This is a genomic window from Phycisphaerae bacterium, from assembly GCA_019636475.1.
Taxonomy (GTDB): Bacteria; Planctomycetota; Phycisphaerae; order UBA1845; family UTPLA1; genus JADJRI01.
In genome coordinates this window covers 1-115,343 of the sequence record JAHBXN010000008.1, presented here as the reverse complement: position 1 = coordinate 115,343, position 115,343 = coordinate 1, and the positions used below count along the sequence as shown (strand labels likewise).

Annotated in this window: 93 protein-coding genes and 2 tRNA genes (1 of these 95 running past the window's edge); 45 read left to right on the top strand and 50 right to left on the bottom strand. The window is 59.8% G+C overall.

Annotated elements, in window-relative coordinates:
* The 7 genes from KF841_13640 to KF841_13610 form a co-directional block, all read right to left on the bottom strand.
* On the bottom strand, nt 1–991 hold the 5' portion of the coding sequence (locus tag KF841_13640; GenBank protein ID MBX3396400.1) for an MBOAT family protein. It extends 464 nt beyond the left edge of the window; only the first 991 of its 1,455 coding nucleotides appear in the window; it begins with the start codon at nt 989–991; its stop codon lies beyond the left edge, outside the window.
* Nucleotides 988–2,103: a hypothetical protein gene (locus KF841_13635; protein ID MBX3396399.1), complete on the bottom strand. Its 1,116-nt coding sequence runs from the start codon at nt 2,101–2,103 to the stop codon at nt 988–990. Before KF841_13635 ends, KF841_13640 begins: the two co-directional genes overlap by 4 nt.
* A gap of 282 nt (nt 2,104–2,385) precedes the next feature.
* Nucleotides 2,386–2,865: a hypothetical protein gene (locus KF841_13630; GenBank protein ID MBX3396398.1), complete on the bottom strand. Its 480-nt coding sequence runs from the start codon at nt 2,863–2,865 to the stop codon at nt 2,386–2,388.
* 56 nt (nt 2,866–2,921) lie between these two features.
* A complete protein-coding gene (locus KF841_13625) occupies nt 2,922–3,788 on the bottom strand; it encodes a hypothetical protein (GenBank protein MBX3396397.1) in 867 nt (288 codons plus the stop codon).
* 39 nt (nt 3,789–3,827) lie between these two features.
* Complete coding sequence (gene pyrE / locus KF841_13620; protein ID MBX3396396.1) at nt 3,828–4,361, bottom strand: orotate phosphoribosyltransferase; 534 nt, start codon at nt 4,359–4,361, stop codon at nt 3,828–3,830.
* Entirely contained in the window at nt 4,358–5,827 is a 1,470-nt protein-coding gene (locus tag KF841_13615) for an adenylosuccinate lyase (protein MBX3396395.1), read from the bottom strand. The genes pyrE and KF841_13615 overlap by 4 nt, the downstream gene beginning before the upstream one ends.
* A gap of 56 nt (nt 5,828–5,883) precedes the next feature.
* Entirely contained in the window at nt 5,884–6,765 is an 882-nt protein-coding gene (locus tag KF841_13610) for a DUF1570 domain-containing protein (protein ID MBX3396394.1), read from the bottom strand.
* Nucleotides 6,766–7,131: 366 nt separating this feature from the next.
* On the opposite strand from KF841_13610, the gene trxB reads away from it, so the two are divergent.
* Nucleotides 7,132–8,157 (top strand): thioredoxin-disulfide reductase, encoded by a 1,026-nt coding sequence (gene trxB, locus KF841_13605; GenBank protein MBX3396393.1) that lies wholly within the window; start codon nt 7,132–7,134, stop codon nt 8,155–8,157.
* 42 nt (nt 8,158–8,199) lie between these two features.
* Here trxB and KF841_13600 read toward each other — a convergent pair whose 3' ends face one another.
* Nucleotides 8,200–8,619, bottom strand: a complete 420-nt coding sequence (locus KF841_13600; GenBank protein ID MBX3396392.1) for a secondary thiamine-phosphate synthase enzyme YjbQ — start codon at nt 8,617–8,619, stop codon at nt 8,200–8,202.
* 314 nt (nt 8,620–8,933) lie between these two features.
* On the opposite strand from KF841_13600, the gene purM reads away from it, so the two are divergent.
* Both purM and KF841_13590 read left to right on the top strand, forming a co-directional pair.
* Nucleotides 8,934–10,013 carry a phosphoribosylformylglycinamidine cyclo-ligase gene (purM, locus tag KF841_13595; GenBank protein ID MBX3396391.1) on the top strand — a complete coding sequence of 360 codons (1,080 nt, stop codon included), beginning with the start codon at nt 8,934–8,936 and terminating at the stop codon, nt 10,011–10,013.
* A 141-nt stretch (nt 10,014–10,154) separates the two neighbouring features.
* The gene (locus KF841_13590; protein MBX3396390.1) at nt 10,155–11,396 is read left to right on the top strand and encodes an aspartate kinase; all 1,242 of its coding nucleotides are present in this window, start codon (nt 10,155–10,157) and stop codon (nt 11,394–11,396) included.
* 126 nt (nt 11,397–11,522) lie between these two features.
* Here the strand turns inward: KF841_13590 and KF841_13585 are convergent, their stop codons facing one another.
* On the bottom strand, nt 11,523–12,395 hold the full coding sequence (locus tag KF841_13585) for an OmpA family protein (GenBank protein ID MBX3396389.1): 873 nt from the start codon (nt 12,393–12,395) through the stop codon (nt 11,523–11,525).
* Between the two features lie 360 nt (nt 12,396–12,755).
* Here KF841_13585 and KF841_13580 point away from each other — a divergent pair, with 360 nt between their 5' ends.
* A complete protein-coding gene (locus tag KF841_13580; GenBank protein MBX3396388.1) occupies nt 12,756–13,325 on the top strand; it encodes a dihydrofolate reductase in 570 nt (189 codons plus the stop codon).
* 111 nt (nt 13,326–13,436) lie between these two features.
* On the opposite strand, the gene KF841_13575 is transcribed toward KF841_13580, so the two are convergent.
* On the bottom strand, nt 13,437–13,940 hold the full coding sequence (locus KF841_13575) for a DinB family protein (GenBank protein ID MBX3396387.1): 504 nt from the start codon (nt 13,938–13,940) through the stop codon (nt 13,437–13,439).
* Entirely contained in the window at nt 13,937–14,593 is a 657-nt protein-coding gene (locus KF841_13570) for a TetR/AcrR family transcriptional regulator (protein MBX3396386.1), read from the bottom strand. The genes KF841_13575 and KF841_13570 overlap by 4 nt, the downstream gene beginning before the upstream one ends.
* A 382-nt stretch (nt 14,594–14,975) precedes the next feature.
* Between KF841_13570 and KF841_13565 the strand changes: the two genes are divergently transcribed.
* The 10 genes from KF841_13565 to dnaB all read left to right on the top strand — a co-directional run bounded on the left by KF841_13565 (nt 14,976) and on the right by dnaB (nt 22,252).
* Nucleotides 14,976–15,046, top strand: a tRNA-Gln gene (locus KF841_13565).
* Nucleotides 15,047–15,132: 86 nt separating this feature from the next.
* Nucleotides 15,133–16,251, top strand: a complete 1,119-nt coding sequence (locus KF841_13560) for a bifunctional N-acetylglucosamine-1-phosphate uridyltransferase/glucosamine-1-phosphate acetyltransferase (protein MBX3396385.1) — start codon at nt 15,133–15,135, stop codon at nt 16,249–16,251.
* A gap of 12 nt (nt 16,252–16,263) precedes the next feature.
* Nucleotides 16,264–17,223, top strand: coding sequence for a ribose-phosphate pyrophosphokinase (locus tag KF841_13555; GenBank protein MBX3396384.1), 960 nt, complete (start codon nt 16,264–16,266; stop codon nt 17,221–17,223).
* A gap of 18 nt (nt 17,224–17,241) precedes the next feature.
* Nucleotides 17,242–17,889, top strand: a complete 648-nt coding sequence (locus KF841_13550) for a 50S ribosomal protein L25 (GenBank protein MBX3396383.1) — start codon at nt 17,242–17,244, stop codon at nt 17,887–17,889.
* Between the two features lie 96 nt (nt 17,890–17,985).
* Nucleotides 17,986–18,561 (top strand): aminoacyl-tRNA hydrolase, encoded by a 576-nt coding sequence (gene pth, locus KF841_13545; GenBank protein MBX3396382.1) that lies wholly within the window; start codon nt 17,986–17,988, stop codon nt 18,559–18,561.
* Nucleotides 18,562–18,679: 118 nt separating this feature from the next.
* Nucleotides 18,680–19,135 carry a 30S ribosomal protein S6 gene (gene rpsF / locus KF841_13540; GenBank protein MBX3396381.1) on the top strand — a complete coding sequence of 152 codons (456 nt, stop codon included), beginning with the start codon at nt 18,680–18,682 and terminating at the stop codon, nt 19,133–19,135.
* Nucleotides 19,136–19,249: 114 nt separating this feature from the next.
* Entirely contained in the window at nt 19,250–19,735 is a 486-nt protein-coding gene (gene ssb, locus KF841_13535) for a single-stranded DNA-binding protein (GenBank protein MBX3396380.1), read from the top strand.
* 105 nt (nt 19,736–19,840) lie between these two features.
* On the top strand, nt 19,841–20,101 hold the full coding sequence (rpsR, locus tag KF841_13530) for a 30S ribosomal protein S18 (protein MBX3396379.1): 261 nt from the start codon (nt 19,841–19,843) through the stop codon (nt 20,099–20,101).
* Between the two features lie 17 nt (nt 20,102–20,118).
* A complete protein-coding gene (gene rplI, locus KF841_13525) occupies nt 20,119–20,688 on the top strand; it encodes a 50S ribosomal protein L9 (protein ID MBX3396378.1) in 570 nt (189 codons plus the stop codon).
* Nucleotides 20,618–22,252 carry a replicative DNA helicase gene (gene dnaB, locus KF841_13520; protein ID MBX3396377.1) on the top strand — a complete coding sequence of 545 codons (1,635 nt, stop codon included), beginning with the start codon at nt 20,618–20,620 and terminating at the stop codon, nt 22,250–22,252. Before rplI ends, dnaB begins: the two co-directional genes overlap by 71 nt.
* 30 nt (nt 22,253–22,282) lie before the next feature.
* Here the strand turns inward: dnaB and KF841_13515 are convergent, their stop codons facing one another.
* The 3 genes from KF841_13515 to KF841_13505 all read right to left on the bottom strand — a co-directional run bounded on the left by KF841_13515 (nt 22,283) and on the right by KF841_13505 (nt 25,597).
* A complete protein-coding gene (locus KF841_13515; GenBank protein MBX3396376.1) occupies nt 22,283–22,753 on the bottom strand; it encodes a GNAT family N-acetyltransferase in 471 nt (156 codons plus the stop codon).
* 212 nt (nt 22,754–22,965) lie between these two features.
* Entirely contained in the window at nt 22,966–24,876 is a 1,911-nt protein-coding gene (gene ftsH, locus KF841_13510; GenBank protein ID MBX3396375.1) for an ATP-dependent zinc metalloprotease FtsH, read from the bottom strand.
* A gap of 217 nt (nt 24,877–25,093) precedes the next feature.
* A complete protein-coding gene (locus KF841_13505) occupies nt 25,094–25,597 on the bottom strand; it encodes a hypothetical protein (protein MBX3396374.1) in 504 nt (167 codons plus the stop codon).
* A gap of 276 nt (nt 25,598–25,873) precedes the next feature.
* Here KF841_13505 and ychF point away from each other — a divergent pair, with 276 nt between their 5' ends.
* The 5 genes from ychF (at nt 25,874) to KF841_13480 (ending at nt 32,626) form a co-directional block, all read left to right on the top strand.
* Nucleotides 25,874–26,938, top strand: coding sequence for a redox-regulated ATPase YchF (ychF, locus tag KF841_13500; GenBank protein ID MBX3396373.1), 1,065 nt, complete (start codon nt 25,874–25,876; stop codon nt 26,936–26,938).
* Between the two features lie 142 nt (nt 26,939–27,080).
* Nucleotides 27,081–28,457: an ATPase gene (locus KF841_13495; GenBank protein MBX3396372.1), complete on the top strand. Its 1,377-nt coding sequence runs from the start codon at nt 27,081–27,083 to the stop codon at nt 28,455–28,457.
* A 73-nt stretch (nt 28,458–28,530) separates the two neighbouring features.
* The gene (locus KF841_13490; GenBank protein ID MBX3396371.1) at nt 28,531–29,871 is read left to right on the top strand and encodes a potassium transporter KtrB; all 1,341 of its coding nucleotides are present in this window, start codon (nt 28,531–28,533) and stop codon (nt 29,869–29,871) included.
* A gap of 106 nt (nt 29,872–29,977) precedes the next feature.
* A complete protein-coding gene (locus KF841_13485) occupies nt 29,978–30,631 on the top strand; it encodes a TrkA family potassium uptake protein (protein MBX3396370.1) in 654 nt (217 codons plus the stop codon).
* A gap of 129 nt (nt 30,632–30,760) precedes the next feature.
* The gene (locus KF841_13480) at nt 30,761–32,626 is read left to right on the top strand and encodes a radical SAM protein (GenBank protein MBX3396369.1); all 1,866 of its coding nucleotides are present in this window, start codon (nt 30,761–30,763) and stop codon (nt 32,624–32,626) included.
* Between the two features lie 24 nt (nt 32,627–32,650).
* On the opposite strand, the gene KF841_13475 is transcribed toward KF841_13480, so the two are convergent.
* The 15 genes from KF841_13475 to KF841_13405 all read right to left on the bottom strand — a co-directional run bounded on the left by KF841_13475 (nt 32,651) and on the right by KF841_13405 (nt 51,119).
* Nucleotides 32,651–33,745: a polysaccharide deacetylase family protein gene (locus KF841_13475; GenBank protein MBX3396368.1), complete on the bottom strand. Its 1,095-nt coding sequence runs from the start codon at nt 33,743–33,745 to the stop codon at nt 32,651–32,653.
* A 4-nt stretch (nt 33,746–33,749) separates the two neighbouring features.
* Entirely contained in the window at nt 33,750–34,895 is a 1,146-nt protein-coding gene (locus tag KF841_13470) for a GNAT family N-acetyltransferase (GenBank protein MBX3396367.1), read from the bottom strand.
* Between the two features lie 132 nt (nt 34,896–35,027).
* Complete coding sequence (xerC, locus tag KF841_13465; GenBank protein ID MBX3396366.1) at nt 35,028–36,050, bottom strand: tyrosine recombinase XerC; 1,023 nt, start codon at nt 36,048–36,050, stop codon at nt 35,028–35,030.
* A 201-nt stretch (nt 36,051–36,251) separates the two neighbouring features.
* On the bottom strand, nt 36,252–36,461 hold the full coding sequence (locus KF841_13460) for a hypothetical protein (GenBank protein ID MBX3396365.1): 210 nt from the start codon (nt 36,459–36,461) through the stop codon (nt 36,252–36,254).
* The gene (locus KF841_13455) at nt 36,458–37,288 is read right to left on the bottom strand and encodes a hypothetical protein (protein ID MBX3396364.1); all 831 of its coding nucleotides are present in this window, start codon (nt 37,286–37,288) and stop codon (nt 36,458–36,460) included. The genes KF841_13460 and KF841_13455 overlap by 4 nt, the downstream gene beginning before the upstream one ends.
* On the bottom strand, nt 37,260–38,444 hold the full coding sequence (locus KF841_13450) for a PD40 domain-containing protein (GenBank protein ID MBX3396363.1): 1,185 nt from the start codon (nt 38,442–38,444) through the stop codon (nt 37,260–37,262). Before KF841_13450 ends, KF841_13455 begins: the two co-directional genes overlap by 29 nt.
* Before the next feature lie 442 nt (nt 38,445–38,886).
* Nucleotides 38,887–39,936, bottom strand: coding sequence for a tetratricopeptide repeat protein (locus KF841_13445; GenBank protein ID MBX3396362.1), 1,050 nt, complete (start codon nt 39,934–39,936; stop codon nt 38,887–38,889).
* Between the two features lie 253 nt (nt 39,937–40,189).
* Nucleotides 40,190–40,651 (bottom strand): flagellar export chaperone FliS, encoded by a 462-nt coding sequence (gene fliS, locus KF841_13440; protein MBX3396361.1) that lies wholly within the window; start codon nt 40,649–40,651, stop codon nt 40,190–40,192.
* A 169-nt stretch (nt 40,652–40,820) separates the two neighbouring features.
* The gene (fliD, locus tag KF841_13435; GenBank protein MBX3396360.1) at nt 40,821–43,904 is read right to left on the bottom strand and encodes a flagellar filament capping protein FliD; all 3,084 of its coding nucleotides are present in this window, start codon (nt 43,902–43,904) and stop codon (nt 40,821–40,823) included.
* A 108-nt stretch (nt 43,905–44,012) separates the two neighbouring features.
* Nucleotides 44,013–44,213, bottom strand: a complete 201-nt coding sequence (locus KF841_13430) for a hypothetical protein (protein ID MBX3396359.1) — start codon at nt 44,211–44,213, stop codon at nt 44,013–44,015.
* Between the two features lie 215 nt (nt 44,214–44,428).
* Nucleotides 44,429–45,880, bottom strand: coding sequence for a flagellin (locus tag KF841_13425; GenBank protein ID MBX3396358.1), 1,452 nt, complete (start codon nt 45,878–45,880; stop codon nt 44,429–44,431).
* 455 nt (nt 45,881–46,335) lie between these two features.
* A complete protein-coding gene (locus tag KF841_13420) occupies nt 46,336–47,232 on the bottom strand; it encodes a hypothetical protein (protein MBX3396357.1) in 897 nt (298 codons plus the stop codon).
* Between the two features lie 163 nt (nt 47,233–47,395).
* Nucleotides 47,396–48,628 carry a glycosyltransferase gene (locus KF841_13415; protein MBX3396356.1) on the bottom strand — a complete coding sequence of 411 codons (1,233 nt, stop codon included), beginning with the start codon at nt 48,626–48,628 and terminating at the stop codon, nt 47,396–47,398.
* Nucleotides 48,597–50,333, bottom strand: coding sequence for an adenylyltransferase/cytidyltransferase family protein (locus tag KF841_13410; GenBank protein ID MBX3396355.1), 1,737 nt, complete (start codon nt 50,331–50,333; stop codon nt 48,597–48,599). The genes KF841_13415 and KF841_13410 overlap by 32 nt, the downstream gene beginning before the upstream one ends.
* 24 nt (nt 50,334–50,357) lie before the next feature.
* Nucleotides 50,358–51,119, bottom strand: coding sequence for a hypothetical protein (locus KF841_13405; protein MBX3396354.1), 762 nt, complete (start codon nt 51,117–51,119; stop codon nt 50,358–50,360).
* Nucleotides 51,120–51,519: 400 nt separating this feature from the next.
* Between KF841_13405 and KF841_13400 the strand changes: the two genes are divergently transcribed.
* The 3 genes from KF841_13400 to KF841_13390 all read left to right on the top strand — a co-directional run bounded on the left by KF841_13400 (nt 51,520) and on the right by KF841_13390 (nt 53,890).
* Nucleotides 51,520–52,476 (top strand): FHA domain-containing protein, encoded by a 957-nt coding sequence (locus KF841_13400; GenBank protein ID MBX3396353.1) that lies wholly within the window; start codon nt 51,520–51,522, stop codon nt 52,474–52,476.
* Between the two features lie 332 nt (nt 52,477–52,808).
* Nucleotides 52,809–53,384 carry a hypothetical protein gene (locus tag KF841_13395; GenBank protein ID MBX3396352.1) on the top strand — a complete coding sequence of 192 codons (576 nt, stop codon included), beginning with the start codon at nt 52,809–52,811 and terminating at the stop codon, nt 53,382–53,384.
* A gap of 158 nt (nt 53,385–53,542) precedes the next feature.
* Entirely contained in the window at nt 53,543–53,890 is a 348-nt protein-coding gene (locus KF841_13390; GenBank protein ID MBX3396351.1) for a hypothetical protein, read from the top strand.
* 43 nt (nt 53,891–53,933) lie between these two features.
* Here KF841_13390 and KF841_13385 read toward each other — a convergent pair whose 3' ends face one another.
* Together KF841_13385 and dxr are read right to left on the bottom strand one after the other, a co-directional pair.
* The gene (locus KF841_13385) at nt 53,934–56,594 is read right to left on the bottom strand and encodes a site-2 protease family protein (protein MBX3396350.1); all 2,661 of its coding nucleotides are present in this window, start codon (nt 56,592–56,594) and stop codon (nt 53,934–53,936) included.
* Nucleotides 56,579–57,739: a 1-deoxy-D-xylulose-5-phosphate reductoisomerase gene (gene dxr / locus KF841_13380; protein ID MBX3396349.1), complete on the bottom strand. Its 1,161-nt coding sequence runs from the start codon at nt 57,737–57,739 to the stop codon at nt 56,579–56,581. Before dxr ends, KF841_13385 begins: the two co-directional genes overlap by 16 nt.
* Before the next feature lie 265 nt (nt 57,740–58,004).
* Here dxr and hydA point away from each other — a divergent pair, with 265 nt between their 5' ends.
* The 3 genes from hydA (at nt 58,005) to KF841_13365 (ending at nt 61,208) form a co-directional block, all read left to right on the top strand.
* On the top strand, nt 58,005–59,405 hold the full coding sequence (hydA, locus tag KF841_13375) for a dihydropyrimidinase (GenBank protein ID MBX3396348.1): 1,401 nt from the start codon (nt 58,005–58,007) through the stop codon (nt 59,403–59,405).
* Nucleotides 59,406–59,421: 16 nt separating this feature from the next.
* Nucleotides 59,422–60,654, top strand: a complete 1,233-nt coding sequence (locus KF841_13370) for an amidohydrolase family protein (protein MBX3396347.1) — start codon at nt 59,422–59,424, stop codon at nt 60,652–60,654.
* Between the two features lie 170 nt (nt 60,655–60,824).
* Nucleotides 60,825–61,208 carry a DUF1844 domain-containing protein gene (locus KF841_13365; protein ID MBX3396346.1) on the top strand — a complete coding sequence of 128 codons (384 nt, stop codon included), beginning with the start codon at nt 60,825–60,827 and terminating at the stop codon, nt 61,206–61,208.
* Nucleotides 61,209–61,224: 16 nt separating this feature from the next.
* On the opposite strand, the gene KF841_13360 is transcribed toward KF841_13365, so the two are convergent.
* Nucleotides 61,225–61,881 carry a DUF480 domain-containing protein gene (locus tag KF841_13360; protein ID MBX3396345.1) on the bottom strand — a complete coding sequence of 219 codons (657 nt, stop codon included), beginning with the start codon at nt 61,879–61,881 and terminating at the stop codon, nt 61,225–61,227.
* Nucleotides 61,882–62,117: 236 nt separating this feature from the next.
* On the opposite strand from KF841_13360, the gene KF841_13355 reads away from it, so the two are divergent.
* Nucleotides 62,118–63,026 (top strand): chemotaxis protein CheV, encoded by a 909-nt coding sequence (locus tag KF841_13355; protein MBX3396344.1) that lies wholly within the window; start codon nt 62,118–62,120, stop codon nt 63,024–63,026.
* Nucleotides 63,027–63,483: 457 nt separating this feature from the next.
* Nucleotides 63,484–64,218 carry a cobalamin-dependent protein gene (locus KF841_13350; GenBank protein ID MBX3396343.1) on the top strand — a complete coding sequence of 245 codons (735 nt, stop codon included), beginning with the start codon at nt 63,484–63,486 and terminating at the stop codon, nt 64,216–64,218.
* A gap of 137 nt (nt 64,219–64,355) precedes the next feature.
* On the opposite strand, the gene KF841_13345 is transcribed toward KF841_13350, so the two are convergent.
* Together KF841_13345 and KF841_13340 are read right to left on the bottom strand one after the other, a co-directional pair.
* Nucleotides 64,356–65,213, bottom strand: a complete 858-nt coding sequence (locus KF841_13345) for a hypothetical protein (GenBank protein MBX3396342.1) — start codon at nt 65,211–65,213, stop codon at nt 64,356–64,358.
* A 128-nt stretch (nt 65,214–65,341) separates the two neighbouring features.
* Nucleotides 65,342–65,998 (bottom strand): hypothetical protein, encoded by a 657-nt coding sequence (locus KF841_13340; protein MBX3396341.1) that lies wholly within the window; start codon nt 65,996–65,998, stop codon nt 65,342–65,344.
* Nucleotides 65,999–66,167: 169 nt separating this feature from the next.
* On the opposite strand from KF841_13340, the gene hslV reads away from it, so the two are divergent.
* The 3 genes from hslV (at nt 66,168) to KF841_13325 (ending at nt 69,689) form a co-directional block, all read left to right on the top strand.
* The gene (hslV, locus tag KF841_13335; GenBank protein ID MBX3396340.1) at nt 66,168–66,710 is read left to right on the top strand and encodes an ATP-dependent protease subunit HslV; all 543 of its coding nucleotides are present in this window, start codon (nt 66,168–66,170) and stop codon (nt 66,708–66,710) included.
* Nucleotides 66,694–68,658 carry an alkaline phosphatase D family protein gene (locus KF841_13330; GenBank protein MBX3396339.1) on the top strand — a complete coding sequence of 655 codons (1,965 nt, stop codon included), beginning with the start codon at nt 66,694–66,696 and terminating at the stop codon, nt 68,656–68,658. Before hslV ends, KF841_13330 begins: the two co-directional genes overlap by 17 nt.
* A 71-nt stretch (nt 68,659–68,729) precedes the next feature.
* On the top strand, nt 68,730–69,689 hold the full coding sequence (locus KF841_13325; GenBank protein ID MBX3396338.1) for an SDR family oxidoreductase: 960 nt from the start codon (nt 68,730–68,732) through the stop codon (nt 69,687–69,689).
* Nucleotides 69,690–69,749: 60 nt separating this feature from the next.
* Here KF841_13325 and KF841_13320 read toward each other — a convergent pair whose 3' ends face one another.
* Together KF841_13320 and KF841_13315 are read right to left on the bottom strand one after the other, a co-directional pair.
* Nucleotides 69,750–70,067, bottom strand: a complete 318-nt coding sequence (locus KF841_13320; protein ID MBX3396337.1) for a hypothetical protein — start codon at nt 70,065–70,067, stop codon at nt 69,750–69,752.
* Nucleotides 70,068–70,405: 338 nt separating this feature from the next.
* Entirely contained in the window at nt 70,406–70,825 is a 420-nt protein-coding gene (locus KF841_13315; protein ID MBX3396336.1) for a cytochrome c, read from the bottom strand.
* 232 nt (nt 70,826–71,057) lie between these two features.
* Here KF841_13315 and KF841_13310 point away from each other — a divergent pair, with 232 nt between their 5' ends.
* A complete protein-coding gene (locus tag KF841_13310) occupies nt 71,058–71,852 on the top strand; it encodes a sugar phosphate isomerase/epimerase (protein ID MBX3396335.1) in 795 nt (264 codons plus the stop codon).
* 448 nt (nt 71,853–72,300) lie between these two features.
* Here KF841_13310 and KF841_13305 read toward each other — a convergent pair whose 3' ends face one another.
* A complete protein-coding gene (locus KF841_13305; GenBank protein ID MBX3396334.1) occupies nt 72,301–75,393 on the bottom strand; it encodes a matrixin family metalloprotease in 3,093 nt (1,030 codons plus the stop codon).
* 315 nt (nt 75,394–75,708) lie between these two features.
* Here KF841_13305 and mfd point away from each other — a divergent pair, with 315 nt between their 5' ends.
* From mfd to KF841_13280, 5 genes are all read left to right on the top strand, one after another.
* A complete protein-coding gene (mfd, locus tag KF841_13300) occupies nt 75,709–79,212 on the top strand; it encodes a transcription-repair coupling factor (protein MBX3396333.1) in 3,504 nt (1,167 codons plus the stop codon).
* A gap of 453 nt (nt 79,213–79,665) precedes the next feature.
* Nucleotides 79,666–84,933 (top strand): hypothetical protein, encoded by a 5,268-nt coding sequence (locus tag KF841_13295; GenBank protein ID MBX3396332.1) that lies wholly within the window; start codon nt 79,666–79,668, stop codon nt 84,931–84,933.
* Between the two features lie 338 nt (nt 84,934–85,271).
* Complete coding sequence (locus KF841_13290; GenBank protein MBX3396331.1) at nt 85,272–88,448, top strand: DEAD/DEAH box helicase; 3,177 nt, start codon at nt 85,272–85,274, stop codon at nt 88,446–88,448.
* Between the two features lie 8 nt (nt 88,449–88,456).
* The gene (locus KF841_13285) at nt 88,457–88,714 is read left to right on the top strand and encodes a hypothetical protein (GenBank protein ID MBX3396330.1); all 258 of its coding nucleotides are present in this window, start codon (nt 88,457–88,459) and stop codon (nt 88,712–88,714) included.
* A gap of 218 nt (nt 88,715–88,932) precedes the next feature.
* Nucleotides 88,933–90,825 (top strand): glycosyltransferase family 39 protein, encoded by a 1,893-nt coding sequence (locus tag KF841_13280; protein ID MBX3396329.1) that lies wholly within the window; start codon nt 88,933–88,935, stop codon nt 90,823–90,825.
* A gap of 83 nt (nt 90,826–90,908) precedes the next feature.
* Here the strand turns inward: KF841_13280 and rpe are convergent, their stop codons facing one another.
* Nucleotides 90,909–91,583, bottom strand: coding sequence for a ribulose-phosphate 3-epimerase (gene rpe / locus KF841_13275; protein MBX3396328.1), 675 nt, complete (start codon nt 91,581–91,583; stop codon nt 90,909–90,911).
* A 132-nt stretch (nt 91,584–91,715) separates the two neighbouring features.
* On the opposite strand from rpe, the gene KF841_13270 reads away from it, so the two are divergent.
* The 4 genes from KF841_13270 to KF841_13255 all read left to right on the top strand — a co-directional run bounded on the left by KF841_13270 (nt 91,716) and on the right by KF841_13255 (nt 95,765).
* Nucleotides 91,716–92,066, top strand: a complete 351-nt coding sequence (locus tag KF841_13270; protein ID MBX3396327.1) for a hypothetical protein — start codon at nt 91,716–91,718, stop codon at nt 92,064–92,066.
* 368 nt (nt 92,067–92,434) lie between these two features.
* A complete protein-coding gene (locus KF841_13265; protein MBX3396326.1) occupies nt 92,435–92,620 on the top strand; it encodes a Flp family type IVb pilin in 186 nt (61 codons plus the stop codon).
* 355 nt (nt 92,621–92,975) lie between these two features.
* The gene (locus tag KF841_13260) at nt 92,976–94,415 is read left to right on the top strand and encodes an aldehyde dehydrogenase family protein (GenBank protein MBX3396325.1); all 1,440 of its coding nucleotides are present in this window, start codon (nt 92,976–92,978) and stop codon (nt 94,413–94,415) included.
* A 180-nt stretch (nt 94,416–94,595) separates the two neighbouring features.
* Nucleotides 94,596–95,765, top strand: a complete 1,170-nt coding sequence (locus tag KF841_13255; GenBank protein ID MBX3396324.1) for an FIST C-terminal domain-containing protein — start codon at nt 94,596–94,598, stop codon at nt 95,763–95,765.
* On the opposite strand, the gene KF841_13250 is transcribed toward KF841_13255, so the two are convergent.
* The 4 genes from KF841_13250 to KF841_13235 all read right to left on the bottom strand — a co-directional run bounded on the left by KF841_13250 (nt 95,731) and on the right by KF841_13235 (nt 100,135).
* A complete protein-coding gene (locus KF841_13250) occupies nt 95,731–96,750 on the bottom strand; it encodes a polysaccharide deacetylase family protein (protein ID MBX3396323.1) in 1,020 nt (339 codons plus the stop codon). The genes KF841_13255 and KF841_13250 overlap by 35 nt on opposite strands.
* Nucleotides 96,751–96,996: 246 nt before the next feature.
* The gene (locus KF841_13245) at nt 96,997–98,334 is read right to left on the bottom strand and encodes a hypothetical protein (protein ID MBX3396322.1); all 1,338 of its coding nucleotides are present in this window, start codon (nt 98,332–98,334) and stop codon (nt 96,997–96,999) included.
* Nucleotides 98,321–98,542 (bottom strand): hypothetical protein, encoded by a 222-nt coding sequence (locus KF841_13240; protein ID MBX3396321.1) that lies wholly within the window; start codon nt 98,540–98,542, stop codon nt 98,321–98,323. Before KF841_13240 ends, KF841_13245 begins: the two co-directional genes overlap by 14 nt.
* Nucleotides 98,543–98,701: 159 nt before the next feature.
* Entirely contained in the window at nt 98,702–100,135 is a 1,434-nt protein-coding gene (locus KF841_13235; GenBank protein MBX3396320.1) for a hypothetical protein, read from the bottom strand.
* Between the two features lie 430 nt (nt 100,136–100,565).
* Here KF841_13235 and KF841_13230 point away from each other — a divergent pair, with 430 nt between their 5' ends.
* Complete coding sequence (locus KF841_13230) at nt 100,566–103,511, top strand: M4 family metallopeptidase (protein ID MBX3396319.1); 2,946 nt, start codon at nt 100,566–100,568, stop codon at nt 103,509–103,511.
* A gap of 30 nt (nt 103,512–103,541) precedes the next feature.
* Here KF841_13230 and KF841_13225 read toward each other — a convergent pair whose 3' ends face one another.
* A complete protein-coding gene (locus KF841_13225; protein MBX3396318.1) occupies nt 103,542–104,507 on the bottom strand; it encodes an rRNA pseudouridine synthase in 966 nt (321 codons plus the stop codon).
* A 159-nt stretch (nt 104,508–104,666) separates the two neighbouring features.
* On the opposite strand from KF841_13225, the gene KF841_13220 reads away from it, so the two are divergent.
* Together KF841_13220 and acpS are read left to right on the top strand one after the other, a co-directional pair.
* Nucleotides 104,667–105,206, top strand: coding sequence for a dTDP-4-dehydrorhamnose 3,5-epimerase family protein (locus tag KF841_13220; GenBank protein MBX3396317.1), 540 nt, complete (start codon nt 104,667–104,669; stop codon nt 105,204–105,206).
* Between the two features lie 27 nt (nt 105,207–105,233).
* A complete protein-coding gene (acpS, locus tag KF841_13215) occupies nt 105,234–105,617 on the top strand; it encodes a holo-ACP synthase (GenBank protein ID MBX3396316.1) in 384 nt (127 codons plus the stop codon).
* A 178-nt stretch (nt 105,618–105,795) separates the two neighbouring features.
* Here acpS and aroA read toward each other — a convergent pair whose 3' ends face one another.
* The 4 genes from aroA to arfB all read right to left on the bottom strand — a co-directional run bounded on the left by aroA (nt 105,796) and on the right by arfB (nt 109,877).
* Entirely contained in the window at nt 105,796–107,091 is a 1,296-nt protein-coding gene (aroA, locus tag KF841_13210; GenBank protein ID MBX3396315.1) for a 3-phosphoshikimate 1-carboxyvinyltransferase, read from the bottom strand.
* 100 nt (nt 107,092–107,191) lie between these two features.
* Nucleotides 107,192–107,548 carry a methionine--tRNA ligase subunit beta gene (metG, locus tag KF841_13205; GenBank protein ID MBX3396314.1) on the bottom strand — a complete coding sequence of 119 codons (357 nt, stop codon included), beginning with the start codon at nt 107,546–107,548 and terminating at the stop codon, nt 107,192–107,194.
* Between the two features lie 39 nt (nt 107,549–107,587).
* Nucleotides 107,588–109,099, bottom strand: a complete 1,512-nt coding sequence (locus tag KF841_13200; protein MBX3396313.1) for a hypothetical protein — start codon at nt 109,097–109,099, stop codon at nt 107,588–107,590.
* A 355-nt stretch (nt 109,100–109,454) separates the two neighbouring features.
* Nucleotides 109,455–109,877, bottom strand: coding sequence for an aminoacyl-tRNA hydrolase (gene arfB / locus KF841_13195; GenBank protein ID MBX3396312.1), 423 nt, complete (start codon nt 109,875–109,877; stop codon nt 109,455–109,457).
* A gap of 109 nt (nt 109,878–109,986) precedes the next feature.
* On the opposite strand from arfB, the gene KF841_13190 reads away from it, so the two are divergent.
* Complete coding sequence (locus KF841_13190; GenBank protein ID MBX3396311.1) at nt 109,987–111,087, top strand: class I mannose-6-phosphate isomerase; 1,101 nt, start codon at nt 109,987–109,989, stop codon at nt 111,085–111,087.
* 80 nt (nt 111,088–111,167) lie between these two features.
* Here the strand turns inward: KF841_13190 and KF841_13185 are convergent, their stop codons facing one another.
* A complete protein-coding gene (locus KF841_13185) occupies nt 111,168–112,367 on the bottom strand; it encodes a glycosyltransferase (protein ID MBX3396310.1) in 1,200 nt (399 codons plus the stop codon).
* 101 nt (nt 112,368–112,468) lie between these two features.
* Nucleotides 112,469–113,416: a methyltransferase domain-containing protein gene (locus tag KF841_13180; protein MBX3396309.1), complete on the bottom strand. Its 948-nt coding sequence runs from the start codon at nt 113,414–113,416 to the stop codon at nt 112,469–112,471.
* Nucleotides 113,417–113,710: 294 nt separating this feature from the next.
* On the opposite strand from KF841_13180, the gene KF841_13175 reads away from it, so the two are divergent.
* Nucleotides 113,711–113,786: transfer RNA gene (locus KF841_13175), tRNA-Pro, on the top strand.
* Here the strand turns inward: KF841_13175 and KF841_13170 are convergent.
* Nucleotides 113,774–115,267, bottom strand: coding sequence for a recombinase family protein (locus KF841_13170; GenBank protein MBX3396308.1), 1,494 nt, complete (start codon nt 115,265–115,267; stop codon nt 113,774–113,776). The two genes, KF841_13175 and KF841_13170, sit on opposite strands and share 13 nt — an antisense overlap.
* Between the last annotated feature and the right edge of the window lie 76 nt (nt 115,268–115,343).

Here is a 115,343-nt window from a genome sequence, read left to right as displayed (position 1 = left end):
CGAACGTCCAACTCGCGCCATGCCACAAACCGCCGAGCAGCATCGTGATGAGCAGATTGCGCGCCGTGATCCAGCGGCCGAGGCGAGAACCACCAAGCGGAATGTAAAGATAATCCCGCAGCCACGACGAGAGCGAAATGTGCCATCGTCTCCAGAATTCGGATAGGTTCACGGAGAGGTAAGGACTGGCAAAGTTCGGAGCGAAGTCATAACCCATCATGCGGGCGATTGCGATCGCCATGTCGGTGTAGCCGGAGAAATCGCAGTATATCTGGCCGCCGTAACAGAACATGGCCAGCCAGAGATCGCCGGTGCGGAATCGCATGGGATCGGAGAACACAGGATCGACGAACGTCGCGAGATGATCCGCAATCAGCAGTTTTTTGGTGAGACCAAACAGGAACAACACGATTCCCGATTCGATTCGCGGCCATTCGAATCGTTTCATCGACTGCAACTGCGGAAGGAACTCCCTCGCCTTGACGATCGGCCCCGCCACGAGTTGCGGAAAGAACGCGACAAACAAGGCAAATTCGACGAAGGAGCGCGTCGCACGAATCTCGCGTCGGTAAATATCGATCGTGTAGCTCAGCGTCTGAAATGTGTAGAAACTGATTCCCACCGGCAGAATGATTGACAAGGTCGATCGATTTGCCGGCAGGCCCATCGACGCCAACAAACTCTCCAAGGAGGACACGAAGAAATCGGCATACTTGAAAACCGCAAGCATCCCCAGATTCGAAACGAGTGAAAGCACCAGAAGCAGCTTTCGGCGCCCCCGGTCAGTCGCTGCATCCATGCCGATACCCGCGGCATAGTCAATCACCGTTGACGCGATGAGCAGCGACACAAGCCACGGATTCCACGCCATGTAAAACACGTAGCTCGCCACCAGCAGGAGCAGATGGCGCGCTCGGAGGGTCGGCAGGGCCCAATACAGCCCGAAGACGGGCCAAAAGAAAAAAGCGAATTGCCAACTCGAAAAAATCACGGCGTGCCGGCCTCGCTCTTCTCGCCGTGATCGGCCAGCGGCCCGATTCCGACGTCGGACGCGGGCCTCTCGTCCGCGAAGGCGAGCCGTTCGTCCGGTCGAATCAGGCCGAGCCGGATCGCGCGCTCCGCGATGCGACGACTGGCCCGGCGCGCGAGCGGGAGACCCATGTGCGATTCGTCCAAATAGTCCGCGTTTGTACGCGGTAAATCATGCGTCGATGCGCCGACGTAGGCCACGCCCGCCTGCAAGCAGCAGTCGAGAATCAGTTGCTCCAGAACGGGTTCCGCTTCGTGCCAACGCTCTTCGGTCCACGGGCTGTTCGGCAAGTACGCAACCACCACCGGAATGTCGTGATCAACAAACCACTGAAGCAACGCACGAAACCGCGACACCACTGGCGCGTGAACGTCGCAGACAGGTACGGTGGCGGCCGCGATCGACCGCAAATCGGCTGAAAGCTTCATCTCCAGGTCCGCCAGCCGCCGGCCGCTCAGCCACGGATGTTCGTATCCGTCCTCCGGACAGTCCCGCGATGCATGATGCCTCAATTCGACTGCCAGTTGGGCATGCTTGGGAAACAATGCGCCCGAGCGCTCCTGAAGCCACGATGCAATTTCGAAACGGCGATGAAACAGTGCCCAAGGCGAGGCCAGCCGCCGCTCAACGAAGTTGGCCAGAACCGTCGACGACCAGCCATCGTGAAACAGGTAGTCCGTAAGGTCGCGAAATTCAAACAAGTCGCGCGCGGCTGAGATCGGCTCCGCATCCGCCCGAATCTCGCTCGCATTGACGCCGAGTACGACGAGGCTGGGCCGGATCGAGGCAATCGTTCGCTCTGCCAGAATTTGCCATTCAGGAATTTTTGACCCGGGAATGCCAAAGTTGAACGCCTTGAGCCCGGTTGCCCGTTCGAACTCAGACGGCGCTAATCCGTACGCAGCACGCGACGATCCGAGCAATATCACTCTCGGCGCCGGATTCCGCGCGTGAACCGCCCGCGACTTGCGCGCGTAATGGTCAACGTAGTAACTATCCAGAGTGTCCCGCCCGAAACGCACAAGAACGTCTGCCAGAAGCAGGGTCGTGATCGCGATCGCGACCACGGTCATACGCCGTCTCGCATCGATTGGCACCGAGTTCCAATGCAAGGGACGCCTCAATCGGAAAGCGAATCGCGCGTTGCAGGCGCAGCCGTCTCGCGACGCCTTTCCGCTCCTCCTGATATCGGCGGAGACGGGTCTCCGATCCTGCTTCGCGAGATGCCAACGGCCGCTCACATCCTGCCGGGGGGACAACTCAAACGACAGAGCCGTGAGGACCGGCAGTATTTGCCGACCCGGATGGGATTGCATTGAAAAAGGTTGCGATCGGGACGAAATGTATGCGGCCGATCAGACATTGGGCAGATCGTCGGGTTGACGATCGTAATGACCGGCTTCGAGGTGCTTGTTGATTTCCGCGCGTATCATCGGCGCCTTGATACCCATCTCCGCCAAGGCGGCGCTGGCGACACTGCCATCCTCCCGGGCCAACGCGATCAACAGGTGCTCGCCGTTGACAACTTTGCTTTCCAGTTGACGCGCTTCTTCGATTGCTGAGGACATCACGTTTCGGAAATGCGGCGTTCCCGGCAGGCGGCCGAAGACCCAGGTGTCCTCGAGCGTCCCCTTGATCAGCCGATCGACCACACCTCGCGCCTTTGCGAGATCGACGCCGTGCTCGCGGAGAATGATTGCCGCCAGCGTGGTGCCCTCCTGCACGAGCGCAAGCAGCAGGTGTTCAGTCCCGACATAGTCCTGCTCATAATCGCGGGCGATCTCCTGCGAGAGCTTGATGATCCGCTCCAGACTTGGCGTGAGCTTTTCGAACATTGCCGCCACCCATTCGTCGCTTTTTTTCGGTGCGACGCGAACCGCCGTGGTGCGAGTTAGTCCGGCGTGTCCGCCTTAACTTCACGCGTCGCGGCGCCCTTTTCGCCCGATTGATCCACTCGGCTCTTAGCAAAGTTATAAGCCAGACTCAAAATCGCCACAAGCACCGTGAAACCCAACGTGATTCGCAGGATCTTCAATCGATTTGCGACCTCGCGATCTCGCCACTCCGCCAACCGCTGATCGATTTCATTCAATTTCAGGTCGATTCGCGCCTCGATTTCATCCAGTTTTACCTTGATGTAATCATCGGCCGCGCCACGCAGACGCTGGGCAATTCCGCCGACCACGCCGAGATCCTCAATCTGCCGCTTCAGTGACTGTCTGGACGCGGTTTCAATCGGAGGGACGGTTGGGCTGACGCCGGCCCCCGCATCCGAATCGGTGTGTTCGCCGTCGATTATTCGCGCGAGCCAGGATCCGACCACGCGCCGGCGTTTGCGATGAAATCTCGCCCAGAAACCGTCGCTCTGCTGCAAACGCTGAATCACCGACTCCGCCGAGTCCGACTCGCGCACCTCAACGTTTCGCAGGCGTGCCAGCGTCTCCAGCCCGCGTCGCGAGAGGGCGTCGTAATTGGTTTTGTCGATGGACCGGATTTCGAGAATGATCCGTTCCTTCGTTGCGTCGTCCGCCACGCTTCGACGTGCCCATCGAAGGACTTCCATGAGTCCATCGCGGTCGAGTGCGGCAATCAATTGTCTGCGCGCCGCCACGCGCCTGACGACCTCAACCGACGACAGGTCGTCCGAAAGCTCCAACCCGAGATCGCGCCCGTGACGAAGCAACTCGTCATGGGGCAGTTTCTCCAGCGCGGCGATTTCGTCATGGCCTGCATGGGATGGATCGTTCTGCGGAGTCATCGTACGTTCTCATTTCCGCTGCGGCATCGGATCGCCAGGCTAATACGCCGCACCCGGCAGCCGAAGGTCTTTGCCGGTCAGCAGCGCCGCAAATTCGTACCCCGCCCCGCGGATATTCTCCGCGGCTCCTTCGGCCCGGTCGACCACCGCCACGATTTTCTCCACGGTTGCACCAAATTCCGAGAGCATCCTGGCGGCTTCAAGCACCTGGCCACCTGTCGTCGCAATGTCCTCAACCAGCAGCACGCGGTCGCCGTTCTCGACGTGACCTTCGAACAATTTACCCATGCCGTAGTCTTTCCTGGAATTTCGCACGATCAGGAAAGGTAGACCCGAAGCCATCGACGCGGCGGCGGCCAGCGCTACCCCACCCAGTTCGGCGCCGGCAATTCGAGTTGTCCCCGCGCCCGCATGGGCAGCCAGCAAACGGCCGACCTCCGCCAGGATGTCCGGCTGCGTTTCAAAAAGGTACTTGTCGACATAAAAGGTGGAGCGACGGCCGGATCGCAGCACAAAATCCCCCTCGCGATAACTCGCCGCACGAATTCGCTCAGCCAATTCCACCTTCGTCATACGCTGATCTCCGGATCGCGCCGCCGCACGCCGTGGTGCCTCTTCAGCAGCGGAGTGATCGTTCTAGAGAGAAACTCGTCCACCTGCTTCGCCGCCAGTCCGACGAATGCATCCGGTCGCATCAGTTCACTAATCTTTACACCCGCGAACGCTTCGTCGCGCCGGAGGCGCGCCAACAGGTCGTTCGCCCGCCCTTTCAGTTTCACCTCCGCTGCCGCCGCCTGCGAATGAACGCGGATGCGCTCATGCAGCGCCTGTCTATCGCCGCCGGCCGCCGCCGCCGCCATGAGGATGTCCTCGGTCGCCATGAATGGAAGCTCTGCTTCGACATGCGCGGCTATGACCTGCGGATAAACAACAAAGCCGCGTGCCACTTGCACGACAATCTGCAAAATCCCGTCCGTGGCCAGGAACGCCTCCGGGATCAACAGTCGCTTGTTGCTCGAATCGTCCAGCGTTCGTTCGAGCCACTGTTCAGCCGCATTCTGAAAACCGGACTGCGCCAGGGAAATGACAAATCGCGCCAGGCCGGTTGCCCGCTCACAGAGCATGGGATTGCGCTTGTAGGCCATTGCCGAACTGCCGATCTGTGACTTGCCGAACGGCTCCTCCATTTCCTTCAGGTTTGCAAGCAATCGAAGATCATTGGCGAATTTGTGCGCGCCGGCGGCGATGTTAGCCAATGCCGATACCACGTGTGCATCGATCTTGCGCGAATAAGTCTGCCCGACAACCGGCTCGCATTCATCGAAGCCGAGCTTCGCTGCGACCAGCCTTTCAAGCTTCCGCACCTTGGCTGCATTGCCTTTCATCAGCGCGAGGAAACTCGCCTGCGTTCCCGTCGCGCCGCGAATGCCGCGAAATCGAAGCGTGCGAATACGGCCGTCGATTTCCTCCAGATCACGTGCAAAATCCACGCACCAGAGACTGACGCGCTTTCCAACGGTTGTCAGTTGCGCCGGCTGATAATGGGTGAATCCGAGACACGGCAGATCGCGGAATTCCTTCGCGCGGCGGGCAAGTGCCTCGACCGCGCTGACCAGCCACTCGCGGATGACGCCCATCGCCTCGCGCATCAGAATGAGGTCGGCATTATCGACGATGTCCATGCTCGTCGCGCCCAGATGCAATATGCCGCGTGCATCCGGAGCGACATCACCGTAGGCATGCAGATGCGCCATCACATCATGCCGCAACCTCACTTCATGTTCACGCGCGGATGCCAGATTGATGTCATCCAGCGCTCCGCGCAGGGACCGCAGCTGGCTGGAAGTGATCGGCAGGCCCAGTTCGTGCTGTGATTCGGCCAATGCGAGCCAGATTCGACGCCAAGTCAGCGCTCGCCGACGCATCGAAAAAAGCTCCGCCATTTCTCGCGACGCATTGCGACCCACTAGCGGACTTTGATAGACATCCGCTGATGCCGCGTCGAATGATACTGTTTTTCGAGTACGGGTCGTTTTCATTTGGTTCGGCGCCGTGCAGCCCGATCGTGCCATCCCGACATGACGCACGCCGGCTTTCAGAACTCGCGCAGGTCCAGCAGTTTTCGCAGAAAGGCTCGATAGTCCGTCTCAAAACCCTCGAGATCCTCCGTGATGTAGGCTCGGAAGATCGCTTCACCCCGGCTCATCTCGCCTTCGGAATCTGCCGCCATGAATGCGTTGGCCTTGCGGTTCATCGCCTCCGTGCCCAACTCCGTCAACAGAAGACGGAAACCGGGGGAGTATCTGTTGGTCCGGGGCGAATCCAGAAGATACATGACGAGCGACCACTCCTGCGCATAATAGCTGCGGACGTGACTTGCGTGCTGCTGGACTGCAATCCCCGCATGGGTGCCGAGAATTTCCTTCAGCGGAATGAGTGAATCGTTGACAAGCGCCTCGCGCATCGCCGGGCTGCGCAGCGTGTTGTTCCGCGGATTGAAGCTCGGCCGGTTGTATTGATCGAGTTCAAATGCCTCGAAGTAGCAGGCGAGTCCTTCGTTGATCCACGCCGGAATCTGGCTGCGGCCCGTCACTTCGAGGTACTGATGCAGGCCTTCATGTGCCAGAATCGACAATGTGGCGGCCTGAGTCGTGAAAAACGAGACCGTCACTCCCCGTTCCGAATAGCCGCCACGTCGAATCTGCTTGTAGGTTGCGGCGCGAGGACCGGTAAACTCAACCGTGAACCGCTCCCATTCAGGGCGTCGCAGAAACAAGTAGGACTTCATCGGCTCCGACAGTTCAACCTCGGTCGGCAGTAGCTCGCGATATGCGCTGAAGCACGCCTCCATGAACACCGGCAATGCTTCGAGGAACGGCTTTCGCTTGATGCAGGTGGTGTAGAGCTCGTAGTGAGCGGACGTGAGCTTCTGTCCGGAAACGCCTTTGTACGTCCAATCCTCGGTTGAATATGTCACCGGTTCCGGAGCCGGCTGTAACGATTGACACCCGGCGAACGTCCAAATGACGAAACACAGGATGATCGCGGGCGAGGGAAGCGAATTGCCCGGCCCCGATAATGACCGATTGTGAGTTTGTTTGAACATGATTCGGAATGCTAATTGGAAACCGGCCAGCGCAAAAGGGAGTTGCCGCGACAAGCGCCGTGCGACTCGCTCCGGCCTGACTCGGTCCAGGCGAGAGCCACGGCTCGTTCGACTCATAGCGCCCATTTCCCTATCATGCGAGCCTGCCCGGTTCGCGTGCGAATATCGCGGAAGCGTTTTCGACGCAACGCACGGGCGACTCAAACGCTGAAATGACCTGAATTACGAGGATTCACAATGCCCGACATTGAGAACGTCATCATCATCGGCTCCGGACCGGCCGGCTGGACCGCCGCCATTTACGCGGCACGAGCCAACCTGAATCCCCTCGTCTTCGCAGGCCGCGCGAAGCAGACCCCCACCACCGAATTGCCCGGCGGACAGCTCATGCTGACCACCGAAGTCGAGAACTATCCCGGATTCCCCCACGGCGTCACTGGTCCGGTCCTCATGTCTCACTTTGCGTCTCAGGCTGTCCGATTCGGCACGCGAATCGTGTCGGACCGTGGCATCATCAGCGAGGCGCCACCGGAAGACACGCCCGCTTTCGACTGGCATGACTGCAAATCCGTCGATCTCTCCAAACGACCTTTCACCGTCGTGGACGAGGACGACAAGGTTTATCGCGCCAGGTCGATCATTATTTCCACAGGCGCAACCGCCAACTGGATCGGGCTCGAAAACGAAATGCGATTGGCCCGCAGCGGCGGCGGTGTCAGCGCCTGCGCAGTCTGTGACGGCGCATTGCCTATCTTCCGTAACAAGGAACTTGCCGTCGTCGGCGGAGGAGACTCCGCCATTGAAGAGGCGACCTATCTCACGAAGTATGCGGGAAAGGTTTATCTGATCCACCGTCGAGACCAGCTCCGCGCCAGCAAAATCATGGCTGAGAGAGCGCTGAGCAATCCGAAGATCAAACCGCTCTGGAACAAGGTCGTCGTCGATGTCCTCGGTGAAAGCAGCATCCGTGCGGTCAAACTCAAAGACACCATCAGTGGCGATGAATCCGAGCTACCAGTCGGCGGCCTCTTCGTTGCGATCGGCCACACACCGTCGACTCGCTTTCTCAATGGTCAACTTGAATTGGATGCCAAAGGCTATATCAAGCTGAAGGACTCGTACCGAACGACGACGAGTATTGAGGGGGTCTTCGCAGCGGGCGATGTCGTCGATAGCGTGTATCGACAGGCGATCACCGCAGCCGGCATGGGCTGCAAAGCCGCGATCGATGCCGAACGATGGCTCGCCGAGCACGGCGAATAGACGCCGGTTTGCGGCCTGACGGTTGCCTCGTGGCGCTTCGAGTCACTCGCCGATGATTTTCACAAGCACGCGTTTTTTGCGCCGCCCGTCAAACTCGCCGTAAAAGATCTGCTCCCACGGTCCGAAATCCAGCTTTCCGGACGTGATCGCGATGACCACTTCGCGGCCCATGATCGTTCGTTTCAGGTGCGCGTCGGCGTTGTCCTCACCGGTGTCATTGTGCCGATACTGCCGAATCGGCTCGTGCGGCGCCAGTTGTTCCAGCCAGCGATCGAAGTCGGAGTGCAGGCCTTGCTCGTCATCGTTGATGAAAACACTTGCGCTGATGTGCATCGCATTCACGAGGCACATACCCTCGCGAACGCCGCTTTCCGTGAGCGCCGCCTCAACCTGTGGCGTGATATTGAGGTAGGCCCTGCGGGTGGGAATCTCGAACCAAAGCTCCTTACGAAACGCCTTCATCTCGACCTCCACGCCCCCGGCGCGATTCTAACCCGGACTGCGTAAAAACAGTGAAGGGTTGGCCCGACCAAATCCGTTGATCGAGCCAACCCTGCCGCATCAGAGAAGAAGGAGTAGGTATCGTTCATACGACCGGAATCCGGGCTGGGTTCGCCGCACCCCCCTTTCCGCGCCATTTACATAACACTATTGCGATTAAGCAGTTAGAGCCAATCGCCCGTAAATAGACCGGGAGGCCGCAACTCTGGTTGCGACGCTTCGGTCCGCATGCTAAAAGGAGCGCTTTCGAGCGATTCTCCCGGGCACATCCCAACATGGCCAAACACCGACCGCCAAGCTCCCCTCCACTGACTTATAAGTCATCCGGCGTCGACATCGACGCCAACGACGTCATGGTTGAGAGGATCAAACACGCCATGAAGCGCACCTATGACCCCAGGGTCATTTCGCGACATGGCGGCTTTGCCGGCCTCATGCGACTCGATTTTCGTGAAAGACTGCTCCGGCGTGGCTACAAGGATCCGGTCCTGGCCGCCGGCGCGGACGGCGTCGGATCCAAGTTGCTTCTCGGCATCGAATGGAACCGCATCGCCGATCTCGGGATCGACCTGGTTGCGATGAATGTGAACGATGTCCTTACCTGCGGCGCCGAGCCGCTCTTCTTTCTCGACTATGTCGCCTGTCACAAGCTGGATCCCGATGAAGTGGCCCTCCTCGTCGACGGTATCTCGCGAGGGTGCGCTCTCGCGGGCTGCGCGCTGCTCGGTGGCGAGACGGCCGAAATGCCGGCACTTTATGCGCCCACGCATTTCGATCTGGCCGGATTTTGCGTCGGTGTGGTCGAACACAATCGCATCATCGACGGCCGCCGCACCCAGCCGGGTGACGTGGTCATCGGCATTGCCTCCAGCGGCATACATTCGAATGGCTACTCGCTCGTGCGTGCGGCACTGCAACGTCTGGACAAGCGCAAGAGCTCGCCGCCAATCGACCTGGGTGAATCCCTGGAAGACGCCGTCATGCGTCCGACACGAATCTACGTGAAATCGGTGCTGTCGCTCCTGCAGAAATACAAGCGCAAACGCGTGGTGCTGGCGATGTCACATATCACAGGCAGCGGCCTTGAGGGCAATGTGCCGCGCGTGGTACCCGAGAACTGCAATGTCGTACTGAATCGAGGATCGTGGCCGATACCGCCGGTGTTCAGATTGATCGAATCACTTGGTGTGGACGAGGAGGAGATGTACCGCGTCTTTAACATGGGTATTGGCTTCGTTCTCGTGGTGAGTCCTCCGTTTGTAAACAGCGTGCTTGGCCACCTTCGGAAATCCGGCGAAACGGCATCCGTCATCGGCGTGATCCGGCGAGGAAAAGGCGAACTGATCTGGAAGTAGTCGATTTGCCAAAGGACCCGGCGAATCATGCTTCGCGGCAACACCCCTTGCAATCGCGTCTCGACGAATCAACACTATGCCTCGATCACTGTTCACGGTGTGATCGTGTTCAATGCAACCCTTGTCGGTGATTGAATCTCCATGGGTCTCGTCGTTCAGAAATTCGGCGGCACGAGCGTCAAAGACGCCGAAATGATCCACCGTGCCGCCCGCCGAGCGATTCGTGCCAAAATAGAAGGTCATCAGGTCGTTGTCGTCGTCTCGGCGATGGGCGACTACACGGACAAGCTGATCGATCTGGCTTATCAGGTGACGGACCGCCCCAGCCGCCGAGAGATGGACCAGCTCCTATCCACCGGCGAGCAAGTCTCCATCGCCCTGATGGCAATGGCGATCCACCACGCGGGTCATGATGCAATCAGTCTGACCGGCGGGCAGGTCGGTCTGAGGACCTATGGCGCCTTCGGCCGGGCGCGAATCCGCGAAATCACCCAGAAGAACCGAATTATCCAGCTGTTGAAGGAAGGCAGCATCGTCATTGTCGCGGGCTTCCAGGGGGTGGACGAATCGGCCAACGTGACGACGCTCGGGCGCGGCGGATCCGATACGACCGCTGTCGCGCTGGCCGCGGCACTGGGCGCGGACGTGTGCGAGATTTATACCGACGTGGACGGAATCTACACGGCCGATCCGCGTGTGGTGCCGGAAGCAAGAAAACTGCCGTACATTTTCTATGACGAGATGCTGGAGCTGGCTTCGCTCGGCGCGCAGGTCATGCACTCCCGCAGCATCGAGTTGGGCAAGAACTACGGCGTCACCATTCACGTCCGCAGCAGCTATACCGACGCAAGAGGAACTGACATCGTGAAGGAATCATCCGATTTGCAGCAGGTGATTGTGCGCGGCGCCGCACTGAAGAAAGACCTCGCCCGGGTTGAGATCACGGGCGTGCCCAATCGCCCGGGTCTGGCCGCCGAATTGTTCACCCGGGTCGCCGAACAGGGCGTGATCGTTGACGATATTATTCAGGTCATCCACGAGGGAGGCCGGACCGCCGACATCAGCTTCACCATCGAAGCGGCCGAAAAGAAAGACGCCGAGAGCATCTGCGGCAGCTTTGCCAACGAGATTCCCGGTGTGGTCATCAAGATTCGCGAAGGACTGGCGAAGGTCTCGGTCGTCGGCGTCGGAATGCGCACGCATACCGGCGTTGCATCGAGAATGTTCGACGCACTGCACAAAACGAACGTCAATATCGAGAACATCAGCACGAGCGAAATCGTCATCAGCGTGATCGTCAAGGCTGACGACGGCCCTACAGCGCTCCGTGCCATACATTCGGCATTCGAACTGAGCCAGGAGCCTGCCGAACCCAGGGCCTAGCGGACGGCCGCCCTGGAAGCAGGCGAGCCGCAACCGGGAGACAATCGGCCTGGCGCAAAAAAACCGGCGGATGCGAATCCGCCGGTTCTCGGAATTTCTACTCAAATCAGAAGATCGAGGCGCGCGTCAATTGCCGGACGCGACGTGCACCGGTTCGTACGGTGCAACCGCTCCCGTCGTGTCGGTCGGTATGGCCTCGTTCGTGCTTACAAGGAAAATTTCGACCCGGCGATTGGCCTCGCTGCCGCCCGTGGCAGGATTCGGGACTCGCGGCCGGAACTCGCCGTAACCCATCACGCCGAGCCGTGTCGAAGCCACGCCATTCGAGCCGAGCACACCCATCACCGAGATGGCTCGATGTACGGAGAGATGCCAATTCGTCGGATGGTCGCGGAGCGTAGCAGGGTTCACGATTCGCAGATTGTCGGTATGCCCCACCACGACCACCTCGAAACTGCTGGCAGCCGGCGAGTTCACAATCTGGGCGAACGATCTCAGCGAATCGATCACATTCTGCCGAACATGATCACTGCCCTTGTCAAAGGTCAGATCGCTCTTCCATCGAACCGCGCCTCGGCGTGGATCGTATTCAACCGCGTCCGGATACTTTGAAGCAAATTCCTGCAACGCCCGATCCAGTTCAGGCGGAAGTTTCACTTCGACGACCTTGATTTCGCCCAGTCCCTGTCCACCGAGGCGATCCAGATCCGCCTGCAGCCTCGCAACATACTCTTCCAGTCGATCGCGCTCGGCCTTGTAGTTATCCGCCAGTTCGTTCTTGGCGTTCAACTGGTTTCGAAGGCTCTCTCGCTCCGTCTCCAGTGCCATCACGCGGTTGCGCTCGTCCTGCAGGTCGCGCTCGAGCGTTTCGCATCGTTCGACGGCCTTTCGTCGTGCGAACTTCTCGCGAAGGTATTCATCCTGAGAGACGCAGCCCGTCGACATCAGCCACGTCGCCCCCAGCCCCGCAATCAGTGTCATCATCCTGACTCTGCTCATCCTAAGCCTCCAGCATCCATAAAAGAAAATGACTTTATTCCGTGTCCGTTCCACCACGCGCCCCGCGCGATAACAAGCAAGCATTATGCTGAACCATCCACATCGTATCAACGGTTGATCCGTTCAAACTTGCAAATCAACAGGCAACGCGACGCCGCCTGAACACACGACTTCGCACTGCCCATGAATCAGGACGATCAAGACCCGCTGTGAGTTCTTCCCCGCGACAATGAATTCACAGTCGCCCCGGCTTTCCGGCCCGATTCAATTCGAGAGGCAAAGTCCCCACGCCCGGCGTTCCGATCAACAACACGAATTCGGCCCGTTTGCTCCCGCCGCCCCCCGCGTTACAAATACGGCATGAAGATCATCATTATCGTCGCCATGACTGCCGACCGAGTGATCGGCAAGGACGGCCGACTGCCCTGGCATGTTCCGGAGGATCTGAAGTTCTTCAAACGCACCACCCAAGGCCACGCAGTGATCATGGGACGCAAGACTTACGAATCAATGGGGCGCCCTCTGCCCCGCCGCCGAAACATCATCATCACACGACACGCTGGCTATCGGCCAAAGGTCGCGAAGTCACTCACACAGAGCGGCGATCCGGCCATCGCCGTGCTGTTCAGCCCCGACGATGAGGCCGCGCGGAGGTCTCCCGATCAAACGTGCCTCGATGTGGTCCGAACTGTCGACGACGCTGTCGAACTGTGCCGCCGACGAAGCGAGGAGACTGCCTTCATCATCGGTGGCGGCCAACTCTACGCCTCAACGATCGATCGGGCCGACGAACTGTTCATCACCACCATCGAAGGGGATTTCCCCGGTGACACCTTCTTTCCGGAGTGGAACCCGTCGGACTGGGTCCGAACTGGTCCGGTGGAGGCGGATTTTCCCGCGGCTGTCCGCTATATCCGGCCCCGCTCATGATCCACCGGAGCATCGGGAATCGCAAAAGAACTGCCGACGGCTTGCGGGGGCAAGACTGGTCTGACGGTTGAAATCAACTGACCGCCCAAGGGAAATCCGCGACTCGGTTTGTCAACCGCCCGGCGTCTCGTCCGCGCTCGGGCCGTAGCTCGACGGTACCTGCGCGCCGAGCAATCGAAGATAGACTCCGAACTGACCTCGATGATGGTAGATGTGATTGAGCAGAATGCTGCGAACAAACGCCGCGCGGGGCATTTCAAACAGCACCTTGTCGCCGCGAAGCGCCCTCCATGTTTCCTGCATGGCCGCATCGGAAATCGTCGGGAGGCTCGTCTTCACCGCCGAAACGCTCATCGCGAAAGCCGCCATGATCTCCGCCTTGCTTGCAGGCTGAGGCGCGGGCCGGCTGAAATCAGGTGCGGCCACGTCATTCTGAATGGCCATCTCGATGATGGCGCCCGGCGCAGCCGCGATGTGCAGCGCCAACTGACCGACGGTCATGGACTTTTCATGCGGCCGCCAATTCAGCTTGTCTTCAGGGGTGCGCTCCAGGAATCTGTGAGTCGTACGGCTCTCCTGCTCAAACTCCTGCAAAAACAGACTGGCCACGGTCATTTTGAATCCTCGCTATCTGGGGATGAAGAGACTTCGCCGACATGCTTACTCGCATCCGACGCTGACAATTGACAAATGATGTAATCGCGAACCTGCGACAGCGTGCTCCGAATCACCATAGAATCGTTCGAGGCCTTGTAAAGCAGAAGCGCCCCCTGCATCGTCGCGAGCCACAGCGCCGCCATCGATGACGAATCGACCGGCTTTCCACAGGCCGCAGCAGCCCCGTCGATCAACGCGGCAAAACGGATCCTGCCGGCTGTAAAGCACGCATTGGACGCTTCGCGCAGTCGTGGGTGAGTCTCGGAGACTTCTTGAACGGTCGTTCCGGCGAGGCACGACTTGATGACGTCGGGCGACTCAAAGACCCCGATATGGAATTCCATCGCGCCTTTCAGCTTTTCCAGCGGATCCGGGTGTCTGCAGAAGGGCGCTTCCTGCTCCATTTCCTGGAGCATCGAACACCAACGCGACAGGCAGGCTTCCGCCAACTCCTCCTTGCTGCCGAAGTGGTGAAAAAACGCTCCCTTGCTCACCCCGGCAGCCGCGCAGACCTGATCCACCGTCGTCGCGAGAAATCCGGTCCGACGAAACAGCTCGATCGCCTGGCGGATGATCCTTTCCTTCGCAGTTTCCTTGGGAATCTGGTCCATAGCCTTACTATACCGACCAGTCGGTCTGTTTTCAAGCACAGATCAACGGACCGAAGCTTAGACCAGCGTATCCATTGCATGGGAGGAAAGTTACGGACGTCACACTGCACGGAGCCTTCCGTTGCATATCGACCCATTGACACCAGCAGCGCACAGGGTATATTGCCCTGCTCGCTCGACCTGAGGGCAGACCGAAGTAGCCGAAGTGTGATGGCGGTCAAAGGGCGTCCAGCAACGCGGCCGGACGTACTAGCCTTGGAGAGCACCTTCGCAGCCGCGTCTCATCAATGGTAGCGAACCTTGGGCCCCGGGCCAGTTGTCCCGAGCCTCGAAATCGCGGCCATGTCGTCGCTGCATGCAGGGAAAACCGAATAACGCCCATTACCCGGTAGTGTAATGGTAGCACAGCAGGTTTTGGTCCTGCTTGTCGAGGTTCGAGTCCTCGCCGGGTAGTCGTTGTCCGGCGCCGGGAAGGCCGGCGCAATTGGACACCTGAGGTCGCTCCGGATTTTCGTCGAAGCGAAACCCCGGCGACATTCATGTGTCCGAATGTACTGATTCACATGAACAACCCGCAGAAAAGCAAGATTCCCCAGCGTCAGGCCGCTGTCATCATTCTCGCAGCCGGCAAGAGCACGCGGATGAAGACCGAGTTGCCGAAGGTCATGCACGAGCTATGCGGCAGACCGATGCTGTCGTATGTCTTCGGCGCCTGTCGGTCGGCCGGTCTCGACCGCTTTCACGTCGTGGTCGGCTTTGCGAAAGACGCGATCATCCGGCATTTCTCGAACGAGCCGGGCGTGACATTCGTCGAACAGGTTGAACAGAAAGGCACGGCGCACGCTGTCTCGATGTGTGCGGACAAGCTGAAGGGCTTCGTTGGGGATGTCATCGTTATTGCCGGCGACATGCCGATGATCCGAGCTGAAACACTCAGCGCCTTGCTTCAGTGTCATCGAGCCGCGGCCGCAAAGGCGTCGATCGCGACAACATTCCTCGACGATCCCACCGGCTACGGCCGAATCGTCCGCGGCAGTTCGGGCGAGTTCGAGAAAATCGTTGAGCATCGAGATTGCACGCCGCAGCAGCTCGAAATCAAGGAAGTGAATCCAAGCTACTACTGCTTTGACGCGGCCACCCTGCTTTCGGCTCTGCCGAAAGTGCAGCCGAACAACGCCAAGGGCGAGTATTACATCACTGATCTGCTCGAAATCATCCGAGCCGACGGCGGCACGGTCCTCGCTTCGACCCAGGTGCCGGCCGTCGATGCGGTCGGGATCAACTCCCGCGTCGATCTGGCTGAGGTCGCGAAACTGATGCAGCGGCGGATTCAAAACGGCTGGATGGAACAGGGCGTAACCATTGTCGATCCGGATTCCACATGGATCGACAGCCGAGCGCAAGTCGGTCACGACTGCGAGATCAAACCGTTCAGTTATATCGAGGGGAACGCCCGGATCGGCGCACGCTGCATCGTCGGACCTTACGCATATGTCGGCGATGGAGCCATCGTTGAAGACGATTCGATCGTGGGTCCCGGGATTCTCAGTGCGATCGACACGGCGGCGACCGGCCGCAAGTCGACCAGCACCATCAGCCGCAGGCCGACGTCGGTACTCCGTCAGCCGCCAATTGCGAGTGAACGAGCCGGCACGTGACCGGATTGCAGTATGGTCAACCCGACAGAACAACTCAGAATCTTCAGCGGTCGCTCCAATCCTGCGCTGACTGACGAGATCTGCAATTACCTTGAGACGCATCCGGGCCGCGCGCACCTCGAGACGTTTCCTGATGGCGAACTTTTCGTCAAGCTCCATGAGGACGTGCGCGGCCGCGATGTGTTCATCGTGCAATCCACCTGCCGGCCGGTGAATGACAATCTCATGGAACTGCTCGTGTTCATGGATTGTCTGCGTCGCTCCTCGGCCAAGCGCATCACCGCCGTACTGCCCTATTTCGGATACGCCCGCCAGGATCGAAAGGACGAAGGCCGTGTACCGATCACCGCGAAGCTCGTCAGCAATCTGCTGACGCAGGCCGGCGCGGATCGCGTGCTCACAATGGATCTTCATGCGGCGCAGATTCAGGGATTTTTCGATATCCCGGTGGACCACCTCGAAGCCGCGCCGGTGCTGACAAAGCACTTCAAGGCGCTCGATCCGAAATCAACGGTCCTCGTCAGCCCTGACGTGGGCAATGTCAAGCGAGCCCGCGGCTATGCCGAGCGCATGGGCTGTGAACTTGCCATTATCGACAAACGCCGCACGAGCGGCAGCACCGCGATGGTGAACAACATCATTGGGCACGTCGAAGGCAAGGACGTGCTGATGATCGACGACATGATCGCAACCGCCGGCACGCTCTGCGAGGCTGCTCGGATTGTCCGCGAACATGGCGCTCGCAGCGTCCGTGGAGCCGCAACGCATGCGGTCTTCGCCGGTCCGGCGTTTGACCGGCTTGAAAAAGCCCCGTTCAACAGCATCAGCGTGGCAAACACCATCCCGGTCACAAACGAAGCGCGACAGCGCCTGCCGAACCTGACGGTGCTCAGCGTTGCCGAGATTCTCGGCGAAGCCATCGCACGCATTCACAAACATCAATCGGTCAGCAGTCTGTTCATGAAGTCATGATGAGAGGTACAGTGCCTTATGGAAATTCCGACAATCACGGTTGAAACGCGAAAGGCTTCCGGCTCCCGCGCCGCCGCCCGCCTGCGAAAACAAGGGAAGCTGCCCGCGATCGTATACGGCCACGGTGAAGCCCCCATGCCGATCACCCTCGATTATCACGACGTCGAGCAGCACTTGAAGCACGGCCTGCACGTCGTCAACCTGAACATGGGTTCGAAGACGCAGCCCTGCCAGTTCAAGGACGCTCAGTACGATCACCTTGGAATCGACCTGGTCCATGTCGATCTCGTGCGCGTGGATCTGTCGGAGCGCGTCCGCGTCACGGTGCCGATCGATTTCCGAGGCACGCCGACCGGCGTCGGCGAGGGTGGAATCTTCCGGCACGATCTTTCCGAAATTGAAGTCGAGTGCCTTGTCACTGCGATCCCGGAGACCATCCGCGTCGATGTGAGCGGACTGGGACTCAATCAGGTGCTTCATGTGAAGGAAATCGCCCTGCCGGATGGTGTAAGCCATGTGCTGGATGCTGAAAAGGTCGTCGCCGCAGTCCGACTGCCTTCGACCGCGGTCGAGACGGTTGCCGCGCCCGCCGAGGGCGGCCCCGCCGAGCCGGAAGTCATCGCTAAGGGCAAGAAGGAAGAGGAAGGCGCCGGCGAAGAGAAATAACCGGCCGGGCTTGTGGCGCAGCCGGTCTGGCCGTTGTCGCCTGGCATCCGTTGAACCGGTGTCTGATCGACTGCTGCCGGCTACAGAAGCGAAGGCATGAAGCTAATTGTCGGCCTTGGCAACCCGGGTCCCGAATACGCCGAGACGCGGCATAACGTCGGATTTCGCACAATCCGACTGCTGGCGGAGCGCTGGGGCCTGGGAGCATGGCGAACGAAATTTGCCGGGCTGATGGACACCGGCGAGGCATGTGGTCATCGGGTGATGCTGCTCATGCCCATGACTTTTATGAACCTGAGCGGCAAGAGCGTCGCTGAGGCTGTTCGGTTTCACCATGTGGCCCTTGAAGACCTGCTGGTGATCTCCGATGACGTTGACCTGCCACTGGGCCGGCTTCGGATGCGATCAGCCGGGTCAGCGGGAGGCCAGAAGGGGCTTGCCGATGTGATTCGGCTGCTCGGTTCGCAGGACATCACCCGTGTCCGCATCGGCATTGGAAGGCCGGCACGGGGCACAGTTGCGGATTTTGTGCTCAGTCCGTTCCATGCGGATGAGCGCGACACGAGCGAGAAGAGCATCGTCAAGGCGGCACAAGCTGTCGAGTTGTGGCTGCGAAGCGGCATTAACGCCGCAATGAACGAGACCAACCGCCATGAGGCGGACGAGGAATGAAGATAGCCAGCGACGCTGGACACGCGGTGCATGTACAGCAAGCATCTGCACCTCGTGAAGCGCGCTGGAAACCGTCGCACGGTCGAATAGGTAGGACCGGCATTGAAGGAGTAGATTTGTGAAGACCTACGAAGGCATGTTTTTGATGGACCCGGCGCTCGCGTCGGACTGGGCCTCTGCCGAGGCGGAAATTAATCGCTTTCTGAGTCGCGCCGAGGCAAAGGTCCACGGCATCAGGAATTGGGACGAGCGACGGTTGGCCTATCCGATCATGAAGCAGAAGCGCGGCCTTTATGCGCTGACGTTTTTCGATGCCTCACCGGAAAAGATCACTGCCCTCGAACGAGACGTCCAGCTCAGCGAGAAATGCCTCCGCGCCATGTTTCTCAATCGGGAGAACATGACAGCGGAGGACATTGCCAAGGCGCTCGCCGCTGAAGCGCCGAAGCTGGTCAGCCGCTACGACGAGCGGCCTGGCGGTCGGCCGGATCGCGGTCCGCGCGGCGATGATCGGGGCGAACCGTCCGTGGAAGAAATGGATGTGCCGTCCATCGACGCAATCGAGGACGCTTGAGTAACGTCCGTCCTGGCGACGGAGCGCCGCGCTCGTCACCGCATCCGACCGGCCTGAAGGTCGATCGTTCGCGGGCACGCCAATTGGATGCAGAATACTCGGAAGGAGTTTGCGATGGCGAATTTCAACAAGGTCATCCTCGCTGGAAACCTCACGCGAGACCCGCAGATTTCCATGATGCCGAACAACAAGCCGGTCTGCGAATTCGGCATGGCGATCAACCGGAAATGGCGAACTGACAACAACGAAACGCGCGAAGAAGTCTGCTTTGTCGATCTGATTGCCTACGGCCGCTCCGCCGAGATCATCGGCCAGTACATGTCGAAAGGCAAGCCGCTGCTCGTCGAAGGCCGGCTCAAGTACGACCAGTGGGAGTCCAAGGAGGGCGGCAAGCGCAGCCGATTGCGCGTCGTCGTCGATAACTTTCAGTTCCTCGGCTCCGGTGGCGGGCAAGGCGGCGGCGAAGGCGGGAATCGATCGTACAACAGCCGCCCCGCGCAGCGAGCGGCGGCCCCCGCTTCGGCTTCGATGGAGGATTACGGTGATGCCCCGTCGATGGACGATGGCGGCGCGCCCGATGGAGATAACATTCCGTTCTGACGCCCGCCAGGTCGATGACGGAATCGAGAATATAGAGTCAGGCAAATTGGTCGCGTGGAAACGATTGGCGTTTCACGAAGTTTGGGAATCTCAAAAATGCGCACAATGACAAATCCGAAGTCTCGTGGCGGAGCGGACAAGAAGAACAAGCGAACCAAGGTTCGCGAGGCTCTGAAGTGTCGCTTCTGCCGCGAAAAGGTTGACGACATCGATTACAAGGACCTTCATCTGCTGCAAAAGATGGTCTCCTCGCAGGGCAAGCATTTCGCCCGCAAGCGGACCGGAAACTGTGCCAAGCATCAACGCATCAGCCGACGGGCCCTGAAGCAGGCACGATTCATCGGCCTTATGCCCTTCTGCGGCTAACAGGAGACCACGACACCATGAAGTTGCTACTGCGAAAAGACATTGACAATCTCGGCCTCTGCGGCGACGTCGTCGAGGTCTCCTCCGGCTATGCCCGGAACTACCTCATTCCCCACCATCTCGCCCTCGAACCGACCAAGGCCAATCTCAAGGCCATCGAGGAAGATAAGAAGATCGCTGCGATGGAGCGGGAAAAGCGGCGACAAATTCTTCTCGAAACCCAGACACGTTTGACGGGTGTCGAGGTTACAATCAGCGCGGCCTGTACACCCGACGGTCACCTTTATGGTTCGGTCGGACCTCGCGAGATCGCTCGCGCCCTGATGGACGAAGGGCACTCGGTGCATGCCGACCAGATCAAGCTGACCCACAACTTCAAGGAAGTCGGCACCTACCAGGCGCCCATTGTCCTGGCAGAAGGCATCGACGCCGAAGTGAAGGTCTGGATCGTCGCCGAAAAGTCCTTGCTGCGGGACGACGAAGAGGAAGCAGCATCGCGTGGAACGGAGGTCACCGATGTCGAGCGCGCCGGTTCAACCGCAGGGTCCGATTCAGAACCGCAAGCCGGAGCCGACGCGCAAGCTTGATCCCGTTGCGGCAGGTCGTACCCTCCCGCAGGATCTCGACGCCGAGATGAGCTTGCTCGGCTGCATGCTCATCGACAGAGACCACGAATACACCGCGCTGGTGCTCCAGATCATCCCGCGCGATGAATCCCATCGATTCTACAGGGTCGATCACCGTCTCGTTTTTGAGGCGGTGGTCGATCTCTACGATGCCCGCAAGCCGATGGACATCGTCGTCATGGAAGACGAACTGAGTCGCCGGCGCCAGCTTGAAGATGTCGGCGGACGCGACTACCTGATCGAACTTGTTCGAAGTGTGCCCTCGCTCGCACACATCGAGCACTACGCCCGCATTGTTCGTGACAAGGCGCTGCTTCGCGATCTCATCCAATGCAGCCACGAAATCATGAACGAGGCCTACGAAGAGGCCGGGCCCGCCGCCGAAATTCTCGACGTCGCCGAAAAGAAGCTCTTCGATATCACTGAGCAGCGTGTCAGCAATCAACCCGAGTCGATTCATTTATGCACCGCCAAAATGCTCGAAGAGATCGAGAAGGTCCGCCGTGGCGAAGCGACCGGCGTGCCCACCGGGTTTCTCGTTCTTGACGAAATGCTCGGCGGCGGATTTCAAAAGGGCGATCTCATTGTGGTCGCCGCGCGACCCAGCATGGGAAAGACCGCCCTTGCCTTATCCATGCTCGAATACGTGGGCGTGATTGAAAAGGTGCCAGCCGCCTTCTTCTCGATGGAAATGAGCCGATTGCAGGTGGCCCAACGCATGATCTGCTCCCTTTGCTACGTCGACATGCAGAAGCTCCGCCGCGGAACGCTCGACGACCGTGACATGCGCAAACTCGATATGGGGCGACAGAACATCGAGCACGCACCGGTTTATGTCGACGACACCGCCGGAATGAGCATCATGGAACTGCGAGCCAAGGCCCGCCGACTCAAGCACGTCCACGACATCCAGATTGTGTTCGTCGACTATCTCCAGTTGATGCACGATCCGTCCAATCGAGAAAACCGCCAACAGGAGATCGCCGCCATCAGCCGCGGCCTCAAGGCGCTTGGCCGTGAACTGGAAATACCCATCGTCGCCCTTGCCCAGTTGAATCGACAGGTTGAAGGCCGCAGCCAGAATCGTCCGCGCATGAGCGATCTTCGCGAAAGCGGCGCGATTGAACAGGATGCGGATGCGGTCATCCTCCTCCACCGCGAGGAATACTACCTTTCAAAAATGAAGGAACAGCCGAACGACGATGACGATTCAGCCAACCGTTCCAGCCTCAACGATCGGCTCAGCGCGAGCATGGGAAAGGCGGAACTTATTATTGATAAGCAACGCAACGGGCCGACAGGCATTGTGGAGCTGCATTTCACGCCCCAGTACGCACGCTTCGACAACGCCGCACCTAAATTCATGGGCGATGACCCGGCCATGATGGGCGGGCATGTCGAATTCGATCCGGGCGAGCCGCCCGAAATTCCGCCCCGGCGCGAAAGACCGCCGTCCAACTCGGGCCCGCACCTGGCTGCCGATGATCGTCTCGACGACGATCATGCCGGCGAAACGCCGTTCTGACTCCGGTCTTGGACGGATCGCCCCCGCGGATCAGTCCGCCTCGCCTTCAGCATTCTCGACAAGCAGTTTCTCGAAAATGATCAGATTGTCATGGCGATCCGGATCCCAGCGCACGCCGACAATGTTGAAGTTCATCTCAATCGCCATGTGCAGAATCGCCCGATGCGCGTTGTGACACTCCATTCGCAAATGCCGGTATCCGTGCTCCGTGGCCCATGCGCACTGAGCCTCGTGAATCTGCGCTGCAATCCCACTTCGACGCACTTCCGCCCGGACTCCCAGCAGCCAGCCAAAGTAAACGGTCGGCTTCAGCTCAAATCCCGTTGAGAATCCGACGGGGCGGCCGTCCAGGTTCGCGATGAGCAGCAGCGGGTTATAACGACCCAGCAACCGACGCCGAAAAAACTCCACGTTTCGCGGCGGCCGGAATATCTCGTTGTATAGATCAACGATCAGCGGCAGCTCGGCCGGTCCGACGATGACAACTTCGGCGCTGGACATCTTGCAGGCTCCTCGTACCGCTCGCCAGTTTGCCGCATGTCTTGACGCGGAGCAAGCCTGTCGGCCGATCGATCCACGTACTCGCGCCATAGCGCTGCAATTTGTCATTCAAGCGGTTGTTCGCAGGCGAGAGATGGCGCGGTCGGGGGATCGTCCGAATCGTGACTCGTGCCGGATATGGGGGGAAAGACTGAATTCTCGCCGAAGTTGAATCAACCGGGATGCGGCAGCGTACCACCTGTCAGCCCGCTGGACGGCAGCTCCGGTGCGGACGGCTGGACAATCGGCTTGGGCGATCGCGGCGGCGCTTCGTCCGCCAGGAGTCCCGAAAGCGTCGGCTTCTGCAGCGATTCACCTCTACAAAGCTTCGCGACTTCCTCGGCGTCGAGGGTTTCGTGCTTCAGGAGTGCCTGGGCGACGGCATCCACCTTCTCCCAGTTTGAATTGAGCCGGTTCAGCGCATCGGCGAACGCTTCCTCGCAGAGATGCCGGATCTCTTCGTCGATCATCTTGGCAGTTTCATCCGAATAGGGCTTCTCGCCGAAGCCGAACTCGTTGGCCTCGAGCGGAGCGTACCGCACAAAGCCAAGCCGTTCGCTCATGCCCCATTCGAGCACCATGGCTCGGGCAATTCGCGTTACCTGTTCGATGTCCATTGAAGCGCCACTGCTCACATCGTTGGAATACCGCTGTTCGGCAATTCGACCGCCGCAAAGCACGCGGAGCGTCGCTCGCAGCCATCGCTGTCCGTAGCCGTACCGGTCCTTTTCCGGCAGCGACATGGTCGCGCCCAACGCTTTGCCGCGCGGAATGATCGTCACTTTGTGCAGTGGATCCGCATCGGGCAGCATCACCTGGAGAACGGCATGGCCGGCCTCGTGATAGGCCGTCGCGGTTCGCTCGCGTTCTTCAACCGTTCGGCTCTTGTTCGAACGGCCGTACCGGACTTTATCGCGGGCTTCTTCAAGATCATCCATGTCCACCATGTCTTTTTCAGCCATGGTCGCGATGATCGCCGCCTCGTTGATTGTGGCGGCCAACTCGGCGCCGCTGAACATGGGCGTCCCGCGTGCGAGCTTCATGAGATCGACATCGGGCGAAATTTTTATCTTCTTCGCATGCACCTTGAGAATCTCAAGGCGACCTTTCAGATCAGGCAGTGGAACAAAGACCTGCCGATCGAATCGGCCCGGACGCGTCAGCGCCGGATCGAGAATATCTGAACGATTCGTCGCGGCGATCACGATCACCTGGTCGGACGTATCGAAGCCGTCCATTTCAACGAGAATCGCATTAAGCGTCTGCTCGCGCTCGTCATGGCCGCCGCCGCCATATGCCGTGCCACGACGCCGCCCCACCGCGTCGATTTCGTCAAGGAAGATGATGCAAGGGGAGTTTTCCTTCGCGCTCTTGAACAGGTCGCGCACACGCGATGCACCGACACCCACAAACATCTCGACGAAATCCGCGCCGCTGATGGAGAAAAACGGCACATCCGCCTCGCCGGCCATGGCCTTCGCGAGCAGCGTCTTGCCGCAGCCCGGCTCGCCCACCAGCAGCACGCCGCGCGGAATTCGCCCGCCGAGCCGCTGGAACTTCTTCGGATTCTTGAGGAACTCGATGATTTCAGCGACTTCCTCTTTCGCCTCTTCAACGCCTGCAACATCCTTGAATGTGATGTTGGTGAGTTCCTTGTTGCTGACCCGATGTCGCGATCTGCCGAAATTGCCAAGCATGCCGGCGCCACCGGCGGATGATCGAAGCTGACGAAAGACGAAGAACCAGATAAAGCCGAGAATCAGAAGCCACGGCACAATACCCAGCAGCATCGTGATATACGGCTCATTGCTCCGCTGATACTTGATGGTCGTGCCCGGACTGACCGTCATCAGTTTGTCGACAAGCTCCTGGACGCTCGTCATCGTGTTGTATTCGACTCGGAACTCGCGAGGAGCGGCTCGACGGCCACGCTGACCCTGCACATCATCACGAAACTTGCCCATGATGGCGTCATCGCGAACCGTAATCTCAGCGAACTCGCCGGCTGCCGCGTTCTTCCAAAACTGATCGATGCTCATCTCGGTCCGCTGGGGATATCCCTGCGTCACGACCATGACGATCATCAGCGCGATCAGCACAAAGCCGATCCAACTCATTGCCCCGCCCGTCAACTTACGGCGCGGAGAAGGTCGGCCCGGTGTGTTGCCGCCGGAGTTCGGATCGGATGGGGGCCCGGATTCAGCCATCTACCAATGTCCCATAAACGCGCAACGCGCGGATTCCCAAACAGCCTTCACACGGCCGTTCATACACTATCGGATTATAGCGCAGGCAGCGACATTACCAATTGTCGGATTCCATCTCTTCGACGATTCGCTCAGCCATCCGATCGCAAGCCCGCTGCATGGCGTGATAAAAGTCCTCCCCCAAAGGACGAATGTAATCCACGGTCTGCACAAATCTTGGATGATCCACCAGCACTTCGCCCGTGCGAAGGTCTTTCCATTGAAATCCCACGACCAACGTCGCGGCCGTCTCGCGCGGGCGCACTTCTCGAAAGTCCCGCCCCAGCGTGCCCTGTCTGACTTCCTTCACCTCGCCAGTGAGGATGGTGTCAGCAAACTCCTTCTTCGCCAGCTTGAAAGGCGATTCGGCCTCGATTCGCTTTGCGAGGGCCTCCGTCAGTTGCAGCTCCAGATCGCGACGAAACTCTCGCGAATCCAGGATGTCCAGGGCAACTGTGCGAATGCGGTCATTGTTCGCATTCCGCGTTCGGAATTGTGCCTCCCGATCGGCGGTGTAACCACATCCGCCGCCGGGCGCCGCGACGAGAAGTCCGACCATCGCGACGAGTCCTGCAGCGCAGACTGATCGCCGCGGTTTGGGCGTGGACCGATGATCGCCCCCCCGGAAATCTCCAAGACAAAGCTTAGCCCGCAATCGAGAACCTCAATTTACGAAGACGAACCCTGATCCAGGGCCCAACCGACAGGCAACCCAACGGCCGCAGACTGGGCCGGATTATATCGGCGGTGGCCTTGCGGGCAATGCGCGGCCGGTGAGTCGTCGACGACGTGCCCCGATTCGATACAATCACGCCTCGAAAGGAATGCCAAACCCATGAGATTCGCCATCATCGGCCCGCCGCAGTCCGGCAAATCCACGCTGTTTTCATCGCTGACGGGCAAACCGCTGGACCCCAGCCACTCGATGTCGGAACAGCTGACCACGGTCCACGTCCCCGACGTCCGCCTCGATTACCTCGCGGGGCTGTACAGTCCGAAGAAGTACACGACGGCAAATATCGAGTTTATCGACATTCCCGGGGCGTCCCTGGCCGACGCCTCCGGTCAAGCCGAATTTCGCAGGCGCATGCAGGAGGCCCGCAAGTGCGATGGAATCGTGATGGTGGTCCGCGCATTCAGTAACGACTCGGTGGTGATGTACCGCAACCGTATCGACGCGAAGGCCGATCTCGATGAACTGCTGACTGAATTGATCTTCGCCGACCTCGAGCAGGTTGTGAATCGCATTGAGAAGCTGGAAAAATCGACGCAGAAGCCCTCAAAGACCCGCGAACAGGAGCTGCGTGAGCTGGCGATGATGCAGCGTGTGAGACAGGCCCTGGAAAGCGAGGCCCCGGTGCTCAGCGCGATTCAGAACGAGGATGAGCACCGCATCGCCGCCAGTTTCGGATTCCTTACGTTGAAACCGATCATCGTTGTCATCAACGTCGGAGAAGACCGGATCGCCGCTCCGCCGCCGTTTGAGCACAGCCACGCGAAGTCGACCATCGCGCTCTGTGCGGAAATCGAATCGGAAATCGCGCAGCTTAACCCGGATGACCGCAAGGCGTTTCTGGAGGATCTGGGGCTCACGGTGCCGGCCGGCGCGCGTTTGCTGCGCACCTGCTACGACGCGGTTGGGCTGATTTCGTTTCTCACCTGCGGCCCGGATGAAGTGCGCGCGTGGACGATCACCAATGGCACTGACGCCGTCAACGCCGCCGGCAAGATTCACAGCGATATTCAGCGCGGTTTCATTCGCGCCGAAGTTGTGGCGTTCGACGATTTGAAGGCCCACACCGACATGAAAGGCGCGAAATCCGCCAACAAAGTGCGGCTGGAGCCCAAACACTATATTGTGCAGGATGGCGATATCATCAACTTCCGATTCAACGTGTGAGGGTGCGGTTTCGTTGAGTCTGGGCGTTTGGATTCAGCCACTGCTCTGAACGCGGCATTAAGTGAACCGACACGATATGGCGGCTGATCCTCACTTTCTCGCGCAGTCGGCAACCGACCTGAAGAGAGTCACTCGCTTCTCCATGCGGTTCTACGACCTCCTGTTTCAACGCTCGGAGCGCATGCTGGCCTTTACATTCGCGGTGCTCATCCTGGGCGGCACGCTGCTTCTCTGGATGCCGATCTCGCATGGCAAACCGGTCTCTCAGAGCCGTCCGGGGCTGTCGCTGATCGACGCACTATTCACGGCGACATCCGCGGTTTGCGTGACGGGGCTGACCGTCGTCAATACTGATTCAGACTTCAGCCGCTTTGGACAGGTTGTCATTCTTTCGCTGATTCAGCTCGGTGGGCTCGGAATCATGACATTCGCCGCATTGGGCGCGCAGTTGCTCGGCGGCAAGATGTCATTCCGATCCCAATCAATGGTGGCGGATTCCTTCTTCCAGCGCAACGCCGCGACAACACTCCGCCGCGATCTGAAACGAATCGTCGTGGCTACGCTGATCATCGAGGCGATTGGCGCAGCCGTGATCTATCTAGACCTGCTGTCCGAACCCGGTGAAGCGGCTCCCGCATTTTCCGCGATCTTTCATTCGATCTCGGCCTACTGCAACGCGGGATTCTCTATCTACCCCGACAGCCTTGTGCAGCAAAGAGTCGCTTCGCCGGCCTTCATCTACATGATCATGCTCTTGATCGTGCTGGGAGGTTTGGGCCATGCCGTCGTACTCGAAACCACCAAGCGGGTCTGGAATCAAATCAGACGTCAACCGATGAAGCCCATCATGTGGACACTGAACACCCGCATCGTCCTCTACATGTCCGCGGGACTCATACTCGTCGGCACCGTGCTGCTACTGCCTCTGGGCATTTACGAACAGAGCGTCTCCTGGTTCGATGCCATCACAAACGCGGCGTTCCAATCAATCACCTGCCGAACAGCCGGCTTCAACACCGTTGACATTGGTGCCCTGCCTCGAACCGCGCTGATGGTCATGATGGTTTTCATGTTTATCGGTGGCTCGCCGGCATCCTGTGCCGGCGGCGTCAAGACGACCTCCGTTGCAACCTGGTACTCACAGCTCCGCGCTTGGCTACGGGGCAACACCGATGTCACATTGCTTGGACGGCGACTGCCCCCCAGCGTCGTTGCGCGAGCGGCCATGATTATCGGGCTTGGCGTAATCTGGTGCGCGACGGGAACAATGATTCTCACGCTAACCGAGTCATTCGAGCAAGAGAAGGATTCACTCGATCTGATGTTCGAACAAGTGTCCGCCTTCGGAACCGTCGGGCTTTCGACCGGCGTGACGCCACATTTATCTTCGGCGGGCAAGTTGTGGATTACGATTTCGATGTTCGTCGGACGACTGGGGCCGCTCACCGCCGCCATGGTCATTTCACAACGTGCCGTTACATCTGCACGCTATCCCGAGGAGCAAATTCTGGTCGGCTAGACACTGCATTGGCCCCGCGAATAGATTGAAACGCTTTTCGCAGAGGCTGATCAGCGCTCGGAATTCGAGGCACATGATGTTCATGAAATCCGGAATCTCGACGCTTCTCAAGCCCCGCGACCCTGTCCGGATGGTCGTTTGGGGCTACGCAACGTATATGATCATCGGCTGGTTGTTCCTGTGTATGCCGTTTTCCGTCACCGGCGCGCCCGCTGGCGCCATCGACCATCTATTCACGGCGGTCTCGGCAGTTTCGACGACCGGCCTGATCACTGTCAGCACGCCGGATACGTATTCAAGGTGTGGCCAGATTGCAATCGCCGTGCTTATTCAGTTTGGCGGTCTGGGCTACATGACGATCGGTTCATTTCTACTGCTGTCCTTCGGCCGAAGGCTCGCAATGGTGCGGAATCGTGTTTCCCAGGTTGCCTTGTCGGCTCCGGAAGGCGTACCAATTCAGAACTTCGTGCGCTCGATCGTCGTATTCACGCTCCTGATTGAGGCTGTTGGCGCTGTGGCATTGTATTCGATCCTGTCGGCGCGAGGAATGCAGGATGCGTGGTGGTCGGCGACGTTTCACAGCATCTCCGCGTTCTGCACCGCGGGCTTTGCCCTCTATAACGACAGCTTCATGGCATTTCGCGGCAATGTCTGGCTGAATGTGACCATTGCATCGCTGAGCTACCTGGGGGCCATGGGCTTCATTTTGCTGAATGATGTCGTACAACGGGCGATGCGCCACAAGATTCGGCTCAGCCTGTCCTCACGGGTCATCCTGTGGTGCACCCTCTTGACAGGAGTCATGGCCACAGCGCTGTTGGTGGCCGACGAGCCTTCGCTGCGCGACCTGCCGATCGGCGAGCGCATACTCGCCGCTTTTTTTCAGTCCATGTCGGCTGGAACGACGGTCGGCTTCAATACCGTTGATATTGCCGGACTGTCGGCAGGATCGGTGTTTCTGATTACAATCGTCATGATAATCGGCGCATCGCCGGCGGGCACTGGCGGCGGCATCAAGACGACGACCCTGGCGGCGCTCTGGGCGAACATGATTTCGGTGTTCAAGGGCCGGGATCGGACTAATTTCGGAGATCGCGAATTGCCGCTTGAGCGCGTTCGGTTGGCGATGGCGTCAGCCATGTTCTATCTCGTTGTGCTGACTGCGGGAATCTACGCCTTATCGCTGGTGGAGTCGTCGCCGCTGCCGGATCAGATGTTCGAATGTGCGTCAGCGATCGGGACAGTGGGACTGAGCCGGGGCATCACGCCGAATCTGACTTTTGTCGGTAAATGCATCATCATACTGTTGATGTTCGCGGGTCGCGTGGGGCCACTTGCCCTTGCGTTGACGTTACTTCGCCCGAGCCAGCGTTTGCCGGAATTTTATTATCCGCGAGAAGACATCGCGATTTGAACCGGGAAGCGGGCCGCGCCGTGGCGCGCGCCGCATCCACATCATCAGCTAGATAGTCTCGTTCGTGCCGCAATCGCTATTCGGCTCGGACGAAACGAGGTGCAACATGAAGCAGGTTGTCGTGATCGGATTGGGACAGTTCGGCTCGCATCTCGCGCGCGGCCTATCGCATCTGAATTGCGAAGTGCTGGCGATCGACTCGAGCGAAGAAGCCGTTTCCGCAATCCAGAACGACGTGCAGCAGGCCGTTATCTGCGACGCCCGCAATTTCGATGCGATGAATGCGCTGGTCACATCCAGTATTGATGAAGCCGTCGTGAGTTTGGGCGAGAGCATGGAGCCGAGCATCATCTGCACGCTACACCTCAGTCAGATCGGCGTGAAGAATATCCGGTGCAAGGCGGTCAACGAGGACCACGCCACCATCCTCAAGGCGGTTGGGGCCAACGAAGTCATCTTTCCCGAGCGGGAAACAGCCGAGCGGACGGCGCGCAGGGTCGCTTTTCCGACACTGCTTGACTATTTCCCCTTTGCGGAAGACCACCGCATCATGGAAATTGAGACACCCAGGCCCCTCATTGGAAAGTCCCTCGCCTCGTCCAAGCTCCGCGAGGAATTCAATCTGCTCGTCCTGGCGATCAAAAACTCTTCCGGAGAGTTCAGATTCATGCCGGGCCCCCACGATGTTTTCCGAGACGGGGACACCCTGATTGTTTTGGGCCGCGAAGTGAATCTCGTGCGGCTGAGGGTGCTTGAGTAACGATCGCGGCAGGCAAACCGAAACTCTGCAACTTCCTGCTGGACCCTGACTTGATTTGGGCTAGAATTCCCGAAAATCCGGCGCCGGAGCATGTCCGACGACCGGTTTCCCTGTCCTGAGGTCCGCCCTATGGAATTACCTCGGCGTTCGCGCGGTGACGAGCTACTGAAGCCCGGTGAATTTTCACGAATGCGTGATCGGCTCCGAGCGATGGCTCGGCAACATGATATCGCCACGGTGATCTCCTGCGCCTTCGACCATCGAACACGGATGCTGCCCTTCATCTTCGCCGACATGAAGATGGCTCCAGCAGGCGTCCGGGCCATCGGCTCCGCCCTCGCCGACGCCGGCTTTCCCAAGACCCGAATCGTCCTTCAGCAATGGAACCGAAACTTCCGGCCCTCCCAGATGCGCCTCGATGGCCGCATTCCGGATCTGTACATGGTTTCGTCCATGCAGATTCACTCGGCGGCCTGCAAGGACCTGATCCGGGACGCCTGCCGAATCGACGAGAAACACCGACCGCTGATTATTGCCGGCGGCGCCAAGACTGTTTACGAACCTTGGGACGTTTTCAGCGGTGATCCACACGATCCCGCCGGCGCGGACGTCGCCGTCACGGGCGAGGAATTTGTCCTGTTCAGCCTGCTGGAAGTCCTGCTGTCATTGCGCACAAACGGCGGCTCCCTGCGGGACGCGTTTATTCGTGCTCGCAACAGCGGCTTGCTCGATCAGATTCCCGGTCTCGTTTATCCGCGGGTCGGACCCAGTGGCGCTGCCGAAGAGTTGGTTGACACCGGCATTCAACGCCTCCTTGGCGATCTGGATGAGTTGCCCCATCCCGTCCTTGGCTACCGACTGCTGGAACCCCCCAGCCGATCGGCCTCGCTTTCGCAACATGCGCTGCCGCACGACAAGGTGAAAAAATACACGCCCGTCTCGTCGCTGGTTTTGACGTTCGGTTGCAAGTTCGCCTGCCCATATTGCCCGATCCCGGCCTACAACCAGCGACAGCACCGCGTAAAGAGCGGCCAGCGAATTCTGGATGAATTTGTCCGCCTGAACAAGGAATACGGTCTGCGATATTACTTTGGCGCGGACGATAATTTCTTCAATACGAAAGAGCGGACGCTCGAAATTGTCGAAACCCTGGCACGAGCCGACATCAACGGCAAGGAATTCCGCCATTGCGTCCGTTGGGGAACCGAAGTCACGGTTCACGACACGCTCCTGCTGCGCGATTACCTTCCGATTGTTCGCCGCGCCGGCGTCCGCGCACTCTGGCTCGGTGTCGAGGACATGACAGCCACCTTCGTCAAGAAAGGCCAGAGCGTTGACAAAACCACGGAAGCATTCCACCTGCTTCGAGATCGCGGCATTAACCCGATGCCGATGATGATGCACCATGATTCACAGCCGCTCTTCAGCACAAACGGCCACTATGGCCTGCTGAATCAGGCACGCCTGCTTCGCAAGGCCGGCGCGATCAGCCTGCAAGTCCTGATGATGACGCCCGCGACCGGTTCGAAGCTGTATGAGAGCGCCTTCACCAGCGGAATGGTCTATGACTCCGTCGGAGGCAAGAAGGTTGAGACCTACATGCTCGACGCGAACTATGTCGTCGCCTCCGAACACAAGAATCCCTGGCGAAAGCAGATCAACATTCTGCTGGCCTACCTGTTCTTCTACAATCCGCTTCGTTTCGCCTACGCTCTCGTCAGCCCCAAGAGCAAGCTCTATCTGGCGGATGCGCTGATGCAGCTCGTGGGAATGCGCGGCGTCATTCAGAACATCCGCCGCACGTTTGGATGGGCTCTTCGTTTGCGATTCGGAAAGATCATCCGGAAAACCGGGATTCCATCCAGTCCGATCCCCATGAGAAATGTCGAAGGCAACGCCGCGGACCACGCATTGCCCGGTACTCAAATCGCAGGCGCCCGACCAGGCCAACTCGTCCAGCTGGGAATGCAGATAGCCGGCCGGGACGGCGATTGAGCGGCCTGACTGCGAAACCCGCGGTTAGTTCGCCTTTCGATCGACCGTCGGAGGTCGACGCTCCAATTCGCGCCGTGCGCCCAATGTGTCCTTCACCCAGAGTGCGAAATCGAGCATGCCCGACACCACCATGGTGAACGTCTCCAGTTTCACGGGCGAGACGTTGTGACGAGGTAAAGCGAATCGGTTCGTCGTGCCTTCCATCCACTGAGGCACCAGCGTAAACCCGGCCTCGTAGCCGGTTTCAGCTACGATTCGCTCTTCACGGGGGCCGCAGTAGTCACGAGATCCGAAGGGAAACGCGAAGGCACGGGGATCGACGCCGATCCGATCGGCGATCACTCGTCGATTCTCCTCGATCTCCCGCCGCGCCGACTCTTCATCCATATGCTTGAGTGCGGGATGTGTCACGGTGTGGCCGCCGATGTCCGCGTCGTCCGACGCACGTTGGATCGTATCCCAATCGGCATGTGCGAAGAAAAGCCGGTGGGTCTCGGATGACAGGGGAGAAGTCGGATTCAACCGCTCCAACTCCGACGTGAACTCAAGACGCGCGGCCGCGGGCCAGCGCGATACGATCTCATGAAGTCGGCGATAAGCGGACGCTCGGTCTGCGGGAGTTCTGAGCGAGAAGCGTTCACTCACGCCCGTGGGTACCGAAAGTTCGGGACCGCTTGCCCGTCCGGTGACCAACCCAATTCGCAAATACCAGAGCGGACGGTCCGGCCGTGAGACCGGCTCGCTTGGCACGAAGAAGACCGGCCGAATGCCGAATTCCTTCATTACGGGTAGCGCATATTCAAAGTTATTCAGGAACCCATCGTCGAAAGTGATGAGCACGGAGCGGCGGGGCAACCGCAGCCGGCGATTCATCGACCCGATCACCTGATCCAGATCGACAAACTGCATGTGCTCCGCAAGCCAGTCCAGCTGGCTTCGAAACAGTTCGACCGAAACGTGCCCGGTCAGATCGCATTCACCGTCTGTGACATACCGAGGCGTGACACCATGGTAGCACAGTGTAAGCAGTCGCCCGCCAAAGAGCCTCGCTGCAAATGCAGTGGCACCGATACGACTGGCCAGGCGGGCCGCCGTGTCGTACCGCGTTTCAATCCCCATGAATCTAGCCTCGCCACATCCGATACGCGCGCGAGAGGATCGGGCGGCAAGTCAGCCGGTGTTTGTGGAAGAACTCCACGTACTGCCCGCCCAGTCGCGTCTTAAACTGCCACACGCCGAAGTTCGGATGGTCGGACGATACTTCGCGTGCGGGTGTTCCACCCAGATCATAGGTGCCAAAGCCCAGACTTCGAAGCCAACGCATCACTTCCCAGTGAAGAATCTGGCCGGTCGGAGGCGGCCGTTCGTCGCCGCGGGCTTCCTCACCTGTGGCACCATACACATATCGCGGTGTGCCGATGCGCGTGATCAGCACCATATTGCGGATCAGGCCGTTCCATTCAGCACAGAATAACGCGGCGGCCTCCGCTTTCAGCAAGCCGCTGATAAACTCGACAAAATGTGTGCGAGAACCCACACCAAAAAAGGCGGTGTCGAGTCGTTTCAACCCCGCCATTTTCATGTTCATGTCATAGAACGTATCGGCCATTTCAGGACCGACCTGCCGACAAGTCACGCCATCCCGATCGGCCTTGCGGATGTTCCGCCGAAACATGTGGTGCATCCGGCCGAGGATTTCGTCTTCCGAGCCGGACAGGTCCACCCAAAAGGTCGCATCCAGCATCGGGGTGGGTTCGAGCCCCCGCCGCGCCAACCACGTCGTGACATGACGATGCTCCTCCAACTCACGATCGCCGACGATTCGAGGAAGCCTTAGTCCCCATTCTATGAAAATCGGTTTGTCCGGCCTCGTATGATCGCGAACCGCATCAAGCAGTTCATCTAGATCGTCCGTGCTCGGCGTCCGTTCGTAAAGCCCCCCCCCCAACATTCGAAGCGCGCATCCCGGAACAAATCGCATTCGTCGAAACCAGAGGTGTGCGCCGGCGACGATTCGATCGCCATCCCAGCGGGCGATTGCCTCCGTCCGATGCTGCGCAATATCCCCACGGACGCAGTCGACCAGATGCTCCTCGGACGCCAGGGGACATCGTTTGAGGAAATGACGCCACGCCGCGAAGTCAGTGGCGCTCAGCGGTCCGTACCTTCCGCGCCGAGCATCCTCCCTCATTCGATCGACCCAATCTGATGGCTCAAGGCCGTTCGGCGTTTCGCCCGAATCCCCGCCGCTTCTGAACTGACGTGTCATCGTACCAATCGCTGATCCGAAATGTCAATGCAATGCGCCAGTCCGACAAGCCCATCTAAAAAACGGCGTGCGCCACATGATTGCAACGCACGCCGTCTGAGTATCGCTTGTAACAAGGCCTGTCGTGGGTCGTCAGGCCCGGGGATGACTGTTGTCGTAGTCCTTCTTCAACTGGGCAGTCGTCACATGTGTGTAGATCTGAGTCGTGCTGATGGACTGATGTCCGAGCAGTTCCTGCACACTCCGGAGGTCCGCTCCGTTGTTGAGCATATGGGTCGCGAACGTGTGTCGCAGTGTGTGCGGGCTGATTGCCGGATCGAGGCCGGCCATCGTGAGATATTTGTCGAGCTTGCGGCGAACGCTTCGGGTGCTCAGCCGCTGGCCGTGCTTGTTGACGAACATCGCCTCCTGATTGAACGTCGGATTCCGCGGATCGCTATTGCGCATTGCGAGGTAGCGACCGATCGCGGCGATGGCCGTGGGGCCGATCGGCGTGATTCGTTCCTTGCGACCTTTTCCGCGGACTCGGAGATGGCCGCTGTCGCGATCGAGATCGTTCGCATTCAACGCGACCAACTCGCTCACACGCACGCCGGTTGAGTACATCGTCTCCAGCATGGCGCGGTCCCGGGCGCCGAGGAGGGTCGTGTCATCCGGTGTGCAGAGCAGCTTCTTGATCGCTTCAATATCCAGGAACTTCGGAAGCCGCTTTTCCTGCTTGGGAGTCCGAATCGTTGCGACCGGATTGGTCTGAATGAAACCGCGCCGGAGGCAGAACTTGTAGAAGCTGCGAAGCGTCGCAAGCTTCCTGGCGGCCGTCGCCTTGGAGTATTCCCGTTCCGTCAGGAACGAAAGAAAGGCCCGCACCTGGTTGGCATCGGCCGAGAGAAGTCGCTGTCGAATCGTCTCGACATCTGTCGAGGTCATCGTGGCGACGACTGTCCCGCCCGATCCGCCCATCGCCTGGGATCGCATCATCGAGGCGTTCCGAGGCGTCGGTGACGCGGCACTGACCGCAGCTTCAGGCCCGCCAATCAGAAACTGGCTGAACTGATGGAGGTCTGCGGCATAGCACTTGCCCGTGTGCGGGGAAAAGTGCCGCTCATAACGAAGGTAATTCAGAAATTCGGTGACCAGCGGATGTTCATGACTCATAGTCGCGACACTCTTCTCGGCGATTGACTAACCCAGTTTGTTGCCGCCTGGCTGTGGCCCGCTCTCCGCGGCCTCCCACCCGTTCAACTCAGGCACGATCGATACGCGGTCTAGACGTATCGCTCGGCGTCGGACACTCCGTCCGAAGGCTGACTTCACTATCGGGCTATTCGGTTCATGCCTTCACGATTATCTTGACACTTATACGCGCAATTCCTCGATTTCCGTCTCGAGCCGGCGACCCATCTGATAACTCAGTACGGCCGCATCAAACCAGTCAAAATCCGTGGAACCATCGCTGGCCAGAGCGGCAAACGCGCCGATGACATCCGCCTCGTTGCCCGGCTGATACCGGAAAAGATAGCGGTGTCCTCCCTTAACCAATGATAGCTGACGTACGTCCGTTTTCATGTCGGATCCTCCGTGCCCGATCCCGTCGCGATCAGCATTTGCCTGGACCGCTCCTGTTTCATCAGGCGGTCGATCGCTTCGTTCCAGCAGAATCGGAGAAACAGAGACTGGACTTTCAGATACTGTCGCCATCCGAGATGTGTTTTCATCTCATCGCGCGGATCGGCGTATTTCTTCACTGCTTTCTGGACCTGATCGTGCGAGGCATTCAATACCAGTTGAACCTGACTCGTCGGCAACAAGGGATCAACCATCCGAGTCAGTTCGAACGGCTCGGCCATTCGGGCCGCCACCAGCGGCTCAAACGACTCCGCTGATTCTTGGCGCGGAGCGTAAATCTGAAGCACCATGCCGACGGTCGGCGTGTAAGCGTCATACTCCGTGATGCCGGCGACCAGAATCGCATCGGCGCCAACCGCTCCGCACACCGCCAGCGCGTGCGCCGGCGACTCCACCTGCATCCGCCCCTGCCCCGCCAGAACCGCGATCACCCGGTTGACTGGAAGCACCGTCACGCCCCGGACATAAGTCAATTCCGAAGCCAGCAGATCGGCGGCAGCGATCGGATCCAGGCTGAATTCGCCCGAGAAATTCAGCACCGGCGCGACCGCCAGCACCGCGGGACGCGCGAATGCCCGCGGAATGGCCGTCTCATCCGTCGGTCGGCTCTGCGAGCACCCGGTCGACAAAAGCAATGCTAATGCCAGTATTCTGACACTAATTCGACGCATATAATCAACGCGTGTCGCGTCGTCCTCGTAATCCGGCGCCGCAACGAGCCGGCCGGTTGAAACCCATTTACTCGCCTTCAGCCGTTTCGTTCGCATATGCCGCCTGTCGGTCACTCGTCTTGACCGCCGACGGCGTGTCTTCCGAATAGGTCATGGGACGAAACGGCTTCGTGCTCCAGATGGATTCCGTGCCGCCCTCGCGCGAACTGAAGTAGATGCGACCATCGGTCGCCCACACCGGCGCGAAGAACTGCCCCGGCCCATCCGTTAGTTTCTGAAGCCCTCGACCGTCGACGTCCACAATGGCAATGTCGCACCGCCCCGGCATGCCCCGCATCGGACTCATTCCGGCCCCGCCGGAATCTCCGTTCGGGTCGATCATCGCGAACGTCAGTTGCCGGCCGTCTGGCGACCAGGCCGGTGCGATCATCGCTCCGCTCGCATTGGCCGCCACCTCGGTCGGGTAAAGCACTTCGTCGCCGTGAATGTCCAGCGTCCAGATGCTGAAATACCGGCTGCTACGCGCCCGAGCGCGCTGATAGGCGATCTTTGATCCATCGGGCGACCAGGCGGGAAAAAGACCTTCGCCTATCAGCCGCTTGACTCCGGGATTGTCGAGTTCCACAACCCAGAGCAGATTTCGATTCTCTTTCGGGTCAATTCGGCAGAACACAAGGCGCTTGCCGTCCGGTGACCAGCTTGGATGCATTTCGGGAGCCGGCGAATTCGTGATCTGAATCGGATTTCGCCCACTGGCATCAATCACCCAGATATCCCACTGTCCGGCCCGATCGCTCGCGAACGCGATCCGCTGGCCGCTGGGATCAAATGTCGGTTGGGCGTCATTCGCGGAGCCGTCCGTGATCTGTGTGATCGTCGCACCATCCACGCTCTTGATGTACAGATGGCTGTTGTGCGAATTCCGCGTCGAAGCAAAAACGAGCAGCCGGCCCGTGCGATCCACATCGGGATCAAAATCCGCGCCTTCGCTCTGGCTCGTGTGCTGCAAGAGGCCAGTCGCGGCCTTGCCCTCGAACGCAACGTCTGACAATCCCGGATTGCGTCCGAACAGATGCAGTCCCGCGTCTGCATCAGAACCGATCGCGTACCCTGCGTCGCGAGCCTGCGGCATCGGCTGCGCCGATTCGACGGAAGTCCGCCCCGAATCAGGTTTCGAACACGACGCGACAATCGCTGCACAGCATATCTGGGCCGCAAGTCGCAAATAACGGCGAGTATTGGATGATTTCATGCGTTTTGACGCTCCGAACGCGGCGAGACGGCATCGGCGGCAGGTACGATGAAATGCACGTGCCCGAACCTGATGCCTTCTTACGCCTGCTTATCGGCTCTCGATTCAGGCAACATGACATGACCACGTCGCCGCTCGTTCATTTCGTCTGTCCGATAAGCCGTCGTGAGTCTATCGACGCACGATGCGGCGTGCCTTGAGATTTGCGGACGTACCGATTCACGCGCAGTCCATCACGTTTTTAGGCATGGCGCGCAAGACTTCGCGCGAAGTTTGCCGCAGGATTCGCGGCGATCTGGGCAGGAATTGCCGACGGCATTTCCTGCCGTGAAATTCAGAAACACGCAATGAATCCGCGCGCGCATCCGTCGCGATGTCGTCCGTACGTCTTTCTGATATGGAAGCACTTCACGCGACCGCAGTGGAACGAGTGCGGCGATGATTACGGAAGAGTTGGCCGCGGCGGCGACTTCGAAAATTTTTCCTTGAGCTCCAGCGCACGGGCGTTCTTCGGATCGCCGGTCAGCACCTCATCGAGCGCCACCTCGGAGTCCTTGATGCCTCCGATGTCGTACTCCAGGTCCGCCAGCATCAGCCGATACTCCGCGTTTTTTGGCGCGCGTTCAATCGCCTGTTGGAGAAACCGGTGCGCATCAAGCATCGAGATGCGACGCTCAATTTCAGACGCGGCCAGCATGGCGCGCGTGGCGCGTACGTACGGCTCAGGATTCTCCGGATCGGCATTTCGCTGAGAGTCGTTGATACTCGACGCAATGCGGTAACACTGAATCAACTGCTCATGCGCGGAACGATTGAATGGATCATCTCGAATGTCGCTCTTGAACAGCAGAATTGCCTGCTCGACGGCTGCAAGCGATACATCCTGATCGCCCGCATTCGCCGCAATTTCGGCGACACGGAGCACGATTTGGCCGTCGTCCGGAGCGAACGACTGCGCCTCCTTCGCGATCTTCACGGCCGTCTTGTTGTTTTGAAGTCCCAGTTGTGTCGTGGCGAGATTGATCAGAATCTCTGATTTGACCGATTTGCCGTTGTCCTTCGTCGGTGCGAGGTCTTTCGCGCGTTCAAGGGGAACCAGGGCCGACGAATACATTCGCGATCGGATGTAAAGGTCGCCGACCGCCGCGTAGCCGCGGTAATCGCCGCTCGCCTTCATGTTGTAATTCTCAAGTTCCGCCACCGCTTCGACGAAGCGCTTGGTCGCCACGAAGTAGAGGCCGCGTGCAAGCTTCAGTTTTTCCGTATTGGGCTTCTCGACAGCGACCTCATTGATCAGCCGCTCCACCTCGCGGAAGTCCTGAGAATCAATCTTGCGGATCGCCAGTTCGAGCTTTTGCTCCACCGTCAATCCGCTCGTTTGCGCCGGGGCGTCCGATGTCTGCGCCAGCGCGTTGCCCGAAAGGAGAAAAACGGTGATCAAAAGCGCGACCGACGCGCCCGGCAAATTGCGGATCGAACGATTAAACAACATGCAACTCTCCGAGGTCCTGCCAGCGCCCGGCCGGCCAATACGGATCGAGCGTCCTCTTTCGTACGGCATATTCTGCGTGGAGTTCATTCGGCCGACGAGTCGTCATTCCAAAATTTGATATCGGCGATCGCTAACAATTGCGATAGGCGGAACTTGTGCGGGATGTCGAATCAGGCATATTCGGGAGAATACCTGGGTCCCGCGGAAACGCGGCTTGACCAGATGCCCAAGGCGGAGCGTCGCCAATCGACCGTCAGCCCTCAATGCTGAGCGACAATCCGACGCCCGGAGCCGATGCGGCTGCGACCGGCGGCGTTCGCCGGACGGTCTTTGATCGTTCAGACTTCACTTTTTCAATCAGCAACTGCCACGTTTCACGCTGATGATGCAGAACTTTCAGCGCTTCATCAATCGCTCCGGCGCTTCGCTTCAGATTCGCTTCAACGAGACGGTTGTAGATGAAAGTGTAGAGCGACGCGAGTTGCGAGCAAAGCGTCGCGTTCACTTCGTGCCGCAGCCCGTTTCGCATTTCAAGGACAATGTTCTGTGCGCGAATGAGTTTCTCGCAGCTCTCCTCATAATCAGCACGAGCCAGCGCGTCCCGCGCCTGCGAAGCAAACCGAATCGCGCCATCATACAGCATGAGTTGCAGCTGTTCGGGTGTAGCGGTCATCACCGCGTTCTTCAGGTATTCGCCGCCGGCGTCAGTCGTCATCCGTAGCCTGCTCCGTGACGGATTTGGCCCAGCAGCGATCATCTCTCGCGCTGGCCATCGTCAAACTCAACGACTCCATCGGTCGGCGGAGATTGTGACATGAGTTATCGAACGGCGGCCTGGGCCAGTCGGTGCGCGAAATCCGCCGAAATCGAGGATGAATCCCCGATTACGAAGACGGAATCAAGGACGACAGTGCTGCAATCGAATTCTGCTGGCTCTGAAGATTGGCGATGACCGTTTCCATATTCTGGAACTGGGCCATCAATCGTTCGCGCCGAGACGCCAGAAGTTTCGTCAACGAACTGATTCGATTCTGCAACTGGGATTCGGAAGTCTGGAGCGACTCCTCCTGCAATGTAATCAGCCCGTTATCAACATCCGTCAGTCGATTGATCTCGCGCTGAATGACGCCTGCAAGCCCGATCACGGTCTTCACGCCGTCGGCCGAGGACTCTTCGGCGGCGAATAGATTTTTTACCCCCTCCGGATCGGACTCCAGTGCCGCCCGCAGCCTGGCCTCGTCAAGCTCGAGCTTCGAGTTGCTCCCCAGCTTGATGCCCACACTGCTGAGGCGATTCAATCCGCCGGACGCGCCATTCACGGGCGTGTTGGCAAGCGCCGTGAGCGTCTGGCGAACGCGTCGCGCCGTCGAATCGCCCTGCAGCACGCCGCGTGCAAACGTCTCCGGATCGAATCGAGTCAGATTATCGAGCGTGCCGATTACGGTGTTGAACGCATTCACGAGCGTTTTGGCCTGTGAGACAATTGCATCAAGATCGCGACGGACCGTCACTTGGACCGGCGTCTCAGACGCCGCCACAAGGTCGATCTTCACGCCGGCAATCACGCCTTCCAGCGTGTTCGATCCCGAAGAAAGTACCAGCGGCCGATCCGCTCCGGCCTCTCCCAGTATGACGACGGCATCCCGCGCTCGCGAAAGTTCGTCGAACAGCAGCCCCGTCGTGCCCGTGTCGATCGCCAGCGCGCCGTTGAATCCGGTCCGCGTGCCCACGAGGTTCAATCGATACGCGGCGCCGCCGGAGCCATCGTTGATAATGGACGCATTGACGGCCGCCCCGCTTGATTGAATCTTCGCGAGCACATTGTTGAGCGAATCGCTGCCCGAAACGACGATGCGCCGTTCGAGCGAGCCATCGATGAAGGCCTCTCCTTCGGCCGCCTGGCCAAGAATTCCAAGTGATTTGGCCACCGTGCCGCCGTCTTCCGCGACGCGAAGCCGGCCCGCCCCGCCGGCCGTATCGGTCAGCAGCAGACCGTCCCCCGAATCGTTGATTCGCGCAAGGACCCCGATGCCGCGTGAGTTAATTTCGGAGATGATTTCGCCGATGGTCCGTTCGTCGCCGGTCAGATCGACCACCGCGCTGGCGCCATTGCTGTCGGTAATCCTGAATCGCCCGCTCGGAATCCCTGCGCCGAGATTGAAGTCCGATCGCCGAGTCGCCTCGGAAACGTACTGGCGCTGGAGGTTTGCGCCCTTGCGAGCTGAAACCGCGGCATCGGTGGCAATACCGAGGGAATCGGCAGTTGCACCCTGAATGCGCAGATTGGAAGATCCGCCGGAGGTGTCCGTCAGCTCAATTCCCAACCCGGATGCCGCGACGGCGGCACGCACGCCTGTTCCGGCCGCGTTGATCGCATCGATCACATCCGAAAGCGTCGTCGCCCCACTGAGATTGACCGAGACCAGCGGACCGCCTGAACGATCACCGATCCGCAGATCGGTCAGGTTGACACCCGCTCCGCCATTCAGGGAGCGCAGCAGCACCGTATTCAGACCGGCAACCAGGGCGCCCGAAGAAAGCGACGAAACCGGCGGGCCGTTCATTCCGGAAGGTGTCGAGCCGAGTCCGAGATCGCGAGCCACATTCGACTCGCCGACGACGAAAGATCCCGAACCGTTCGTCAGGTCATTGATGACGATGCCTCGTCCGTCCGCGGCGATCGCGGCGGAAATCCGAGGCGCGCCGGTCACCGCGTCAAGATTCTGCGGCGATGAATTGATGATGCGGAGCACATCGCCGACGGTTTCCACGAAATAAATGCGATTGCCCTGAATGCGATCCGAAAGCCCCGTGCTCGCGATTCCCAGCGCCTGGGCGGTCGTCGAATCGACATCCTCAACCTTCAAACTGGACTGCGCGGTCTGCCCGCCGGTAATGGACGTATCCAGCAGCGTCAGCCGTGAACCACTTACCGTCAACGCGACTTGGATGCCGGCCGCGCTCACGCGGTCGATCACGTCCTGCACCGTCACAGCACCGTTCAGGTCGACCTCTGCCGAGGCCCCGGCACGGTTGGTGATCTTGATTTTCCCGGATGGCACGCCGGCGGCTGAATTCAAAAGCGAAAGCGGAGTGTTCTGCTGAATCGCGTCTGACAAATTGAAACCGAGCGAGGAACCGTCGCGCAATGTGAACGAAAGGTCATTCGCCAGATTGCGCCGACGAATGCCGTTGCCATCGTTCAAGGTTCCCAATCGGGTGCTGTCGTCGAGATATACAATCCTCTGGCCGATGAGCGAATTCGATGCCGAAGATTGAAGCAGGCCCAGATCGGCGGCTGTGCGCCCGGCGCCGACTTCTCCCACGCTGAGGGTCCCTGCCCCGCCCGTTTGATCTTCGACGATCAGCCGGTCTCCATCGATTCGTGCCGTGACACCGACACCGTTCGCCCCGTTGATGCGATCCACGACGTCCGTGATGGTCAAGGCGCCGACCAGATCGACGGTCGCCGACGCGCCGGTTCGATCGGTGATCCGAATCTTGCCCACCTGAACGCCGGAACCGCCATTGAGTTCACTCAGCCGCGTTGCGCGATTGACCTGTCCCGCGGCCGATTCGATGGTGATCGTTCCCGCGCCGACCGCCGACTGATCCGCAGTCGCGAAGCCGCGCGACACGAGTTGGTGTTTTGTTGCGAGATTCCGCACGAGCAATGAATAATCGCCAATGGTCGCGTTGCTGCCCGCCGAAACGGCAAGCGTGTCCGAGTTTGACGAATTCGCCGTGGACGTGTTGAAAAATGACGCTTGGCCGAAGCGCGTGATCGCGGTCTTGATTGAAAGCAGTTGGGCCGAAATCTGAAGCAGTCCGGTCCGCCGGCCGCTGAAGACGCCGAGCCGGCTCTGAAGCTGCGTGATCGGTCGCGCCTGAACGGCAATCAGGCTATCGACAAGATCCTTAATCGGCAGCCCCGAAACGAGGCCAACGCCGCTCGTGATGCTGGACATGGAATTCCGTCTCCGTTCGAATCCGCCCTGATCGACCTCGTCCACACCCGAATCCGACACACGAGCCGGGGCTCTGCGGACCGAGGTCGCACGGATTTGAAACCGCCATCAGAATGAAGGTCGTTGAGTTCGGATTGGCGCATTCGCCTGCGCTGCGGCCATCTGAGCGGCCTGCTCAATTTCAATCTGATCCACGAGGTCGTTCCCTTCGATCGGGACAACTCGGAATCGCTTTCGGCCGTTGTCGAAACAGGTCAGGACAACGCCGCATTTTCGCGGCTGCGGTTGAGTGTTCGGACGAACCGCCATAGAAAAGCTCCCTGATCGGCGAACGGCGTGCATCATCGACGGCCATAAAACCGCCAAGTGACCTAATCAATATCGGATGAACCGTCCGGGTCCGTGAATGCGAAAGGCGCCGTCGGCCAATCGCTTCCAATCGACCGCGGCGCCTTCGAAGATACCCGATTCAGTCTCAAACCTAAGTGCTGCCCTGAACTTATGCAGCCGTCGGCTCGACTTCATTATCTGAGTAGAGACAAGACGTTCTGCGGCACCGAGTTCGCGAGGCCGAGGATGTTCGTCGTTGATTGCAGCAGGATTTGCGCCCTCGTCAGATTCGAAACCTCGGCGGAGTAGTCTGTGTCGCGAATCGCCGATTCCGACGCGGTGACGTTTTCCAACGCGACGCGAAGGCTGTTCAGATTCGTTTCCACCTGGTTGGCCTGGAAGCCACCGAGCCGGCCTGACAACCGAGAGATCTGGTTGATCGCGGCATTCACGATCTGTTCCGCACGCGGCAGATTTTCCGCGTCCAGAATCTGAGCGCCGCGGCCGGTGCCCAGCGTATGCAGGAAGCCTGCTTCCGTGGTGCCCAGGTTGGCTGCCGTGATCGATTCGATGCCAACGCTGATTCGACCCTGGCTGTTGACGTTGGGGCCGATCTGGAAATTGGCGCCGCCGCCCGTGACCGAGAACGAGTCATTACCGATCGCCGTTCCAAAGCTGCTCGTAAGATCGATGACGACGTCGAGTCCCGCGCTTCGCAGATTCGCCGTCAGGCCATCCACGGAGGCTTGCTGGCCGTTGATGAAGACCTGCGCGTCGCGGCCGATGTCCTTGCTGTCGCCCTGGTCACCCGCCTGAACCGCGAACGTTCCGCTGATGACTTTGACCGACACAAACTGCCGGCTGCCGTATGCGGTGCTCGTGAAGGCAAGGCCGTTGTTGCTGGCTACCGCCGAGACGCCAGTGAGGTCGGACGTGGCGGCGATCGCCGTTGCAATCTGAGCAAGAGTCGTTCCGCTCGCGAAATTGAACAACTCGGTTCCGCGAGAACCCTGAATCTCTAGCGTGATGCTGTTGCCGGCGGAAAGCGAGCCGCTTGTCGTCACGCCGGTCGTTCCACCGACGCCGATGTTGAGCTGCGCCGTCAACGCCGACTGGGTAACCGCCACGTCAATCGGCAATGACTGACCTTCCGGCACGCGCGCTCCGAAGAGCTGAATTCGGGCCAGGTTGGTCTTGTCCTGTCCTTCAATGTTGTAGGACAGCCCGCCGTTCAACAGCTTTTTGCCGTTGAACTGCGTGGAATTGGCGATACGGTCGATGCTCGTCAGCAGCGAGTCAATCTGCTGCTGATTGGCTTCAATCTCGTCGCGTGACAGGCCACCGTCATTCGCGGTCTGCACGACAAGCCCCTTGATGTCGAGCAGAAGCTTCGACACCTCGCCCAGGGCGGCGTCAGCCGTCGAGATTACGTTGATCGCTCGTTCCGAGTTTGAGATCGCTGCGTTGATGCCGCGGATCTCGGATCGGAGCGACTCGGATGCGATGAGTCCCGCCGGATCATCGGCCCCGCGGTTGATTCGCAGGCCCGAGCTGAGTCGCTCAAGACTCTTGTTCAGCGATTGGGTATTGGCGGTGAGCTTGTGGATCGCCGTCAGTGCCGGAACGTTGGTATTGATACGACTCATCGGTTCCTCCCTGAACACCCGCGGTCGAATGATCCGTCCCGCGGCAGGTCACGCGAACATCGCGTGTCTGGTTCGCCCGGCCTTCCTTTGACAGGAAAATCCGGGCAGCCTATCTCGAAACTTCGCCGCCCTTGATCTTCCTTGTCGCGGGCTCGCGTCGTCTCGGTGATTCACAAATGCGTGCGTCGTGCAGCCCCGTGAATCTCAATTACCTCATGCGGCCCTCGCGAGACTCACTCGCGGTGACCGCAATTCCTATCGGGCTACCGCTGATGGGACTTTCATTAGTCCCTGAATGACTTTGTTGAAAAAAATCGACGCCCGGGACACGCGTTTCCGCAACGCGTCCGAAAATGCCGCCGAATGAAAACCACATCCCGGATTGCAGATTGGGCCCGTACTTATTATCAGACAGGTTGATTACGGCTGGAGAGGAGACGGCGGATGAGGCTGCTTCAGAAATAAGAAAAAAAGTCGCTGCCCGACGCGTTCATCCTGCCGGCAATCAGGGCGTCCACCCGTGTTACCGCACCGGCACGGCCGATGAAGTCGGGATCAAAAATCGCGGCATCGGCTGCATTCGTCATCTCCGATGCAATGCCTTCCGCGACCATCGCCGAAGCCAGCACATCACGACGAAACGCCGCGATGCTCTCGCGATGTCCGATGATTTGAAACAACGCGGAACGAAGGATCGCTCGCGCGGACGCCGCGTTGCCCATCGCGACGGCACAATCCTGGCCGGCTCGCAGATTCACAACACGGCCCGCGATCTGCTCGCTGCCCAGTGTCGCAGCCGAAATTTGCGGCAATTGAAGGTGGCAAACACCCGTCGGCTCTCGCTCGGACTGCACCGACACCGACCAGGCGCCGTCAAACAGGGCGACGCTTTCATAGATCGTCGATGCGGCCACACAATCGATGAAATCAATCCGCCGTTCAATCTCAGACTGAAACCCGTCCGCATCAGCGATGCGAACCGCTGCCGTGGCGATCGGCCTCGAAGCCGCGTCGCACGCGCCATGATCGATCGAATCCTCCAGAGCCGATCCGATTCGCCCCCAGATATCGTCCAGTTCGATCAGGAGAGATTGAACCTGCTGAAGTGTTTGGTCCGCGATTGAAAGCGCGGCATCCACGGCCTCGGAGCGGCAGGCCGCGGGAGAGTCGTGTTCGACTGTGGAAGCAAGGTCCGTTGAATCCGCTCGCGATTCGAAACTGATTCGCAGGGAATGTGGCGCCGGATCGTTCGATTGCTGATCCGACCGAGTCGCGCGCGGCGGCGTTCGCACCGGGCGAAGTTGCCCGGCGAGAAGCGGTCGAATTCGGAAGCGATCACGGCTCAATGACATCTCCACTTTATTCGTACCGTGGGCAGCGCCGGCTAAGTACTTGCTTCAAATTCTGTGCCGCGATCGAAGCCGCCGAAATGCAACCCGACGAATCACGCGGCATCACAGAATCAACATCACGCCCGGCACGAAATTCGGACGCGGGTCGGCCGGTTCTTTCCGCTCAACCGGCGTCGGCCCAGGGCGCGAGCGAGACAATCGGCAATCCAACGAACGAGGCGGATAACTCCAGCCGGAGATCCTCAGCCGCACCGGGCGAAAGACTTCCGACGATCAGGCCATCGACGCCCTTCATCTCGCGATCCTCGACGGCCCTCAACGGCACGCCGCGCCACAGCGTCTCACCCAGGTGCAACCCGCGCGGATCATAAACAGCGACGACGCGAATTCCAAGCGAATTCGCCACATCGACAACCTGTTCCGCGCCTTTTCCGCGCGTCCAGATTGCAGCGCGCCGAATTCCATACTTATCGGTCCACTCGCGCAAAACCCGCCGGGCGATCTCCAGCCCATACAGCGATTCGAACTCCACGACCGTCAATGGACGTGCCTCAGATCTGGCACACTCACCCAATCCAATGGCGAATTCCCTCGAATCGTCTTGAGCGGCATCCGTGCCCTCCAGCCCACGGATTGCAGCTTCATAGCCGATGAGTGCGCCTTCCTTGACTGCAACGCGCCGATACCGCTCCAGGGTCGATGCAATGAGATCTTCTCGCAGCGAATCCGGTGCGAATCGCCGCCACAATGCAACGTTATTGCGAATGAGATATCGCACCATGCGATTGTGATCGCGATTTTCAGCCGTACGGCGGTGCCGAACCACCAGTTCTCCGTGCGGCTCGATTCGAAGACCCCGCTGCCACAATCGGCAGCAGAGGGCGTATTCTTCGACGTAATAACCAAACTCCGGCGGATAGCCTCCCGTATCCAGAAATGAGTCCCGCCGAACGGCGCCGCCGCAGTTGAAAATCACTCCCGGTACACCACCGGCATCATGCCGCTGTGGGGAATCCGCCAGCAGTACGCGGCAGGCCACCGCACCAAGCTCCCGACGCTCATCCATTCGGGAAACAACGCGATCCAGCACACCCGGTTCGGGCCAGCTGTCGTCATCGAGCATGAAAAGTATGCGTCCGCGCGCGGCCCGGGCCCCGACATTTCTCGCCGCCGCTGACATATTTTCTTCGAGAGAAATCCAACGAACCCGCGGAAACTGCCAACGAAGCGATTCTGAACCATCCGTCGAACCGTTATCAACGACGATCATCTCGAAACGCCGGCTGTCCGGCAGCGCGTGCAGCTTTTCCAGCGTGTGTCTCAACACCTCTCGACGATTGCGCGTGGGTATGATCAGGCTGCAATCAAAGGCAACCGGCGAAGGCGGTCGGTTCATGACTCGAACTGCTCCTCTCACGCTGGGCGGCGGTACGTTCCGCCCCCGACATCGAGGCGACCGCCAGTTCTCGGCGATGCCGGGTGACGCGACGAATCTCGTCCGCGGTGACCGTGCTCGGACCCAACCGATCTATCGCCAGCCCCGCCGAAATCGCACCGAGATAGGCGGCCTGCATGAGGTTCCCACCGCAGGCAACGGCCAGAGCGGCCGATGCAAAGAGCGTGTCACCCGCACCAAGTCGATCCACCATTTGTGTCCCGAAGGCAGGAAGATACTCGCTGAGCAAACGACCGCCCCACGATGGACTCGAACGATCGTGCGAGGGCCGGTCGAAAGTCACCAGACCGCATTTGCCGAGTGTGCCGATCAGCCGACGCGCGCCGGTGTCCTGCATCAGCCGGTATGCAAGCGTTGACAAGCCCGCGTCACGCTCGTTCAACGCAGCCCGCAGGCGGCGCTCGGAACAGCACGCCAGATCCACTTCGTTGAAGACTTCCGTGCGGGATTGCGAATCGCCACAGGCGCCTGCCACGAATGAGAATCGAAGCCGCAGGTCGTCCTGGATCGCACGTCGCAGACCCGGTGAGAAAGCGCCGAATCCTGCGTCATACAAAATCAAAGCGGCATCTCCCTCCGCCGCGGATGTCAGTTCCGCGCAAACTGCGCGCTCCAAAGCCGAATCAATCGAGGCCGCCCCCGATCGATGAATGCGAAAGACTTTCTTGTCTTCAACGAGGTAGCGCGTGTTGACCGCGCAGTCGACTTCCCGGCCGTCGCGCGCCACATGGCCGGATGGAACGATCGGACGCACCTCAACGCCGTGCTGCCGAAGCGTCTCACACATCCGGTTTGAGAGCGGGCCGCCGCTCTGCGACGTCACCAGCACCGGCCGCGCGCCCAGCGCCGCCAGTTGTAATGCGATAAACGCCGCACCTCCTGGAAAATCGCGCTGATCCAGTTCGCGAAGCGACATCATCGGCGACTCCGTCGACATGGCGCCGTCATCACAGAGCACATATCGCTCAATGAATGCGTCACCATAGACGACGAACAACTTTCCGCTCGCAGCGTCCAGCAGCGAGCCGATCGCAGATCGACTTACGCCGTGACGCTGGCAGACGAGTGCAAGCCGCGTGTCCGACAGTTCGATCTCTTCCGCCATCAAGTCAACAATTCGACTCGAGCTGAAAACAACATCTCCACTCGAGAAGACAACCAGGCCGCCATATCCCTCGACGATCGCCCGCTCCGCCAGGAACCGAGGATCGTCGCTCGTGGCATACTCACGGCCCTTGACGTAGACGTCCGGCCGAATCAAGTCCAGCACTTCAGCCGCCGTCGGATGCGGATCGATCACCACATAATCAACGAACGTCAGTGCCGCCAGATTCTCCGCACGCAGTTCTTCCGGAATGTACGGCCGTTGCGTGCCCTTCTCGATTCGCGCATCGCCGGTGATTGATACGACGAGCAGGTCGCCCTGCGCTCTTGCGGCCTGCAGGTAGCGTATGTGGCCCGGATGAACGATGTCGAAGCATCCGTGACACTGAACGACGATTGGGCGTGTCAACGAGCCGGACCCGCTCAGTGTGCCGGACGATCGCGGATGACACCTTTTCTGCTCCAGCACCTGCACGAGGGATTCAGGTGTCATAATCTTGTCGCGAAATCCGAGGACCGAGGTCGAAGCGATCGCCGACATGCGAGCCGCCTTTCAAAGTGGGCGTCAGGCGCGGTGAGACAATAAGCGAATGGTTTCGAACACGCCGCGCGCCGCAAGCGTTCCAAGCAGGAGTAAGACGAGCGTTCCAATCGTCACGCAGAAGAGCGGCCATCCGCCCGCAATGATCTCGGCCGGACGGGATGTAAGCGTGCCGATCAGCGCCGAAGCCGCGGACAGGATGACGATCGCGCCCAGGTGCCCGGCTGCATTGCCTTTGAAGGGTGACAACCGAACAGATAGCGAGATGAGCAGATAGGTCAGTAGAAAAACCTGCCAATCAACCGCATTCGAATGTCGAAGTCCGTCGAGCGTCCGCTCGGCCAACGTGATCATTCCCCGAAGCTGATCCCAGAAGACCGATAACGACACTGGCAATTCGAACGCGACCGTTTTCGTATCGACGCCAGCCACCGACTCCAGCACCGGCTGACCGAACCGCGTCAGCACGACATAAATCGCCAGCAGCGTGAAGGCCAGTGGCACGAAAGCGACCATCAGCGGGCCGAAAAACGGTACATTGGGCTCATAGGGAAAACCATCAAACGCCCGTGGTTCTTTCTTGTCCGGAGGAGCGACTGCCTTGGGATTGAGCCTGGCTCCGGTAACCAGTAACGCGACAATACGTCCGATATACGCGATGGCTGTGCCGGGAAAAAGCAAGATATCAAGCGTGCGCTGCGTCACCATGGTCGCCCAGAGGCGATCGATTCCCCACGCCATGAATACGGCGATGAGCAACCAGATGCAGGCGGCCGCATAAATCATGCAACGAACTCGCGCAAAAATTGCCGCGCGCACCACGCGCGCAACGCCCTAACAAGTATCGGTCAGATGAAATCGTCGAATTAAAGCCCGGCCACTTCGAATGGGGCCACCCGGCAAGACCGGCGGATCGTCGATGATCGGGCCGCAGCAGTTACCGCACCCGCGGCACGAATCCGGCGATCATCCGCAACGAAATGATGATCGGCGAACTCACGGCCGCTCGCGATTTTCGCCAGCCCGCCGATTCTCCCGCGTGCGGAACGGCGCGATTTCATGCCCCTTCGACCGTGGCGTGTATAATCTCGGCGAATGAGTCTGTAAGATCGGGCCGAAGATCATTGGCCGCGGACCAAGCCGTGTCGTGCTGATTGGATCCGCCGCAGGTTCTCCTGGAACGCTCATGGCTTTGACAGTCTGCTGCCCCTGCGGCGCCCCGCTCGAATGCGAACGAGTTGATCTGCTCGTCCACGCCACATGTCCGGCCTGCGGGCGCGCCCTGCAGATCGAGCTGGATGACGGCCACAAAGGCCGAAATCGCGCGATCCTCACCGTCATGGAAGGGCCGTTCTGGGTGGGAGAGCAATTCGTCATGCCGATCGGGCAGGACCTGTTCATCGGCAAAGGTGAGGGAAACTGGCTGTCCCTTGAAAGTGACGAGATCGCCGATCGACACTGCCGCATCAAAGTGACGCCCCGGGGAGCCGTACAAATCGAGGATATGGACAGCGTGGCGGGGACCTGGATCGGATCACTGCGAATCGCGCGCGGGAAGCTCCATCCGACCGAATCCTTCAGGATCGGGGAGTATCGCCTTCGCCTTGATTTTCAGGCAGCCATCGGTGGCGAAATTGTCTCCAGGCAGATTCTCAATCTCGATGAATCGTACATCCTGCCGGAGCTCCGCCCCGTCGAGTCATCGAAGTCGATCATCGGGCGGCTCGTCACAAATCGCTTTGGCGTAGCCCGCGAGATGATCGTTCACTTCTCCTGGCTGATCGCGGCCTATCACTTGTTCGCGCTTCGCGCCGCTCCGAGGAACTGGCAATGGTATGAAGCATTAATGCCGTCCGTGCTCATGCTGGCGGCATTGAATGCCGCGGGGCGGAAGGTCGCCCTTGTTCATCATTACTTCAAATTCGCTGTGATCGGCGTACTGATCGCGATCGTCATCAACGACGCAGCCGCCTGGGCGGACCCGTTGCCGGCGATCGGCGCGCTGGTTTTTGCAGCATCGCTCCCACTGCTGACTGTCCAGACGCCGTCACCCGGTCGAGCGACCGCGGGCGCCATTCTCGCGGGACTGGCGATCGTCTACTCGGCCATCATCGCGCTGCGGGCAGCGTTGTTGCTATTCTGACGTGTGATTCGTGGAACGGAATTTCGCGCCGCGGCGAATCCGGGTGTCCCGGCGCTTTGTCACCCGGAACCGGCAACGGAATTGACTCGATTACCCCTGTTATCCGATTGATACGACAGCCCGCCGATGGTTATACTGAATTCAGTACATTTCCGTCACGGCGCGGCGGGCATTCACTTCATTCGATCCATCTCGCTGTTCACCGTCGCTCGTGGTGGCGTTGACATCCAGACCCGGACCGGCGCGATGTCGGATCACGGCCTTTGGCGTTCGAGCGAGTTCGATGCGCCGAATTCAGGCCCGATCGTTCGGTCCCAGACGGAGGCGGTATCATGCCAGAAGGCTCGAATCGAGTATGTGAAGGCTGTCACGGCGAAATCACACCGAATCAGATCATCGCTCGACAGGCGGGGCTGGTGAACGGCGTACTACTTTGCCCGCAGTGCATCGCAAAAAAACGCGAAGAGCTGATGCGCGCTCGAGCCGTTCATCAAGCGACGACAGCGGAGGACAACGGAGCGGAAAAAGACACCAACCAGGGTCGCGTCTATTTTCCACCCGTCCACGAGGGAGAAGGTGCCGAAGACGCGTCACTGACTCTCGTCTCGGAGGAGGAAGTCGGTCGTGTCACGCACAAGATTCGCAGCTTTGCCGAGGGCAGCACGCTCGCCGGCGTGCACCACGAAGAGCATTTCAAGCGACCCCTCGCCGCCGCCGACCTGCCCGCCACGCGCTGTCGCACCTTCCACGGAAAGCTGACGGCGGCCGGTCTGGCCCACATGGACGAGCAGATTAACGACTGGCTCGACAGCAACTCCGAGCTGTTCATCAAGGCCTCGTCGTCGACGGTCGGAATATTCGAAGGAAAATCCAAGGAGCCGCATCTCCTGGTGACGGTCTTCTATTGACGTCTCGGTTGCGAACTCGATTCACCACTGACCTTTAACGCACGTGGGCTTCGGCCGGGTATCAAGAGGCGCGAAGACCGATTCAATTCGGAATTTTCTACTGGCCCGCGGACCGCACCGCCGATGTCGCTCAGAGAGAGCCATCGAAAGGTCCGGCCATGTGGACTACCGCAATAACCGCGTTTTTCATGCTCCCGCAGGTCGTCGCATTGGGATTGCAGGCGGAGATTCCGCCGAGTCACGGGCGCATTTGCAGCGAACCGGGCGAAATCGTTGTATCGACGCTGTCCATCATCAATGAGACAAACTGCCCTGTGCACATTTATCTGGATGATGATTTCGTCGGAACCTGCGAATCGTTCGGCACGCTGAAGATTCGGGTTCATCGCGTGGGCGAAGTCGTGCTCCTGGCGCGATCGCTCTGCGACACATGGGGGCCCGTGGTGCGAACGCTGAATCCGGATCAAGCCGCCGTCTGGCGGATCACGGAGCGCGGCCGGCAGTGAGCCCCGGCGCAACAGCCGCATGGAACCGGGCGCAAGACGCCTTTTACGCCCCGGTCACCAGTCGCAGAATATCCTGATAGGTCACCAGGATGAACACGGTCGCGATCAAGGCGATGCCCAGAAGTTGCGTCGCCACCTGCGTCTTGATGCTCACCGGCTCTCCGCGAATTTTCTCGAGGATCAGAAACAGGAACAATCCGCCGTCCACGATGGGTAGCGGCAGGAAGTTAATCACCGCGAGATTCGCCGAGATCAGGCCGAGAAACCAGAACAAGGCGATAATCCCGCCTTGTGCCACTTCCGAACCCTTGTGGGCGATTCCGAGTGGGCCGCTCACATTGGAGACACCCACCGTGCGGGTGAAGAGCATGTGACGAATCGTCTTGATCGTGGACATCGTCGCGTGATGCGCCTGCTCGACGCCGGCCACGAATGCCTTCAATGGATTCGGAGTCGACTGCCACTCAACGAGGGGATAGCAGAAAAACGTCATCGCGTAGTACTGCACGCGGCTCGGCCAGGGATCGGTGTTTTCCGCCGTCACCGCATATTCGCCATTTTTCCGTTCGCCGGACGGCGTGACATACTCGACCGCTACGGTTTTGCCGATATTTTCCTTGAGCAGCGCCTCGATCGCCCGCCAATCGGGCAGCGACAGCGAAACCTCCTTGAACCCGCCCCCCAGCGTATCCGCCACACGGACCACGCACTGGGTTTTGTCCGCAACCTTCACGATACGATCTTCCGCGCCAATCCCGAGGGAAGTCTGCACTGAAGCAGGCACGATAAACGACGTCCGCGTGATTTCGTTGACGAGTCGATACTCAATCTGCACGGTCTTGCCGGCATTGGCCGCAAGCGCGTGCGACAGTTCGTACCAACGGCGCACAGGTCTGTCGTTCACCGAGAGAATCACTGCGCCACGCTTGAGACCCGACTGCTGTGCGGGTGTCACACGTTCGCCGAATTTCGAGATGACATCCGCCACGAACAAATGGTCTTCATCAATATTCCGGACATCGGCGTCGATGGTCGCCGCAGGGCGGCTGAATAACGCGAACGGCGCCTCCGGCTTGATCGGCCCCAGCGTGAGGACATCGACTTTCTCGAACCACTTTCGCCATGCATCGACCGTACGCGCCTCCGCCAATTCCTTGTTCAGCGCGGCCACGCCGGCTTCATCAATGCCGGCGTTCCGAGCCAGATCTGCCAGCACGTCACGGGCTTCCTTCAGATCCTCGATGCCCGCGCGGATCAAACGTTCGCGCTGAGCGACGCAGAAGCTGACAACCGCGGCGGAAAGGCCATCGCGCGACAATCCCTTGCGACGCACCTGGATCGACAGGGCGCCGGGACCTGCCTTTCGGATTGCATTTACGAATTCGGAGTAGGTCGGGTATTCATAGTCGCCGATTTTCACGATCACATCGCCCGCCTTCACGCCGGCCTTGTCGAGCGATTTACCCGGAGTCGCCTGGATGACGGTCAGGCGAGGCACCAGGCCCAGCAGCGAAGCTCCGCCGCGATCGTTCGAATCGTACGGCAGAGGCAGCCACATCGCGCTGACGTTGACACGTCGGGTCTCGGTTTCGATCGGCGGATCAAACTGTTTGAGATCCTCGTCGGTCAGCGTCTCGGGATGTTTCGGCCGTTTGACAATCAACTCAATCGGACGCCCTTCGGCGCGCATCATTTCCCGGCGAACCACGCCGGCGTCGCGGCATTCCATTTCTTTGCCGTCCACAACGATCGAGTGAATCTCGTCCTTCTCGTGAAGTTCATCAGGACGTGCCGCTGATATGTCACCAAACGTGACGCCCCAGACGCGGCGCGTCTCTCCTGGTGCGACGCCGATCTGGCGAACCTCCCGCTCCTCCACGAATTCCGGCCGAATCTCCGGCGAAGGCGAGACGATCTTTCCGTCGCGCTCCACGCGCATCGTCAGCGTCTCATCCGGATCGGAAAGCGTGATCCGCATCATCAGATCATTGAAGTTGGCGATTTCATCGCCGTTAATATCAAGTATGCGGTCGCCCGGCAGCAGACCCGCCCGGCCCGCCGGGGTGTTTTCAACGACGTAACCGAGCACGGGCGAAAGCTGCGGCATGCCGACCATGTTGACGATGGTGAAGAGGATCGCGGCAAAAATGAGATTCATGATGACGCCGGCACTGACAATCACCATTCGCTTGCCGACCGGTTTGTTCGTGAAGCTGTCAGGATCGGCCTTCACTTTCAATTCGCCGGTCTTGTCAACGACGAAATCCTCCTGCCCCAGCATTTGAACATAGCCGCCGAGTGGCAGCACATTGAAGCGATATTCGGTCTCGCTCAGACCCATCTCCCGGCCGGCCGCCACCCGCTCAGCCTCGAACGCCGGTCCTTCCGGATTGTTCAATTCATCGCGTGTTGCGACACCGCGAGCGATCAGCACCTCGTCAACGCGGCGCCGATACTCCGCCTCGGTCGAGCCGAAGCGAAAGCCGATGCCCTGGCGAAACGACATCAGCCGCCGACCGAATCCAATGGCAAAGGCCTGAACGCGCACACCCGCCCACTTCGCGGCAGCGAAATGCCCCAGCTCGTGAATGAACACAACCACCGAGAAGCCGAAGATAACCAGCAGGTAGGAATACACCGTGGACATCGCCGACATGAATTCCCCGAAGATCGATGTGTCCGTGGCGCCTAAGCAATGCAGCATCGCAAAACCTCATTCCGTGCCCACCGATCGACGCAAAAGAGCGTCTCGATGGTCGGATTGTCGTCAAAGCAGTGACGTCGCGTGACGTCGCCAACCAGTTCGGCGATCTCCAGGAATGGAAACCGGCCCGCCCGAAACCCTTCAACCGCCGCCTCATTCGCGGCATTCATCGCCGCACCCGCCGTTCCCCCGCGGCGAGCCACCTCGTGCCCGATCCGAAGCGCCGGAAACCTCGCCTCATCCGGTGGTTCGAAGTGCATCCGCCCGAGCTTCGAGAAATCAACCCGGGGGCAATCTCCGGCCAGACGGCGCGGATAGGTCAGCGCATATTGAATCGGCGTTCGCATATCCGGGCTGCCCAGTTGCGCCACGACCGATCCATCGCGAAACGCCACCATCGAATGGATGATCGACTCGGGGTGGATCACAACTTCAATACGATTCGGATCCAGATCGAACAACCATTTGGCCTCGATGATCTCCAGTGCTTTGTTCATCATCGTGGCGCTGTCGATCGTGATCTTCGGTCCCATATCCCATGTCGGATGTTTCAACGCATCCGACAGCGTCGCCTCGCGCATCCGCTCGAGCGGCCACGTCCGAAACGGTCCGCCTGATGCCGTCAGGATGATTCGCTCGATCTCCTCGTGTCGACCGGAATGCAGCGATTGATAAATCGCCGAATGCTCGCTGTCGACCGGAATCAGTTGGGCGCCGGACCGCGTCGCGGCCTCCACCATCAAGCGACCCGCGACAACCAGAGATTCCTTGTTTGCCAGTCCGACCGTCAGTCCACGCTCAACGGCGGCCAAGGTCGCGGGCAATCCCGCCACGCCGACGATACCTGCGAGAACGAAGTCGGTGTCGTATTCTTTCACGAGGCGGACCAGCGAATCCGTTCCCACCAGAAGCTCGGTCGAAATTTTAGCTGCCCGAAGCGCCGCTCGAGCCTTTTCTCCCGCGACGGGATCCGATAGCACCGCCACACACGGTCGAAATCGCGTGATCTGCTCAACCAGCCGCTCCCAACTGGAGTCGGCCGCCAGGCCCACGATCTCAAATTCACCAGGAAGGGACTCCGCGACCGAAAGTGCACTGCGACCTATGGAACCCGTGGAGCCGAGAATGATGACCCGTTTGGGCATGGTGGGAAGAGGCACCTCCGCACGATCGCAGCTCAGTTAATGCGAGTCGGCGAAACTAGTTGCGCAGGTCGTGTCTGCGGGAACCGGAATCCCGCGAGAAGCGTAATCTTAGACCCATGCGCATCCTTCTTCAACGCGCGGCATACCGCTCACACAGCCGAAGTACCGTCACGCGTCGCCCCCACTTCCATTGACCCGCCCGCGCGCGCAACGCACAATAGCAGGGCATCCCGAAATGGATTCGAACACTCAGGGAGAGGCCATCATGTCCGCAGATACCATCATTGCAAATGGAACCGTCGTTCACGCCAAGGGTACCGAGAAGGCCGACGTTGCGATCGCCGGCGAGAAGATCGTCAAGGTCGGCAAGGGCCTCGCCAAAAAGGCGGGCGGCAACGGCACGCGCGTCATCGACGCCACTGGCTGCTATGTCATGCCCGGCGCGATCGACGTCCACGTCCATCTCGAACTCCCATTCTGCGGAACCACATCGGCCGACGATTACAACACGGGAACCCGGGCGGCCGCTCGAGGCGGCGTAACGACGGTCATCGACTTCGCGATTCCTTATGGAGACGAATCACTCCAGGATGCCGTCGATAACTGGATGTCTCGCGCTCAGAAGGCCTGTGTCGACTACAGCTTCCACGTCGCGGTCACCAAATGGGAACGCCACAAGCACGAAATGGCGGACATGGTCAAACAGGGCTTGACCACGTTCAAGCAGTTCATGATCTACGAGAAGGAAGGCTGGCAGGCTGACGACGCCGCCATCTTCGGCGCCCTTGAAAAATGCCGCGAATTGAACGCGATGCTGCTGATTCACGCGGAGAGCAGCCGCGTGCTTGATGAGTTGATCGCCCGCCACCACAACGAAGAGGAAATGAAGCAGCTCGGCGCCCAGTTGCACGCCATCACGCGACCGAACTTCATCGAAGCCGAGGCGATCCAGCGAGCCGTGAAATGGGCTGAGGTCACCGGCGGCCGACTCTATATCGTCCACATGTCCACGGCCGAAGGCACGGACATCATCGCCGAGGCGCAGAAGCGCGGACTTAAGAACGTCTTCGCCGAAACCTGCGTGCAATACCTCGTGCTGGACGACTCCATCTTCAAGGGCGAAGACGGCCACCTCTACGCATGCTGCCCCCAGATCAAGAAAAAACCGGACCAGGCCCGCATATGGAAGGGCCTGAAGAAAGACACGGTCAGCGTCATCTCGACTGACACCTGCACCTTCAACCGCGAACAGAAGGCAATGTGGAGCGGCGATTGGACCCGTATTCCAATGGGCCTGCCGGGACTCGAAACGCTCGTTCCGCTTGTCTATACCTACGGCGTGACGAAGGGCAGACTCTCAATCAGTGAGTTGGTGAAGAAGTGTTCAACGGTGCCGGCTCGGATGATGGGACTCGGCGATCGAAAAGGACAAATCAAGAAGGGCTTCGACGCCGACATCGCCATCATTCATCCCAGGCACAAGATCAAGGTCAATCCCGCGGAGATGGAAACCAACGCCGACTGGTCGCCTTACGAGGGCTGGAACCTGGCCGGCTTTGCAAGAACGACCCTCTCCCGCGGGCGCGTCATTGTCGATGATTACAAGTTCTGCGGCGAAAACGGCTGGGGCAGGTTCCTCGCTCGCGGCGTTCCCGGCGCCATCTGATGTGTGCCGGTATCGAATGACCATCTATCGCGCGAGATGCATCGCCCCGGTCGCCACGCCGCCGATTGACGACGGCTGCATTGCCGTCGATGGCACGCGCATCACGGCCGTCGGCCCCACTGCTGACATCCGCGACCATCGGCCGTCAGGCACGCCGCTGATCGATCTCGGCGACGTGATCGTGACACCTGGATTCATCAACGCACACGCACACCTCGAACTGACCGCCTACCGCGACATGATCCCGGCCGAGCCCTTATGGACGTGGATCGAGAAGCTGATTGAACTTCGCAGGCGCCCTCACGCCGCCCGTTTGGAACAGGAGGGAATTGGCGCCGGCATCGATGAATCCATTGCGGCCGGTGTGACCTGTATCGGCGACATCTCACGCACGGGAGCCGCCACGGCCGCGCTGGCCGCGTCTCCGATTCGTGCCGTCGCATTTATCGAGTTGATCAGCGGGGCTCGCGAGGAGCCGTGCGACTGCGCCTCGCTGATTCGAGCAGTCGAAACGGCGAAGAAAATGCACCAGTCCGACCGTCTTCGAGTCGGTGTCTCGCCCCACGCCCCCTATACAGTGACGCCGATCGACATGATGCACACCCTCGAATTCGCCGCTGAACAGCAAATGCCGGCGACCATCCACTGCCTTGAAACACGCGACGAAGCCGATTGGCTTGCTGGTCGTCCAAGCGGCATACAAGCCTTCTTGTCAGGTGTCGGATCGCCGAACGCCCAGAGCGATGCCGCGATGCAGGCGTCCGGCGCGCTTTGGGGTCCGGCATTCGAAGCCGCGCGACCGCTCCTGGCGCATGTCAACTACCCCACCTCGGACGACATGAGCCGGATCGCCAATGTTGGAGCATCTGTCGTCTTCTGCCCCCGTGCCCACAGGTTTTATGGTCATACAAACCATCCCTGGCGAAAACTGTTTTCAGCCGGCATCAACGTCTGCATAGGCACCGACAGCGCAGCATGCGTCCCCACGCTATCAATCCGCGACGAACTCGCGACTTTGTCCGGCACAGACCCCGATGACCTGCTTCGAATGGCCACGATCAACGGCGCGCAGGCCTTACGATGGTCTGATGAAATTGGCACCATCGAGCCCGGAAAACGCGCCGATTTCGTCGCGATTGACCTTGCTGAAATGCCCGGCGATGAGCCGATAACCGCAGTCGCAAATCCGAATTGCCGAGTGACCGCGGTTGCCATCGGGGGCAAACTGATCTCTCAGGAATTCCGTTAATCTTGTGATTACCTACAGTTCCGCGCCGAGAAAGCCTTGTCTGTGTGTTTTCAGACGTTAAGATAGGTAATTGGCCAGGAGCTCCGGACTCCACGCGATCCCCCCCATTCGCGCACCGGACCCTGGCCGCTTTATTGTCGGATCCTGACCGCGAGTAGGGAGAAAACCTGATGTCAGATGACAGCAAGAAGTTGCACATCGACGACGACTGGAAATCAGCGGCAGCCGCCGAAAAGGAGAAACTCGCGGCGGAAGTTGACGCGGACCATCCCGCCGATGCCGGCGCTTTTCCAGAACCCAGCTTTCTCGAAATCGTCCAGATTCTGGCGATGCAGGTGATGGTCGGCCTGGGCGGGATGCGCGGTCCGGGCGGCCAGCCGATTCCGCCGAACCTCGACGTCGCCAAGCATCACATCGACCTGCTGACGATCCTTGAGCAGAAAACCGAGGGCCGGCTGGAGCCCCAGGAAAAGCAAGCCCTTAACACCACACTCTACCAGCTTCGCATGGCCTACGTCGAAACCGTCAGGATGGCGACGGGCGGCGGGCGATAACCTGATCAGGTGTCATCTACATGACACACTTCATCAGTTCCGCCAGCTGCTGTTCCACCTTGGACAGCCGAGCCTCCATCTCCTCAAGCCGTGCCGAATCCACAGCGCCGGAAGCGGAGCGGGCGGTAGACATTCCGATCGGAACCGCGACCGCGGAGTTCGGAACCGGAGCCGGCGGACCTCCGAGTAGTTGCGCGAAACGTCGTTCGCGTTTGCCGGCTTCAAGAGGCATCTCCACCACCATCGGCGGATCGCATCGCTCCAACTCGGAGAGTATTTCGCGGGCGTATTCGGTTGACTCCAGGTGTGTCATGCGTCCGGCATGGGCTTTGAGCTCGCCTGATGTCTGCGGCCCGCGAATCATCAATTCGCACATGATCGCCCTTGTCGCCGCGTTCCATTGATACCGCTGCTCGACCAGATGCTGAAACCGGATCGCTCGCGAATTTCGCTCCGGCGGAGCCTGATCGACGAGCTGCCGCCGGCGCAGTGACGAGATGGCCGCGCTGACCTCGCTTTCCGTGTACTGTGTCACCGGCTCCCGATTGTTCTTCTGATTGCACGCCGCAGTGATTGCATTCGTCGTCATCGGATAGTACGCGGGCAAGGCCAGTGATTTTTCAATCAGTACGCCGAGCACCCGAATCTCGTCCGGTCGCAGATCGTATGTCATGCCAGGCTCCCGAATCGCGGCGCGGTATCGGGCCAAGGCCGGTGAACAATTGCCGCACCCCGACGCCGCAAAATGCCGCGCATTATTTCGTGAATGATGCGTCGCCGCCACCGTCCGTTATCTCGAGCCAGGACGCCGATCAGCCGTCTTTTTGCTTGACTGGATCCGTCCGATAGCCGATCGACTCACAAACTCGGCCCGCGAGCCGAATCGAACATGAGCAAAGGACTCCCGAAATGGCTACCCAACTCACGAATATTCTGACCGAGGCAGGCACCAACGAACTGGAAGTGCTCGTATTCCTGCTCGACGAAGGCTATTACGGCGTCAACGTGGCGAAGGTGCGCGAGATTGTGACGATGCCCACGCTCACGACGCTGCCTTATAGCCACGAAGCGGTCCGCGGCGTCTTCAAATTGCGCGATCATGTGCACCCGCTGATCGATCTTCGCAAGTATTTCGGCATGCCGCGGGCCGACGCGGAAGAGAACGCCCGCGTCATCGTCATGGAATTTAACAAGGATCGAATGGGGTTCCTTGTCGATCACATCGACCGAATTCACCGGGTTAGCTGGAAGGATATGAGCGAGGTGCCCTGGACCGGAGCCGAAGGCGACACCGCCATGACCAGCGTGCTCAAGATCAACAATCAGATGATTCTCATGCTCGATTTTGAGCGCATATCGTTCAAAATCGCCGGTATCGATCAACTGGCAGATGCTGCGCCGACCACCCTGGGCGTTCAGCGGCAGGATGCGCGCGTGCTCCTGGCTGATGACTCCGCCACGATGCGCCGCATGTTGACGAACTCACTGCAAAACGCCGGATTTACGAAGATCAATCTTGCTCACGATGGCGAAGAAGCCTGGAACAGCCTTCGAGCCGCGGCCGACACCGGCGAATTGCCGGACATCATCGTAACTGATATCGAGATGCCGCGCATGGACGGACTGTGTCTGACCAAGAACATCAAGGAACATCCGCAACTTAAGCATGTCCCGGTGATCGTCTTCAGCTCACTTGTCAGCGACGATAACCTCAAGAAGTGCAAGGCTGTCGGCGCCGATCGACAGTTGACGAAGCCGGAACTTCCCGGCCTCGTGACGGTCATGGACGAAGTGCTCTCGTCGGCTGTGCGCGCCTGATCGCCCAAACCAACCGTAGGAACGCTATTCGATTCGGCAAAATCGATGGTCCCGATGCGGATTTCGCGCGGGCCCGCCGTCGTCCTACCTCGGAAACTGCGTAGCATCCATGCCAAAACTCTCATAACTTATTTAATATAACAGACTTATACGATATACAATGAACATCTTCTGTTCGGGGCGCAATTATCGCGCGTAACCTAAAGAAATCTGCGCCTCTGCGCCGATTATCTATCTTACCTAAGTTATCTAAACTATCTGCTCTTCCCAAGTAACCTAGAGCACCAGCGAATGAGCGTGTCGTAGTTCCCTTCAGTCAGCCAAACGACACGACGTGCCCGAGGATCGGTGCACGAACGAGCCCAACAGAACCAATGGCCACGCGACGAAATGGAAGCCGTCGCGCCACGCAGCATGAATGCTGACGTCGGCCGCAACCAACCGGAGCCTCAATCGAATGGGAACGTCAGAACTCCTCGAACGCTACATGGAACCCCTGCTCACCGGACAGCGGCACGTCTGCCGAGAGTTGGTCCTGAAAGCACTCGACTCCGGTCACGAACCGCGGCAACTCTACCGCGAATTGGTCTGGCCGGCGCTCGAGCGGGTCGACACGCTCTACCGACAGGACCGCATCAATCTGATTGAGGAACACATGGCGACGCGCATCACGCGGACGATCGCCGATCATCTTCAAACGCGCCTGCCCCGCGCAGCCCGGCACGGCCGAAAAATCGTCGTGACCTGTGCGGCCGGCGAGGCTGAAGAACTCAGCGCGCAGATGTGCGCCGACCTGTTCGAAGCGGATGGATGGGACGTCTATTACCTCGGTGGAGGCATTCCGCAGGATGAGATCGGGTCACTCGTGGGTCAACTTCAACCCGACATGCTGATGGTTGTTGGGAGCAAGCCGTCGGATGTGCCACTGGTTCGGCAGTTGATCGACTACATCCGCGACATCGGTGCATGCCCCGCAATGAACATCCTCGTCTCTGGCGGTATCTTCAATCGAGCGGACGAACTGTGGAAGGAAGTCAAGGCCGACTACTTCGCGGAGACGGCCGCGGAAGCGCTCGAAATCGGCAGCAGCGCCGAGCCGCGCGAAACCGAAGAACGGGCGCCCGGCGCTCCGAAAAAGCGACGCCGACGCCGCCGACCGCCGCTTCTGGCACAGCTCGAAGGACACGCATGATCTCATCGGTCCGCCATGACGCATTGCCCCCTGCGGGTTCTTTTCGAGACCGGAAAGAACCCGTTTTTTTCCCGCCTCAACAACGTCGATGAGAACAATCGGTACAACCATCGATTGCGAGACGGGGCTTTCAGATCTCAACGATTTTCGCGTGCCACTTCCCTGACCTGTCGAATCGCGCCGGCAATTGTCTGATGGACTTCGAGGTTGTTGTAGATAATGAGCCGGCCACGGTGAATGACAATCGTGCCCCGGCCCCCCGCTGCTTTCCACGATCGTGGCTGGACATGGGCCATGATGACTTGCACGAGTTCGGCGGCCGGTTGATCGGCCGATTCCTTCGACTCACGGTTCCTGTCCCCGCCGGCCAAACGGGCCCCGCGTTCGGCATTGTCGCCAAGGTTGTCCATGCCTAGGAAGTTTGGAGCGGCAACCAGCAGATCCTGAACGTCGTAGACCCGCGTGACGAGACTGGTATTGATGTCCTGGCGCGTCGAAATCCAAAGGGTGTTGCCGTCGGCCTTCAGCGCAAGCACCGCCGACGGCCGCTCGTCGGTCAGCCGCTCGAAGACCCGCGCGATCAAATCGCGCAGACGGATATTCCGGGCCTCGATGTTCAGTGGGAAATCGCGTTCGATGCCGACCGCCTCGAGCGTTTTCCATCGAACGACGACGTTGGCCTCGGTCGTTCGTCCCAGCCATTCGGTGAACTCATCGAATGGCATTTCCTTAAGCGTTGCATCCTCGATGATCAAATTCAGACCGCGAACGGCAAGATTCTCTTCGAAGCGAGCCGGAGCCGGCTTAACGCCTTCGACCGGAATGGATCCGGAAGGCGCGCGCCGACGACGGACGGGCGACTGTTCGGATTCATCCTGTGCACTGCCTTTACTCTTCTGATTCCCTGAAGCGGCCTTCTGTTTCCTGTTTTTCGGTGTCGCGCCACGATCCGCCGGGCCGGTCGAATCGACTGACGTGGCATCCGACGACTGCATCGGCAAAGCCCTCGGTTCACATGAGGGCGGGTCTGCAAAGCACAGGCCGGCGAACACAGTCTGTGCCATAAGTATGACAGCAGCAAATAAGATCAGTTCATGACGTGAAACTCGGCGGGCCGGCATCCTTACGTCCCTGATCGGTAGAGTCTGGTCCTGTCGACACTCCATTGTCCGTTTTTCGATCGAATCAGATCGCGCTTCAGGCCGGTGTACCCCGGCTTCGGGTTGAACCCTGTCAGCTCGATGGCCTGTCCATCCATTCGGATGATCCACGGTCCTTTCCTTGGGGCACCTTCCGGAACCTTCGACATGTCGACGGTCACGCGCTGCACGTTTTCGGTTCGGACCTCAAACTGATTTCGTCCGACCCAGTGCGTCTCACATGTCGCGTCCTCGCTCGGACGGTACGCCTCGCGGAAGATCACCCAATCGTCAATCGGACGGAGCGGCCGAGGCGATTCGGCCTCGGAGGCGTTCGGCACCGATTCGCGGCTCCCGCTTTCGGACGGCTCGGTAGATCGGGACCGCGCATTCGGATCGCCGCCATTTTCTGAATTAGCCTCGTCGGCGGTTTGCGGGCGGACTGGTTCGGATTCATCTTCGTGCGCGTCCGGGATAGCGATTGGCGGCGGTTCCGGTTTCGCCTGCTGGGCGACGCGCGGCTCATCAGGCGAAGCGCAGCCGCAGGCCCACGTGACAACGGACAACAGGACAGGCAGCGCCGATCGACGTGAATCGATCGCAAACCAGTTTCGAACGCGCACAACTGAAACCCGCAGCATATCATATGCCTCCCGCCGATCGACAGGGCGCGCGACGCGTCGTTGTCCGCCGAATCGGCATTCTAGCGATGCAGCGCGATTGCGTGTACTTTTTTCTTTCGTAACGGCGTGGAATCCGAAAGCGGTCCACGCCTCATGATACACGCCAGGACATCAAAGGTTCCGCCCCATGCCTCGACACCCACGAATCCGTTCCACGACCATCCTCTCCGTGCGGCGCGACGGCCAAGTCGCGATCGGCGGCGACGGTCAAGTCACTCTCGGCGACGCGGTTCTCAAAGCCGATGCCGTAAAGATACGCCGACTCTACAAGGGCAGCGTGCTCACCGGCTTCGCCGGTTCGGCGGCAGACGCATTCGCGCTGCTCGAACGCTTTGAAGGGAAACTGGATCAATTCAAGGGCAATACGCGCCGCGCGGCGATCGAGCTGGCCAAGGACTGGCGAACCGATCGGGCCTTGCGCCGCCTCGAAAGCCTGCTGGCTGTTGCCGACGCCGAGTGCAGCCTAATCATCGGAGGCAATGGAGATGTCATCGAGCCGACAGACGGGATCCTCGCCATCGGCAGTGGCGGCACCTGCGCACTTGCCGCGACGCGCGCCCTCATTTCACATACGAAGCTGCCTGCCCGCGACATTGTGGAAGCCGGCCTGCGAATCGCCGGCCAGATTAACATTTACTCCAACGAGAACATCCATGTCGAAACACTCTGAGGCGGCAATTACTCGACGGAACTCGTCGTCGCGGCGCAACGCCCGGCGCTTCACGGTCGGCGCCGCGCTCCTGCTGGCCGGTGCGGCCGTGGCACTCTTGCCGGCGAATGTGTCGGCGGACGCGTTGCCAAATGGCGTCGCCGCAGGCGATGTCACGGGCACGACGGCGATTCTCTGGGCGCGCGCCACGACCGCTGGGGACGTGCGTTTCGAGTACAGCCTGAATGAGCAATTCGCCCCCATCGCGGGCACACGACTTGCGATGGCTGTTGATCCGGCCGTCCCCGTGAAAGTGGAGATCACGGACCTTTTGCCGGGCACGCTCTATTACTATCGTGTCACGGATGCGAGCGAAGCAACCTCCGCCGGTCGGTTTCGCACACCAGCGGCCGATGGACACCACGGGCTGCGCTTCGGCGTCTCGGGCGACTGGCGCGGCGATTTGGCGCCGTACCCTTCCGTGCGCAATGTTCCCGATCGTGACCTGGATCTCTTCGTCGCACTGGGCGACACCATCTATGCCGACGTCTCGTCACCCGATGTCCCTGCGCCGCAGGCGAGGACGCTCGGGGAATTCCGGATGAAACACAACGAGGTCTATTCCTCGCGATATGGCCTGAACACGCTGGCGGCGCTGCGCGGCTCGACAGCCATTCTGGCGATGATCGACGATCATGAGGTGACCAATGATTTCGCGGGCGGCGCTTCGCCGGACTCGGACGCCCGATTCGCCGGAGAGACCGGCGAGTTCATCAACGAGACGGACTTCTTCAACCGAGGTCTACAGGCATTTCACGAATTCAATCCCGTGCGCGAGGAGTATTACGGCGAGACAAACGACCGGCGTACAGCCAACAAGCGAAGGCTTTATCGCCAGCGGACATACGGGCGCGACGCCGCATTCTTTCTGCTCGATACCCGATCGTTTCGTGATGAGCCGCTTGAGGCAATCGGCGCCGTCGCACCGCAGGCAAACATCGACGCCTTTCTCATGCAGTCGTTTGACCCCGACCGCACGATGCTCGGCCGGGCACAGATCGACCAACTGAAGGATGACCTGCTTTCCGCTGATGCCGCGGGTGTGACATGGAAAATCGTAATCGTCCCGGAACCAATTCAGAACCTCGGTCCGTCGCAGGCCTCCGACCGCTTTGAAGGCTACGCGGCCGAGCGCGCGGAAATCCTTCGGTTCATCGTCGATCACAGTCTGGCCAATGTCGTGTTCGTGACCGCCGATATTCACGGCACAATCGTCAACAACCTGACCTATCAGACCGAGTACAATGGCCCACAGCTTGAGACGCGTTCGTGGGAGATTTCCACGGGCTCCGTGGCCTATGCGCCGCCCTTCGGCCCGACGGTCGCATCGTTCGTGAACGCGGACTCACTGGGCCCCCTGGCGGGCCTGTTTCAACTGACATTCGCACTGAACGATCGTCGCGGACGCGACAATATTGTGACACTCGCCGGCCAATTGCTGCTGTCCAGCTACGGCCTTGATCCAATCGGCCTCGAACAATCTCCGATCGACGCAAGACTGACTTCGGGCGGCTATGTGGCGGTCAACAGCTTCGGCTGGACGGAATTCGAGATCGACGCGCAGACGCAGTGCCTCGCCGTCACGACATGGGGCATAGACTGGTACGATCGCGACGCGATCGCCGATGATTCGCTCCTGTTCTGGCCCGTTTCCAGCGGCGGAACCAGCCGGCGTGCCTCGGTGCTGGCACGTCGCCCCGAGATCGTGAGTCAGTTTGTCGTTCGGACCGACGGATCCGATCAACCTGTCTGCCCGATTCCATCCGCTTCGTCGGACACGCTCTTCGGCGCCTGTGGATGCGGAATTCACTTCTGCTTTTCCACGTTGATCGCGCTCTCGGTGGGCGGTGCAGGCGCTGCCCGGCGGCCGGACCGACGGCCTCGCAGGCGGTCTCGCCGGAACAATTGACGCCCTGGCGTCTCGAACGTAGCCTGACGGCTCGATATCGGCGTGGTTGCCGCGATTTAGAGGACTTCGATATGTCACGGAAGACCATTCTCGTCACTGGCGGCGCCGGGTTCATCGGGTCGAATCTGTGTTTGCGCCTTTTCGACGAGGGGCACCACGTCATCTGTCTCGACAACTGCTTCACCGGGAGCATCGCCAACTTCGGCGAGCGATACCGCGACATGGTGCTGAGCGGTCGCTTTGAGTTCATTCGGCACGATGTCGTCGAACCGATCAAACTGGAAGTTGACCAGATTTATCACCTGGCCTGCCCGGCCAGTCCCGTGCATTACCAGCACAATCCGGTCAAGACAATCAAGACGAACGTGATGGGGACGTACAACATGCTGGGCCTGGCGAAGCGCGTTCGAGCGCGCATCCTGCAAGCCAGCACGAGCGAGGTTTATGGCGACCCGACTGTCCATCCACAGACCGAGGAATATTGGGGCAATGTCAATCCCATCGGCGTGCGGAGTTGCTATGACGAGGGCAAGCGCGTCGCCGAGACGCTGGTGTTCGACTATTTTCGGCAGCACAAACTGGAAATTCGCGTCGCCCGAATCTTCAACACGTACGGGCCGAATATGTCGGTGGATGACGGCCGCGTCATGAGCAACTTCATCTGCCAGGCGCTTCGCGGCGAGGCATTGACCGTGTACGGAGACGGCTCCCAGACGCGAAGCTTCTGCTACGTATCCGACCTGGTTGACGGCCTGGTGCGGCTGATGGACGGCGCCACGACCGGCCCGATCAATCTGGGCAACGATCGCGAGATGACCATGCTCGAACTGGTCAATGCCATAGGAATGGCACTTGGCAGGAAACTCGCCGTGGAGCACAAACCCCTGCCGCAAGACGACCCCCGGCAGCGAAAGCCGGATCTGACGCGGGCAAGAAGCCTGCTCGGCTTCGAGCCGCGCGTCACGTTGGAAGAGGGAATTCGTCGGACAGTCGAGTACTTCCGGCGTGCGCTGGCGGAATCACCGGTGTAGCCGCCGCGGTCGTCAACAACGCGCTGTCCGAGGCGCTTGCGGCCTTCACATCTTCAGCCGTCAACCTCCGGTGTTATCGTTGCTGTTGGCGTTGTCGTCATTGTTGTCGTTCGAGTTATCGTTATCGTTGTCGTTGTTATCGTTGTCGTTGTTGTTGTCGTCGTTGTTGTTGTCGTCGTCGTTGTTGTTGTCGTCGTCGTTGTTGTCGTTGGCGTTGTTATTCCCGTTGTTGTTCGAATTGCCGTTCTGATTCACGATGATCGTGATGCCGAGATCGCTTAGAATCTGCTGTATTTGATCCAACTGCTCGCTGGTGCAGGCTGCGATGAACATCAGTGCGGCGGCAAGAACTGGCGTCAATCGGCGTCGAATCTTCATCAAATATACTCCTTTGCGAAAAAACTCGGATGTCCGTGGTTGGAGAGAGCACGGTCGATCGGCCATGGGGCGATCGAACGGCGGTTCGATTTGGCAATTGCCATGCCAATGAATCGTTCGCGAAATCGGACCGTGTTCAGATACTCCAATCGACGGTTCCACTGAAGCACAGTCCGCTGAGCGCGAACTCGGCGCGTTGCCTACGCACAGGCGTGAAGAAAAGGCGCGCCAATTCGCACATGGGATCGAGCAGGCGTCACCCTCGACGTCATGCGGTCGGAGCCGAATCAATCAGCAGCTCTTCAAGATGCGAAAAAGGCCGCATTCTGCTTGCGGCGTTACTTTTTGAACTGGTCGTGGCAGGCACCGCAGGCGTTACCGACGGCCTTAACTGCTTCTTTCGAAGCCGCTTCGTCGCGATTCTTCAGCGCTTTGGCAAGCGTGACGCACTCGTCCATCATCTTTTTGGCGTGCCCGCGATAGTCGGAATTCTCATTGTGGTATTGATTCACGTTCGCCAGTTCGGCAAGCACCCAGGCGGATTCCGACGCCTGTTTCCACTTCTTGTCCAGCAAGCCATCCTTGACTTCCTTGAAGAGCCGGTTCTGGCATTCCATCAATTGCTCCAGTTCCATCGCAGGTTTGAAAGTCGCTGGTTTGTCGTCGGATTTCGGTTCAGCCACCACCGCCAATCCCGCACTGAGAATACCGACTCCCACCAAAACGAACGCAAAAGACTTGATATGATCCCGATACATGTTCCAATCCCCTTTTGCTTGACTCGGAGGTGACGAGGCCTGGCGTCCATACGACGGCCGTTAGACCGTTCACTCTGTTCTTGAAAATTCGCATTATGCGGTTTCGCGGCCATTTGTTCCAGCCTCCAGGCAAACCGGGGGCTGAGCTGAAATATTCGGGGAATTGTGACCCGTCCGGGCGCAACGAGCCTCGACGGAGAATCACTGAAGCGACGTGGAGGATCTCACATCCATGGAACTCTCAATCAGCGTTGATGATCTCAGGATGGAACTTCGACCGGCACTGGATGTCGTGCGTCAGATCGGCGTTCACTTCGTTGAGGTCGGCGCGATGCACGGGCCCATATCGCCCGAGGAATTGAGCAGGAGCGGAGAACGACACTTCTCACGGCACCTGGCCGACATCGGTTTGAATCTGCACTGCCTTCGCGGACCGACGGGCGGCGCCGGTTACGCAGACCGCAGCGCTGGCGACCGGCGTCTTGCTTCGCTGAAGCGTATCATCAACCTGGCATCCTCACTTCGCGTGTCGACGGTCTCGACGACAGTGGGAAGCGTCACGACCGATGCCGACGGCCGGGAAAAAGATCGCCTTCTTGAGGCGATTGTTCAAATGGCGGACATGGCGGATCGCTGCGGCGTCACGGTCGCAATCGACACCGCAGGCATCAGTGCGGCCGATCTGCGATCAATGCTGCAGACGGTAAACTGTCCGAATCTGACTGCCTGCTGCGATAGCGGCGGCATGCTCCTGCGAGGCGAGAATCCGCACCGCGTCGCGGACGTGCTTGCCGGTCGCATTCGCATTGCGCGGGCGCGCGACGCCGTCGCCGGCGATGCCGGCGCGCCTGGCCATGAGACCGCGCCCGGAGAAGGACAACTCGATCCGGCTGCATTTCTGGCAGCGCTCCACGAGGCCGGCGCACGCGGCCCGCTCATTCTCTCGCGGACGACAGGGGACCAGCGCATCCATGACATCGCCCTGGCGAAACGCAGGTTTGAGTCGCTGCTTTGCGCGGAAGGTTAACCGTCAAGCAAAGCAAATCACGTGAGGTAAGCCGGCAACGCGCGGCTCAAGCCCGGATGTTTTTCCTGAACTGAAGGGGAGTTAGGAGAGAACCGTGTGAAAACTTTAACGGACCGGAAGAGCCCCGGGGGGGGAAACAAAAAGAGCGACAGGCGTGCCAAGTTCAACCACGAGTGTTCGGGCCGGAGAGAGGAAGGATCGTGGTCAAACGTGGGCTGGCACGCCCATCGCTCTGTCTGTCCTCGGCAGATTATAGTCAACGACTGCCTTCGCGATGCTAAGAAAATTCCCTACTGCAATCGTTTCTTGATTCTGGGAACTGTGCGGAATCAGCCTTCACGCTGAATTCAGAATCAATCAATCTCGCAGATCGCACGCGCGGCCACATGCGACGGCCGGTCCTCGCTCGTCGGCCGCCGCATTGAACCAGTGCCTCCATCGCGGGATTTTACGCACCCGCAAGCAGCAGGGCGATCATCGCAGCGATGTCGTCATCATTGAGGACGCCAAGCGGTGCATCGAGGTCGGCACATTCGAAGGTCGAAGGCTCACCCAACATAGCCTCGACAAAACCTTGAATATCCGCGCCATCGATGAAGCCGTCGAAATTGAAATCACCTTTCGGCGATGCGCTGCCGACGGCTGCAGAGCCAGGCTCACCTTCGCCGCAGCCGTTCGATGCCGTCACCCAGTAGTAGTAGTCCAGTTGATGATCAGTCTGCCCGTCGCGGAAACTTGTTTCAGCGATGTTGGCGATGACGTCCGCGCCGTCAAAGTCGTCAAGCGTATTGCGGCGAACGACATATGAATCCGCGTCGATCATGGCGTTCCACGTGACTTCAATCGCGCCGCATATCGTATCGTTGGTGGCGTTGAGGCCTGACACAACTCCCGGCGGCGACAGCGTCGATCCCGTATCGGACGCACTGAAGTCGGAACACCCCGACGTATTGCACGCCTTGACCCAGTAATACAGGATCTGGCCTACCGGGGCAGTGGAGTCGACAAAACCCGTGCCCACCACACCTGATGCAAGCTGAGTGGCCAAATTGGGGTCATCGACGGTACCTCGATAGACCTGGTAATCGACGGCACCGGCTGAAGCATTCCAACCCAGCGTGATTTCGGTGCAGGCGGCGCCGTCTTCAGCGGTCACGCCTGTCGGCACATCCGGCGTTTCAATCGGATCTTCACAAATCGGACCGTCGGCGACGAAGGCATCAATCGCCGCCTCCACCACGTTCTGCGTGCCAATATCGTTCGCGGTGAACCTGATCCGCATCGTCTGCGAAGGGCTGACATCGACGCCGACCGTGATGGTGTCGGTACGCCATGCGTTGAGCGCAGTGGTGTAGTTGCGGACCGTGGCCCAGTTGGTGCCGGCACTGTCCGTCGCGATCTCGACTCGGAGCGAATCGCCGCCCTGGAGCAAACCGCCGGTGAAATCGTTGAGCCAGTAAGCATAGGAGATGACATCACCCTCGCCCATACTGAACGGTGGCGACGTAAGCGTGGTGGATCCGTCATCGACGTCGGAATTGCAGTTGTTGGGATCGTTGTCTGTCAGGTAGCACTGGCCGGAGCCATCGAAATCCGACGGTGGATCTCCTCGATTGCAATTCACGGGCACGCCGCGCTGCCACAGCCCGTCTCCGCCGTCGAGCACCGCGGTCCAGCCTTGATCGGACTCGAAGTTGTCAATCAGAGGAATCGGCCCGATCGTCGCGGTGTACGGAGCGGAAGCGCCGCCGGCCGGATTCGTCACCTGTCCGGCGGTGACGCCAGTCGCGGAAAGATAAAACTGGGGGGTCGCGCTGCAAGTCGGTGCGGGCAGCGTGGCAGAGTAGAGATTTCCGCCGAGCGAACCCAGCGGAACCGACTGATACGCACCGCCGTCATATCGATAGAAAAGCAACCTCGAGCCGGCGACCACCGAGTCGTTGCCCGGATCGATTTGAACATTGAACGACTTCGGCTCCCCTCCGATCAGCAGCGTCGGCGCCCCATTGGGCAGCGTGATCGACGGCGGTTGAAATACCGGAGCGCTGATCGAAAAATTCAGGCGATAGAGCTGGGTGGACGTGGGTGTGTTGCCTTCATAGACGCGGAAGAAGTAGCCGCCCGGCGACGTCAACTGAACATTCGTCAATGTCTCAGGCTGTCCGATCGGCGATGAGTTTCCGGTTGCAAGAACCGTGACACCATTCTGCCCGATCACATCGACATTCAGATCGGCGACCGAAAGCGAATCGAAGTTGTTTCCGCTGCAGCAGGAGCCGCTCTGTCCCGGGCAGGCCTGATCGCTGTCGTCGTAGGTCGTGCCGATCGGAGTGACGGTCACCGTGACGGAACATGCGGCATTAACCTCAAAGAAGAAGTAGTCCTGCTCACTATTGGCGTCAATGCTGAGCAACGAACCGAACGGCATGGACGGAAGCGGAACCGTTCCGACCGTCAAGCCGTTGCCGATCGTGAAGTCTCCGAGATCGGTAGCCTGAGCGGGATTGTTGTCCGGTTCGAAGGGATCACCGTAATGACGCTGCATATTGCGAACGTCATCGTGACGAGGTCCGTCATACGCGGTCGAGATGAACGGCTCCATCAGCTTGGACTGATTGATCGGACACACATGCAGTTGGCCGGTGCCGTGTCCGTGCTCGTGCGAGACGACGTTTCGCAGTTTGAGCGAGTTTCCCGATGTATCGTTATAGAAAGTGTCGAACGCATCCAAGACCATGTCGCCGTCGTTCGGGAAGTTGTTGTATGCCAGAACGTTGCCGTTTCCGTCAGGCAGGCCGCTCGAACTTGAGACAAACTGCTTGGCTCCGATGCGCACATCCGCGCGAACGCCAAGGACGCCGGGATTCTGATGCATGGCGACGCCATCGTCGTTGGGTTCGTACACATAGGTGACGCCGGATAGCTGTGACCACCGATTGAAGACGGAGTCGAAGATCGGCTTCCAGACCGCCTGACTTCCGTACCGGCCATTCAGCCACGCATTGAGTTGGTTTGGTCCGGCGGCGAAACCGACTCCGGACACGACGGGAATGTTCACGCCATCCGCGGGAAAGCCGTATGTAAGCGTGATCGGATTGCCTTGGGAACCGGTCGATCCGGATGCCGTCGTTGACCATCGGTTGGTCTGGTTGTAACGCCCCTCAAACTCATCAACGGCCGCAAAAGCCTCGACGACCTCGTCCGGCGTTCCGGGAGCGAAACACAGCATGGCCGGCGTCATGGCCGGCGGTTCGGAATAGTAAAGATCTCGAATGCGGGTCATCAGCAGGTCCTGCTGCACGGGCGTCAAGGAATCGATCAGATGCGGGAAAATGATGCTTTCCATTTTCTCAACATGGGCGGCCCGCTCCCTTTCCCATGAAGAATCCGATGCAGCCAATGTGCTGTTGACTTGGCATTGTGCTGACAGCGCAACCGGTTCTGCGTGCTTGGGCAACGCCAGCACAAGTCCGGCCACCGCAATGGCAAATACCGACAACGCGCCGAATGCTCGGCCGTACGACCGACTTGAAACCGCCATGATGTCTCCCGATGAGCGTCCGCCGCCGCCATGTCCGGACCATCCGGTCCGTTGCAACAGACGCGTGTTTTCGCCGGCTGTGCTGCTCGGCGACCCACTCAACCCACACCCTGATCATGCGTCGTGGCCGACGCACTTCGACCTGGATTCGCCCGAAGGACGAACAGAGCCTTGCTCGATAATAGCGTATTCCAATGTTCAAGTCGGCGCTTTTGGCGCGATTTTTCTTGCCGCCATGCTGATTTTTTCTGGACGGTCGCTCAACCGGTCCGACTTTTGTTGTCTTCGCACGGGCAAACGCCGATAATCCGCGATGTGAATTGGGGCGATCTGATCGTCCACGATCCTGCATTCAAAGCCCTAAACAGCCATCTGTCTTCATCGAAGACCCCGGCGGCTGCAAACGGGTTGTGGGGAAGTTCCGCGCCCATCCTGGCTACGTTGATCGCCGCGCAGCGAAACGCGCCCGTGCTTTACGTGTGCGCTCACGCTGAACAGGCCGACCACGCCCTGGACGACATGGAAGCCGCCGGCGGCCGCGGAATCGAGCTGTTTCCCGCATGGGAGACGCTGCCAAACGAGGGAAGCGGTGCGGGCGAAATTGGCGTCGAACGTGCCCGGCTATGCGATCTGCTGCGCCACGGAACCATATCCATCCTCATCGCGCCGATTCAGGCGCTGATGCAACCCGTGCCCGCACCAGGCAATCTCGACGCGAATACGCTGACACTCGTCAAAGGCGAGCAGCGAGATCCCGAATCGATTGCGCAGTGGCTCGTGGAGCGCGGGTTTGTCCGACTGGACCAGGTCGAACAGCCGGGCGATTTCGCGTTGCGCGGCGGCATTCTCGACATCTTCATTTCGGCCGATGCCGATCCGGTGCGTCTTGATTTCTTCGGGGACGAGATTGAATCCATCCGACAATTCGAGTCCGCAACGCAACGATCAATCCGCGAGCTGCCGATGACGCGGATTACGCGATCGCCGGCCCTCTCGACGTCCATGCACGAAGAAACGACGAGCCTGTGGAGCTATTTCTCGAACGAATGCCTCGTCGTCATCAATGAACCGCTCGAGGTTGCCGAAATCGCCAAGACCGTGTTCGACCGCCTCGGTTCTCCCATCGGGCATTACCCGTTCGAAGCCATCCTCCGAGGACTCCAGCCCCTGCGACAGCTTCAACTCAGCCGCTTTCCGACTGCCGGAGTACCGGATGGGGACACAGCCCGAATCGCCTGCGAGCCCCTGCCGCAATTTGAGTCCAAATCCACCGACGCCGTGCGCCAATTGCTGCTGCTGGCGGAGGAAATGCCGACGGTCGTTTATTGCGACAACCGGGGCGAGGAACAGCGGCTCCGCGAACTTATTGAGCAGGTCACCGCTGATGCGAATGTCGATCCGTCGACCGCACTCCGGATGGAGACGGCAATCGGGCTTGTTCACGAGGGATTCATCTGGCACGGCGAAGGAGAATACGGAAAACGCGTCGCGGTGGTTCCGCACCATCAGTTGTTCAGACGCTATTCGCAGGTTCGGCGCATCCGCAAGGCGACAGCCGGCCGCGCGATCGAGTCGTTTCTCGATCTGAACGAGGGCGACTACGTCGTTCACATCGTCCATGGCATCGCGAAATTTGTCGGCATGAAGACGATGCGCAAAGCCGACTCGAAGAAGAGCGAGGAGTTTCTCACACTGCGATTTGCCGAGGACTCGACGATCCATGTTCCGGTCACGCAGATCGACCTCGTGCAGAAGTACATCGGCGCCCGGGGCATGCGCCCAACGTTGTCGAAGCTCGGGGGTACACGCTGGCAATCGACAAAGGCGAAAGTCGAGGAATCGCTAAACGATCTTGCATCCGATCTCCTGCGAATTCAGGCCGAGCGACAATCGCAGCCCGGCGTGTCCTACCCGGACGACACGCATTGGCAGCGCGAGTTCGAGGACTCATTCCTCTACGCCGAAACTCCGGATCAACTCACTGCGTTGAGTGAAATCAAACAGGATCAGCGACGCAGCCGGCCGATGGACCGGCTGCTCTGCGGTGATGTCGGATTCGGCAAGACGGAACTTGCGATGCGCGCCGCCTTCAAGGTCGTTGAGTACGGCAGGCAGGTTGCCGTGCTCGTGCCGACCACCGTTCTGGCCGACCAGCACCATCGCACGTTTTGCGAGCGATTTGCCGACTATCCATTTCGTGTGGAATGCCTGAATCGCTTTCGATCTCCGAAGGAGCAGCGGAACATCATTGAATCCGCCAGGAAGGGGCAGGTGGACGTCCTCATCGGAACACACCGGATCCTGTCAAAAGACGTTCAATTCGCCGACCTGGGGCTCGCCATCGTTGACGAAGAACAACGCTTCGGCGTCGAACACAAGGAACGCCTCAAGCGTTTGCGCACGACTGTCGATGTCCTGACACTTTCGGCAACGCCGATTCCACGAACGCTGCATATGTCCATGGTGGGCTTGCGCGACATCAGCAGCCTGGCGACCCCGCCGATGGATCGCCGATCGATCGCGACGCGCGTGACACACTGGAATGACGAAATGATCCGGGAAGCCATCGCGCGCGAGCTGAATCGCGATGGGCAGGTCTATTTCGTGCATAATCGAGTTCAATCCATCCAGGCCGTCGCAGCACGTATCGCCACGCTCGCGCCGGATGCACGAATCATCGTCGGACATGGACAAATGGATGGTGACGAACTGGAGGCCGTGATGATGAAATTCATTCGTCACGAGGCGGACATTCTCGTCAGCACCACGATAATTGAAGCGGGACTTGATATTCCCAATGCGAACACCATGTTCATCGATCGCGCCGACATGTTCGGCCTCGCGGACCTGCATCAGCTTCGCGGCCGTGTCGGTCGCTACAAGCACCGCGCCTATTGCTATCTCCTGCTCAGTCCGAATCGACCGCTCACCGATACTGCCGCCCGCCGGTTGAAGGCGATTGAAGAATTCAGCGATCTTGGCGCCGGCTTTCGGATCGCCATGCGCGACCTGGAGATTCGCGGCGCCGGAAACATCCTCGGACCTGAGCAAAGCGGGAACATCGCCGCGGTGGGATATGAGCTTTATTGCCAGCTTCTGGAGAAACAAGTGAGGCAAATGCGCGGCGAGCCGCCGAATGAGCGCGTTGCGGTTCACCTCGAACTGGACCTGGAAGCGTATATCCCACGAGGTTACGTCGCGTCAGACCGCCAGCGCATGGACTGTTATCGCCGATTCTCGGCCTGCCGCACGCCCGAGGATGTGGACCAGCTTGAACGCGACCTGCGCGACGCCTACGGACCGTACCCGCAGACCGTGAGCACATTGATCGCGCTCGCCGAAATCCGGGTCCGCGCGAGTGAAGCGGGCATCGAGTCGATCATCAAGCGCGAGCCGGATTTGATTTTCAGACTCTCGGGCGAGGTCCGCAGACTCGATCCCTATTTCACAGGCGCCGCTGGTCGAGTCAGCTTTCCGGATGGAAAAACGCTCCATTGGCGTCTGCCAGAACACTATTTCCACGGTGAGACGCTGATTGCGGTGCTTCGGAATCTGCTCCGCCGTCAGCAGACGGAAACTGCCTCGACCGCCATCGACCCCAAGGCAGGTCCGAACACGACTCACCCCCGCAAACCGGCGCGTTCGGCAACCCATTCCGACCGGGAAGGGCCGATTCCTTCAAACGTAACCAGCCTTCCGAACGCTACCCCGGATCCGGTAGCTGCCGCCAGGCGCGGCGCGGGTCCGGTTCGTGCAACGCCCAATGCTTATCCATCGGACGCCCCGATCCACAAGAAGCGGCGCAAACGACGGGAATGAGCGCGCGTGGAAGTTTCGACGGCCTCGGAAATCGAGACGATGCAGGAAATCAAGGGACACTGGGTGCAGGCCGATAATGGAGCGATGGAAATTCGGCCCGCGTGACGGCGTTTCTGTTTGCGGCAGGCTAGGATTGCGGGGTCGGAGCGGGTATAGTCTTTATATCTCATGCCGAATGCGCCCGCCGAAAGGTCGACGGGACCCTCACCGAAGATTCGCCGGCGCGGGGAATTACCGAGCCTTCGTCCGCACCCAGGGGGATTCATCGAGCGGTCGTCCCGAGGATCAATCTTGCGACTGGCCGGCACAGAGTGGGCACGCCGAATTCACCGGGGAGCGACGGTTGGGCGAGGCATGAGACACAGTATGTATGGATGGGGGCATCACGAGGCTGCGTCCGACGCGAGCCCCGCTGGTACTTGATCGAACCCAGGATCGGAAGGAGTCATCCGCATGGCCGAAGGGCAACCGTGCGCGGACGCGCGGAAATATGCAGTTCTCATGCTCATGTTGGCCGCGCTGGCTGTCGGAGTGTTCACGCAGCGCACAGCCACCGTCGTCCTTGCGGATCCGGCCCCGCCCGGCAACTCCGAGCCGGCGCTGCAAGCGACTGGCGAAGCATCGTCGGTCGAGCAGCCGGGCCCCAAAGGCACCTCGTCAGCCGAATCGGCGATCGATGCGCCGACGACGAACGCCATTGATGCCGCGACTGCCTGGCACTTCCCATCGATGGCCGACCCTCGAGGCGGTTCGCCCACGACCCCCCTGTACGACAACGGCGCCCCGCTTGATGATTTTAACGACCCGTCTTCACAAGCCAGCCTCCAGATCGACGGCGCCACGACGTTCTGGCGTTTCATTGCCGCGGCAGCCGATGATTTTCGATTGCCGGATTCCGTTTCGAATCCGGGCGTCAATTATCGCATCACTACGGTCCGCGTTGCGTTCGATTTCTTCGGCTCAGGATCAGCGACGGCGAATCCACAGGCGAACTGGACCCAGGGGGTCTATGTTACGATTTATGCAAATTCTCCGCTGAATCAGCCATCTGGGGCACCCGCGCTTTCCGGCGGCAATGTCGTCTTCACCGGCACGGTGGTACATAGCTTGCTCGTTCCACAGCTGTCGCTCACGAACCAGATCGAAGTGAACACCGGTTGCCGAATCGTCCATCAGATTGACATTCCGGTCGATTTCGTGCTCTCCGCCGAGACGACATACTGGATCTCGGTCATGCCACGGTATCCGGCGCCGCCCCAATCTGCGTGGTGCTTCGCGAATCGAACATCGGGCAGCACCCTTCCCGGTCATCGCGGTGCGACCTTTGATCTGCCGTTCTGGACCGTGGTCGAGGGCAATTCGGCAACCGCCAGTTGCTCCGTCGGCGGCACTCCCGGCGCATACAAGGAGCTGTCATTCCAACTCTTCGGCGCTGAGGTCAGTACCGACATTGGCGCATGCTGCAACACGCTCACCGGCGCATGCGTTGATGTCGATCGCGTGATTGACCCGGTGGCGTGCACGGGGGTCGACGAATCATTCAACCCCGGAACGCTTTGTGATTTTCTGGTGCCGCGCTGCGATCAAGGCGCCTGCTGCTATACCGACGCCTTCAACGTGGATCAGTGCATTCTCGCCACCCAGGCGCAGTGCAACAGTCTCAATTCGCACGCGTTTCGACTTGGCGAAGTCTGCTCGCCCGCGATTGACTGCACCCGCCCCCCTGTAAACAACAACTGCGCGCAGAGCCTTCCGATAGGCGGAAGTGTCGTAGTGCAGCCTTTCAACTCCGCGAACGCCACAACCGATCCCGCCACACCGGCGCCTCCCGGCTGTGGACAGATTGCTCGCGATATCTGGTTCAACTACTCAGCGGGCTGCGACGGCACACTGGTTGTCACCACCATCGGCAGCTCATTTGACACCGTGATCGCACTTTACGGAAACGGCAGTTCGACCTGCCCACCCTGCCCCACCTCGAATACGGACTTCCTGGAGTGCAACGACGATAACCCGTTTGACCCCGGTGAAGACTACGCCATCATCGTTCGCCCCGTTGTCGTGGGAGAGTGCATCAAGATTCGAGTCGGCGGCAAGCCCGACGGCAGTCCCGACGGCGGCCCGGGCATTCTTCGCGTCTTCTGCGTGCCGCAGGGCCAGGGCGCTTGCTGCAACGCCGTCACCGGTGCCTGCACGATCGAATTTGAAGCCAATTGCACCCCGCCTGCGCGCTGGTTCGAGGGTCAGCCCTGCGAATCGCCGCTGACATGTCTGCACAACGATGCCTGCACCAATCCGGCCCCGCTGCCGAGCATCACACCGCTCACCCAAACCTTCAACACGGCGCGCGCCACCCGCACACCGGGAGGCCAGCCGACCGATTGCGGTTCAATTGAGCAGGACATCTGGTACGCCTTCGTCGTACCCTGCACCGGTGATCTGAAAATCACCACCACAGGCAGCAGCTACGACACATTCCTCGCTGTGTACGACTTCAGCGACGGCATCGTCTGCCCCGACCCCACACTCTGCAATGACCTGACAAATCGGGAGATCGCCTGCAACGATGATTTCGCACCTGACGACAACCTTGCACGCGTCCACCTTAACGGCGTCAGCGCCGGCGATTGTCTGATCATCCGTGTCGGCGGACATGACGACGGATTTGACAACAGCGGCGGCCCCGGCGTCCTGAATATCTACTGCATCCGTCCCAACGAAGGAGCATGCTGCTCGGCGGACGGCTCAACCTGCAATTTGGTCGAAGACGTGGATTGTCTGGCCCCGAACACCTTCCGTCTCGGACAGATCTGCGAGATCGATACGTGTCCGACGACGCCGGAGAACGACCTGTGTCTCGGCGCAATCGCGCTGAGCGGCAGCCCCGTCTCCGAGGCATTCGAGACGACGCTCGCGACGACCGACCCGAATGCCCCCATCACCGACTGTGGCGCGATTGTCCAGGACCTCTGGTATCAATATGTCGCCCCGTGCACCGGAACTCTCATCATCGACACCCTCGGCAGCAGCTTCGACACGTCAATCGCGGTCTATGGTCAGAACGGCGTGTGCCCGGCAGAGTGTCCGCTCAGTTCGCCCGACGGAGATTCCAGCGAGCGGGTATGCAGCAATGACGGCGTCGGGATCGGCTCGCTCTCGCGCGTCCTCGTCAGTGCCACGCAGGGCGATTGCTTTTTGATTCGAGTCGGCGGCAACGCGCTGAGCGGTGACGATTCATTCGGCAGCGGCGTGCTCAACATCGTGTGCACGACTGATACCATCGGCGCATGCTGTCATGCGGATCGAACCTGCGATGACACCGTGCTGATCGATGACTGCCTCGCCCAGGGCGATCAGTTCTTCTCGGGCGAAACGTGCAGTGAGGCGATCTGCCCGTCCTTCCCGCCGAACGACGAATGCGACGGCGCCATCACGATCACCGACGGTCAGACTCCGTTTGACACGACGACGGCATCGGACAGCCCCGCGCCGATTCCGCCTGCGCCGACATGCGAGCAGCCCACAAAAGACCTGTGGTATCGGTATGTGGCGCCCTGCACCGGTGTCGCGCATATCACCGTCTGCGGCTCCGTGGCATTCGACACTGTCATCGCCGTCTATGACGACTGCGAAGCATGTGGTGACGGTCAGACGCTGGCGGACTGCGACAACAACGGGTGCGGACCGAACGGAGCCAGCGATCTTTTCCTGTCGGTCAACGAAGCCCAGTGCTACCTGATTCGCATCGGCGGTGTTGCAGGCGCGTCGGGAACCGGCGTCCTCTCGATCAACTGCGGGCCGAACACCCAATGCTGTCCCGGCGATGTCAATTTAAACAGTGTCGTGGACCTGATCGACGTGCCCATCTTCGTCGGAATCCTCCTTGATCCGATTCCGCCGTCCGATCCGGCTTACTGCGCCGCCAACGTCAACGGCGACGCCGCGATCGATGGCCGGGATATTCAGACTTTCATTGACGTTCTGCTGAGTGGAGAATCCTGCGAGATTCTTGCACAAGGCGCCTGCTGCAACGGTCCATCGTGCATCGAAACGTCGCAATTGGCCTGCATCGCCTCGGGCGGAGAATATCAGGGCAACCTTACCGAATGCGCCTCAGGCGCATGTTCGACGCTCGCATTCGGCGCCTGCTGCCTGCCGAACGAAGTCTGCACGGAGTTTACGCTCGGAACCTGCACCGCGCAGGGAGGAGATTTCCAGGGCGACGGCTCTGTTTGCACTCCAGCCACCTGCACGCCGCCCCCGCCGCCGGTCACCTGTGATTTCGAATTCGTGGCGGAAGTCGAAGCGACCGATCCGAACTTCGATGCAATGGGCGAGAGCGCATCACTGAGTGGCTCGGCGTTCGTCGCCGGCGCCCGAACGCGCAATAGCACCTCCGGCTCGGCGTTTGTCTTCCGTGACAATGGCGGCGTGTGGACGCAAGAAAGCGAGTTGACCGCCTTTGACGCCACCGATGGGGCCAGCTTCGGAAAATCCGTCGCCATCGATGGCGATCGTATCATCGTTGGCGCGCCGGTCGCCCAGGCAAGCGGTACGCCGGTCGGCGCCGTCTACGAGTTCACCCGCGTCGGAGGCGTCTGGATCCCAGGCGCGAAGTACCTTGCATCAACATCCCAGGCAAGCCAATTGTTCGGCCAGTCCGTGTCGCTCGACGGGAACACGCTCTTTGTCGGCGCCATGCAGGATAACACCGGCGCGACCGGCGCCGGTGCCGCCTACGTCTTCGAGTATGACGGCGCAACCTGGCATGAGACACAAAAACTCACCCCGAGCGATCCGTCACCCTCGGCCCTGTTCGGTTCTTCGGTCGTCGTACGCGGTGATCTGGCGGTGGTCGGCGCCAGACTCGCTCGCACTGGACTCGTGCTGCACGGCGCAGCCTATATTTATGAGCGGGTCGGAGGCGTCTGGACCTTTTCCCAGAAGCTGACGGCTTCGGACCAGGTCAATAATTCGTTCTTCGGCTGGAGCGTCGACATCAGCGGTGAGACCATTGTCGTCGGCGCGTATCAGACCTTCAGCGGCGGATTTCAGTCTGGTGCGGCCTATGTCTTCGAACGCAGCGGCGGAACGTGGCAGCAATCGCAGAAGCTCGCACCGGCCACGCCAGTCGGCGGCGCGAACTTCGGATCGGCCGTTCGGATGATCGGAAGCTCGATTGCCATCGGCGCCCGAGGCGAGAACGCAGTGTACCTGTTTGTAAGACAGGACGGCTCCTGGCAGCAGCGCGAGCGAATCACGTCGCCAGGCGCTGAAACTGGAGACCGGCTCGGCAGCAGTGTGGATTGGAACGGGACCACGCTGATCGCCGGGGCCGAGTTCGGCGAAGTGAGCGCGACGAATACCGGCACGGTCCACATCTTTGACCTCGCGTGCAACGGCGCATGCTGCATCGGCGGATCCTGCAGTATGTTGCTTGCGGCAGACTGCGCCGCGGCAGGCGGAACCTTCCAGGGTGTCGGAGTTCAGTGCGCATCCCAATTGTGCGGGCAGGCGCCAGGTTGCTGCGTCGGCGATTTCACGTCAAACGGCCAGGTCGATTTGGGCGATGTGGCCCCCTTTGTGAATGCCGTCCTGACACCGCCCGACTCCGGACCGGCGGTTTGCCGAGCGGACGCCAATATCGACGGAACTGTTGATGGTCGCGATATCAGCGCATTCATGTCGGCCGTGCTGAATGTGCAATCCTGCCCGCCTTGACGGCGTCGCACCTGTCGCAACATTGATGTCGAGCCGAGGCCGGCTGTCGCTCCCGCGGACGACAGCCGGGCATGCGATGCCATCGCCATTTCCATGCATTTCGCCGTCAAAAAACGCCACTGCAATCCTGAACGTGCAACAATCGATCCGCGGGCATACAATACCCCGTTCGATTTCACGGAACGGCCGCGGGCACACACGGCCAGGGAATCTCGTCGCCCAGGGGCTTCGTCTACCGCTGAATGCAATATAACCTTCACGCAATCTGGTTTTCGTCGAAGCTGCACGTCTGGGGCGAGCACGCGGAAAAGGTCCATCCGACGAATGATGTCGTGTCAATGGCACCCCAGGTCACGCGCGGCGGCGCGGCCCTGATGCTCGATCCTCCGGCGCGTATCCACACCCCGATACGCGCCCTCGGGCCGAGTGAACTACAGGAAGCCCTGGGCGACCTGACGCCCGACGGCCTGCTGGCATCCATCGCGACCGAATCCGACCTGTCTCTCTGGCTTCCCATGCAAGGCGATTCGCCCGCACCGCCCGGGAGCGTTGAATGTCATTCTCGTGGTGAACGATCAGGCGCGGCACTGGCTCTGTGCCGGGTTCCGGCCTTGTCCGTCGGAGCGGCCGACGCGATGGATCTGCTGATTGGAATGAAACGACCGGCGGCCGGGGCCGCGCCGACGACATTCGACTACTGGCGAACACTGGCGCATTACGCCCTGTCGCTTCTGGCCCGTCAGCAGTTCGCGCCGAGCGTCGAGCGAGTCGGCCCCGATCGATACCAGGGGCGATGGATCGCGCAGGTGGTCGATCCCGGCGAATTGGAGTGGCTTGATCGTTTTGCCTCCGTAATGCCGGCGATGTGCCGATGTCTTGACACCACAGACCGCTGGGAGCGCGACCCGGTCCGGCTGATCGATGATTTTCTCATGTCGATCTGCGAAGCCGTCATTCGCCGAAGCCTCGATGGAGACGAGTTCTACCGCGAGTTCCATGAGCGCGCTGCGTCCGAGCGCAAGTGGGAAGTGGCATGGATTGCCAGCCTGGTCGGCGATCGTCGCACGCTTTCCTGGCCGGTCGAAGACGCCGACGAGATTGCATCACAGATTCGCGACTGGGCGGCGTTGCGGGTCTCTGAATTTCCTCATACCCGGCACGAACTGGGCTTCACGCTGATCGAGCCGGTCAGTGCCGACCCGGCCGACTCGCTCATCGATGTCCCTTCCGGCGCCGCGGGCGATGAAACGGACGAATCCCGATCCGAAAGCATTGCCTCGCCGCTGGAATCAGATCAAACAGGCCCGGTACCGACGGAAGACCTGGATGAACGTTGGCGCATCCGGATTGATTATCGCGCGGCAGACCAGGACGAATCGTTCGACGTCGAGAAAATCCTCCGCGAGCCGATTCAGGAGCGATCAATTCTCTCCGCTCGCTTGAGCAGCCGCGGCGCGCACCTTCGTGCGGAACTTGCCCGCGCGTCGCGAATTCTTCCTGATCTGCGCGGCCTGCTGGAAGGCCGGATTACCGACGAACTTACGCTCAATACCGGCGAGGCGCATCGCTTCATTCGCGATCAGGCGCCGATGCTGCTGGCCGACGGATTCAACGTGGATCTGCCTGAATGGGCTCAGACACGGAATCACCGGTTCGGCCTTGAATTGGTTGTCCGCCCCCAGGCAAACCGATCCATCGACGAGGAGCTTTCACTCGGCACGTTCGGCCTCACAAGTATGATCGAATTCGATTGGCGTATCGCCATCGGAGATGAACGCATCAGCCCGGCTGAATTTGAACTGCTGGCGGCTCGCGGCTCGCCCCTCGTCCGTTTGCGCGGCCAGTGGATCGATATGGATCAGATCGCGGCCGAGAAGGCTCGAAACTTCCTGCAACAACGCGGCTCGGGCCACGTGACGCTCGCACAGGCGCTTCGGCTGTCGGCCGGGCTTGACGAAGCGGAGACGGGCCTGCCCATCGTCGGCCTTACGGGCGCATCATGGCTCGAGCAATTGCTGAATCGGCTGCCCGAAACGCGTCTGGATCGGCTGTCCCAGCCGACCGAATTCAACGGCACTATGCGTCCCTACCAGGTTCGCGGCCTGGAATGGCTGACCTTTCTGAACCGGCTCGGACTGGGTGCGTGCCTCGCCGATGACATGGGCCTGGGGAAAACGATTCAGCTTATCGCTCTGCTGCTGCATGAGCGCCGGCTTCAGCCCGATGTCGGGCCGACACTGCTTTTTGTGCCGATGTCGGTGGTGGGAAACTGGCAGCGGGAGATTCAGAGATTCGCCCGGCGAATTCGAACGCTCGTTCATCACGGTCCCGAGCGGTTGACGGGGGACAGCTTCGTCGATGCCGCTCGGAAACACGATGTCATCATCACCACATACGGACTGGCCCACAGAGATTCAAGGATTCTCTCGCGTGTTCAATGGCATCGCATTGCATTGGACGAAGCGCAGAAAATCAAGAATCCCAGCGCGCACCAGACCATCGCGATCCGGTCCCTGCCCGCGGCGCACCGCCTCGCATTGACCGGTACACCGCTGGAAAATCATCTCTCCGAGTTGTGGTCAATCATGGAGACGCTGAACCCCGGCTTGCTCGGATCGGCGGCGCAATTCCGGAAACAGTTCGCCATTCCCATTGAACGCCTCGGCGACCAGCAGCGCGCCGAGCAGCTCCGGCGGATGATTCGTCCCTTTATTCTGCGACGGCTCAAGAACGACCCGACGATCGAGTGCGATCTGCCGGAAAAGATGGAGATGCGCGTCTTCTGCAATCTCACGCCCGAGCAGGCGGCCCTTTATCGTGAAACCGTCCAGCAGATGCTGACCGAGATCGACCAGGCCGCCGGTATTCGGCGGCGCGGCCTGATTCTCGCCACGCTCACACGATTGAAGCAGATCTGCAATCATCCCGCTCATTTCCTCAAGGACAACTCGCCGCAACTGGAGGGACGCAGCGGCAAGTGCGAACGTATTGTCGAAATGCTTGAGGAGGTGCTTGAAGAAGGTGATGCGGCGCTGATCTTCACCCAGTATCGCGTGATGGGTGAACTGCTTCGGCAGATGTTCGAGGAGCGGCTGCGCGCTCGAACCTTCTTCATGCATGGCGGCACGCCCGCGAAGCAGCGAGACGCGCTCGTTGAGGAATTTCAGAATCCAAACGGAGATGTACGGCTATTCCTGATTTCATTGAAAGCAGGCGGCTTCGGCCTGAATCTTACCCGCGCGAATCACGTGTTCCATTTCGACCGATGGTGGAATCCGGCGGTCGAACAGCAGGCGACCGATCGAGCGCATCGAATCGGCCAGTCGCGCCGCGTGCAGGTCCACAAGTTTGTCTGCATCGGCACGATCGAGGATCGTATTGACAAACTGCTGACGGAGAAATCGGCGCTGGCCGATCACATCGTCGGCAGCGGCGACGAATGGTTGACGGGCCTGACGACGAGCGAACTCCGGGAGTACCTCGCCCTCTCGTCCGAAGCGGTGGCGGAATCCTGAGGCGGCGAATGAACGAATCAATGGACAGGCTCTCACAATCGCGGCACGCTGTGCCCGTCGACCTTCCGACGGATTCCGTCGAATTCCGTCGCATCGATGCAACGATTCTGACACCCCCGCTCATCGTCGAATGCGAACCTGCACTCAAGCGGATGGGACCGCCACCCGTTGCACGCAGCACATTTCCGTTGATGGGCTTGTTCGCCACGGTCTACGAGCACATTGCCGCCCATGCAAAATCGCAGTTGTCGAACCTGCGAGAGTGAATCCGGCCACTCAGATCACGAAGCTGACTCCCGCAGCGGCGTTCGCTATCATATCCAGCCTGAGAGATACCGGCGTCGCCGACTCCTGAGCGGAGCTGATATCGACCGACAAGGGCAAGCGCATGATGCAAACACCGAATCGCACCCCAGACCCGGCGGCTCTTCCTGGAAATTTCGTAGCGGACTTTCGCCGACCGACGACGAAGCAACTTGCCTTGATGTGCGCGATCTGGATCGGCGCGTTCGCTGTTGCACTGATGCGCGGGCCCGCCATGGGAGATCACGAGGTCATCGTTGCCCAAATCGCCCGGCAGTCGATCGAAGACAATCAGTACCTCGTGCCCCATTATCTGGATACGCCCTTTCTCGTGAAGCCGCCGATGGCGCCCTGGGCGGTGATTGCCGTCACGGAGGCCGCGAAGATGCTGTTCGGCGGCTCATCCGACTTGCCGCCCGTTTCCGCGGCGACGGCTCGGTTGCCTTCAATCATCGCCATGTTGCTCACCATTCTGATCCTCCACAGGCTTGGATCGTCGATGTTCGGGTCGCAAGCGGGTTTCATCACGGCATTTGTCTTCGCAACGTCGCTCGGGACAATGTTGTTCGCAATCAATGCGACCGCCGAGGCCCTGCTGACGCTTTTCTGTACGTGGGCATTTGCGGAGTTCTGGTGGTCACGCAAAGCTGAAACGGCTGCGCAGCGAACATGGCGCCTTCTACGTTTCTACCTCGCATTCGGCCTGGCGATGATGGCGAAGGGCCCGATGCCGCTGATGCTCGTCGGCCCGGCGATCGCGATCTGGTGGTGGTGCGAACGACCGGCGCGGCTGCTGGCGGCCGTCGGCCCGCGCGCGATACCTGGCGCGTTGCGACTGGGATTCATGGACCTCTGGCCGAAGTTGCGCACCGCGCTGAGCCGGCTGGGGCTCTGGTGGGGTGTTCCGGTCTTCCTGGCGGCCTTCGTGCCGTGGTTGATTCTTGTGGCCCGCAAGGTGCCCTATGCGTGGGAACTCTGGAACTATGAGTACCTCGACCGGTTCAAAGGCGAATACCCCGGCTGCAAGTCCGGAAGATATCACTACTACATACCCATCGTGATCGGCCTGACGGTGCCGTGGATGCTATCGATGCCCGAGGCGATCGTCTCCCCGTTTCTCCGGAAGTACCGCGCGAACCGACGGCCGCTGTTGTTCGCATGGTTCTGGCTGATCACGGGTGTCGTAATCATGTCACTGATGAGCTTCAAGAAGCCGTACTACATTATCCCCGTTCTTCCCGCCTGTGCGATCCTCCTCACACCGGTCCTGCAGGACTTCTTCTTTCGCGTACGGAACGTGCGACCCGGCCTTGCGCGGTTGCTCTTCGGGATCATTCTCGCGGCGTGGACAATCGGCCTTGGTGTCATGTGGTTTGTCGCACGAGACATGTACCCGGAAATATGGCATGGAAATGTCGCCACCTACTCACCGCTGATTGTCCTCGGCATGGTCGGGCTTCTTGCATGGGTCGGAGCGCTCTATCTGCGCGGGCGACGACTCGCGAGCATGATCAGTCTCGGATGTATGTCAGTCTTCTGCTTCGTCGCGGCATGGGCGACAATCGGACCAGCCGTCGATAACACCGAAGATCCGAAGATGTTGGTCCAAAAGCTTCGCGAGGCAAGAATTCCGAGAGATGCGGAGATCTACTGGGCGGGCAACCGACCGGATGGTCGCGTCGCCTTCTACGAGAATCAACCCATTCGCCAAATCGTCGATCCGTACAAGCTGGTCAGCACCCACGACAAAGCCCACGACGAGATGGACCTGCTGATTTACGTCGGCACGGAAATCGCGAATCTGCTTTCGAGCGACCATCATGTTTACATCGTGCTGCAGCGCGGCCAGGTCCACGCACTGCGCCGATATTTGGAGCCCGACCCGCCGATGCGAGAACTGTTCAGCATCGACCGCGGCCCCGCGGGCGACGACGAAGATGATTGGGTCGTCGTGACGAATCTGGAACTCGCAAGCGCAACCCGATTGCCCGCCCAGGTCGCGGCTTCAACTGTCGGAAACGGCCGTGTGTCCCAGCCGAAAGTTGCCGCGGTTCAGACAACTGCCGGGCGATGACGACACGCAATCCGCCCCGGCTTGAGAAATTCCGTCGTAACACCCCGCCGGCGATTCATCGGTCGCTCAGTGCGGTTTGCTGGCTACGTCCCGGAAACCAGTCCTCGGATCTCCCGCAGACTCTCCTCGGGACGCGCGTGCCCGTACATCGCCGATGAGACGACAAGTATGTCCGCACCGGCTTCGACGAGTTGCTTCGCGTTGTGAGCTTTCACGCCGCCATCGATGGTGATCGTCGCCTTCGAACCCTGGTTCTCGATCATCTCGCGAAGGTCAGCGATCTTCCGGTAGGTGTAATCAAGCAAGGGCTGGCCTGCGAATCCGGGGGCGATGCCCATGACGCAGACGTTATCAACATAAGGCAATAACGGTGCCATCGCGACGGCCGGCGTTTCCGGATTAAGAGCAACGCCCGGCTTGACGCCCTGGCGAGCGATTGATTGGATGACTCCCATCGCCCGCTGGCTGGCTTCGATATGAAACAACATTCGAAACTGCCCCATGCCCGCCATGCGGACGACCCAATCGTCAGGTCGACTGACCATCAGGTGAACCTCGACGGGCAAGTTCGTAACCTGGCAAGTCCGGCGAACGACTTCTTCGCCAAAGCTGATGGTCGGAACAAAGTGGCCGTCGCATATGTCGAGTGACACGATGTCAGCGCCGGCGCGCTCGCAGATCGTGACGGCTTCGGCAAGATGAAGCAGATCGCCGGCAAGAATGGAACCGGCTATCTGGAAGGGTCGAGGCGCGGGCATGGCGGAAGTGTCCTCACTGACTCGGGAAACGGACCAGGGCTGAATGTTAGTGTCCTTATCGCGGTTGTCGAGTTTGGAACCGGTTCGAACAGCGACTAAATGGCATGGCCGGATTCATCCGATAAAGCTGGCGTGCCCGAAAGACCTCAAAACAACGCCGCTAAGCCGGAATCAACCGAACGATTCGTCCCCGCCTCGATCGGAGATCCGAACGTTCAAGCCGCGCCGCGCCGGCTGGACATTCTGCTGACTGCGGACGGGACCATTGATGCGAGCAGTGTTCGATCCTCGAAGCCATCCAGCGAGGAAGGACGACCATGGATCGGCGTCCATTTCGAATGCTGCGGCGTCTATTCGCGCGTCTATCGAGAGCGGTCCGCCGATCGGTACGACGGCCGCTGTCCGAAGTGCGGCATCTCGCTGACGGTTCGCGTTTCACCGGACGGAGTGAGTACATCGTTCGTGCGCGCAAGGGTGACCTGAAACCGGCCGACAATTTTCGCGGAGTCACCAACCGCCGCCCAGCCGGTCTCAGCGCAGGCTCATTTTCATTGAACGGTCGTCGGCCTCGCCGCTCCGGACGGGGTCAATAACTCCCGAAGCGCGTTCCTCGCGTCCGCTATCGAGGCTGGTCACGCCATCCTGCGGAGATCGTCATGATTTCCGTTCGCCCCACTTCCAAATGAATTGGACAATGATAAACAGGTATGGGAAGTCGAATTGACTAGTCCGACGCCGATGCGGCTTTTGAGGGACAAAAGGCCGCGGCGCGGAATGGAGCAGTCGATTCGAAGTGGGTTGGACGATGCGTCGGCGGACGGATCGCCTGACCAACAATAGGGAGAGATGTCATGCGATCCTTTCTGCGATGCGTCAGAGAATTCTGGGACTCCGACGAAGGCGCCACAGCAACGGAATATGCCGTCATGCTGGGGCTGATCATTCTCGTTTGCATCACGGCTGTCGACGCCCTCGGGGAGAAGGTCTCCGGCTCATTCGCGAACGCTGAGTCCGAGTGGAGCACCTATTACCCGTAAAGGCGGCCCGGCCCGGCGATGTGATGTCCACCTCATGCGGGGGACGTAGCGCAAGTGCCGGACGCGAGTTGCGGAATCGACAGACTCTCACCGCACTTACATCGAACGCGCTTTCCGGCGAGGATCGCCGGCGCGCGCAGCTTCCTGCCGCAAACCGAGCATTTCACGATCAGCGACATCGATGGGCCCATCTGATTCGATCACTGGCTCAACCACTTCGCATGATCAAATTGAACAAAAGTGTTTGGCCAATCGGTCAAGAATCGCCCTGAAGAAGGTAAAACAGGCAGCGGCCCATCCACCCGAACCAAACGATCGTCTCGCGTTTTGAAGGACTAAGGTTACGATAGTTGCAATGCGCGAATCATATCCGCTCTATCTGGCCGGTCGGGCGATGTTCACCGACTCCACGATTCCGGTGGTCAACAAATTCACCGGAGAATCGATCGCGCGCGTCTCGCTCGCTCATGAGCATATCCTTGACCAGGCCATTGCCGCTGGCCAAGGCGCGGAGCGGGCGTGTCGCAAGTTGTCGTCCTTTGCTCGATCGGACGTGCTGAATCATGTCGCGTCGCGCCTTCAACTGAAACAGGATGAGTTCGCTCGCGTCCTCGCGATTGAGGCAGGCAAGCCGATCCGTGACGCACGGGGCGAGATTGTTCGTGCAATCGAGACCTTTCAGCTCGGCGCGGAGGAAGCTCTTCGCATTCGCGGTGAATACCTGCCACTGGATCTGTCGCGGCGGACCGAAGGCTATCAGGGTATCTGGAAGCGCGTGCCCATCGGGCTTTGCTCGTTCATTGCTCCATTCAACTTTCCGATTAATCTCGCCGCGCATAAGATCGCCCCGGCAATCGCGGCGGGCTGCCCTTTCATACTCAAACCCGCGTCACTCACGCCAATCAGCGCGATCCTGCTCGGCGAAATCCTCGCCGAGACCGAGTGGCCCCACGCAGGCTTCAGCATGCTTCCCTGCCGGCGCGAGAGTGCCGATCTCATGGCAACGGATCAGCGGTTCAAGCTGCTGTCGTTCACAGGCTCCCCTCAGGTCGGCTGGGCCCTGAAGGCCAGAGCCGGAAAGAAGTCGGTGATCCTCGAACTGGGCGGAAATGCGGCGTGCATTGTCGATCGAGACGCCGATCTGACGCATGCGACAGCGCGGATCATCATCGGAGCGTTCTATCAGAGCGGCCAATCATGCATCAGCGTTCAGCGCATCCTTGTCCATGAGTCGATATACGATGACTTCAAAGCTCGCCTCGTTGCGGCGGCCAACGTGCTGAAATCGGGAGATCCGCTGTCGGAAGAGACTTTCCTGGGACCGCTCATTACGGAGCAGGACGCCATGCGGGTGGAAGAGTGGGTGCGGAATGCAGTCGCCCAGGGCGCTGAGGTGCTCTGCGGCGGTGCGCGGCGCGGTTCCTTTTTTGATGCGACGCTGCTGGAGCGCGTCCCGGATTCGTGCGAACTGGGTTGCCGCGAGGTGTTCGGTCCAGTCGCGATCATCGAGCCGTTTGCGACGTTCGAACACGCATGTCGGCGCGTCAATGCGAGCGATTTCGGATTGCAGGCCGGCGTCTTCACCAACAACCTCCAGTCCGCATTCTACGCATTCGACGAGCTCGAAGTCGGCGGTGTCGTGATTAATGATGTGCCGTCGTTTCGGGCGGATGCGATGCCGTACGGCGGCGTGAAGGACAGCGGACTGGGCCGCGAAGGCGTCAGATTCGCCATCGAACACATGACCGAAATGCGTCTGCTCGTGCTCAATCGAATCGGAGAACGCCCGGAATAGGCGGTCAGGGAGCCGGTTTGAGCTTCATTTGGAGTACAACGGCCCCGCGCATCGCGTCCCGAAGCGCGCCAACGATTCAAACCGCCCTTTCGCGTTGGTAGCCGGGCCTGATAAGATGGATTAAACGTCCGCGACGTGCGGACCAGCGGCGAACTGACACTGGATTCGGCCGGGGGAAACATGATGAAGTTCAAGTCTTCACTGAGCACGAATTCGAATTTCGCCGATGCGGTGTCAGAGGTCTGCGACGCCGTGACGGGCGTGAAGCCCGATCTGGCCCTGCTCTTCGTGTCTCCGCACTTCGAGGATGAATGCGACGAGATACTGTCCGGCGTCCTCGAACGGACAAATGCACGCAATCTCATCGGCTGCACCGGGGATGGAATCATTGGGAACGGTCGCGAGGTGGAGCAGGCGCCCGCCATCGCATTATGGACGGCAGAGCTTTCACATACGCGCATCATGCCGTTCGTTCTGGATGCCGACGATCTGAATCAGTTCGACGAGGATGAACACTGGACCGATCGCGTTTGCGCCGTGCCCGATGAAAAGCCGGGGTTCGTGATTCTGCCGGAGCCGTTCACGATCGGAGCAAGAATAGAATACGCGCTCCAGCAGATCGATCGAATCTTCCCCGGTTCGCCGGTCGTCGGCGGCCTGGCGAGCGCCGGGCAGAAGCCGGGAGAGAACAGGCTCTTTCTCAACGATCAGGTCCTGCGCCAGGGACTGGCCGGCGTCTCAATTTCCGGACCGGTCGTGATCGAATCGATTGTCTCACAAGGCTGTCGACCGATCGGGGAGCCGCTGGTCATAACGCGCGCGGAACAAAACGTGATCCAGGAGCTGCGCGGACGCCCGGCGATGGAGGTGCTTCAGAGTATCTTCCGGACTGCGAATCCCGAAGATCAGGCGCTGATGCAGGCCGGCGGCATTCACATCGGCAGTGCGATCGACGCGGAACGTGGCAACGAGGCCCACGAATTCCTGATTCGCAACTTGATGGGCGTTGTCGAAAACACCGGGATCGCCGTCGCAACGCTCGTGCGCCCCGGACAGATGATTCAGTTCCATGTGCGTGACTCGAAAAGCGCTGATTCGGAGATGAAGTCACTCATCCGGCAGCGCGTCGAACAGATGAAAACACCTCCGCGGGGAGGCCTGCTCTTCACCTGCAACGGTCGCGGTTCGCGCATGTTCGGCGTACCAAATCATGACATCAACGTGGTGAACGAAGCCGCTCCGAATTGTGAAATTGCGGGCTTCTTTGCAGCGGGGGAGATCGGCCCGGTCGGCGACCGGACATTCATTCACGGATTCACAAGCAGCCTGATACTGTTTCGCGAACCCTGACGGCGGCATGGTCACCGTCGAATGCGGTCCAGAGGTCGACCGCCGTATGGCGAATGCCGATGCAGTGCCGTCGTAGTGTCATCGGGTCGGTGCCCGCTCGATTGGCGCCCGGAATCGTCGTGACCGCGTAGGGTGTTTTCAGTTCCCGAAGAACCGCGGAATCCGATTCGTCGAAATCCGCGGACTGACCATTCGGATAGGCAAACGGAACGCCGGTGCGCCGCATTTCTGATCCGACACGCCGGATCGACTCGACAATTTCAAACTGCCGAACGTCACTTGATTCTCGAGACAGGATCACATGGTTGACCGTATGCGCGCCGATCTCCATGCCCGCATCACGCAGAAGACGCGCTTCGTCCCACCGCATCACGCGGCAGGCTTCCACCGCCGCCGGATCGACCCGATGCCGCGCGACCGCCCAGAGTTCGTCGAGTGCTTCACGATAATCTGATACGGCGACAATCTTGTAATAGCCAGGCTGCTCAAGAAGTCTTTCGCAGACCGGATGAATCGTCATCCGAAGCCGCCCGCGGGCCTTGGCATCGCGGAGAATCCGAATCTTGTCGCCCACGAACAGGTCGCCGCGATCCATGACCCCGGTGGACAGAAAGAACGAGGCCGGCAAACCGTATCGTTGCAGGATCGGTAGCGCGAGCAGCACATTGTCGGCCAGGCCGTCGTCAAAGGTGATCGCCACATGCGGTCCGTCGTTCATTTCATCGCACTGCAGGCATCGGGAAATTTCCGATAGGCGGCGAACGCGACCGGTCTGGGCAAGCATCGCCATCTGAGATTCGAATTGGGACACTGTGACGGCATGGGATGCGACCCAGCCGCGTTTTGCCAAGTCATTGGGGACAATCGTGTGATAGCAGAGCACGTGAGCCGCGTCGATCTGGTCGGCAAAGCGAGCTTCCGCCCGGCCGGTGAGTGCCGCGATCCGATTCACGGAATGCGTGATGACCTTGTCGAGTATGCTCACGAAGATCTCCACTTGCGGTGCTATCTGCCGCACCAACGCCGCCAGGGCGAACGCCGCCGGAATACCGCGATTACGCCTTTCACCCTATCGGAATCCTGCGCCGTCCGCATCGGCCGGAAGTGCAGGAATTTCCTTGCCACAGATTAGACGCTGCAAGGTTGTCATGCGGCCACGACTGTGCGGCATCATCACCCCTGTTCCGATGGACCGCGCAAAATTGGCGTCCGGGGGACCGGCGGATGAAAATCAAGGAATGATTCGAGCACTGGAAGCGGCAGTAAATCGATTTCGCAGGCAGTCAACGAACTCCATGACCCACGGCAACGGGTCGCGCCAACTGAAGACGCCGTCCGCCGGCCTGAGCAGATAAGGTCGAAGCCAGTCCCCCAGCCGGAAACTCCCGCGACGCCAGTCATCCACCAGCCGGCCCAGATCCTGAAACTGGTACGACCAATAGCCGCTGGGGCCCTCTTTCTGCTCCGGCCACCGGTGCGGCAGATTGGCCAGCGAGTAGAAAGCTGCCTGAACCAGGTCCACGCCGCAGAGCCGGCCGATGCGGTGCCATTGGCCTTGGCGCGGGTTCACCTCAATCAAATAGAACTGCCCGTCGCGCGAATCGCGCTTGAACTCGACGTCACACAATCCGCTGAATCGAATGCGTTTGAGGAATTGTTCCGCCAGGCGACGCACTTCATCGTGCCTTTCGCATAATGCCATAACGGTCGAGCCAAGGCCCTTGGGATGCTGGCGAATTTTGCGCCCTGTGAATCCGCACACCGGTTCACCGTCGCGCCAGACGCCCCCATAGAAGTAAATGTCGCTATCTTCTCCCGGAATTCGCTCCTGAATCAGCACACGATGTTCGGAAGCCCCGTGCCAGTCGCGGAAATAATTGTCCCATTCGGAGGCGCTCTCGAAGCACTTCGCCTTGAAGGCGCGGCGGACCGGGTCTTCACCCGGCTGATTCAATGGCTTCGCAATGATTGGAAATCGCAGATCCGAGGACGCAGCCGCGCCGACTGCCGCCGTCACGATCTCCGTTCTCGGTGTTCTTGCGCCGACGGAGCGGGCCAAATCGGCAAATTTCGCCTTGTTAATCAGGAGTTCGACTTGCTCCGAATCCACCAGCAACAGGCGATACGCGCGATCAAAATCACGACGATATTTGCAGATCAGCCGCACCGTTCGGTCGCCGCTCGGGAACAGCGCCGGCCGTCCTTCAAAGGTGCCTGAGAGATTCAGCAGGAAATCACGCAGGGCGCGACCATCCGCGAGATCGGGCCGCGGCGCCTTGTAACACTCGCACAGCCGCGAACGAAATCCGATCGAGCTGGTAAAGTCCACGCCGACAATGCGCGGAGAAGGCCTTAAGCCGGCCAGGCTGCGAATCGCGCCCAGTCCATTTACATCCGTTTCAAGTACGACGGCGCCGGTCAATGGCGTGCGGTCGACCGTCGATTGGACCAGTGGTGATTTTGATCGCGGAAAATCGACCGAATGATCGCGATTTCGAGCGATATTCGGCCGCGGTCGAAGCGGTGACCGGGCTTCTACAACTGCGCCGGCAGGTTCATGCATGGCCACCGCGCTGGCTCCAGGTCCATGGGATGTGCCTGCGACGATCCGGCACATCAAAACTGTTAACACGCCGTGGCAGATCGACACCCTGCCTGGATTGCGTGGGAGATCGACTGCATTCGTTGCCGGAACACAGATCGTTCAGCTCACCGACCTCAAGAGCGGTGAGTAATCGCTGAATGATGGCTCGCAGTTGCGCATCAAGAATGCTCATTGTGTGAATATCGGGCAGAAATCGCGCCGCGGTACAGCCGAATCGGCGCATTGGGGTCATTCACCGATTGGTTGGCTCGCGATTGTATCGACCTTTCAAACGGGTCAGACATGGCCGACGGTGTGAATGAACCGTGGCGTACAAACCTCTCAACTCATTTCACTTGCCCGCATCGGCGCCTGACGACCATCCAAGGTTTCGCCAGATCACAGCCGTGCCGCGATCGGCAATGAGTCCCCAGAAATACGACGCCTCACCAGCGGGAAAGTCAGCTTGCAGCGGCGGCTGACCATCAACCCCTATTGCGACGCGGCCAGCCCCGATGTCGATCGAGAAGCGATGCGGACCCGGTTTGTGATTCCCGGCGGCCTGATTCTCCAACCGGCCCTGCCCCAGGATTCGAATCCGGCCGGTCGGTTTGTCCACGGATGCGATCTGGACCGATCGGTCGGTCGAGAATCGAATTTCGATTGAGGCATCCGGGTTTCCATGGAATACAATGGCCGACTCTCCGTGATCGACCTGATTCCTCAGGAACTCAAGCGAACCCGTCACACGAAACGATGTCGCCTGTATCGGCTTGTCGAATTGAAGAGAAGCCCGGGTGGACGGAAAGGCGATCTGAATCCATTCGTCCCCTCGGATTTCCATCGAGCGAGTCAATTCCCACCACCGCGGGCGCGCCTCCATCACAAATCGACGAAATTCCGCATCGCATGCCTTCAACCCACCCAATCCTCCGAATTGCCTGGTGGCGAAGTCGCCCAATTCCAAGGTCAGGCGATTCGAACGCGGAGACCGTCGCGCATGGCGATGGATCTCGCTGAGCTTCATCTGGTATTGCGGCTGATTCAGGAACCGATAGAGCTGCCAGTAAATGGCATACCGATCCTGCAATTTGAACGGCAGCCTCACGCCTGTGATGATCGATTTCAGTGAAGGCCATCGCTTATCGTTCGCCAGGCCGCGAGCGCGCGTCAGCATCGTCGCGCTGAAGGGATCGGCTTCGACTGAATCAATGCTGCGATCAGCGAGTAACACCTCGGTCGCGGCCCATGCGGCAAATCCTTCCGTCATCCACTCGGGATGGTCGGCATGGTTGGGAATGAGCGAATAGACCGCGAGATGGGCGGCCTCATGCGCGAGCATCGTTCGAGTAAGTACCGGCAGCCCGGAGCGCGCCAGCAGTTCATCGGAGCACGGGGGTTGGAGCGCCACGCGTGCCTTGCGATCCTGGTGATGAGAGAAACTCAGATTCTCCCGGAAGCGGCCGCCGGTGCGGGCCGCGTCGGCCGATTCGTACGCGGCGATGGTTTGATAGAGGTAGACGTCCAATTCCGTGACCGGCTCGCTCGACTCAGCGAAGCCTTCATCGCAATCCCATGACTCGGTGACGATGGGCCAGACTGCTTCAACCACCCGCAATGCTTCCGCAGCCGCTTTCTGATTTTTCCAATCGCAAATGATGCGAAACCGGCGGCCAGCAACGATGTGTGTCGGGGCCGGATCAATCGGAGGCGGCTCGACGTTGATGCCGACGATCGCCAGGCAGGCAAACAGGCCCGCAGCGGAACTCAAAATCGTGACTGGCACTGGGCCTCTCCGAAATGGTCTACCGAGGAAGGTCCGGGCTCGAGCGCCGTGGCGCGCGCGGTTCCCGCCTGAGGTCTCAAAGAAAATACATGCGAATTTTACAGCATCCGGGTCGCCTGCGCCGGAGAAATCCGAAATCAGCGGCATTTTGCAGCACCCACGGGAAAGTCCGCGCTGATTTTGGCCTTCCGATCCGGTACAATCAGACACTGAGCCGCGCTTGCACAGGTAGGAGTGGAATAGGACTTATCGGCCGTTCAATCCCTGCGGCATCGCGTCAAACCGGTGTGATATCCCGCCACATCTGGAATGGCCGATCGGTGCGTGGGTGATTTCATCATCGCGCCGAGACATGCTCCCCTGATGACGTGACCGTTCGTGACCTAGCGGATCCGCCGACCGGATCGCGCCGACACTGAGGAGATCTGTGTTGAACAAGTTCAGTGCACACATTGGAAATCGCGGATTGAAACTGGTGAATCAACCACGTCCCACGACGGTCGCGCTGGGCATCGCGCTGATCGGCTTCGCAACAACCCATCTTCATGCGAGCGATCTGGAGATCAGCCACAATGCGTCGCTCGGCCTGGTCGTCTTTGTGCAGGGTCCGAATGGTGGGCCGATTTCCCTAGATGCCGGCGCACCGGGCGCGAATCAGATCGCGCGGCCCGAGCCGATCGATTTCTTCCAGATTCATGGTTCCGTATTCGGCGTGAGCGATCCCAATGTGCAGTTGGTTGAAGTGAAACGGGAGACGGACGGCATCGGCTGGACCCACACGACCTATCAGCAACTTCACGCCGGGGTGCCCGTATTCTCCGGTGACCTCAAAGTTCACCAGAATGCGGCCGGGCAGATCATGTCGGTGAACGGTCGATTTTATCCACTGTCAACCAAACTCCCAGTCAATGCGAAACTCACCGCGGACGACGCGAATCTCGTTGCATTGGATCGCATCGCCGAAGCCGGCGCGCTCATTGAGCGGAACGAGTTTGTCATTGTTGATCCGGGCTGGTACGGCGACCCGCCGATGGGCGCCCGGGCGGCCTATTACATCGTGGTCGCAGACTACAGTGCGGGCATTCGCGAAGGGTTCTTCGTGGACGCCGCCAACGGCGAAATCATCGATCAATGGTCGATGATCCACGCCGCCAAGGACCGGGCCATATACGATGGAAACGGCGCGAGCGGCATACCGGGAACACTGGCGCGCGGCGAGGGCGCTCCGGCCGTGGCATCGCCTGAGGATGTGAATCGCGCATATGACTACTACGGCGACACCTACGATTATTATTTTCGCGCATTTGGCCGCGACAGCATCGACGGCGCCGGCATCACCATGGTGGCCACGGTCAACTCGACTTCACCGAACTGCCCGAACGCATATTGGAACGGAGTCCAGATGGTGTTCTGCACGGGCCTGGTGACCGACGACGTTGTCGGGCACGAGTTGACCCACGGTGTCACACAATACACGGCAAATCTCATTTACCAGAATCAGCCGGGACAGTTGAACGAATCCTACTCCGACGTATTCGGCGAGTTGGTGGACCTGTTCAACGGCGATTCGGCGTTTGCAGGCAATCCACAACCGCCGTTCTGGCCGACGCATTCGACCGGTCCCGGCCTCGATAGCCCCAACAATCTACGGGGCTCAGGATGCAGTCCGAAGGTCGACAACTTTCCCGATGGCGTCCGCTGGCTGCTCGGGGAAGATGTGAGCGTCACGTCCAATGCCTTCCGGGATATGTGGAATCCTCCCTGCCGGAATCACCCCGACCGCGCGCTAAGTCCACTCCATGTGTGCCCTGCAATTGACAACGGCGGCGTTCATAGCGGAAGCGGCGTGCCGAACCACGCATTCGCCATCGTAACGGATGGCAAGACATTCAACGGGTACGAAGTGCAGGGCATCGGTCCGATCAAGGCCGGCGCAATCTGGTATCGCGCCCTGACAATCTACCTGACTCAGGCATCCAACTTCAACGACGCCTACCTCGCCCTGAATCAGGCAGCGCTCGATCTGGTCGGCACCTTCCCGAACGACCCTCGAACCGGATCGCCGATCACGGAGCCAATCACCGCCGCGGACGTCACGGAGTTGAACAAGGCCTTACTGGCCGTTGAGTTGAATACGCCGGGGCGATGCGGGCTGATCGGCCCGGTGATTCTGGATTCGTCGTCGGTGTTCGAGTGCGGCGACCGCGACGTGCTGTTCGCTGACGACTTCGAGAGCGGCAACACGGGCTGGACGGTGTTCAACACCGGACCGACTCCGTTTGACTGGGAACTCACCCCCGGGCCGTTCCTTTTCGGGCGCACAGGCACCGCATGGTTCTGCCCGAATCCCAGCATCGGCAATTGCGGATCAAACGATCAATCGGGTGTCCATTCACTCGTGAGTCCGCTCATGGTGGCGCCGATCGGCGGTGGCAGCCTGTTCGCTTCGTTCACACACCTGATCTGGACCGAAGGCGCTTATGACGGCGGCAATGTGAAGATCATTGTGAATGGGAATGCCGCAATCGAGGTGCCGCGTACTTCATTCGTCGCAAACCCCTACAACGACCGGCTCGCGCCCGCGCCCGGCAATACGAATCCGAATGCCGGTCAGGCGGCATGGTCCGGCTCAGGCGGCGGCTGGGGCGAGACTGTGATCGATCTCACCACGCTCGTCGCTCCTGGTGACGAGTTCCGGCTACAGTTCGAGCTCAGCAAGGATGGATGCACGGGAGCAAGGGGCTGGTATCTCGACGACTTCAGCGTGTTCACATGTGTCGGGTGCGGAGCGGCGAATGGTGATGGGCTTCCGAACGACTATGCAAGTGCGTCGCCGCCGATGGAACCGCCGGGAGTCGGATTGCCGCAAGCCTATATCCTTAGTGAACCGCCCGAGGCCGGCGGCGATGTTGCGATTTATTTCACCGTGCGCGGCGACTTCTCCGCGGACACAGAATACGCAGACGTAAACGTGAACGGCACGCCTATCGGGCGAATCTATGAGACTTCCGGTAGCGATTGCGCAAGCACGCCCAACTACGCGAAGCTGACCGTCTCCGCCACGACCTGGAACACAGCGGTCGCCAGCGGCGATGCCGTGCTGAACCTCGTCGCCACACCGGACGTTGCGGCGGCAGTGAATTGCGATTCCGGACGGCAGATCTCCATCTTCGTCCGGTTTCCCCGGGCCGGCCTGGTTGATTGCAATGCCAACGGCACGAGCGACATTTGCGAACTGCTCGAAGGCGGCGTAACTCCGTTCGTGGACACTCTTCTTGAAGTTGCCCCGTACAACTGCATCTATGACTTTGACGCAAGCGGCGTCATCGATGGAGCGGACGTTCAGCCGTATGTGAGTGCCCTGCTCGGTTCATGACCACCTGCGCAAGGACGGCCAACTCTAAGATCACTCGTCCGGAAGAATGATGCGGCGGCGGCGCACCGGCCCGGCCGCGCGCGCAGCCGTTTTCGGAGATTGGCGATTCTCCGCGTGCTGATTCGGCCCCACCTGCGGCATTTCGCGCGTGGACTTGCGCCCAATCATGCGCCGCGTCGGCGCGGAGCGATTTGCCGAGGCACGACGAGGCATCGCAGCCGGCGCGTCGGCCATCTCGCCGGATGCCGCCTTCCTGAGGTAGGCCAGTTCCTCGCGCGTCAGCGGCCGCGCAGCCGCGACGGGAATCTCCCGCAGGCTGAGTTTTCCGAATTTGATTCGCGTGATTCGTTTTACCTTCAATCCGTGCCGGGCGAGAATTCGTGGCACTTCGCGTTGCAGACGGTCGTTAATCGACACTTCGAACACGCAGCGCTGCCTGTCGGAGTGAATGACCTTGACGCGCGCCGGCGCCGTTCGACCATCAGACAACCGGATGCCTTCTCGCAGCGAAGCCAGCGCGCCGGCATCTGGAGGCGAGGCGGTTTCAACCCGGTAGGTCTTTTCAAGCCCGCAGCGCGGGTCGGACAAGGCTGCCATCATGTCGCGATCGTTGGTAAGTAGAACCAGGCCCGCACACTCGGCGTCCATCCGCCCCACCGGCATGACAGGTTCGTCCAGACGTGCCATGAGGCCGCCAACGGTCGTTCGGCCTTCGACTCGCGACATCGTGCATTGAACGCCGGCCGGCTTGTGGAGGACAAAATAGACGAGCCTCGCCCGGCGAATCGGTCGTCCGTCGACCGTGACGCGATCATGGTCCGGGTCGATGATCAACGGCAGGCGCTCGATCAACTCGCCATTCACGCGTACGCGGCCGTCCGCGACCATTTGTTCGCAGTCGCGTCGCGAACCCAATCCGGCGGCAGCCAGCACTTTCTGGATACGCTCAAGAGCCATTTGAACCTGCCCGTACATGGCGCCGCTGATTGCTTGCATCCCGAGCGGCCTCGCGGCGGAGGCATCACCCGGAGCCAGAGTATATCCTCGGGACGACCGAGCCGATACGAGGCGACCGCCCACGCTTGACAAGCGCTGATCGCGCTTCTACCGTCGGACGCACCTTTTTGATGTTGCGGGAATGGGTTTAATTCAGCCATGCCATCAATTGACAAATCGTCATTGCCGCCGCTGAAGGTCGTGCTCTCACGCGGAGCGCTTCTGATTCGCGGCTTTTCACGGGTAATCGACGGAGTTGACGCGCGGCTTGCGAACGTGATGCCGGACGAGCGCGGCCGGCTCGGCGAGATTCTCCGAGCGGACGATCCCTGGTTCGAGAAATTCGGACAGGTCTATTACACGACGACCTATCCGGGTGTAGTGAAGGCATGGCACTTTCATCGATTGCAGACGGACCACTTTTACTGTGTGCGCGGCGCGGTCAAGTTGGCCCTCTTCGATGCGCGGGACGGCTCATCCACCTCGGGCGAGGTAAATGAGATTTACTTGAGCGAGCATCGTCCGGCGATCGCCCGGATTCCGCCCGGCGTATACCACGGGTGGATGTGCGTGTCGGACGTGGAGTCCATCGTTATCAATGTGACGTCCGAATGCTATCACCACGCGCAGCCGGATGAGTTTCGCGCGCATCCGCACGAGAACGAGATTCCCTATGTATGGGCGAGACGCGATGGTTGAATGAGGCAGACCAGGGCGGTTGTACCTATGAGCGTGTTGGGACACGGCATCGACTTGATTGAGAACGTGCGAATCGAGCGCGTGTGGCAGCAGCACCCGGATCGATTTCTGGATCGCATTCTGACACCAGTCGAGCGCGCCTATTGTGAACGAATGAAGAACCCGGTGCCCAGCATTGCGGGGAGATTCGCCGCGAAAGAGGCCGTGCTGAAGATGATCGGCACCGGATGGCGCGGCCAGATCGCGTGGACCGACATCGAGATCGTGAATGACGAGGCCGGACAGCCGCGCGTGACGCTGTCGGGTCATACACTGCTGGTCGCGCGTCGGCTCGGCATCACGCGCGTCATGCTTTCAATCACGCACACCGAGAACTACGCGGCAGCCAGCGCGATCGGGCTGGGTGACTGACACCAGTTAAGCCGAACATGCTGCCGGTCTGACCCAAATATGCCGCAACAGGAATAGCGTTCACAGTGCTCGCCGGACGTAGGCCGTCGCATCAACTTCGTCCGGGCGGCGCCGCGGCGGCAAGCCATGAAAAGTCTGATCTGGGCGGGCTGAGCAGGACCACGATGAAATCAGGTTTCTACGCCAGATCAGCCCAGATTTCGAAGAACTCCGGGAAGGTCTTGCTGACACAGTCCGCCTCGCGAATCACGATGCCGTCGACGCGCAGACCGGCAATCGCGAAGCTCATCGCCATACGATGATCTTCGTAAGTGCCGATGGCGGCGGCCCTGGGTAAGTGCGCCGGCAGTATAGACAGCCCATCGTCTCGCAGTTCGGTTGCGACGCCGAGATGACCCAGCTCCGTTGCAAGGGCGGCAAGCCGATTGGATTCTTTGTGCCGTATGTTTGGCACGTTGCGAATGTGCGTCGGTCCTTCCGCGAAGGCCGCGACAACCGCGAGCGTCGGCGCGACGTCCGGCATGCGGTTCAGATCGACGTCGATTCCGCGCAGCCGAAGATCCTTCGGGCCCCATACCGTCGTATGTCGAGGCCCCTGCTCAACACGGCAACCCATTCGCTCCAGCAGATCAACAAAGCCCAGATCACCCTGACAACTCTGAAGGCCGAGCCCCTCCACCGTCACGCGACCGCCGGTTACCGCGGCAGCCGCAAAAAAGTATGACGCCGCGGACGCGTCAGGCTCGACATCGAATTCGGCGGCCTGATAGGCCTGCGGAGCCGGCACGATGAACTTTCGCAGTTTTTCCTCGACGGCTTGTACACCAAAGGCGTCCATGACCTGCAAGGTCATCGCGACGTAAGGCTCGCTGGCCAACTCGCCGCGAATCTCGATGAAAACATCGTTCATCGCCAACGGTGAAGCCATCAGTATCGATGATACAAACTGACTTGATATTCCAGCGTCGATCGTGATGCGCCCGCCGCGGAGTCCCTTGCCTTGCACTCCCAAAGGCGGGAATCCCTCCCGCTCAAGATAGCCGATTTGTCCACCCAACTCCCGCAATGCGGTGACCAGGCTCCCGACGGGCCGTTCACGCATTCGACTGACACCGTCAAGTTTGTATTCGCCGTAGTTAGCGCAGCAGGCGGCGGCGAGAAATCTCATCACGGTTCCGGCATTACCGCAGAATAGCTCCGCATCGCCGTTGGGGAAGTGCCCGGCACAGCCGGGAACGGAGGCACGATGCCGCAATTCATCGACCTCAACGTGAACACCCAGCTCCGCAAGCGCGGACATCATCAATCGCGTATCATCAGCCAAGAGAATTCCATCGAGGGTGGACTTGCCATGAGCAAGCGCCGCAATGAGCAGGGCGCGGTTGGTCAGACTCTTGCTGCCCGGAAGGCAGACTGTCCGATCGACCGGTCCGGGAGGCGGTTTGAGGGAAATGTCGTTGGGCGAAGTTTTCATGGCCGGGCGATCTGTACGACGTTTGCCCAATGCGCGCGGTCGGGGCGATTCCGAAATGCGCCGTTCGCCGACGGCCAAAGGCGAATCGCAAACGAAGGAGTCAACTGACCTTCGAGCCGGGCGGAATGTCGGCCATCGGCGACAACAGTATGACCTGAGATCGGTCGTCAGTCGACGCTGCAAGCAGCATGCCCTGACTCACCTCACCGCGCATTGTTCTGGGCTTCAGATTCCTGACGATCACGATCGACTTGCCGACAAGATCATCCGGCTGGTAATAGCCCTTGATTCCGGCGACGATCTGGCGGTGCTCGTCACCCACGTCAACCTTTAGAACAAGGAGCTTGTCGGCGTCCGGGTGGCTGCGCGCCTCCAGGACTCGGGCGACGCGCAAATCAACTTTCACGAAATCGTCGAAAGTAATCGAGTTATCCACCGGCGCCGGTGTCTCGCTCATCGATGCCACCTCTTCCAAACTGATGTACCAAGGGCCATCTTATCTCGCAGCGGAGCCCCCACTCGATACGTTGCGATCGAGGACCTGAACCGTCGTCATCCCACGATACTCGACATTGTCTTTCGTGACCATCAGCACCGTAATTTTGTGGACGCCTGGCGTTTCAAGTATTTTCACGCCGCTCGGCTCATCCCCCATCCAGGTATCGTTATCCTTCCACAGGAAGTCCGCACCCTGGGTCACAGCTGGCGGCATTTCCACTGAGTAGGACAGGTAATACGGCGACGACCCGATCGCCGGACCGCGAAGCCGAATCTCCACGCGGCGCGGCGGCGTCCGGTTCACGACCGGCGTCACCGGCGCAGAGCGCGGCGGCGCGCTGAGGTTCGTCCCCGCACGCGAATCCGTTGCTGGCGGATTTCCCCGTGACGTTCGTCCGGCACTGGATGAATGTTCCGGACCGGGCGTGGAACTCGAATTGGTGACCGGCTCCAGCCAGTTTCCGCGGCTCGAGTTGGTCGTGGCCTGATCGAATGGATAATCGCGACCGGCAGTCGTATTGGTATAGCTGGAGGGCGCGGCACGCCGTGAAGCCACCGGACTGCCGCTTGCGGCCACAGGCGGCGTCGTGGGACGAACCGCTGACGCAAGCGACGTTGAAGGCGCGGCAGGCGGAGACATGCGGGCGATCAATTCGGCCGGCGGGTAATACTCAGTCATCCGCACTTCGGAAACGGTCTTCGCCGCCTCCACCGGATTGAGCGGAGTCAGTCCGATCTGTTCGGCAAAGAATGCGGCAGCGGTCTGCGGAATTCGACGATGCCCCATCTGGTCGATCATCTTGCCGCGAACGACTCGAAAATTCCGAGCCATGTACCAAGCAACCGCTTCTTCGGATTCGGCCTTGCATTTGGGCAGGTCTCCGTCGCCAATGAATATGGCGACGGGGGTTTTGTCGCGATAACTCGGGACGGTGTCCTCTACCAGCAGGTCAGCTGAGAAATTGGACAACCGCGTGGCGATGCAGGAAAAACGCTCGGGAAATCGATTCGCGAAATAATGCGCGAGATAGCCGCCACAGGACCAGCTTGTTGACAAGACCGCGTTCGGATCGGCCAAGGTCGTCTCAAACACATGGTCCATGATAGCGAGGGTGTTTTCACGGTCCTTCAGAACATAACCATGTTCGCGCGTCAGCGGATACTCCATAAAGGAGTCCGACGTATGCAGTTCCGGCGCACAAACAACATAGCCGTAGATGTCCGCCTGCTTCTCCCACTCACGTTCCTGCGGAATCGCGTTGTCATAGGGTTTCATGCCGTGAAAGGTCATCACGAGCGGCCATCGCTGTACCCGCGGGGCCAGCGGATGGCGACCGTTGTTCTTCACGTAGTCCACGGGCAGGTACAGATGATAAACCGCATTCGTGCGCGGCTCGACCACACGCTTGTACATGCCCTCGCCTCGCGGCTGCGGAACGGCACACCCGACCAGAACGGTCAATAACAGCGAGGAAACAGAAACAGGAACCGTCAACTGCAATTTTGTCATGCGACTAGCTGAACCATTTTCGTTCGCGGCGACGGAACGAGATCCACGGGGACGACCGCTTCAAGAGACCGCCCACGTTGAGTGTTTGGTTTCATTCAATACTAAGATCGACCACTCGTCCGGAAAGCACGGAGTCACCCCGACGCCAGCTCAATATTCGGACGTTGCGCCATTTTAATGATACGCGATCACCCCAGCCGTTGCCATTACGCGGGTTCTCGCGATTCAGCAAACCGCATTTCAGCGATCGCCGAGCCCAATATCCGAAATAAAGCCGGTGTCGACCCGCTGTTTGCCGATCGGCGAGCGATTTTCCACAACCACACCGAGCGTACAGTTTGCCAGGTATATTTTCCTAATCATCGTTCCGGGAAGGCGGGCGGCGCGCGGATTTGCGATCGCTGGATCGGCGCTTTTGGGTGAGTCGACGCTCCTGCGATGCTCTGGTCGGTCGGGTTGGCCGTCGCAATTTGCGCGGCTTCAGCGCTTCTGCCAGCAAGTTGACAAACCGCCTGATCGCATCTTCCTTGTTCGCCGACTGGGAGCGATACCGGGAAGCGCTGATATGCAGGACGCCGGAAGAGTCGATGCGATCTCCGAGTGCGGCAAGGACACGCTGTTTCGCCGAATCGGTAAGGGACCGGCTGTTGGCGACATCAAAATGAAGATTCGCGCGTGTTGCAACCTTGTTCACATTCTGGCCGCCCGGTCCCGAGCTGGTGATAAAAGTGAACCAGAGCTCGGAATCACTGATAATCGTCTGTGAGTTGATTCGCATTCCAACCAAGCCGCAATCGGTCGCTATTCGTCGTTCGTCCCGAAGCTCGGCGGTCCTCTCCGTCCTAAGCCGCGTCGCCGACTCGCGCGCCAGCCCCTAGAATAAGGCCATGCCCGATATCTGTCCGCTGGTCTTCGAGCCGATCTTGCGCCGCAAACCTTGGGGTGCGCGCAATCTGGAGCGTATTTTTGGAAAACGCCTTCCCCCGGGCGAGCGAATTGGTGAATCGTGGGAAGTGGCGGATCTCGAGGTCGGCCAATCGACCGTCGCACGAGGTCCGGCAAAAGGCGCGACGCTGACCGCCTTGGTATCGGAGTGGGGAGCAGCACTACTCGGTCGTTCTGCCCTGATCGACGGCCGATTCCCCCTGCTGATCAAGTTCCTCGACGCGGCCGAGAATCTGAGCATCCAGGTCCATCCCGACGAGGCCACCGCCCGGCGACAAGGCGGTGCGGTGCGAGAGAAGCACGAAGCCTGGCACATTATTGATGCCCGGCCGGATTCGTGCATTTATCGCGGATTGGCGGCGGGAGTCACAATCGACGACGTGCGCTCGACGGCACTTCAACGCCCTGCCGAGGTCGTGAGCTTATTAAATCGCATCCCTGTGAAGGCCGGGCAGACCTACTACTTGCCGAGCGGCACGCCGCACGCCATCGGCGCCGGAATCGTCGTTGCGGAAATCCAGACACCCTCCGACGTGACCTATCGGCTCTATGACTGGGATCGGCAGCGCGAGGGTCCGGACGCCGGCCTGCACATCGCGTCAGCGATTGAGTGCATTCGATCGGACTCGGATTTCAGCCGGTTCGAAAAACGCTCGCATGTCACAAGCCTGTTTACGACGGTGACACGACTGTTGCGCTGCCCGAGCTTCAACATCGAGAAAGTCCGATTCATCGGCGAGTTTGAACAGGAGATTCCCTACGCCGAGATGGTTTGCTGGATTGTGACTCAGGGCCGCGGCGAGATTCTCTACGATCGAGATGGTAGATTCGAATTCATTGCAGGCGACGTCGTGATCCTGCCGGCCGCGCTGCCGAAAGGACGATTGCGCACCCAGACGGACTGCGCGTGGCTGGAAGTCACCTGCCCCATTGATTCGGACCTCGCGGCATTTCCACGGCCATCGCGGGATAATATGAATCCCCCCCCCTCCGCGACCGATCGAACCATTCCGCTGAACATTTCAATCAAAAAGGATTCCTAGACGAGGTCGGTCGACCGTAAGGTACGCAAATTCGCCTTTGATCGTCTCGAACTTGTCTTTGAGGCGATGAAATGAGTGACTCACTGTCCCGGCTTGGCCACGGCATGTTCCGCCGATGCGTAGGACGTGCCTCGCCATGTGATTGGCGCACGACGGCGCAGGTCCGCAGCCGCTCTGCAACACACCCAGATTGCCACAGCCGAACCCAGCGGATGGAGCAGCGCGTATTTCAGCGGCACCTTGGCCGCGCGATAAACCAGCGCGGCAAGCCAGGTCGCGAGGAGAATGTGCAGCAAGGCAAATCCAAGCCAATATTTCGCGAACGGGACGGAATATCCGAACCCGCCGAGCAGCGGAATCAGAATGATCAGCCCGAACGGCATCAATGAGACGAATTGCAACGCGTTGATCGTGATGAGAAAGCGGAATGTGGTTTTCAATCCGCCGATCAATGTGCGATGAAAGCCACGAATGGTGCGATCTAAAGAACCGTACATGCGCACATTGAAAAGCCGCGCGGACGCTGTAAATACCACCCGCTGTCCCGCCGCCTTGGCGCGCCGCAGGAGCACGCTATCCTCATCGTAGCAATTCTTCACGGCGCCATGCCCCCCGAGCGCCATGTATGATTCGCGGCGCACAACCATGAAACCGCTGCCCATCGCATCGGGCCAGTTTGGATCGCTGACTTTGCGCGGATCGTACCAGGAGTATGCCATCGCTCCGAAAACTGGCGCGAGGACTTTCTCCCAAAAATGGTCCAACTCCATTTCGCCGTGAGCCGCCAGCCAATCAAGCCTTTCGGACTCCATTCGCCGGACAACTGTCTTGAAGCAGCCGGGCTTCACGAACATATCGCTGTCAATGAAGAAGAGAATGTCCCCTGTGAGGCGTGAAGCGATCTTTTCCAGAGCCGATGGTTTTCCGTAATAGCCTTCCTGCAAGTGCGTGATGTCGATGCGCTCGATCTCCGGATGTTCCTCCTGGATGGCCCGAACGACGTTCGCGGTGCCGTCCGTCGAGCGATCATTGACGACGAAAATCCGGGCGTTCGGGTAGCGCTCAGCGATAATCGCACGGAGGCATCGACCGATGTTGTTCTCCTCGTCTTTGACGGGAACGACGACGTCGATCGCCGGCAGTCGATCCAACGTCGGAGCATCATCGGGAAATCCATCCGAGCCTTGCTTCGTCAGCGCCGCCGTCCGCCGGATGTGCACCGCCAGAGACCCCACGCTGATGGCATATACGATGAGCAGGATGCTTGCCAAGAAACTCAATACTCTACCTCCCCAATCCGGCCATCCACGGTCGTGAATCTAGCGACCGGCATGACGCCGGTCAAATTCATTCGACTTCGCGTGAGAAGACCGAACTTCGATTAATCCCCCTTGCGAAACATGAGCGACATGTCCGATCGATAGCTGAGCCAGTAGCCGAACACCGCGTGGAACCAGAACGACGGTGAACCCAGCGCCGTTCTGATGTCGAATGGCTCGAAAAAAGCGTCAAACGATCCGTCCTTCAAACTCTGATAGGTCTTGGCCGCACGCGTATTCAGGGCGAACCACGGCCGATCATGGTAGGAGCGATCGTAGAATTTAACCGCGTGCCAGCCGAGGGTCTGCCCCATGCGCTCCACGCCGGAACGGGTATAGATGTGCAGATGATACGGCGCGTGGAGTTCGTTTCGAAACACGTCCGGCCGCGATAGATCCACTTTTTGCGCGTTCGGCGTGCCGACCAGGATATGCCCCCCGACGGCCAGAAGGCGATCCAGTCGAGCGAGCAATGCGTTTGGATCCTCAACGTGTTCGAGCACATCCTGCAGCAGGATGTAGTCAAACGGTGCATGCTCCAGCACCCGCTCATCCGCGAAAGCCGAATTCGCCGAGTATGGATCGTAGCCGTAAACGTTACGGAAGCCCCGCCCACGCAGGGCCGTGCAGAACAATCCATTGGCACAACCATAATCGAGAAATCGATGCGCCGGCGTCATGCCGTGCCGAATAAATCGCCGGGCCAGATTCATGTAGAAAATTCGCCAGACCAGATCGAGCCGAGCCTGCGAGAACGGATACTTGCTGTAATAATAGTCGAGGTCCACCACGTCGAGACAGTGAATCGTCCGGCACACTGAGCATCGCCAGAGTCGAAACAAGTGGCCGCGAAAGACACGAACATGGCACGGCACATCGGCCGTCTCGTCGTGTCTGGAATCGTGTGCGGTGCCGCAGACATTGCATGTCTCACGGCGGCGCGTCGGATCGACGGCCGCCCGGGCGGCATCCATGCTGGCTACGGCATTCGTCACGCGATCGTCACTCACAGCTCATAACTTGTCCGGAGCAGCCGCTGATCGTTCGTCGGGCAAGCCGTTCCGCAGGAAACCTCAGAAGCAGCAAAGCGGTCGGGCCGCAAGAACGATAACAGAGGAGCCAACCGGTTGCAGATCGCCGATATAACTGCCTCACCGCGATCCATACCGAAGCCCAGCCGGAAACACGGGCCACTCACGCAATTCTGCCGTTGCGCGATCATAAGCCACACTGCGGCACGCGGCACAGGCCTCGTCAGACGTGATTTGACAACAGCGGCCCCGCTGTTTCAAATGGAGGCTTCACGGGGCGTAGCTCAGCCTGGTCTAGAGCGTCTGCATGGGGTGCAGAAGGTCGCTAGTTCGAATCTAGTCGCCCCGAGTATGACTTGAAACAAGCCCTTCGATGAGCACGTCGAAGGGCTTATTCACTTCATAGCAAAGAGTTGCGCCGTTCAGGACGAAGTTCGAAAACACGATTTCGAGCAGTTGGCGTTTGGCGGCGTAATCGGCTGAAACCCATTTATCGACAAGGGCTTGCGAGAGTTCGAAAACACGAATGGCCAATTCGGCCTGTTCGCCTCGATCCCGGTTTGCGGCTTCGACGCGGAGTGACGCCGCCGCGATCTTGTCGCGGAGTTCCGTGGACTTGCGGGCGAAGGTGTCGGCGTCGATTTCTTCGAGCAAACGAAGGTTGAGCAGGCGGTCCTGTTGCTGCTGGAGAATAGCGATCTCGCGTTGCGATACGTCGGATTGTGTCGTCGCTTCGGCACGTTCCATCTTGGACCACTCGCGCAGAGCCTTTGAGAACCATGCCTGAACCGTCTCCGGCTGCTGGATGGACTTGAATGCGGCCAACACCTGCTCATCCAACTTCGCCTCGTTGAGTCGCAACTGCGGATGCCCCAGCGCAAGCTTATACATGGTGCAGCGGTAATAGACATATTGCTTGCCGGTCGCCTTCTTGACGACCTGTTCGCCGGTGATGAGGTTGCCGCAGTGGCCGCAGCGGATGAGGCCGCCAGCGTAGGTTAGTTCGTGCGAGCGGTAAGTCTTGCCGCCGAGCAGGACCTGCACTCGGTCCCAGGTCGTCTGATCGACGAGCGGATCGTGCTTGCCCGGATACCACTGTCCACCATATTCGACATCGCCCAGGTAGCTGCGGTCGCGGAGAATCGCGTACACCGAGCTGCGCGGGAAGCGGGGAGACGAGGGACGGTACTTCAGCCCTTCATCGGCGAGGCGGCCGATGAGCTGATCGACGGTCAGCGGCTCGTAGGCGTAGAGGTGGAAGATTCGTTTGACAGCATTGGCCCGCACCGGATCGACTTCGATGATGCCGCGGCCGTCCTTGCGGATGTTCCTGTAGCCGTAGGGCGCGGCCCCGACGAACCAGCCCTCCTGGACGCGGCGGGCGTGACCTTCGCGGACATCGACCGACTGTTGTTCCGTATAGAAGCTCGCCATGTTGGCGAGAGTTCGCCGCATCATGCGGCCGGCGGGATTGTTCTCGGTTGGCTGAGAGACGGAGATGAAGGCGAGGCCGTGCTCGCTTTCTAGCCGTTCCAGTTCAACATAGTCGAACAGGTTTCGCGCGGCGCGATCGACCTTGTAAAACAGCAGCGCATCGAGCGTCGCCGCGTTCTTTTTCGCAAAAGCGACGAGTTCTTTGAACGTCTTGCGCTCGTCGCGTTTGCTGGCTGTTTCTGCAATGCGAAAGAGCTTGATGATTTCGCCGCCCGTCGATGCGGCATATCGCTTGAGTGCGTCTTCCTGCACCGCCAGCGAGAAGCCCTCGCGTTCCTGTTCCCGGCTCGACACCCGCGCCAACGCAACGTGAGCTTCCCCACTGTTAGTGGACACCCAGCAACGCGAGAATGATTTTCGCGGGAGGTGTCCGATGAGTCGAGAGAAAGCCCGTCGAAAGTACACGAGGGAT

Coding starts and splice junctions, on each gene's coding strand:
- KF841_13635 (MBX3396399.1), bottom strand. CDS start 2,103: ATGACCGTGGTCGCGATCGCGATCACGACCCTGCTTCTGGCAGACGTT.
- KF841_13630 (MBX3396398.1), bottom strand. CDS start 2,865: ATGTTCGAAAAGCTCACGCCAAGTCTGGAGCGGATCATCAAGCTCTCG.
- KF841_13625 (MBX3396397.1), bottom strand. CDS start 3,788: ATGACTCCGCAGAACGATCCATCCCATGCAGGCCATGACGAAATCGCC.
- pyrE (MBX3396396.1), bottom strand. CDS start 4,361: ATGACGAAGGTGGAATTGGCTGAGCGAATTCGTGCGGCGAGTTATCGC.
- KF841_13615 (MBX3396395.1), bottom strand. CDS start 5,827: ATGAAAACGACCCGTACTCGAAAAACAGTATCATTCGACGCGGCATCA.
- trxB (MBX3396393.1), top strand. CDS start 7,132: ATGCCCGACATTGAGAACGTCATCATCATCGGCTCCGGACCGGCCGGC.
- KF841_13600 (MBX3396392.1), bottom strand. CDS start 8,619: ATGAAGGCGTTTCGTAAGGAGCTTTGGTTCGAGATTCCCACCCGCAGG.
- purM (MBX3396391.1), top strand. CDS start 8,934: ATGGCCAAACACCGACCGCCAAGCTCCCCTCCACTGACTTATAAGTCA.
- KF841_13590 (MBX3396390.1), top strand. CDS start 10,155: ATGGGTCTCGTCGTTCAGAAATTCGGCGGCACGAGCGTCAAAGACGCC.
- KF841_13585 (MBX3396389.1), bottom strand. CDS start 12,395: ATGAGCAGAGTCAGGATGATGACACTGATTGCGGGGCTGGGGGCGACG.
- KF841_13580 (MBX3396388.1), top strand. CDS start 12,756: ATGAAGATCATCATTATCGTCGCCATGACTGCCGACCGAGTGATCGGC.
- KF841_13575 (MBX3396387.1), bottom strand. CDS start 13,940: ATGACCGTGGCCAGTCTGTTTTTGCAGGAGTTTGAGCAGGAGAGCCGT.
- KF841_13570 (MBX3396386.1), bottom strand. CDS start 14,593: ATGGACCAGATTCCCAAGGAAACTGCGAAGGAAAGGATCATCCGCCAG.
- KF841_13560 (MBX3396385.1), top strand. CDS start 15,133: ATGTGTCCGAATGTACTGATTCACATGAACAACCCGCAGAAAAGCAAG.
- KF841_13555 (MBX3396384.1), top strand. CDS start 16,264: ATGGTCAACCCGACAGAACAACTCAGAATCTTCAGCGGTCGCTCCAAT.
- KF841_13550 (MBX3396383.1), top strand. CDS start 17,242: ATGGAAATTCCGACAATCACGGTTGAAACGCGAAAGGCTTCCGGCTCC.
- pth (MBX3396382.1), top strand. CDS start 17,986: ATGAAGCTAATTGTCGGCCTTGGCAACCCGGGTCCCGAATACGCCGAG.
- ssb (MBX3396380.1), top strand. CDS start 19,250: ATGGCGAATTTCAACAAGGTCATCCTCGCTGGAAACCTCACGCGAGAC.
- rpsR (MBX3396379.1), top strand. CDS start 19,841: ATGACAAATCCGAAGTCTCGTGGCGGAGCGGACAAGAAGAACAAGCGA.
- rplI (MBX3396378.1), top strand. CDS start 20,119: ATGAAGTTGCTACTGCGAAAAGACATTGACAATCTCGGCCTCTGCGGC.
- dnaB (MBX3396377.1), top strand. CDS start 20,618: ATGTCGAGCGCGCCGGTTCAACCGCAGGGTCCGATTCAGAACCGCAAG.
- KF841_13515 (MBX3396376.1), bottom strand. CDS start 22,753: ATGTCCAGCGCCGAAGTTGTCATCGTCGGACCGGCCGAGCTGCCGCTG.
- ftsH (MBX3396375.1), bottom strand. CDS start 24,876: ATGATCGTCATGGTCGTGACGCAGGGATATCCCCAGCGGACCGAGATG.
- KF841_13505 (MBX3396374.1), bottom strand. CDS start 25,597: ATGGTCGGACTTCTCGTCGCGGCGCCCGGCGGCGGATGTGGTTACACC.
- ychF (MBX3396373.1), top strand. CDS start 25,874: ATGAGATTCGCCATCATCGGCCCGCCGCAGTCCGGCAAATCCACGCTG.
- KF841_13495 (MBX3396372.1), top strand. CDS start 27,081: ATGCGGTTCTACGACCTCCTGTTTCAACGCTCGGAGCGCATGCTGGCC.
- KF841_13490 (MBX3396371.1), top strand. CDS start 28,531: ATGATGTTCATGAAATCCGGAATCTCGACGCTTCTCAAGCCCCGCGAC.
- KF841_13485 (MBX3396370.1), top strand. CDS start 29,978: ATGAAGCAGGTTGTCGTGATCGGATTGGGACAGTTCGGCTCGCATCTC.
- KF841_13480 (MBX3396369.1), top strand. CDS start 30,761: ATGGAATTACCTCGGCGTTCGCGCGGTGACGAGCTACTGAAGCCCGGT.
- KF841_13475 (MBX3396368.1), bottom strand. CDS start 33,745: ATGGGGATTGAAACGCGGTACGACACGGCGGCCCGCCTGGCCAGTCGT.
- KF841_13470 (MBX3396367.1), bottom strand. CDS start 34,895: ATGACACGTCAGTTCAGAAGCGGCGGGGATTCGGGCGAAACGCCGAAC.
- xerC (MBX3396366.1), bottom strand. CDS start 36,050: ATGAGTCATGAACATCCGCTGGTCACCGAATTTCTGAATTACCTTCGT.
- KF841_13460 (MBX3396365.1), bottom strand. CDS start 36,461: ATGAAAACGGACGTACGTCAGCTATCATTGGTTAAGGGAGGACACCGC.
- KF841_13455 (MBX3396364.1), bottom strand. CDS start 37,288: ATGCGAACGAAACGGCTGAAGGCGAGTAAATGGGTTTCAACCGGCCGG.
- KF841_13450 (MBX3396363.1), bottom strand. CDS start 38,444: ATGAAATCATCCAATACTCGCCGTTATTTGCGACTTGCGGCCCAGATA.
- KF841_13445 (MBX3396362.1), bottom strand. CDS start 39,936: ATGTTGTTTAATCGTTCGATCCGCAATTTGCCGGGCGCGTCGGTCGCG.
- fliS (MBX3396361.1), bottom strand. CDS start 40,651: ATGACGACTGACGCCGGCGGCGAATACCTGAAGAACGCGGTGATGACC.
- fliD (MBX3396360.1), bottom strand. CDS start 43,904: ATGTCCAGCATCACGAGCGGCGTTGGCCTCGTTTCGGGGCTGCCGATT.
- KF841_13430 (MBX3396359.1), bottom strand. CDS start 44,213: ATGGCGGTTCGTCCGAACACTCAACCGCAGCCGCGAAAATGCGGCGTT.
- KF841_13425 (MBX3396358.1), bottom strand. CDS start 45,880: ATGAGTCGTATCAATACCAACGTTCCGGCACTGACGGCGATCCACAAG.
- KF841_13420 (MBX3396357.1), bottom strand. CDS start 47,232: ATGTCATTGAGCCGTGATCGCTTCCGAATTCGACCGCTTCTCGCCGGG.
- KF841_13415 (MBX3396356.1), bottom strand. CDS start 48,628: ATGAACCGACCGCCTTCGCCGGTTGCCTTTGATTGCAGCCTGATCATA.
- KF841_13410 (MBX3396355.1), bottom strand. CDS start 50,333: ATGTCGGCGATCGCTTCGACCTCGGTCCTCGGATTTCGCGACAAGATT.
- KF841_13405 (MBX3396354.1), bottom strand. CDS start 51,119: ATGATTTATGCGGCCGCCTGCATCTGGTTGCTCATCGCCGTATTCATG.
- KF841_13400 (MBX3396353.1), top strand. CDS start 51,520: ATGGCTTTGACAGTCTGCTGCCCCTGCGGCGCCCCGCTCGAATGCGAA.
- KF841_13395 (MBX3396352.1), top strand. CDS start 52,809: ATGCCAGAAGGCTCGAATCGAGTATGTGAAGGCTGTCACGGCGAAATC.
- KF841_13390 (MBX3396351.1), top strand. CDS start 53,543: ATGTGGACTACCGCAATAACCGCGTTTTTCATGCTCCCGCAGGTCGTC.
- KF841_13385 (MBX3396350.1), bottom strand. CDS start 56,594: ATGCTGCATTGCTTAGGCGCCACGGACACATCGATCTTCGGGGAATTC.
- dxr (MBX3396349.1), bottom strand. CDS start 57,739: ATGCCCAAACGGGTCATCATTCTCGGCTCCACGGGTTCCATAGGTCGC.
- hydA (MBX3396348.1), top strand. CDS start 58,005: ATGTCCGCAGATACCATCATTGCAAATGGAACCGTCGTTCACGCCAAG.
- KF841_13370 (MBX3396347.1), top strand. CDS start 59,422: ATGACCATCTATCGCGCGAGATGCATCGCCCCGGTCGCCACGCCGCCG.
- KF841_13365 (MBX3396346.1), top strand. CDS start 60,825: ATGTCAGATGACAGCAAGAAGTTGCACATCGACGACGACTGGAAATCA.
- KF841_13360 (MBX3396345.1), bottom strand. CDS start 61,881: ATGACATACGATCTGCGACCGGACGAGATTCGGGTGCTCGGCGTACTG.
- KF841_13355 (MBX3396344.1), top strand. CDS start 62,118: ATGGCTACCCAACTCACGAATATTCTGACCGAGGCAGGCACCAACGAA.
- KF841_13350 (MBX3396343.1), top strand. CDS start 63,484: ATGGGAACGTCAGAACTCCTCGAACGCTACATGGAACCCCTGCTCACC.
- KF841_13345 (MBX3396342.1), bottom strand. CDS start 65,213: ATGCAGTCGTCGGATGCCACGTCAGTCGATTCGACCGGCCCGGCGGAT.
- KF841_13340 (MBX3396341.1), bottom strand. CDS start 65,998: ATGCTGCGGGTTTCAGTTGTGCGCGTTCGAAACTGGTTTGCGATCGAT.
- hslV (MBX3396340.1), top strand. CDS start 66,168: ATGCCTCGACACCCACGAATCCGTTCCACGACCATCCTCTCCGTGCGG.
- KF841_13330 (MBX3396339.1), top strand. CDS start 66,694: ATGTCGAAACACTCTGAGGCGGCAATTACTCGACGGAACTCGTCGTCG.
- KF841_13325 (MBX3396338.1), top strand. CDS start 68,730: ATGTCACGGAAGACCATTCTCGTCACTGGCGGCGCCGGGTTCATCGGG.
- KF841_13320 (MBX3396337.1), bottom strand. CDS start 70,067: ATGAAGATTCGACGCCGATTGACGCCAGTTCTTGCCGCCGCACTGATG.
- KF841_13315 (MBX3396336.1), bottom strand. CDS start 70,825: ATGTATCGGGATCATATCAAGTCTTTTGCGTTCGTTTTGGTGGGAGTC.
- KF841_13310 (MBX3396335.1), top strand. CDS start 71,058: ATGGAACTCTCAATCAGCGTTGATGATCTCAGGATGGAACTTCGACCG.
- KF841_13305 (MBX3396334.1), bottom strand. CDS start 75,393: ATGGCGGTTTCAAGTCGGTCGTACGGCCGAGCATTCGGCGCGTTGTCG.
- KF841_13295 (MBX3396332.1), top strand. CDS start 79,666: ATGGCCGAAGGGCAACCGTGCGCGGACGCGCGGAAATATGCAGTTCTC.
- KF841_13290 (MBX3396331.1), top strand. CDS start 85,272: ATGGCACCCCAGGTCACGCGCGGCGGCGCGGCCCTGATGCTCGATCCT.
- KF841_13285 (MBX3396330.1), top strand. CDS start 88,457: ATGAACGAATCAATGGACAGGCTCTCACAATCGCGGCACGCTGTGCCC.
- KF841_13280 (MBX3396329.1), top strand. CDS start 88,933: ATGTGCGCGATCTGGATCGGCGCGTTCGCTGTTGCACTGATGCGCGGG.
- rpe (MBX3396328.1), bottom strand. CDS start 91,583: ATGCCCGCGCCTCGACCCTTCCAGATAGCCGGTTCCATTCTTGCCGGC.
- KF841_13265 (MBX3396326.1), top strand. CDS start 92,435: ATGCGATCCTTTCTGCGATGCGTCAGAGAATTCTGGGACTCCGACGAA.
- KF841_13260 (MBX3396325.1), top strand. CDS start 92,976: ATGCGCGAATCATATCCGCTCTATCTGGCCGGTCGGGCGATGTTCACC.
- KF841_13255 (MBX3396324.1), top strand. CDS start 94,596: ATGATGAAGTTCAAGTCTTCACTGAGCACGAATTCGAATTTCGCCGAT.
- KF841_13240 (MBX3396321.1), bottom strand. CDS start 98,542: ATGAGCATTCTTGATGCGCAACTGCGAGCCATCATTCAGCGATTACTC.
- KF841_13225 (MBX3396318.1), bottom strand. CDS start 104,507: ATGCAAGCAATCAGCGGCGCCATGTACGGGCAGGTTCAAATGGCTCTT.
- KF841_13220 (MBX3396317.1), top strand. CDS start 104,667: ATGCCATCAATTGACAAATCGTCATTGCCGCCGCTGAAGGTCGTGCTC.
- acpS (MBX3396316.1), top strand. CDS start 105,234: ATGAGCGTGTTGGGACACGGCATCGACTTGATTGAGAACGTGCGAATC.
- aroA (MBX3396315.1), bottom strand. CDS start 107,091: ATGAAAACTTCGCCCAACGACATTTCCCTCAAACCGCCTCCCGGACCG.
- metG (MBX3396314.1), bottom strand. CDS start 107,548: ATGAGCGAGACACCGGCGCCGGTGGATAACTCGATTACTTTCGACGAT.
- KF841_13200 (MBX3396313.1), bottom strand. CDS start 109,099: ATGACAAAATTGCAGTTGACGGTTCCTGTTTCTGTTTCCTCGCTGTTA.
- arfB (MBX3396312.1), bottom strand. CDS start 109,877: ATGCGAATCAACTCACAGACGATTATCAGTGATTCCGAGCTCTGGTTC.
- KF841_13190 (MBX3396311.1), top strand. CDS start 109,987: ATGCCCGATATCTGTCCGCTGGTCTTCGAGCCGATCTTGCGCCGCAAA.